General features: G+C 70.4%; 107 protein-coding genes, 1 tRNA gene, 4 pseudogenes and 1 riboswitch (1 of these 113 only partly in view). Of the genes and pseudogenes, 59 read left to right on the forward strand and 53 right to left on the reverse strand.

What is annotated here, in order from left to right:
- Window positions 1-174 precede the first annotated feature (174 nt).
- Window positions 175-1,080 (reverse strand): DUF3027 domain-containing protein, encoded by a 906-nt coding sequence (locus AB0C46_RS22175; RefSeq protein WP_362829887.1) that lies wholly within the window; start codon window positions 1,078-1,080, stop codon window positions 175-177.
- A 506-nt stretch (window positions 1,081-1,586) separates the two neighbouring features.
- Between AB0C46_RS22175 and AB0C46_RS22180 the strand changes: the two genes are divergently transcribed.
- From AB0C46_RS22180 to AB0C46_RS22195, 4 genes are all read left to right on the forward strand, one after another.
- Complete coding sequence (locus tag AB0C46_RS22180; protein WP_362829889.1) at window positions 1,587-2,900, forward strand: MFS transporter; 1,314 nt, start codon at window positions 1,587-1,589, stop codon at window positions 2,898-2,900.
- A gap of 70 nt (window positions 2,901-2,970) precedes the next feature.
- Entirely contained in the window at window positions 2,971-3,474 is a 504-nt protein-coding gene (locus tag AB0C46_RS22185; protein WP_362829715.1) for a hypothetical protein, read from the forward strand.
- A gap of 17 nt (window positions 3,475-3,491) precedes the next feature.
- On the forward strand, window positions 3,492-4,292 hold the full coding sequence (locus AB0C46_RS22190; RefSeq protein WP_362829891.1) for a futalosine hydrolase: 801 nt from the start codon (window positions 3,492-3,494) through the stop codon (window positions 4,290-4,292).
- Entirely contained in the window at window positions 4,289-5,140 is an 852-nt protein-coding gene (locus AB0C46_RS22195) for a 1,4-dihydroxy-6-naphthoate synthase (protein WP_362829716.1), read from the forward strand. Before AB0C46_RS22190 ends, AB0C46_RS22195 begins: the two co-directional genes overlap by 4 nt.
- Window positions 5,141-5,206: 66 nt before the next feature.
- Here AB0C46_RS22195 and AB0C46_RS22200 read toward each other — a convergent pair whose 3' ends face one another.
- Entirely contained in the window at window positions 5,207-5,590 is a 384-nt protein-coding gene (locus AB0C46_RS22200; protein ID WP_018089689.1) for a cold-shock protein, read from the reverse strand.
- Between the two features lie 225 nt (window positions 5,591-5,815).
- Between AB0C46_RS22200 and AB0C46_RS22205 the strand changes: the two genes are divergently transcribed.
- Window positions 5,816-6,076 carry a hypothetical protein gene (locus AB0C46_RS22205; protein WP_362829717.1) on the forward strand — a complete coding sequence of 87 codons (261 nt, stop codon included), beginning with the start codon at window positions 5,816-5,818 and terminating at the stop codon, window positions 6,074-6,076.
- Here the strand turns inward: AB0C46_RS22205 and AB0C46_RS22210 are convergent.
- Window positions 6,031-6,678: a haloacid dehalogenase-like hydrolase gene (locus tag AB0C46_RS22210; protein ID WP_362829718.1), complete on the reverse strand. Its 648-nt coding sequence runs from the start codon at window positions 6,676-6,678 to the stop codon at window positions 6,031-6,033. The two genes, AB0C46_RS22205 and AB0C46_RS22210, sit on opposite strands and share 46 nt — an antisense overlap.
- A gap of 282 nt (window positions 6,679-6,960) precedes the next feature.
- Window positions 6,961-8,226: a hypothetical protein gene (locus AB0C46_RS22215; protein ID WP_362829719.1), complete on the reverse strand. Its 1,266-nt coding sequence runs from the start codon at window positions 8,224-8,226 to the stop codon at window positions 6,961-6,963.
- Window positions 8,227-8,401: 175 nt separating this feature from the next.
- Here AB0C46_RS22215 and AB0C46_RS22220 point away from each other — a divergent pair, with 175 nt between their 5' ends.
- Together AB0C46_RS22220 and AB0C46_RS22225 are read left to right on the forward strand one after the other, a co-directional pair.
- Window positions 8,402-10,912 (forward strand): helicase C-terminal domain-containing protein, encoded by a 2,511-nt coding sequence (locus AB0C46_RS22220; protein ID WP_362829720.1) that lies wholly within the window; start codon window positions 8,402-8,404, stop codon window positions 10,910-10,912.
- Between the two features lie 22 nt (window positions 10,913-10,934).
- A complete protein-coding gene (locus tag AB0C46_RS22225) occupies window positions 10,935-11,759 on the forward strand; it encodes a peptidoglycan-binding protein (RefSeq protein ID WP_362829721.1) in 825 nt (274 codons plus the stop codon).
- 40 nt (window positions 11,760-11,799) lie between these two features.
- Here AB0C46_RS22225 and AB0C46_RS22230 read toward each other — a convergent pair whose 3' ends face one another.
- Entirely contained in the window at window positions 11,800-12,099 is a 300-nt protein-coding gene (locus AB0C46_RS22230; RefSeq protein ID WP_362829722.1) for a hypothetical protein, read from the reverse strand.
- A gap of 118 nt (window positions 12,100-12,217) precedes the next feature.
- Between AB0C46_RS22230 and AB0C46_RS22235 the strand changes: the two genes are divergently transcribed.
- The 4 genes from AB0C46_RS22235 to AB0C46_RS22250 all read left to right on the forward strand — a co-directional run bounded on the left by AB0C46_RS22235 (window position 12,218) and on the right by AB0C46_RS22250 (window position 16,191).
- Window positions 12,218-12,961, forward strand: a complete 744-nt coding sequence (locus AB0C46_RS22235) for an XRE family transcriptional regulator (protein WP_362829723.1) — start codon at window positions 12,218-12,220, stop codon at window positions 12,959-12,961.
- A 3-nt stretch (window positions 12,962-12,964) separates the two neighbouring features.
- On the forward strand, window positions 12,965-13,444 hold the full coding sequence (locus AB0C46_RS22240; RefSeq protein WP_362829724.1) for an NUDIX domain-containing protein: 480 nt from the start codon (window positions 12,965-12,967) through the stop codon (window positions 13,442-13,444).
- A 256-nt stretch (window positions 13,445-13,700) separates the two neighbouring features.
- Window positions 13,701-14,321, forward strand: a complete 621-nt coding sequence (locus tag AB0C46_RS22245) for a hypothetical protein (RefSeq protein WP_362829725.1) — start codon at window positions 13,701-13,703, stop codon at window positions 14,319-14,321.
- A 217-nt stretch (window positions 14,322-14,538) separates the two neighbouring features.
- Entirely contained in the window at window positions 14,539-16,191 is a 1,653-nt protein-coding gene (locus AB0C46_RS22250; RefSeq protein ID WP_362829727.1) for a DNA repair helicase XPB, read from the forward strand.
- 14 nt (window positions 16,192-16,205) lie between these two features.
- On the opposite strand, the gene AB0C46_RS22255 is transcribed toward AB0C46_RS22250, so the two are convergent.
- Together AB0C46_RS22255 and AB0C46_RS22260 are read right to left on the reverse strand one after the other, a co-directional pair.
- Window positions 16,206-17,477 carry a glycosyltransferase 87 family protein gene (locus AB0C46_RS22255; RefSeq protein ID WP_362829729.1) on the reverse strand — a complete coding sequence of 424 codons (1,272 nt, stop codon included), beginning with the start codon at window positions 17,475-17,477 and terminating at the stop codon, window positions 16,206-16,208.
- Window positions 17,478-17,826: 349 nt separating this feature from the next.
- Window positions 17,827-18,036: a hypothetical protein gene (locus tag AB0C46_RS22260; protein ID WP_362829731.1), complete on the reverse strand. Its 210-nt coding sequence runs from the start codon at window positions 18,034-18,036 to the stop codon at window positions 17,827-17,829.
- Window positions 18,037-18,395: 359 nt separating this feature from the next.
- Here AB0C46_RS22260 and AB0C46_RS22265 point away from each other — a divergent pair, with 359 nt between their 5' ends.
- On the forward strand, window positions 18,396-20,522 hold the full coding sequence (locus AB0C46_RS22265; RefSeq protein WP_362829733.1) for an AAA family ATPase: 2,127 nt from the start codon (window positions 18,396-18,398) through the stop codon (window positions 20,520-20,522).
- A gap of 65 nt (window positions 20,523-20,587) precedes the next feature.
- Here the strand turns inward: AB0C46_RS22265 and AB0C46_RS22270 are convergent, their stop codons facing one another.
- The gene (locus AB0C46_RS22270; protein WP_362829735.1) at window positions 20,588-22,750 is read right to left on the reverse strand and encodes a serine/threonine-protein kinase; all 2,163 of its coding nucleotides are present in this window, start codon (window positions 22,748-22,750) and stop codon (window positions 20,588-20,590) included.
- 233 nt (window positions 22,751-22,983) lie between these two features.
- Window positions 22,984-23,706 carry a copper homeostasis protein CutC gene (locus AB0C46_RS22275; protein WP_362829736.1) on the reverse strand — a complete coding sequence of 241 codons (723 nt, stop codon included), beginning with the start codon at window positions 23,704-23,706 and terminating at the stop codon, window positions 22,984-22,986.
- 284 nt (window positions 23,707-23,990) lie between these two features.
- On the opposite strand from AB0C46_RS22275, the gene AB0C46_RS22280 reads away from it, so the two are divergent.
- Window positions 23,991-24,674: a hypothetical protein gene (locus AB0C46_RS22280; protein ID WP_362829737.1), complete on the forward strand. Its 684-nt coding sequence runs from the start codon at window positions 23,991-23,993 to the stop codon at window positions 24,672-24,674.
- A gap of 854 nt (window positions 24,675-25,528) precedes the next feature.
- The gene (locus AB0C46_RS22285) at window positions 25,529-26,833 is read left to right on the forward strand and encodes a Cmx/CmrA family chloramphenicol efflux MFS transporter (RefSeq protein WP_362829738.1); all 1,305 of its coding nucleotides are present in this window, start codon (window positions 25,529-25,531) and stop codon (window positions 26,831-26,833) included.
- Between the two features lie 31 nt (window positions 26,834-26,864).
- Here the strand turns inward: AB0C46_RS22285 and AB0C46_RS22290 are convergent, their stop codons facing one another.
- From AB0C46_RS22290 to AB0C46_RS22300, 3 genes are all read right to left on the reverse strand, one after another.
- Window positions 26,865-27,407, reverse strand: a complete 543-nt coding sequence (locus AB0C46_RS22290; protein ID WP_362829740.1) for a pyridoxamine 5'-phosphate oxidase family protein — start codon at window positions 27,405-27,407, stop codon at window positions 26,865-26,867.
- A gap of 66 nt (window positions 27,408-27,473) precedes the next feature.
- Window positions 27,474-27,767 (reverse strand): DUF4031 domain-containing protein, encoded by a 294-nt coding sequence (locus tag AB0C46_RS22295; protein WP_362829741.1) that lies wholly within the window; start codon window positions 27,765-27,767, stop codon window positions 27,474-27,476.
- Window positions 27,768-27,818: 51 nt separating this feature from the next.
- Entirely contained in the window at window positions 27,819-28,181 is a 363-nt protein-coding gene (locus AB0C46_RS22300) for a hypothetical protein (protein ID WP_362829742.1), read from the reverse strand.
- Window positions 28,182-28,312: 131 nt separating this feature from the next.
- Between AB0C46_RS22300 and AB0C46_RS22305 the strand changes: the two genes are divergently transcribed.
- The 3 genes from AB0C46_RS22305 (at window position 28,313) to AB0C46_RS22315 (ending at window position 32,052) form a co-directional block, all read left to right on the forward strand.
- Complete coding sequence (locus tag AB0C46_RS22305) at window positions 28,313-29,260, forward strand: MurR/RpiR family transcriptional regulator (protein WP_362829744.1); 948 nt, start codon at window positions 28,313-28,315, stop codon at window positions 29,258-29,260.
- A gap of 129 nt (window positions 29,261-29,389) precedes the next feature.
- Window positions 29,390-30,328: an N-acetylmuramic acid 6-phosphate etherase gene (gene murQ / locus AB0C46_RS22310; protein ID WP_362829745.1), complete on the forward strand. Its 939-nt coding sequence runs from the start codon at window positions 29,390-29,392 to the stop codon at window positions 30,326-30,328.
- Between the two features lie 86 nt (window positions 30,329-30,414).
- Entirely contained in the window at window positions 30,415-32,052 is a 1,638-nt protein-coding gene (locus AB0C46_RS22315; protein WP_362829746.1) for a PTS transporter subunit EIIC, read from the forward strand.
- 763 nt (window positions 32,053-32,815) lie between these two features.
- Here the strand turns inward: AB0C46_RS22315 and AB0C46_RS22320 are convergent.
- Window positions 32,816-34,291 carry an FG-GAP-like repeat-containing protein gene (locus tag AB0C46_RS22320; RefSeq protein ID WP_362829747.1) on the reverse strand — a complete coding sequence of 492 codons (1,476 nt, stop codon included), beginning with the start codon at window positions 34,289-34,291 and terminating at the stop codon, window positions 32,816-32,818.
- 239 nt (window positions 34,292-34,530) lie between these two features.
- On the opposite strand from AB0C46_RS22320, the gene AB0C46_RS22325 reads away from it, so the two are divergent.
- Entirely contained in the window at window positions 34,531-34,839 is a 309-nt protein-coding gene (locus AB0C46_RS22325; protein ID WP_362829748.1) for a hypothetical protein, read from the forward strand.
- Window positions 34,840-35,009: 170 nt separating this feature from the next.
- Here the strand turns inward: AB0C46_RS22325 and groL are convergent, their stop codons facing one another.
- From groL to thrC, 4 genes are all read right to left on the reverse strand, one after another.
- On the reverse strand, window positions 35,010-36,635 hold the full coding sequence (gene groL / locus AB0C46_RS22330; RefSeq protein WP_127152532.1) for a chaperonin GroEL: 1,626 nt from the start codon (window positions 36,633-36,635) through the stop codon (window positions 35,010-35,012).
- Between the two features lie 351 nt (window positions 36,636-36,986).
- Window positions 36,987-37,190 carry a cold-shock protein gene (locus AB0C46_RS22335; protein WP_003986833.1) on the reverse strand — a complete coding sequence of 68 codons (204 nt, stop codon included), beginning with the start codon at window positions 37,188-37,190 and terminating at the stop codon, window positions 36,987-36,989.
- 423 nt (window positions 37,191-37,613) lie between these two features.
- Window positions 37,614-37,892: a MoaD/ThiS family protein gene (locus AB0C46_RS22340; RefSeq protein ID WP_018089727.1), complete on the reverse strand. Its 279-nt coding sequence runs from the start codon at window positions 37,890-37,892 to the stop codon at window positions 37,614-37,616.
- Window positions 37,893-37,970: 78 nt separating this feature from the next.
- Window positions 37,971-39,251, reverse strand: coding sequence for a threonine synthase (gene thrC / locus AB0C46_RS22345; RefSeq protein ID WP_362829750.1), 1,281 nt, complete (start codon window positions 39,249-39,251; stop codon window positions 37,971-37,973).
- Between the two features lie 17 nt (window positions 39,252-39,268).
- Window positions 39,269-39,429: riboswitch (SAM riboswitch) on the reverse strand.
- Between the two features lie 170 nt (window positions 39,430-39,599).
- On the opposite strand from thrC, the gene AB0C46_RS22350 reads away from it, so the two are divergent.
- Window positions 39,600-40,562 carry a glucosyl-3-phosphoglycerate synthase gene (locus AB0C46_RS22350; protein WP_362829751.1) on the forward strand — a complete coding sequence of 321 codons (963 nt, stop codon included), beginning with the start codon at window positions 39,600-39,602 and terminating at the stop codon, window positions 40,560-40,562.
- 49 nt (window positions 40,563-40,611) lie between these two features.
- Complete coding sequence (locus AB0C46_RS22355; RefSeq protein ID WP_362829753.1) at window positions 40,612-42,135, forward strand: trehalose-6-phosphate synthase; 1,524 nt, start codon at window positions 40,612-40,614, stop codon at window positions 42,133-42,135.
- 13 nt (window positions 42,136-42,148) lie between these two features.
- On the opposite strand, the gene otsB is transcribed toward AB0C46_RS22355, so the two are convergent.
- The 3 genes from otsB to AB0C46_RS22370 all read right to left on the reverse strand — a co-directional run bounded on the left by otsB (window position 42,149) and on the right by AB0C46_RS22370 (window position 44,767).
- Window positions 42,149-43,060 (reverse strand): trehalose-phosphatase, encoded by a 912-nt coding sequence (otsB, locus tag AB0C46_RS22360; RefSeq protein WP_362829755.1) that lies wholly within the window; start codon window positions 43,058-43,060, stop codon window positions 42,149-42,151.
- 98 nt (window positions 43,061-43,158) lie between these two features.
- Window positions 43,159-43,446, reverse strand: a complete 288-nt coding sequence (locus AB0C46_RS22365) for a DUF3263 domain-containing protein (RefSeq protein WP_362829757.1) — start codon at window positions 43,444-43,446, stop codon at window positions 43,159-43,161.
- Window positions 43,447-43,543: 97 nt separating this feature from the next.
- Window positions 43,544-44,767, reverse strand: a complete 1,224-nt coding sequence (locus AB0C46_RS22370; protein WP_362829759.1) for an extracellular solute-binding protein — start codon at window positions 44,765-44,767, stop codon at window positions 43,544-43,546.
- 272 nt (window positions 44,768-45,039) lie between these two features.
- Between AB0C46_RS22370 and AB0C46_RS22375 the strand changes: the two genes are divergently transcribed.
- From AB0C46_RS22375 to AB0C46_RS22385, 3 genes are all read left to right on the forward strand, one after another.
- Window positions 45,040-45,996 (forward strand): ROK family protein, encoded by a 957-nt coding sequence (locus AB0C46_RS22375; RefSeq protein ID WP_362829761.1) that lies wholly within the window; start codon window positions 45,040-45,042, stop codon window positions 45,994-45,996.
- Window positions 45,996-47,207, forward strand: coding sequence for an N-acetylglucosamine-6-phosphate deacetylase (nagA, locus tag AB0C46_RS22380; RefSeq protein ID WP_362829763.1), 1,212 nt, complete (start codon window positions 45,996-45,998; stop codon window positions 47,205-47,207). The genes AB0C46_RS22375 and nagA overlap by 1 nt, the downstream gene beginning before the upstream one ends.
- A gap of 193 nt (window positions 47,208-47,400) precedes the next feature.
- On the forward strand, window positions 47,401-48,339 hold the full coding sequence (locus AB0C46_RS22385; RefSeq protein WP_362829765.1) for a 1-phosphofructokinase family hexose kinase: 939 nt from the start codon (window positions 47,401-47,403) through the stop codon (window positions 48,337-48,339).
- 183 nt (window positions 48,340-48,522) lie between these two features.
- Here the strand turns inward: AB0C46_RS22385 and AB0C46_RS22390 are convergent, their stop codons facing one another.
- Together AB0C46_RS22390 and cdgB are read right to left on the reverse strand one after the other, a co-directional pair.
- Complete coding sequence (locus tag AB0C46_RS22390; RefSeq protein WP_362829767.1) at window positions 48,523-49,434, reverse strand: CBM35 domain-containing protein; 912 nt, start codon at window positions 49,432-49,434, stop codon at window positions 48,523-48,525.
- A 259-nt stretch (window positions 49,435-49,693) separates the two neighbouring features.
- On the reverse strand, window positions 49,694-51,370 hold the full coding sequence (gene cdgB / locus AB0C46_RS22395; RefSeq protein WP_362829769.1) for a diguanylate cyclase CdgB: 1,677 nt from the start codon (window positions 51,368-51,370) through the stop codon (window positions 49,694-49,696).
- A 312-nt stretch (window positions 51,371-51,682) separates the two neighbouring features.
- Here cdgB and AB0C46_RS22400 point away from each other — a divergent pair, with 312 nt between their 5' ends.
- A complete protein-coding gene (locus AB0C46_RS22400; protein WP_362829771.1) occupies window positions 51,683-52,297 on the forward strand; it encodes a flavin reductase family protein in 615 nt (204 codons plus the stop codon).
- 18 nt (window positions 52,298-52,315) lie between these two features.
- Here the strand turns inward: AB0C46_RS22400 and arfB are convergent, their stop codons facing one another.
- A complete protein-coding gene (gene arfB / locus AB0C46_RS22405; RefSeq protein ID WP_208681537.1) occupies window positions 52,316-52,744 on the reverse strand; it encodes an alternative ribosome rescue aminoacyl-tRNA hydrolase ArfB in 429 nt (142 codons plus the stop codon).
- Window positions 52,745-52,946: 202 nt separating this feature from the next.
- On the opposite strand from arfB, the gene AB0C46_RS22410 reads away from it, so the two are divergent.
- Window positions 52,947-53,522, forward strand: a complete 576-nt coding sequence (locus AB0C46_RS22410) for a TerD family protein (RefSeq protein WP_244419317.1) — start codon at window positions 52,947-52,949, stop codon at window positions 53,520-53,522.
- Between the two features lie 472 nt (window positions 53,523-53,994).
- On the opposite strand, the gene AB0C46_RS22415 is transcribed toward AB0C46_RS22410, so the two are convergent.
- Window positions 53,995-54,264, reverse strand: coding sequence for a helix-turn-helix transcriptional regulator (locus AB0C46_RS22415; RefSeq protein WP_362829774.1), 270 nt, complete (start codon window positions 54,262-54,264; stop codon window positions 53,995-53,997).
- Window positions 54,265-54,362: 98 nt separating this feature from the next.
- Here AB0C46_RS22415 and AB0C46_RS22420 point away from each other — a divergent pair.
- From AB0C46_RS22420 to AB0C46_RS22430, 3 genes and pseudogenes are all read left to right on the forward strand, one after another.
- Window positions 54,363-54,773 (forward strand): annotated as a pseudogene (locus AB0C46_RS22420) (M24 family metallopeptidase); the annotation flags it as partial.
- 118 nt (window positions 54,774-54,891) lie between these two features.
- Window positions 54,892-55,569, forward strand: coding sequence for a response regulator transcription factor (locus AB0C46_RS22425; RefSeq protein WP_362829776.1), 678 nt, complete (start codon window positions 54,892-54,894; stop codon window positions 55,567-55,569).
- Window positions 55,570-55,637: 68 nt separating this feature from the next.
- Window positions 55,638-56,135, forward strand: a complete 498-nt coding sequence (locus AB0C46_RS22430) for a hypothetical protein (RefSeq protein ID WP_362829778.1) — start codon at window positions 55,638-55,640, stop codon at window positions 56,133-56,135.
- 426 nt (window positions 56,136-56,561) lie between these two features.
- Here the strand turns inward: AB0C46_RS22430 and AB0C46_RS22435 are convergent, their stop codons facing one another.
- Window positions 56,562-57,206, reverse strand: a complete 645-nt coding sequence (locus AB0C46_RS22435) for a pentapeptide repeat-containing protein (protein ID WP_362829892.1) — start codon at window positions 57,204-57,206, stop codon at window positions 56,562-56,564.
- 409 nt (window positions 57,207-57,615) lie between these two features.
- On the opposite strand from AB0C46_RS22435, the gene AB0C46_RS22440 reads away from it, so the two are divergent.
- Window positions 57,616-58,629, forward strand: coding sequence for a zinc-binding dehydrogenase (locus AB0C46_RS22440; protein ID WP_362829780.1), 1,014 nt, complete (start codon window positions 57,616-57,618; stop codon window positions 58,627-58,629).
- Window positions 58,630-58,779: 150 nt separating this feature from the next.
- Here the strand turns inward: AB0C46_RS22440 and AB0C46_RS22445 are convergent, their stop codons facing one another.
- The 5 genes from AB0C46_RS22445 to AB0C46_RS22465 all read right to left on the reverse strand — a co-directional run bounded on the left by AB0C46_RS22445 (window position 58,780) and on the right by AB0C46_RS22465 (window position 63,529).
- Window positions 58,780-59,883 carry an aminopeptidase P family protein gene (locus AB0C46_RS22445; RefSeq protein ID WP_362829893.1) on the reverse strand — a complete coding sequence of 368 codons (1,104 nt, stop codon included), beginning with the start codon at window positions 59,881-59,883 and terminating at the stop codon, window positions 58,780-58,782.
- Window positions 59,884-60,159: 276 nt separating this feature from the next.
- The gene (locus AB0C46_RS22450) at window positions 60,160-61,395 is read right to left on the reverse strand and encodes an FAD-dependent oxidoreductase (protein ID WP_362829895.1); all 1,236 of its coding nucleotides are present in this window, start codon (window positions 61,393-61,395) and stop codon (window positions 60,160-60,162) included.
- A gap of 8 nt (window positions 61,396-61,403) precedes the next feature.
- Window positions 61,404-61,598: a ferredoxin gene (locus AB0C46_RS22455; RefSeq protein WP_362829782.1), complete on the reverse strand. Its 195-nt coding sequence runs from the start codon at window positions 61,596-61,598 to the stop codon at window positions 61,404-61,406.
- 51 nt (window positions 61,599-61,649) lie between these two features.
- The gene (locus tag AB0C46_RS22460; RefSeq protein WP_362829784.1) at window positions 61,650-62,849 is read right to left on the reverse strand and encodes a cytochrome P450; all 1,200 of its coding nucleotides are present in this window, start codon (window positions 62,847-62,849) and stop codon (window positions 61,650-61,652) included.
- Window positions 62,846-63,529, reverse strand: coding sequence for a DUF3159 domain-containing protein (locus tag AB0C46_RS22465; RefSeq protein ID WP_362829786.1), 684 nt, complete (start codon window positions 63,527-63,529; stop codon window positions 62,846-62,848). Before AB0C46_RS22465 ends, AB0C46_RS22460 begins: the two co-directional genes overlap by 4 nt.
- 208 nt (window positions 63,530-63,737) lie before the next feature.
- Between AB0C46_RS22465 and AB0C46_RS22470 the strand changes: the two genes are divergently transcribed.
- Together AB0C46_RS22470 and AB0C46_RS22475 are read left to right on the forward strand one after the other, a co-directional pair.
- The gene (locus tag AB0C46_RS22470; protein WP_362829788.1) at window positions 63,738-64,466 is read left to right on the forward strand and encodes a response regulator transcription factor; all 729 of its coding nucleotides are present in this window, start codon (window positions 63,738-63,740) and stop codon (window positions 64,464-64,466) included.
- A gap of 1 nt (window position 64,467) precedes the next feature.
- Window positions 64,468-65,901: a HAMP domain-containing sensor histidine kinase gene (locus AB0C46_RS22475; protein ID WP_362829790.1), complete on the forward strand. Its 1,434-nt coding sequence runs from the start codon at window positions 64,468-64,470 to the stop codon at window positions 65,899-65,901.
- Window positions 65,902-66,381: 480 nt separating this feature from the next.
- Here AB0C46_RS22475 and AB0C46_RS22480 read toward each other — a convergent pair whose 3' ends face one another.
- Window positions 66,382-66,546, reverse strand: a complete 165-nt coding sequence (locus AB0C46_RS22480; RefSeq protein ID WP_362829792.1) for a hypothetical protein — start codon at window positions 66,544-66,546, stop codon at window positions 66,382-66,384.
- 209 nt (window positions 66,547-66,755) lie between these two features.
- Here AB0C46_RS22480 and AB0C46_RS22485 point away from each other — a divergent pair, with 209 nt between their 5' ends.
- Both AB0C46_RS22485 and AB0C46_RS22490 read left to right on the forward strand, forming a co-directional pair.
- The gene (locus AB0C46_RS22485) at window positions 66,756-70,163 is read left to right on the forward strand and encodes a hypothetical protein (RefSeq protein ID WP_362829793.1); all 3,408 of its coding nucleotides are present in this window, start codon (window positions 66,756-66,758) and stop codon (window positions 70,161-70,163) included.
- Between the two features lie 264 nt (window positions 70,164-70,427).
- Window positions 70,428-70,580, forward strand: a complete 153-nt coding sequence (locus AB0C46_RS22490) for a hypothetical protein (protein ID WP_362829795.1) — start codon at window positions 70,428-70,430, stop codon at window positions 70,578-70,580.
- A gap of 572 nt (window positions 70,581-71,152) precedes the next feature.
- Here AB0C46_RS22490 and AB0C46_RS22495 read toward each other — a convergent pair.
- The 3 genes from AB0C46_RS22495 to AB0C46_RS22505 are packed head-to-tail and all read right to left on the reverse strand — an operon-like array spanning window position 71,153 to window position 73,182.
- On the reverse strand, window positions 71,153-71,560 hold the full coding sequence (locus tag AB0C46_RS22495) for a hypothetical protein (RefSeq protein WP_362829796.1): 408 nt from the start codon (window positions 71,558-71,560) through the stop codon (window positions 71,153-71,155).
- Between the two features lie 18 nt (window positions 71,561-71,578).
- The gene (locus AB0C46_RS22500; protein ID WP_362829798.1) at window positions 71,579-72,865 is read right to left on the reverse strand and encodes a WXG100 family type VII secretion target; all 1,287 of its coding nucleotides are present in this window, start codon (window positions 72,863-72,865) and stop codon (window positions 71,579-71,581) included.
- Complete coding sequence (locus AB0C46_RS22505; protein WP_362829799.1) at window positions 72,865-73,182, reverse strand: WXG100 family type VII secretion target; 318 nt, start codon at window positions 73,180-73,182, stop codon at window positions 72,865-72,867. The genes AB0C46_RS22500 and AB0C46_RS22505 overlap by 1 nt, the downstream gene beginning before the upstream one ends.
- A gap of 318 nt (window positions 73,183-73,500) precedes the next feature.
- On the opposite strand from AB0C46_RS22505, the pseudogene AB0C46_RS22510 reads away from it, so the two are divergent.
- Window positions 73,501-73,884 (forward strand): annotated as a pseudogene (locus AB0C46_RS22510) (tyrosine-type recombinase/integrase); the annotation flags it as partial.
- 488 nt (window positions 73,885-74,372) lie between these two features.
- On the opposite strand, the gene AB0C46_RS22515 reads toward AB0C46_RS22510, so the two are convergent.
- From AB0C46_RS22515 to AB0C46_RS22525, 3 genes are all read right to left on the reverse strand, one after another.
- Window positions 74,373-74,567: a hypothetical protein gene (locus AB0C46_RS22515; RefSeq protein WP_362829800.1), complete on the reverse strand. Its 195-nt coding sequence runs from the start codon at window positions 74,565-74,567 to the stop codon at window positions 74,373-74,375.
- Window positions 74,568-74,732: 165 nt separating this feature from the next.
- The gene (locus tag AB0C46_RS22520; RefSeq protein ID WP_362829801.1) at window positions 74,733-74,921 is read right to left on the reverse strand and encodes a hypothetical protein; all 189 of its coding nucleotides are present in this window, start codon (window positions 74,919-74,921) and stop codon (window positions 74,733-74,735) included.
- Between the two features lie 221 nt (window positions 74,922-75,142).
- Window positions 75,143-75,898, reverse strand: a complete 756-nt coding sequence (locus AB0C46_RS22525) for a GntR family transcriptional regulator (protein ID WP_362829802.1) — start codon at window positions 75,896-75,898, stop codon at window positions 75,143-75,145.
- Between the two features lie 79 nt (window positions 75,899-75,977).
- On the opposite strand from AB0C46_RS22525, the gene AB0C46_RS22530 reads away from it, so the two are divergent.
- The 4 genes and pseudogenes from AB0C46_RS22530 to AB0C46_RS22545 all read left to right on the forward strand — a co-directional run bounded on the left by AB0C46_RS22530 (window position 75,978) and on the right by AB0C46_RS22545 (window position 77,930).
- Window positions 75,978-76,256, forward strand: coding sequence for a hypothetical protein (locus tag AB0C46_RS22530; protein WP_362829803.1), 279 nt, complete (start codon window positions 75,978-75,980; stop codon window positions 76,254-76,256).
- Between the two features lie 364 nt (window positions 76,257-76,620).
- Window positions 76,621-76,845 carry a hypothetical protein gene (locus AB0C46_RS22535; RefSeq protein WP_362829804.1) on the forward strand — a complete coding sequence of 75 codons (225 nt, stop codon included), beginning with the start codon at window positions 76,621-76,623 and terminating at the stop codon, window positions 76,843-76,845.
- Window positions 76,845-77,586, forward strand: a pseudogene (locus AB0C46_RS22540) (GntR family transcriptional regulator). Before AB0C46_RS22535 ends, AB0C46_RS22540 begins: the two are co-directional and overlap by 1 nt.
- Window positions 77,587-77,645: 59 nt before the next feature.
- Window positions 77,646-77,930 carry a hypothetical protein gene (locus tag AB0C46_RS22545; protein ID WP_362829805.1) on the forward strand — a complete coding sequence of 95 codons (285 nt, stop codon included), beginning with the start codon at window positions 77,646-77,648 and terminating at the stop codon, window positions 77,928-77,930.
- 503 nt (window positions 77,931-78,433) lie between these two features.
- Here the strand turns inward: AB0C46_RS22545 and AB0C46_RS22550 are convergent.
- Window positions 78,434-79,057 (reverse strand): hypothetical protein, encoded by a 624-nt coding sequence (locus tag AB0C46_RS22550; RefSeq protein WP_362829806.1) that lies wholly within the window; start codon window positions 79,055-79,057, stop codon window positions 78,434-78,436.
- Window positions 79,058-79,741: 684 nt separating this feature from the next.
- On the opposite strand from AB0C46_RS22550, the gene AB0C46_RS22555 reads away from it, so the two are divergent.
- Window positions 79,742-80,389: a pentapeptide repeat-containing protein gene (locus AB0C46_RS22555; RefSeq protein ID WP_362829896.1), complete on the forward strand. Its 648-nt coding sequence runs from the start codon at window positions 79,742-79,744 to the stop codon at window positions 80,387-80,389.
- Window positions 80,390-80,957: 568 nt separating this feature from the next.
- Here the strand turns inward: AB0C46_RS22555 and AB0C46_RS22560 are convergent.
- Entirely contained in the window at window positions 80,958-81,353 is a 396-nt protein-coding gene (locus AB0C46_RS22560) for a hypothetical protein (protein ID WP_362829808.1), read from the reverse strand.
- A gap of 32 nt (window positions 81,354-81,385) precedes the next feature.
- Window positions 81,386-82,182 (reverse strand): IS5 family transposase gene (locus tag AB0C46_RS22565; RefSeq protein ID WP_362829897.1). Its coding sequence is split into 2 segments (ribosomal slippage): window positions 81,386-81,849 and window positions 81,849-82,182, totalling 798 coding nucleotides; the frame shifts between segments, so codons are not numbered across the junction.
- Between the two features lie 693 nt (window positions 82,183-82,875).
- Between AB0C46_RS22565 and AB0C46_RS22570 the strand changes: the two genes are divergently transcribed.
- The gene (locus AB0C46_RS22570) at window positions 82,876-83,460 is read left to right on the forward strand and encodes a hypothetical protein (RefSeq protein WP_362829809.1); all 585 of its coding nucleotides are present in this window, start codon (window positions 82,876-82,878) and stop codon (window positions 83,458-83,460) included.
- A 289-nt stretch (window positions 83,461-83,749) separates the two neighbouring features.
- Window positions 83,750-84,283 carry a hypothetical protein gene (locus AB0C46_RS22575; protein WP_362829811.1) on the forward strand — a complete coding sequence of 178 codons (534 nt, stop codon included), beginning with the start codon at window positions 83,750-83,752 and terminating at the stop codon, window positions 84,281-84,283.
- Between the two features lie 1,163 nt (window positions 84,284-85,446).
- Here the strand turns inward: AB0C46_RS22575 and AB0C46_RS22580 are convergent.
- Window positions 85,447-85,914 carry an NUDIX domain-containing protein gene (locus tag AB0C46_RS22580; RefSeq protein WP_362829812.1) on the reverse strand — a complete coding sequence of 156 codons (468 nt, stop codon included), beginning with the start codon at window positions 85,912-85,914 and terminating at the stop codon, window positions 85,447-85,449.
- 18 nt (window positions 85,915-85,932) lie between these two features.
- On the opposite strand from AB0C46_RS22580, the gene AB0C46_RS22585 reads away from it, so the two are divergent.
- From AB0C46_RS22585 to AB0C46_RS22635, 11 genes are all read left to right on the forward strand, one after another.
- Window positions 85,933-86,712 (forward strand): GntR family transcriptional regulator, encoded by a 780-nt coding sequence (locus AB0C46_RS22585; protein WP_362829813.1) that lies wholly within the window; start codon window positions 85,933-85,935, stop codon window positions 86,710-86,712.
- Window positions 86,713-86,851: 139 nt separating this feature from the next.
- Window positions 86,852-87,208, forward strand: coding sequence for a hypothetical protein (locus AB0C46_RS22590; RefSeq protein WP_030988949.1), 357 nt, complete (start codon window positions 86,852-86,854; stop codon window positions 87,206-87,208).
- Between the two features lie 2 nt (window positions 87,209-87,210).
- Window positions 87,211-88,566 carry an FtsK/SpoIIIE domain-containing protein gene (locus AB0C46_RS22595; RefSeq protein WP_362829814.1) on the forward strand — a complete coding sequence of 452 codons (1,356 nt, stop codon included), beginning with the start codon at window positions 87,211-87,213 and terminating at the stop codon, window positions 88,564-88,566.
- Window positions 88,567-88,646: 80 nt separating this feature from the next.
- A complete protein-coding gene (locus AB0C46_RS22600) occupies window positions 88,647-89,333 on the forward strand; it encodes a DUF2637 domain-containing protein (RefSeq protein WP_362829815.1) in 687 nt (228 codons plus the stop codon).
- 19 nt (window positions 89,334-89,352) lie between these two features.
- Window positions 89,353-89,547 (forward strand): hypothetical protein, encoded by a 195-nt coding sequence (locus tag AB0C46_RS22605; RefSeq protein WP_362829816.1) that lies wholly within the window; start codon window positions 89,353-89,355, stop codon window positions 89,545-89,547.
- A 1-nt stretch (window position 89,548) separates the two neighbouring features.
- Complete coding sequence (locus AB0C46_RS22610) at window positions 89,549-89,740, forward strand: mobile element transfer protein (RefSeq protein WP_362829818.1); 192 nt, start codon at window positions 89,549-89,551, stop codon at window positions 89,738-89,740.
- Between the two features lie 18 nt (window positions 89,741-89,758).
- A complete protein-coding gene (locus AB0C46_RS22615; RefSeq protein ID WP_109891880.1) occupies window positions 89,759-89,914 on the forward strand; it encodes a hypothetical protein in 156 nt (51 codons plus the stop codon).
- Between the two features lie 23 nt (window positions 89,915-89,937).
- Window positions 89,938-90,246, forward strand: a complete 309-nt coding sequence (locus AB0C46_RS22620) for a SpdD-like protein (protein ID WP_362829819.1) — start codon at window positions 89,938-89,940, stop codon at window positions 90,244-90,246.
- 89 nt (window positions 90,247-90,335) lie between these two features.
- Window positions 90,336-91,754 carry a replication initiator protein RepSA gene (gene repSA / locus AB0C46_RS22625; RefSeq protein WP_362829820.1) on the forward strand — a complete coding sequence of 473 codons (1,419 nt, stop codon included), beginning with the start codon at window positions 90,336-90,338 and terminating at the stop codon, window positions 91,752-91,754.
- The gene (locus AB0C46_RS22630) at window positions 91,751-91,939 is read left to right on the forward strand and encodes a helix-turn-helix domain-containing protein (protein WP_362829821.1); all 189 of its coding nucleotides are present in this window, start codon (window positions 91,751-91,753) and stop codon (window positions 91,937-91,939) included. The genes repSA and AB0C46_RS22630 overlap by 4 nt, the downstream gene beginning before the upstream one ends.
- Window positions 91,939-93,090, forward strand: a complete 1,152-nt coding sequence (locus AB0C46_RS22635; protein WP_362829822.1) for a site-specific integrase — start codon at window positions 91,939-91,941, stop codon at window positions 93,088-93,090. The genes AB0C46_RS22630 and AB0C46_RS22635 overlap by 1 nt, the downstream gene beginning before the upstream one ends.
- A 102-nt stretch (window positions 93,091-93,192) precedes the next feature.
- On the opposite strand, the gene AB0C46_RS22640 is transcribed toward AB0C46_RS22635, so the two are convergent.
- Window positions 93,193-93,266: transfer RNA gene (locus AB0C46_RS22640), tRNA-Thr, on the reverse strand.
- 176 nt (window positions 93,267-93,442) lie between these two features.
- On the opposite strand from AB0C46_RS22640, the gene ugpC reads away from it, so the two are divergent.
- The 3 genes from ugpC (at window position 93,443) to AB0C46_RS22655 (ending at window position 95,971) form a co-directional block, all read left to right on the forward strand.
- A complete protein-coding gene (gene ugpC / locus AB0C46_RS22645; protein WP_362829823.1) occupies window positions 93,443-94,579 on the forward strand; it encodes a sn-glycerol-3-phosphate ABC transporter ATP-binding protein UgpC in 1,137 nt (378 codons plus the stop codon).
- A 216-nt stretch (window positions 94,580-94,795) separates the two neighbouring features.
- Complete coding sequence (locus tag AB0C46_RS22650; protein WP_362829824.1) at window positions 94,796-95,212, forward strand: hypothetical protein; 417 nt, start codon at window positions 94,796-94,798, stop codon at window positions 95,210-95,212.
- 30 nt (window positions 95,213-95,242) lie between these two features.
- On the forward strand, window positions 95,243-95,971 hold the full coding sequence (locus AB0C46_RS22655) for a nucleotidyltransferase family protein (protein ID WP_362829826.1): 729 nt from the start codon (window positions 95,243-95,245) through the stop codon (window positions 95,969-95,971).
- A 254-nt stretch (window positions 95,972-96,225) separates the two neighbouring features.
- On the opposite strand, the gene AB0C46_RS22660 is transcribed toward AB0C46_RS22655, so the two are convergent.
- The 7 genes from AB0C46_RS22660 to AB0C46_RS22690 all read right to left on the reverse strand — a co-directional run bounded on the left by AB0C46_RS22660 (window position 96,226) and on the right by AB0C46_RS22690 (window position 103,327).
- Window positions 96,226-97,863, reverse strand: a complete 1,638-nt coding sequence (locus AB0C46_RS22660; RefSeq protein WP_362829827.1) for a DoxX family membrane protein — start codon at window positions 97,861-97,863, stop codon at window positions 96,226-96,228.
- A 155-nt stretch (window positions 97,864-98,018) separates the two neighbouring features.
- Complete coding sequence (gene rlmB / locus AB0C46_RS22665; protein ID WP_362829828.1) at window positions 98,019-98,975, reverse strand: 23S rRNA (guanosine(2251)-2'-O)-methyltransferase RlmB; 957 nt, start codon at window positions 98,973-98,975, stop codon at window positions 98,019-98,021.
- Between the two features lie 128 nt (window positions 98,976-99,103).
- The gene (cysS, locus tag AB0C46_RS22670; protein WP_362829829.1) at window positions 99,104-100,498 is read right to left on the reverse strand and encodes a cysteine--tRNA ligase; all 1,395 of its coding nucleotides are present in this window, start codon (window positions 100,496-100,498) and stop codon (window positions 99,104-99,106) included.
- Between the two features lie 122 nt (window positions 100,499-100,620).
- A complete protein-coding gene (locus AB0C46_RS22675) occupies window positions 100,621-101,025 on the reverse strand; it encodes a PPOX class F420-dependent oxidoreductase (RefSeq protein WP_362829830.1) in 405 nt (134 codons plus the stop codon).
- Between the two features lie 141 nt (window positions 101,026-101,166).
- Window positions 101,167-101,691 carry a 2-C-methyl-D-erythritol 2,4-cyclodiphosphate synthase gene (gene ispF, locus AB0C46_RS22680; protein WP_362829898.1) on the reverse strand — a complete coding sequence of 175 codons (525 nt, stop codon included), beginning with the start codon at window positions 101,689-101,691 and terminating at the stop codon, window positions 101,167-101,169.
- Window positions 101,684-102,430 carry a 2-C-methyl-D-erythritol 4-phosphate cytidylyltransferase gene (gene ispD / locus AB0C46_RS22685; RefSeq protein ID WP_362829831.1) on the reverse strand — a complete coding sequence of 249 codons (747 nt, stop codon included), beginning with the start codon at window positions 102,428-102,430 and terminating at the stop codon, window positions 101,684-101,686. Before ispD ends, ispF begins: the two co-directional genes overlap by 8 nt.
- A 414-nt stretch (window positions 102,431-102,844) precedes the next feature.
- Window positions 102,845-103,327 carry a CarD family transcriptional regulator gene (locus tag AB0C46_RS22690; RefSeq protein WP_003953493.1) on the reverse strand — a complete coding sequence of 161 codons (483 nt, stop codon included), beginning with the start codon at window positions 103,325-103,327 and terminating at the stop codon, window positions 102,845-102,847.
- 756 nt (window positions 103,328-104,083) lie between these two features.
- Between AB0C46_RS22690 and AB0C46_RS22695 the strand changes: the two genes are divergently transcribed.
- Window positions 104,084-104,728, forward strand: coding sequence for a DUF461 domain-containing protein (locus tag AB0C46_RS22695; protein WP_362829832.1), 645 nt, complete (start codon window positions 104,084-104,086; stop codon window positions 104,726-104,728).
- A 159-nt stretch (window positions 104,729-104,887) separates the two neighbouring features.
- Here AB0C46_RS22695 and AB0C46_RS22700 read toward each other — a convergent pair whose 3' ends face one another.
- Both AB0C46_RS22700 and AB0C46_RS22705 read right to left on the reverse strand, forming a co-directional pair.
- Window positions 104,888-105,568: a response regulator transcription factor gene (locus tag AB0C46_RS22700; RefSeq protein WP_127152500.1), complete on the reverse strand. Its 681-nt coding sequence runs from the start codon at window positions 105,566-105,568 to the stop codon at window positions 104,888-104,890.
- Window positions 105,565-106,833 (reverse strand): ATP-binding protein, encoded by a 1,269-nt coding sequence (locus AB0C46_RS22705; RefSeq protein ID WP_362829833.1) that lies wholly within the window; start codon window positions 106,831-106,833, stop codon window positions 105,565-105,567. Before AB0C46_RS22705 ends, AB0C46_RS22700 begins: the two co-directional genes overlap by 4 nt.
- Window positions 106,834-107,389: 556 nt before the next feature.
- Between AB0C46_RS22705 and phoU the strand changes: the two genes are divergently transcribed.
- Window positions 107,390-108,067 carry a phosphate signaling complex protein PhoU gene (phoU, locus tag AB0C46_RS22710; RefSeq protein WP_018089770.1) on the forward strand — a complete coding sequence of 226 codons (678 nt, stop codon included), beginning with the start codon at window positions 107,390-107,392 and terminating at the stop codon, window positions 108,065-108,067.
- A 409-nt stretch (window positions 108,068-108,476) separates the two neighbouring features.
- Here the strand turns inward: phoU and AB0C46_RS22715 are convergent, their stop codons facing one another.
- A complete protein-coding gene (locus AB0C46_RS22715; protein ID WP_362829834.1) occupies window positions 108,477-108,725 on the reverse strand; it encodes an SCO4226 family nickel-binding protein in 249 nt (82 codons plus the stop codon).
- Window positions 108,726-108,946: 221 nt separating this feature from the next.
- Here AB0C46_RS22715 and AB0C46_RS22720 point away from each other — a divergent pair, with 221 nt between their 5' ends.
- On the forward strand, window positions 108,947-109,300 hold the full coding sequence (locus tag AB0C46_RS22720; RefSeq protein WP_362829835.1) for a hypothetical protein: 354 nt from the start codon (window positions 108,947-108,949) through the stop codon (window positions 109,298-109,300).
- Window positions 109,301-109,369: 69 nt separating this feature from the next.
- On the opposite strand, the gene AB0C46_RS22725 is transcribed toward AB0C46_RS22720, so the two are convergent.
- On the reverse strand, window positions 109,370-110,131 hold the full coding sequence (locus AB0C46_RS22725; protein WP_362829837.1) for a phosphoglyceromutase: 762 nt from the start codon (window positions 110,129-110,131) through the stop codon (window positions 109,370-109,372).
- A 169-nt stretch (window positions 110,132-110,300) separates the two neighbouring features.
- On the opposite strand from AB0C46_RS22725, the pseudogene AB0C46_RS22730 reads away from it, so the two are divergent.
- Window positions 110,301-111,306: pseudogene (locus tag AB0C46_RS22730) on the forward strand (MFS transporter) (its annotated part continues 85 nt past the right edge of the window); the annotation flags it as partial.

The raw sequence follows: 111,306 nt of genomic DNA on the forward strand, positions 1-111,306 counted from the left end.
GCCTGTGTTGTGGACGTAAAGCGAAGCAGTCCACAACACAGGCCCCGGAGGCCCGCCACCGGCACCCACCACAGCCAACAAGCGGCCCCCGCCCAACCCCCCACCCCGCCGACAGGCGAAAGAGAAGAGGCACGGCGGGGCCATCCGACAACGTGGGAAGCGGGCTACAAGCCCTCAGCTGTGGCCGAGCTCCTCGGCCGGCCCGGTCTCCTCGACCGACCCCCCATTCCGCTCGGGACGCAGCGACAACGGCTCGACCACGGTCTCGTCCACAACCGGCGCGGCCGGCCGCGGCGGTTTCGGCATGACGGCGGCCTCGGAGTGCGCACCGCACCCGTACGCGAGGGACACCACCCGCCCGTCCGCCGGGGAGAACTCATTGGCGCAGACACCGAACGCCTGGCCCAGGGAGCCGGGCAGCTGGGTGAGGAAGCCGCAGGTCACGCAGGTGGCGGGGGCCGCCTGGGCCATGGCGCTCTTGGCGCCGTACGCGTCTTCCCAGCGGTCGGCGGCGGTGTGCAGGCCGTAGCGGGACAGCACCCGGGCCCGGCGCATGCCGAGCTCCTCGGCGACCGCCGCGATACTGCCGCGCTCGGGGGCGGGCTGGACCGCGGGCGAGCCCGGGACGACGTCCGCCTCCTCGGAGTCGGCGACCTCGGCGGCCATGCCCTCGGCGACCGGGGAGTTCGGCGGCGGGACGTCCTCGCCGGTGAAACCGGGCTCCAGGCGCAGGTCGTCGGCCTCGGTGGGCAGCAGATCGCCGGGGCCCATGTCGCCGGGGCGGAGCCGCTCGCTCCACGGCACCCATTCCGGTGCGAGGAGGGCGTCGGGGCCGGGCAGCAGCGCCACCTCGTCGAGCGTGACGATCTTGGCGCGGGAGGCCCTGGCGACCGTGGCGGCCCAGCGCCAGCCGCGGTAGCCGGGCTCGTTGCAGGCGAAGAGATGGGTGACGACCCGGTCTCCGTCAGCAACGACCTCGATGTGCTCGCCGACCATGCCGGGCAGTGCGGCTTCCTCCGCCGCCTCCCGGGCAAGGTCGACCGCCTCGGCGCACAGGCGGTCAGGGGTACGGCTTCGCATCGCAGCACTCACAAGAATCGATTCTCTCTTCTACGCCGTCTCACGAGTGCGCCAGCCGGAGCTGTCCTTGTCCTGTCCGGACGACCGGCGGTGCCGGGGCGGGCGGAGCGGACCAGGGGACCGCGTCGACGTCCGCGCCCGGTCGTTTCGGTCGAGCGCACCTCTTACGTCCCATTCTGCGGGATCGCGCTAAGGCACGCGGCCAAAAACGACCGCCGGTGGCGCGCTACACACGCTACCCCTTCAACGGTGGACGACCCCTCGGTGGGAGCGGCAAATGTCCACGGCCGCGACCGCGGGCCTGGACGCCCCGCGCGGCAGGGAGGAGAAAGTGCCCTCTCCTGGGCGAGTTGGGGCACTATGACCGGGTGGCTGCCGCACGGGCGTCGAAGGTGTCGAAGGTGTCGAAGACATCAGGGAAGTCGTCGCAGGTCTCGCGCGCATCGACGCGAGGCGGGGACGGGTACAACCGGGCCGGCCGGGCGGGCCGGGCCGTCGGGCGTGCGCTGCACCGGCCGTTCACGGGCGCGGCGCGCGGGGTGCGGCGCGCCACGCATGCGCACGGCGCCGGGGAATCGGGCCTGGGCAAGCTGATCGAGCTGCATGCGGTGAACTCCGCCGGCGACATGATGATCACCGTCGCGCTGGCGTCCACGGTGTTCTTCTCAGTGCCGACGGATGAGGCGCGGGGCCGGGTGGCGCTGTATCTGGCGGTCACGATGGCGCCGTTCGCCCTGCTCGCGCCGGTGGTCGGGCCGCTGCTGGACCGGGTGCCGCACGGCCGCCGGGCGGCGATGGCGGGCGCGATGCTGGCCCGGGCGCTGCTGGCGCTGACCATGTCCGGCGCGGTCGCCACCGGGGGGCTGGAGCTGTATCCGGCGGCGCTCGGTGTGCTGGTGTCGTCGAAGGCGTACGGGGTGGTCCGCAGCGCGGTGGTGCCGCGGCTGCTGCCACCGCGGATTTCGCTGGTCAAGGCCAATTCCCGGGTGACGCTCGCCGGGCTGCTGGCGACGGGGCTGGCGGCCCCCGCGGGGGCCGGGCTGCATCTGATCGGGCCGAGCTGGCCGCTGTACGGGGCGTGCGTGGTGTTCGCGGCCGGTACGTTCCTGTCGTTCTCGCTGCCGCACAAGGTCGACTCGGCGAAGGGCGAGGCCCGGGCCCGGCTGACGTCCCGGGACGCGGCGGCGCGCTCGGCGGACGCCGGGCGGAAGCCCGGACTGCGTACGGTCGGCCCGTCGGTGCTGCACGGTCTGCAGGCCAATGCCTGCCTGCGGGCGCTCTCCGGATTCCTGACGTTCTTCCTGGCCTTCCTGCTGCGGGAGCATCCGCTGGGCGGGCTGGGCCCGGCGGCCTCGCTCGGGCTGGTGGTGGTGGCGGCCGGTGTCGGCAATGCGCTGGGGACGGCGGTCGGCGCCTGGCTGAAGGCCCGCGGGCCGGAGCGGATCGTCGCGGCGATGCTGGGTCTGGCGCTCTGCGCGACGGTGCTCGCAGCGGTGTTCTACCAGGTGGTGGCGGTGGTCGTGGTGACCGCCGCGGCGGCCGCCGCGGGGCTGTGCCAGGCACTGGCGAAGCTGTCGCTGGACGCGATGATCCAGCGCGATGTGCCGGAGGAGGTGCGTACCTCCGCGTTCGCCCGGTCCGAGACGGCGCTGCAGATGTCGTGGGTGGTGGGCGGCGCGATCGGGATTTCGCTGCCGCTGATCGGCACCATGGGGATGGCGGTGGCCGCGGGGCTGGTGGCGCTGGGCGTGCTGCTGGCCGCACGGGGACTGCTGAGCGCGGCCCGGCGGGGCGGTACGCGGAGCGCTCGGGTGGCCTGACCCGCGACGGGCAACGCGGCACGCCGCACCCGGGCGTGGCGTGAGCTGAGGCGCCAGATAGCCTGCCCGTATGACCGCTGCGTTGATCTCCTGGGGCAAGGGCCGCCGCGCCGCTGCCGCCATCGGTGCCGTGTCCCTGGGTCTCATCACCCTCTCCGCCTGCGAGAAGCCGACCGCGCTCGCGACCGTGACCGTCGGTTCGTCGACGGTGACGGCCGAGGCCACCCCCGGCTGCGACGGTGACGGCAAGGTCCTCTCCAAGAAGGCCGTCTCGGGCTGCCTGACCAAGAAGGGCGGCAAGACGATCACCGTCCACCCCGGTGAGAAGGTGCGCGTCGGCGTCGAGCCGGACATCGCCAAGTCCGGCTGGATCGTCATCGGTGCCGGCCCCGTCATGCGCGAGCCCAGCAAGCAGACGTACCGCAGCTTCGACGCGGAGACGCTCTTCATGCAGCAGAACCCGCAGACCGGCCAGACCACGTACTCCAAGGACGTCACCCTCCAGGTCGCCGAGCTGGGCACGGGCGGCGGCCCCAAGGCCATGTGGCACTTCACGCTGAAGCAGGAGAACTAGGGCGCGCGGGCCGCATGATGCGGGTGCTGGTCGTCACGGCGGTGGCCGCCGAGCGTGACGCGGTGTGTGCCGCGGCAGACCACTGCGACGGGACGGCGCTGCCCGGTGGCCTTGAGCTGCGGCGGGCGGCGGGCCTTCCGGTGGCGCTCGATGTGCTGGCCGCCGGTGTGGGCCCGGCCGCCGCGGCCGCCGGCACGGCCACCGCGCTGACCGCCGCCGCACTCGCCGAGGAGCCGTACGACCTGGTGTTCTCGGCCGGTATCGGCGGCGGCTTCGCCCCCGGGCACGGGGGTTCCCCCTCCGGTGCGCCGCTGGGGTCGGTGGTGGTCGCGGACGCGATCGTCGCGGCCGACCTCGGCGCCGAGACCCCCGACGGCTTCGTCCCGGTCACCGAACTCGGCTTCGGGACGGTCGCGCACCGCCCCGACCCGGCGCTGGTCCAGGCCGTCGCCGCGGCGGCCGGTGCGGCATCCGGCACCGTCGTCACCGTCTCGACGGTCACCGGTAGCGCGGCCCGCGCCGCCGAGCTGGCGGAACGTCATCCGGGGGTGCTGGCCGAGGCGATGGAGGGTTTCGGGGTCGCCGAGGCGGCCGCCGCCCACGGGGTGCCGGTGCTGGAGATCCGTACGGTCTCCAATGCCGTCGGCCCCCGCGACCGCGCCGCCTGGCGCATCGGTGCCGCCCTCGCCGCCCTGACCGGCGCCTTCCGTACGCTTCCCGGAGCCCTGGCGGCCACCGCCGGACCGGCGCCGGAACCTCCCCCACGCTCGGCTTCGCGCACGCGGGGGGACCCCACATCCTTGAGGAGGACGCCGTGACCCGGCCGCTGAACATCGCGTACTCGCCGTGCCCGAACGACACCTTCGTCTTCGATGCGCTGGCGCACGGCCGCGTCCCGGGCGCGCCGGAGCTGGCGGTCACCTTCGCCGATATCGACCTCACCAACGGCATGGCCGAGCGCGGTGAGTTCGATGTGCTGAAGGTGTCGTACGCGGTGCTGCCGTGGGTGCTTCAGGACTATGCGCTGCTGCCCTGCGGCGGGGCGCTGGGGCGTGGCTGCGGGCCGCTGGTGCTGACCCGGGAGCAGGGCGCGGCCGCGGATCTGGCGGGCAGAACGGTCGCGGTGCCCAGTGAGCGGTCCACCGCGTATCTGCTGTTCCGGCTGTGGGCGGCGGCCGAGGTGCCGGGCGGGGTCGGGGAGATCGTGGTGCTGCCGTTCCACGAGATCATGCCGGCCGTGCGCGACGGCAAGGTCGATGCGGGCCTGGTCATTCACGAGGCGCGCTTCACGTACCAGAACTACGGCCTGTTCTGCCTGGCCGACATGGGCGAGCACTGGGAGCACACCACCGGTCTGCCGATCCCGCTCGGCGCGATCATCGCCAAGCGGTCGCTGGGCGAGCCGGTGTTGCGCGGCCTCGCGGCGGCGATCCGCAGCTCGGTCCTGATGGCCTGGGACGATCCGGAGGCCTCCCGGCCGTATGTCCTGGAGCACGCCCAGGAGATGGACCCGAAGGTCGCCGACCAGCACATCGGCCTGTACGTCAATGAGTTCACCGCCGACCTCGGCGAGGACGGCTATGCCGCGGTGCGCGGGCTGCTCACCCGCGCCGCGGCCGAGGGGCTGGTTCCGCCCCTCGGCCGCGATGCGTTGAACTTTGTGTGAGATGTGCCGGGTGTGACGGCCGGGGCCGCGGGTGACGGCTGAGTGCGACGGCCCGCGGCCGGCTCGTCAGACGTCCAACTGGTCGGCGACGGCGCGCAGCATGCCGGCGATCTTGGCGCCGTGGACCTTGTCCGGGTAACGGCCGCGTTCGAGCTGCTGGGTGACGTTCTCCAGGAGCGTGGTGAGGTCCTGGACGATCGAGGCGAGTTCATCGGGCTTGCGGCGCTGCGCCGCGGCCACCGAGGGGGCGGGGTCGAGCAGTGTCACGGTCAGCGCCTGATCGCCGCGCTGGCCCGCGACGACGCCGAATTCGACGCGCTGGCCAGGCTTGAGTGCGGCTACGCCGTCGGGCAGCACCGACGAGTGCACGAAGACGTCACCGCCGTCATCGCGGGAGAGAAAGCCGAAGCCCTTCTCACTGTTGAACCACTTGACCTTGCCGGTAGGCACGTCTGTCCTCGTCCTCGTACTCGTTGGAAAAAACTGGGCCGGGTCTACTGCGGAATCTGCGGGATGGACTCCCCTCCGCCCGGCGAAGCCGGGAGGGGGAGAGGTCTGGAGAGCAATACAGCGGGCCGCAGGGCCCGCCACCCCAAGGCTAATGGTCCCAAGGCCGGTGACAAGACGCCGCCGGGTGGATCCTCCGTGCTTCTGGCCCGGACTTACCCTGGTCAGGTGTCTGACGAAACGCCCCTTGCCGGGGATCTGCTGGTCCGAATCGGCGCGATCATGTTCCTAGTTGGCGCAGCGGCCACTCTCGCCACGGTGGCCCCGCTGTTCCTCGGGACCGATCCGCTGCCGTCCGTCTTCTACGCGGTGTGCATGCTGATGGGCGCCGGTTTTCTCGTCGCGGCGGCCGGAGTGATCCGTTCCGCGGTCGCCCAGCGCCGTCAGGTGGCGGCGGCTTCGCCCCCGTCGGCCTCCTCCGCCACATAGCGCGCCAGCCAGGACGGAAACTCCGTCAGGTCGTCGAGCACCACCTCGGCGCCGGCCACGCGCAGCTCCGTGGCGTCGCACGGGCCGGTGGCGACCGCGACGGACAGTGCGCCGGCGGTGTGCGCCCCGACGACGTCGCCGATGTGGTCGCCGACGTAGACCTGTGCGTCGTGCTTGCGCAGCGCCTCGGCCTTGCCCTCCGCCCACAGGGAGCCAAAGAGGGCGTCCACGTCGAGGCCGAGGTGTGCCAGGTGCAGCTTGGCGTTGGGCTCGTATTTGGCGGTCACCACGATCGCCTGGCCGCCCGCCGCGCGGACCGCGTCGAGGGCCTCCCGGGCGCCGGGCAGGGCGGTCGTCGCCGTGACCGCGTGCGCCGGATACAGCGCACGGTAGAGGTCGGCGGTCTCCGCCACCCGCTCCTCGGGGAACCACCGGCTGATCTCCTCCTCCAACGGGGGCCCCAGCCTGCTCACGGCGAGGTCGGCGTCGACGAAGGTGCCGGTCCGGGCGGACAGCTCGTGATAGGCGGCCCTGATGCCGGGGCGGGAGTCGATCAGCGTCATATCGAGGTCGAAGCCGACCGTCAGGGAGTGTGCAGCCATGCCTGCCATTGTGCCTGCGGTACCGCCCCCGGTCCGGGCCGGTGCAGGGCACTGCCCTATGGGGCGTCCGGGCGGGCCGGACGGGCTGGCCGGACGGGCTGGGCGGGCTGGGCGGACCAGCCGGACCGGCGGACCGGGCGGACCGGGCGGACGGCGTCGGGTGCGGGGCGCGGCCACGGGCTCGCCGTCGGCGGGGCCGGGTGAGCCGTTGTGCGCCCGGCGCAGCTCACCATGCCCGTCTCACCATGCCCCTCTCACTGCGCCCCTCTCACCGCGCCCGTCTCACTGCGGTGTCCGCCGCATCCGCCACACCAGGAACAGCGCCGAGGCGACGGCCGCCACCCGCACCACCCCCGGCAGCGCGTCCAACATTTCCTGCCCCAGCCGGCCCTGCGCGAGGGGCTCACCCCACCGCCCGTCGAACCGGCCCCACAGCCACACCAGCAGACCGCCGACGACGGTGCCCGGCACGCCGAGCGCCGCGAACTTGGCCTCGGCGCGGCTCAGCCGCCGCGAGACATAGGTGAGCCCCCAGCCGCCCGCCAGCGCAAGCCACGTCCCCAGTGCCGCACCGGCCACCAGGAGGAGCACCGCCAGCGTCAGAACCGGGCTGAGCGGCGCCCGTGCCGGGCCCGCCACGACCTCTTCCCCGGCCTCGGGCCCGGCCGGGGGCGCGGTGGCCGCGCTCCGGCGGCCGAGCGCGCGCCGCAGCATCCGGGGCAGCGGACGTTCCGCCGCGGTGTCCTCGTCCGCGTCCTGCTCGGCGCCCCCGTCGTCGCCGTCGTCGCCGTCCTTCTTCAGTGACAGCGGGCGCTCGTCCTCGGGCCGGTCCCACATCTCCGGGATCTCGATCCCACCGACGAAACCGGGCACGGTCTCCCCGGGTCCAAACGGCGCCGGCTCCACCCGCCACCAGTCCGGTGCGTCCCCGCCGTCGCCCAGCTCGTCGGCGCCGGCCAGATGCGGGGGCAGGCCGACCGCCGGCGCCGGGTCCGGCGCCTCGTCGCGCGGGGCGGGGACCGTACCGTTCGTGGCCGCCTTGCCGCCGCCCGCCGCCTTGCCGCCGCCCGCCGCCTTGCCGCTCCCGGCCGCCTTGCCGTTCCCGGACGCCTTTCCCGCCAGTCCCGTCAGTCCCGTCAGTCCGCTGCGCGCGGCCAGGCCGGTGAGCTTGTCGCGCGCGCCGGTCCACCGCCACGGCGGTTCGGCGGGCCGCGACGGCGGTGCGGGCCGCGGGCCGGGCGGTACGGCGGGCCCGGCGTCCGCGGCGGCCCCGGCGCCCGGGTCCGGCCGAGTCCCCGGGCCGCTCCAGGCCGCCCCCGGCACCCGGTCGTCCGCGCTCCCCGCGGCCGCGACCACCGCCTCCGGCGTCCCCAGCCGGGCCAGCATCCGCTTCACACCGGACACCGAATCGGCCTGCTGGCCGTCGATCTCGGCGCGGAGCCCGGTCACCAGCCGCATCCGTGCGGCGGAGGGCAGCCCCCGCTGCTGGGCCAGGTCGCCCACCCGGCTCAGATAGTCAAAGACGAGCTGATCGCTCTCGATCCCCACGAAATCCCCTGCGGCGTCCGCTGGTTGATTCCTCGACGGTACCCCTTCGACCGGCGGCCGGGCCGGAGGCGGCCGGGGCGGGGTCAGGGGGTGTCTTCCGGATCGGCGCGGATCGGGGCGCCGCCGTGCGGCCACCCGCTCCCCTGCTCTCCCCCGCCCCGCTAACGTAGGACGAATGACCGGTACACCCCGCACCCTCGCCGAGGAGCTCAGGACCCGCACCGACCGCGGGCTCGTCGGGCTGCTGCGGACACGGCCCGACCTGCTCAATCCGGTGCCGGGCGATGTCACGCAGCTGGCGACCCGGGCCGGGACGCGGGCGTCGGTGGTCCGCGCCGTGGAGCGGCTCGACCGCTTCGTGCTGCAGACCGCCGAGGCGCTGGCGGTGGCGCCCGACCCGTGCCCGTACGACACGCTGGGCGCGCTGATGGGCGGCGACGCCGAGGACGCCGGGGTCGCCGCCGAGCTGCCCCGGGCGGTGGCGGAGCTGCGGGCGCAGGCGCTGGTGTGGGGCCCGGACGACCGGCTGCGGCTGGTGCGGACGGCCCGTGAGCTGCTCACGCCGAGCGCCGCGCACCCGTCGCCGACCGGCCTGGGTCCGACCGTCGCCGAGGCCATGGCCGGTATGTCGCCGGGGCGGCTGCAGGAGATCATCGCCGCGGCCGGGCTGCCCACCACTCACGACCCGGTCACCGCGGCCGCCGCGCTCACCGCGCTGTTCGCCGACCGCGCCGGGATGGCGGCGCTGCTCGACACCGCGCCCGCCCAGTCCGTCGCCGTCCTCGACAAGCTGCTGTGGGGCCCGCCCTACGGCGGGGTCACCGACCGCCCGGCCCCGCATCTGCAATGGCTGCTGGACCGGGGGCTGCTGATCCCGGCGGGCGCCCGGAACGTCGTGCTGCCGCGGGAGGCGGCGCTGCATCTGCGGGGCGGTCGCGCCCATCACACCCCCGAGCCGGTCCCGCCCGCGCTCTCCCCCGCCACCGCACGCGATCCACAGCTTGTGGACAACGCCGCCGCGAGCCAGGCGTTCACCGCGCTCGCGACCGTCGGGGAACTGCTCAAGGAGTGGGACCTGGGCGGGCCGGCCGTCCTGCGCGCCGGCGGTATGAGCGTCCGCGACCTCAAGCGGACCGCCACCGCCCTGGACACCACCGAGCAGCTCGCCGCCTTCTGGCTCGAACTCGCCCACGCGGCCGGGCTGATCGCCTCCGACGGCGAGGCCGACGAGCGGTTCGCGGCCACCCCGGCCGCCGAGGAGTGGCTGCAGCTGCCCGACCACGAGCGCTGGGCGGCGCTGGCGGCCGGCTGGCTCGCCGCGACCCGCGCCCCCGGCATCGTCGGCACCGCCGATGCGAAGGGCCGCGCGCTCGCCGCCCTCGGCCCGCACCTCGACCGCTCCCCCGCCCCCGAGGTCCGCCGCCGCGCCCTCGCCCTGCTCGCCGCGCTGCCGCCGGGCACCGCCGTCCCGGCGACGGCCGTGCTGGCCCGGCTGCGGTGGGAGCGGCCGCTGCGCAGCGGCGCACCGGCCGTGGGCCAGGCGCCGGCCGCCGGCGACCGCGCCACCGCCGCGCCCGGCACCGACCCCGCCGACGACCTCCGCTCACGCCTGGCCCAATGGACCCTCACCGAGGCCGAGTTGCTCGGCGTGACCGGACGCGGTGCGCTCGCCACCCACGGCCGCACCCTGATCGACCTCCCGTCGGACAGCGCCGCTCCCACCCCCGCCGAATCCCTGGCCGCCGCGGCCCGCGCCGCCGCCCTGCTCGCCCCGCTGCTGCCCGAACCCGTCGACCACGTCCTCCTCCAGGCGGACCTGACCGCCGTCGCGCCCGGCCCGCTGCGCCGCCCGCTCGCCGAGGCGCTCGGCGTCCTCGCCGACATCGAGTCCAAGGGCGGCGCGACGGTCTACCGCTTCACCCCCGGCTCCGTGCGCCGCGCCCTGGACGCCGGCCGCTCCGCCGCCGAACTGCAGGAGTTCCTCGCCACCCACTCCCGCACCCCGGTCCCCCAGCCGCTCGCCTACCTCATCGACGATGTGGCCCGTAAGCACGGGCAGCTGCGGATCGGCGCGGCCGCCGCCTATGTCCGCTGTGACGACGACGCGCTGCTCTCCGAGATCCTCGCGGACCGCCGGGCCGCCACCCTCCGGCTGCGCCGGCTCGCCCCGACCGTGCTCGCCGCCCAGACCTCCCCCGACCAACTCCTCGACGGCCTCCGGGCGATGGGCTACGCCCCGGCCGCCGAGTCCGCCGCCGGTGACGTACTCATCGCCCGCGCCGACTCCTACCGGACCCCGCCGCGCACCGCCCCCACCCCGGTCCCCGACGGCCCGCCGTCCCCCGACCCTGCCCTGCTCGCGGCGGCGGTACGCGCCATCCGCGCCGGCGACCTCGCGGCCACCGCGGAACGCAAGCCGGTCCAGGCGCCCGCGTCGGCCCCCGGCGCCCTCCCCCGCACCACCTCCGCCGAGACCCTCGCCACCATGCAGGCCGCGGTGCTGACCAACTCCGCGCTCTGGATCGGCTATGTCAACGCCGACGGCGCCGCCAGCCAGCGCGTCATCGCGCCCGTACGGGTCGAGGGCGGCTTTGTGACGGCCTACGACCACACCTCCGACGAGGTCCGTACGTACCCGCTCCACCGCATCACGGGTGTGGCGGAGCTGGCGGACGACTCGGTCTGAGCGGCCGGGCGGCCTCCATACGGTGCTGCGCGCACCGGCCGCCGACCTTCCCCGGGCCCGCGCCCTGGCCGAGGCGGCGGCCGCCGCACCGTCCCGTAAAGCACCCCGCCCGGCCGACGCCGCCCCGGCGGACGGTCCCCGGGCCACGGCCGCCGGCCCCCAGGCTCCGGCCACCGGACCGCAGTCCCTCGTCCCCGTCGCCGTGCCTTCCCCCGCTCCGGTCCCGACGGTGCCCCGGGACGCCGCCGTGGTGGTGGCGCCCGTGCCCCGCCGCACGGCCCCCCTCCGCGCCGCCCTCGCCTTCCTGGCCGTCCTCGCCCTCGGCGGCGGTATCGGCCTCGGCTGGAGCGCGTTCGCCCACCGCACCGGGCAGGACGGTGCGTCGGCCGCCGCCGCGGAAGCCTCGCCGGGCCTCGCGGGCGCCCGCTGGCCGCTGGTCCGCAAGGGCGATCTGCTGTGGAAGGCCCGCACCGTCCAGTACCTGCTCCAGGCCCACGGCCATGCCGTCGAGGCCGACGGCGACTTCGGTGCGGCGACGGCGGCCGCCGTGAAGGAGTTCCAGACCGCCCACGGTCTGCTCGCCGACGGCAAGGTCGGCGAGCAGACCTGGTCGCACCTGATCATCCGGATCGATTCCCACAACGACCCGAAGCCGGCGGTCGTGGCCCTCCAGTACCTGCTCGGCAACGCCGGCACCGCCACTGACATCACCGGGATCTTCACCCCCTCCACCGCCCGCGCCCTCGGCACCTTCCAGCGCGACCGGGCCCTCCCGGTGACCGGCGTCGCCGACCCCGCCACGTGGCGGGCCCTGCTCGCCTCGCAGGGGCCGGCCATCCATCGCTGACGGTCCGGTTCCCTGTCCCGCACTGTCGGCGTCCGCCCTGTCACGAACGGCGGCTTCCTCGACTTTCCGCAACGCTGAGTGCGTCCGCCAACGCCTCAGCGAGCCGACAAGCCACGTATCGCAGTTGATCTGCCGTCACCGCACTGTCGGCGAGCAGCGCGTCGGCATGCTCCAGAAGCTCCGCTCCCATGCCCAGTTGAACGCGCTCCACCTCGCTCGCGACATGCGACAGCAAACCACCGTCGTTGTCCGTGATCAGTAAGCATCGTTTGCCTTCCGGCGACCGCCATGGCAGCAGTCGCGCGATGGTCACCTCGGTAGTCTGCTCAACCTCTTCCATGCAACCGAGCTTCCGTCCGTCACCCAGGACGATGGAACCACCGCCAAACGACACTTCGGGACGTCCCGCTTCCATTAGAAAGTCCCTGGCAACGTCCCCTCAGACAGGAAGAGACTGCATGCCCAACGAAAGGCTCCGAGCCGCTATGACGTCAGGCGGATGGACCCATGCCGCCCTGGCCGAAGCAACGGAAGTGGATACCAAATCCGTGGAACGCTGGGTCAATCTCGGCCGCACTCCGCGCCGTACGACCGCGTTTCGAGCAGCCGAGAAGTTAGGGGAAGACGTGCACGCACTCTGGCCATCCTTGCGCCAACCACGGGCGGGCCGGGCCGTCAGCCCGGAGCTGGTCGCCCTCTACGGCAAGCGGGCCGACTTGCCGGTCTCGGCCTTCGTGGACCTCCTCACACAAGCCCGAGAGCGTATCGACATCCTCGTCTACGCAGCCGTCTTCCTACATGAGGCGTATCCCCACCTCACCGACCTTTTGCGGGAACGCACCTCCGAAGGCTGCGCCATCAGGATTGCCATCGGGGACGCCGACAGCCCCCACGTCCAGCAACGAGGCCAGGAAGAGAAGTTCGGCCATGGAATCGAATCACGTTGCCGTCTGGCCCTGATGCACTACAAGCCGCTCGCCGACGTTCCCGGCATTGAGCTGCGCACGCACGCCACAACGCTTTACAACAGCATCTACCTCGCCGACGACCAGGTCTTGGTGAACAGCCATCTCTGGGGCGTCAACGCCTACGCAGCGCCCGTCTGGCACCTGCGGCGCAGCGTCGAGGGCGGGATGTTCGACACGTACGCATCCAGCTTCGACGCCGTGTGGGCAACAGCGATGCCCGTGCAGGGGGACTGAACCATGGCTCGGACTGAGTACTTCGACGACCCCGAAGCCCCTGAGCCCAACAGCCTGGTCGTCGCCGCGTCTGCTGTCGTGACGAATACCGGCGGAGAGGTGCTGCTCCAACGGCGGCGGGACAGCGGGCTATGGGCCCTGCCGGGCGGCGGCATGGAGATGACCGATTCACTGCCGGGTGCCGCCGTACGGGAAGTCAAGGAGGAGACCGGCCTCGACGTGGAGATCACAGGTCTCGTCGGCACGTATACGGACCCCCGGCATGTGATTGCCTACTCGGACGGCGAGGTACGGCGGCAGTTCAATATCTGCTTCACCGCCCGGATCACCGGCGGCTCTCTGGCTATCTCGGACGAGTCCACGGATCTCCGTTTCGTGTCTCCGGCCGAGTTCGACGCCCTGCCCATGCACCACACTCAACGACTACGGCTGGCGCACTACTTGCGGCACCGCGAGCACTACGCGCCGCCCTACCTTGGCTGAATGCCATGCACTGGTTTCCCCGTGGAGTGCTTTTCATCGGCCTGTTCGGCAAAGACAGCGAGCACCACCTCACCCCCGAGCACGTCCTCGCTTCGTTGCTGCGCGCTGAGCAGCCGCTGCCGGGCAGGTCGGTACGCTCGCTGCCATGTGCGCACTCCGGAGGCTGCCGCGTCAGCACTTGGCGCCGGCGACTGAGCAGTTCTGGTCCATTCGCGGTGCTCAACTCTGCCTTGACGACGTCGAGAGCGTGCATCACTTGCTGAAGGAGCGTGCTGGGAGCGTCACCATCCGGGTAGGCGTCGATGGCGTAGCCGATGATGCCGAGGACCTACGGGATGCTGAGCCAGCTGACTTGGATTACGTCCGGTTCAGCACGGAAGAGCCACGCGTCGAAGTGCAGCTTGGGGTGGTGCCCTACATCTCCGCGAGTGACAGCCAGGAGGCCCGTGAGCTGGCACGTGACGTACACAGCTTGGTGAGCGTACGTAAACGACCAAAGTGGCAGAGCTTCACCGCGATCGCTGCTGTAAGGGCTCTTGGTTTCGGTCCTGCCGCGACGTTCCTTGCCATCCTCCTCGCTGACGGGCTTGGATTGATCTCGCCTTCTGATCGCACACGCGAAGTGCTCGGATATGTGACGTTCCCAGCTTTGACTCTTGGTCTCCTCGCCACGGCAATGGCTTACAAGCAGTGGCTCAAGGTGGACTACGCGACCCCCGTTCTTCCAGAGCGTCAACGGGAAATCCGGAGTCGCACTGCACAGGGCAGGAGCGGCACGAAGTGGGGCATTATGTCCGGAATCATACTGGCCCTTATCGGCGTTCTCCTCACAGTGCTCTCCGCCTGGCTCACTGACTTCTTCGGCCTCAAGCAGTAGGCAAACCCCGGCAAGCCAACGCATTACCCAGACCGCTATGACAGAGCGAAACAGCGCAGGAATGACAAACACCGGCGAATCTTTTGCGAGCTACCTGCAAAAAGGGCGCATCAGAATCGTTCCCCATCTCAGTCCGCAACCAGCGTGAGCGCGCCTCGCCCCAGACGTGGCGAGTAGGGCAGACTGGACGATTGGCCGTACGGAAAGGGTGCCTCGCGTGAACGGACCTCTCATCGTCCAGAGCGACAAAACGCTGCTGCTGGAGGTGGACCATGAGCTGGCGGACGCCTGCCGGCGGGCCATCGCGCCCTTTGCCGAGCTGGAGCGGGCGCCGGAGCACATCCATACGTACCGGGTGACGCCGCTCGGGCTGTGGAACGCGCGGGCGGCCGGGCACGACGCCGAGCAGGTCGTCGACGCGCTGGTGCAGTTCTCGCGGTATCCGGTGCCGCACGCGCTGCTCGTCGACATCGCCGAGACGATGTCCCGCTACGGACGCCTCACGCTCACCAAGCACCCCGCGCACGGCCTGGTGCTGACGACCACCGACCGCCCGGTGCTGGAGGAGATCCTCCGGTCGAAGAAGGTGCAGCCGCTGGTCGGGGCGCGGCTGGACCCGGACAACGTGGTCGTGCACCCCTCCGAGCGCGGGCAGATCAAGCAGACGCTGCTCAAGCTGGGCTGGCCGGCCGAGGACCTGGCCGGTTACGTCGACGGTGAGGCGCACCCGATCGAGCTGGACGAGAACGGCTGGGCGCTGCGGCCGTATCAGCAGCAGGCGGTCGAGGGCTTCTGGCACGGCGGCTCGGGTGTGGTCGTGCTGCCCTGCGGCGCGGGCAAGACGCTGGTCGGGGCGGGCGCGATGGCACAGGCCAAGGCGACCACGCTGATCCTGGTGACGAACACCGTCTCGGCCCGGCAGTGGAAGCACGAGCTGGTGAAGCGGACCTCGCTGACCGAGGACGAGATCGGTGAGTACAGCGGGACGCGGAAGGAGATCCGGCCGGTCACCATCGCCACGTACCAGGTGCTGACGACCAAGCGGAAGGGCGTCTACCCGCACCTGGAGCTGTTCGACTCCCGGGACTGGGGCCTGGTCATCTATGACGAGGTGCATCTGCTGCCCGCACCGGTCTTCAAGTTCACCGCCGATCTTCAGGCGCGGCGGCGGCTGGGGCTCACCGCGACGCTGGTGCGCGAGGACGGCCGGGAGTCGGATGTCTTCTCGCTCATCGGGCCGAAGCGCTTCGACGCCCCCTGGAAGGAGATCGAGGCGCAGGGGTACATCGCCCCCGCGGACTGTGTCGAGGTACGGGTCAATCTGACCGAATCGGAGCGGCTGGCGTATGCGACGGCCGAGACCGAGGAGAAATACCGCTTCTGTGCGACCACCGCCAGCAAGCAGTACGTGACCGAGGCGCTGGTGCGCCGGCACCAGGGCGAGCAGACGCTGGTCATCGGGCAGTACATCGACCAGCTGGACGAGCTGGGCGAGCATCTGGACGCACCGGTGATCAAGGGCGAGACCACCAACGCGCAGCGCGAGAAGCTCTTCGACGCCTTCCGGCGGGGCGAGCTCTCGGTGCTCGTGGTCTCCAAGGTCGCGAACTTCTCCGTCGACCTTCCGGAGGCGACGGTCGCGATCCAGGTGTCCGGCACCTTCGGCTCCCGCCAGGAGGAGGCCCAGCGGCTGGGCCGGGTGCTGCGGCCGAAGGCGGACGGGCACGAGGCGCGGTTCTATTCGGTCGTCGCGCGCGACACCATCGACCAGGACTTCGCGGCACACCGCCAGCGCTTCCTGGCCGAGCAGGGGTACGCGTACCGGATCGTGGATGCGGACGAGCTGCTGGCTGCGGACGAGGACGCCTGACGGTGCCGCCGGGCTCAGGCCGCCCGGGACGGGCTGGCCGGCTCCCGTGCGGCGCGCGGCGACGGGAGGCCGCCGCCCGGAACCACGGGCGGCTGCCGGGTCCACCAGACCACCGTCGCCAGCAGGGCCAGACCGAGCAGGGGATACGGCGCCGCGAACGGCTGCTGCCACCAGGCGACCCGCAGATCGAGGTCGCCGGTGTGCGGGACGATCCACATCGTGCGGGCGGCGAAGGCGAGGGTGACGGCGGCCAGCAGCGCCCTGCGCCATGGGCTGCGCCGGGTGTGGGCGGCGAGGGCGACGAGCAGCGGCACACACCAGACCCAGTGGTGGGACCAGCTGATCGGCGAGACCAGCAGCGCCGTGACGGACGTACACAGCACGCCCCAGCTGTCCAGGCCGCGGCGCAGAAAGACGCGGCGGGCGGCCCAGAGCCCGGTCGCCGCGGTCAGCAGCGCGGGCACCGCCCAGAGCAGGCCGGGCTCGGGCTGGTGCAGTACCCGGGTGATCAGGCCCTGCAGGGACTGGTTGTCGACGATCCAGACCTTGCCGACCCGCCCGGTCTCGAACATCCGCCGGGTCCAGAACTCGATGCTGGCGTCGGGCAGGACCAGCCAGCCCAGCAGCACGGAGACCAGGAACCCGGCGAGCGCGGTGCAGGCGGCCTTCACCCGGCCGGTGACGAGAAGGTAGACGGCGAAGATCGCGGGGGTGAGTTTGATGCCGGCCGCGAGGCCGGTGGCGAACCCCTTGAGGCGGGCGCCGTCCGGACGGGAGAGATCCCACAGGACCAGGCAGGCCAGCGCGAGGTTGACCTGCCCGAAGACGAAGGTCTGGAAGACCGGCTCCAGCCAGAGGCCGAGCGCGGTGGCGGCCAGGAGGAAGGGCGCGGTGTGGGCGGCCTTGCGCAGGCCGGCGGCCTTGCACGAGAGATGGATCAGCAGCGCGAGGAGCACCGCATTGACGAGTACGCAGACGACCTTGAGCGTGCTGAGCGAGAGCCAGGTGGTCGGTATGAAGAGCAGGGCGGCGAAGGGCGGGTAGGTGGCCGGAAGTGCCCACTTGGTGACCGTGAAGCCGTAGAGATCGCCGCCCGTGGAGGCTGCTTCACCCTCGGCCCGGTAGACCGCTATGTCGGACATCGGCAGCGGCTGGACCTGGTAGAGCACCCAGAGTCCGGCGAATGACGCCAGGAGCAGCGCCGTGGCGAGCGCCAGCCGGCCGGGACGGGCGATGCTCTGCGCCCAGGTCCGTCTCCATGTCCACGTCCCCTCGACGGCAGACACCCGCTGACCCCTCCCCGTTGCCCTGAGCGCGCCCGTTGCGGCGACGCTAGTGGATCGAGGCCGACCGTCCGTAACGGTTTCCGGTCATCCGGATGTCGACGCGGGGTCGGCTTCTGGCACCTGCTCGCGCCGCATGGTGTGCGTGATCTGTACGTGCATGGCCGGTACACACCTGATGCGGCTTCCTGCCCCGTATTGTGCGCGGTGTGCGCGGACAGGGGCGGCCAGGGCACGCGCTCAGCTGCATACCGCGATGCCGCGTTCGCGGAATCACTCGTCCGCGGAATCAGTCGTTCGCGGAATCAGTCATCCGCGGAATCAGTCATCCGCGGGATCAGTCGTTCGCGGATCAGTCGTCCGCGTACTCGCCCATGACGGCGACGCTGAAGGCGGCCACGGCGAAGACCTTGATCGCGTGGAGGGCGTTGCCCACGACATGACGGTGCTCATGGGCGGCCGCCGCATCGCGCTTGGTGTCGAGGCCGAGGGCGGTGGCGCCCTTGGCCGGGTGGCGGGAGACGGGGTGGACAGAACCTGGGGGAATCGCTGCGCTGCTCATGACTCCATGATGAAATTCACGCGATTGCAGCACATCGGTCCATAGGTCCATCCCTGAGGGCCGGACGTCCGTCTTCGGACCCATCCCGTCCCCTACGGGAGGTCTACGGCAGCCGGGCGCCGAGGAAGCCGCCGCGGCCCGTCGTAAATCCGTTGGCGCCCTCTTGCGCCGCTGACTACAATCGCGCGTCTGCCTGCCTCCCGTCGAGGAGTGCCGCCGTCCGGTCGGAAACCGGTCGGCTCTTCGCTTCACGCCGCTGACCGCACACCGCATGACCCGCGCTGTGCACCGACACCGGCCCGCCGCGCCCGCGCTCCTCGGCGCGCGCCCGCCGACGTACCCGCCACGGAGGCAACGCCGTGCCCTCGCACGCCCACCACCCGACCACGGAGCCGCGCACCGAGAGCTCCGGCCCCCGGCCGGCATCCGACGACCCGCTCCACCGCGAAAAGTCCCACCTCGCCGCCTCCCGCACCGCCCTGCGCGCGATGCGGGCGGACGCCGAGGCGCTGAACATCGCCGATGTCACCGCGAACTGGGTCAACGCCGAGGTCCTCCAGGGCGAGATCGACGCCCGGATCAAGGCACTCGCCGACCTCTCCCACACCCCGCTCTTCTTCGGCCGCCTCGACTATCTCCATGCGCCCGGCCTCGACCTCGCCGAGGGCGCCGCGGGAGAGAACTTCTACATCGGCCGGCGGCACGTCCACGACGCCGACGGCGACCCCATGGTCATCGACTGGCGCGCGCCCGTCTCCCAGCCGTTCTACCGGGCCTCCAAGAAGGACCCGATGGACCTCAAACTGCGCCGCCGTTTCGGCTACACGGGCGGTGAGCTGACCGCGTACGAGGACGAGCACCTCACCGACCCGACCGAGGCCGCCCGGACCAGCGCCCTGCTCCAGTCCGAGATCGAGCGTCCGCGCGTCGGCCCCATGCGGGACATCGTTGCCACCATCCAGCCGGAGCAGGACGAGATCGTGCGCGCCGGCATCGGCGGCTCGGTCTGCGTCCAGGGCGCGCCGGGCACCGGAAAGACGGCGGTCGGTCTGCACCGGGTGGCATATCTGCTCTATGCGCACCGCGAGCGGCTGGCCCGCTCCGGCACCCTCGTCATCGGCCCGAACCGCTCCTTCCTGCACTACATCGAGCAGGTGCTGCCGGCCCTCGGCGAACTGGAGGTCAAACAGGCCACGGTCGACGACCTGGTCGGGCATGTGGAGGTGCGCGGTACGGACGAGACGGCCGCCGCGATGGTCAAGGGCGACGCGCGGATGGCGGAGGTGCTGCGGCGGGCGGTCCGCTCGCACATCACGATGCCGCAGGAGCCCTGTGTGGTCGTCCGCGGCTCCCGCCGCTGGCGCGTACCGGCCTATGAACTGGAAGAGATCGTCGGGGAGTTGCGGGACCGGGAGATCCGCTACGGCGCGGCCCGTGAGGCGCTGCCGCAGCGGATCGCCCATGCCGTGCTGGTCCGGATGGAACAGGCGGGCGAGGCCCCGGACGACCGGGTGCAGGACGCGGTGGCCCGTAACGCCGCCGTGAAGGCCGCGGTCAAGGCGGTCTGGCCGCCGGTCGACCCGGCGAAGCTGGTGCTGCGGCTGCTGGGCGATGCGGAGTTCCTCGCCGAGCAGGCCGAGGGGATCCTGACCCCCGAGGAGCAGAAGGCGATCCTGTGGACGCAGCCCGGATCGGGAAAGCGGGCGGCCCGCAGCGTGAAGAGCGCCAAGTGGTCCGCCGCGGACGCGGTGTTGATCGACGAGGCGATGGATCTGGTCGCGCGCACCCCGTCGCTCGGCCATGTGGTCCTCGACGAGGCCCAGGACCTCTCCCCCATGCAGTACCGCGCGGTCGGCCGCCGGTGCACGACCGGCTCCGCGACCATCCTCGGCGATATCGCCCAGGGCACCACCCCCTGGGCCACCAACACCTGGGAGGAGGCGCTGACCCACCTGGGGAAGCCCGGTTCGGCCGTCGAGGAACTCACGCAGGGCTTCCGCGTACCGCGCGAGGTCATCGCCTATGCGTCCCGGCTGCTGCCCGCCATCGCCCCCGATCTGACGGAGGCCACCTCGATCCGTGAGTCGGCGGGCGACTTCGAGATCCGTACCGTCGAAGCGGCGGACCTGACCGCCGCCACCCTCACCGCCTGCGACGACGCGCTGACGAAGGAGGGCTCGATCGGACTGATCGCCGCGGCGGCCCGGATTCCGGCGCTGCGCACCGCCCTGGAGGCGGCGGGCGTGAGCTGTCTGGCCCCCGGCGAGGAGACTTCGGCCGAGGCCCGGCTGACGCTGGTACCCGCCACTCTCGCCAAGGGCCTGGAGTACGACTACGTGGTCCTGGACGAGCCGGCCGCGATCGTCGACGGCGAACCGGACGAACGGACCGGGCTGCGCCGCCTGTACGTCTGTCTGACCCGGCCGGTGTCCGGGCTGACGGTGGTCCATGCGGCGGCGCTGCCGGATCAGCTGACCGGCCGCTGAGGGACCGGGGGTGTGCGGGGACCAGCCGGGGGCACGCCGGGGGCACGGCGCCTGACGCGACGGCGTCAGGCGACCTTGGCGCAGATCATGGTCCTGCCGTCGTAGACGTTCCAGGAGTAGCGGTAGCGGCCCGGCTCCCCCGGGCAGGCGCCGGTGCCCGCCGACGCCCGCAGGACGGCCGTGACCTGCATGATGTAGCTGAATTCCCGGGGCACCCGGTCGGCGCTGCAGTTCCAGGCGGTGAGCAGGTTCGCCGGGCCGGGCCGGCCGCCCCGGGCCTTGGCCAGGAAGCACTGGCCGTTGCGGAACTGCCGCTCCACACACAGGTTCGTGGACGAGGAGCCCACACCGCTGTGCCACCAGCCGCCCCGTCCGCCCCCGGACGGACAGCTCCCGGCCCCGGTCACCCGCAGCACCCGCAGATACGCACTGGCGGCCCCACAGCCGACCCGCACCGGCGCCGGACGGCTCCAGTTGCCGTAGCCGTCCTGGTAGGCGTCGAGGCAGTCACCGGCCCGTACGGCGGCGAAGGCCGCATCGACCGGGCTCGGGGTCCGGGACACGGCGGCCGTCGGCCGGGAACCGATCCCTCCGCCGGTGGACGTACCGCTCGACGCCCCCGAACTCGACCCGCCGCTCGTGGACGTACCGGCCGACACCCCGGAACCGGTCCCGCCACTTGAGTACGTGCCACTCGACGCCCCCGAACTCGCCCCGCCACTTGAGTACGTACCGCTGGACGTACCGCTGGACGCACTGCTGGACGTGCCGCTGGATGTACCGCTCGACGAGCCGGAGGTGTCCTCGGCGTTCCAGGGCTTCCAGAGGAAGACCACGAACGCGATGCACAGGAGCACCCCCCAGAAGCAGCCGCCGCCGGACGAGGAGTTGGCGGGCTGCGGGGCGGGCTGCGGGGCGGGCGACGTCTTGGCCGAGGCGCGCGGGGCGGTCTGCGCCGAGGCCGCCCGTACCCGCTGTTCCCGCAGCGCGTCTTCGGTGCGCTTCTGCCGCTCCCGCTCGGCGCGTTCGCGCCGCTGTTTCTCCGCAGCCTGCGCGGTCGCCCGCGCCCTGGCCTGCGCCTGCTCACGGCCCTCCGCCTCCTCGCGCTCCCGGGCCTTGCGCGCCTCGCGCTCCCGCTCGGCGCGGGCCCGCTCCTCCTGCTTCTGACGCGCGGCTTGTTCCTCCTGCTTCCGGCGCGCGGCCCGCTCTTCCTGCCTCTGACGCGCGGCCCGTTCCTGGGTGTAGACGCGGGTGGGCTCCGGCGGCGGGACCTGTTGCGTGCGCGCGTCGGCCGTAGGGGGCGGCGCGCCCCCGGCCTTCCGTAAGGACCGCCCGTACGCCTCGTACTCCCCGATCAGTGCGGTCCACCGCGGCGGCAGCCAGCGCTCGCCGCGCCGCGAGGTCGGCATCCGGTCGAGTTCTTCCAGGAACTGCCGCAGCAGATCGGCGGGTTCGGGCCGCTCGTCCGGACCGGCGGCCAGGCACGGGCGGATCAGCGGGGCCAGTTCCCGGGGCAGCCCGGTCAGATCGAGGGCGCCGCGCTGGACGAGCGTCAGCAGCCGGATCGTGTCATCGGTTTCGGGGTACGGCGGGCGGCCGACGGCGAGATAAAACAGCGTCGCACCCAGCGAGTACACATCGGACGCCGTGGTGGACGCCTCGGCGCGGGCCTGCTCCGGCGAGGTGAAGGCGACGGTGCCCAGCGTCAGCGACGTCCGCGTGATGTCGTTGGCGTGCGAGATGCCGAAGTCGATGAGCCGGGGCCCGGCCAGCGGCAGCAGGATGTTCTGGGGTTTGACGTCCCGGTGGACGATGCCCTCGTCGTGCAGGATCACCAGGGCCTGCGCGGTACCCGCCGCGATCCAGCGCACCGCGGAGCCGGGCAGCCGTCCCGCGCTGCGGACGAGCTCGGACAGTGCGGGCGCCGGTATGTACTCGATGGCCATCCAGGGCAGTTCGGCGTCCGGGTCGGCGTCGCGCACCCGTGCCGTGTGGACGCTGTCGATCCGCCGGGCCAGCGTCACCTCACGCGCGAACCGCCGCCGGTCCGTCTCGCTGACGACCCCCTCGGCGAGCAGCGTCTTGACCGCGGCCAGCGACCCGTCGACCGTGGACCGCGCCAGATAGATCCGCCCCATGCCACCCGAGCCGAGCCGCCCCAGCATCCGGTAGACGCCGAGCCGCTGCGGGTCATCACCGCCGAGCGGCTTGACTCCCCTACCTGTCATGCCGTGTCACCCTCCCCCTGGTCCCCCCACCGTGACACTCGTCAAACAGTGCCATGGCAAAGGGAGTTGAGGAAGCGGGTCGGGCGGGGCGCCCGAGGGCACAACAGCCTCCACTCCCCCTCGGGGACCGGCCCCCGCAGACCCCTGAGCCCCTCAGACCTCACCCCCCTCAGATCCCTCAGATCCCTCAGACCCTCAGACCCTCAGACCCTCAGGCCCTCAGGCCTCAGGCCTCAGACCCGCTGAGCGACGGGCTGATCCAGCGCCTCCCGCCACTCCCGTACCGCGGCCGCCTCCACCGGCGCCGACCAGCCGGCGGGCCGGGCCGCGCCCCCGATGTGGAACGCGTCGAGACCGGCTGCCCGCAACGCCGGCAGATGGCCGAGCCCGAGTCCACCGCCGACCAGGATCCGCGGCGCATACCCGGGCTCGCCCGCCGCCGTACGCGCCTGCTCGGCCAGCAGCGTCGGCAGCCCCCCGTCGACCCCCTGCGCGGACCCAGCCGTCAGATAGGTGTCGAGCCCCGCGGCGCCGGCCGCCCCGGCCAGCTCCTTGCGCAGCGCGTCCCGGTCGGCCGCCCGGTCGATGGCCCGGTGGAAGGTCCACCGGCAGCCGTCGATCACCTCGGCCAGCGCCGTCACCGCAGCAAGATCCGGCCGCCCGTCCGGCGTGAGAAATCCGAGGACGAACTCCTCGGCACCCTCCGCCCGCAGCGCCGCGGCCTCCTCGCACAGCGCCGCCACGTCACCGGCCGCAAAGCCGTCGGCGGCCCGCAGCATCACCCGCAGCGGAAGGCCGACAGCCGCCCGGATCGCCGCGAACGTGGCCCGGGGCGGGGTGAGCCCGTCCGCCGCCATGTCCGTCACCAGCTCCAGACGATCGGCCCCGCCGGCCTCGGCGGCGACCGCGTCCTGCGGGCCGAGCGCGATCACCTCCAGCAGCGCGCGCTTGCTCATATGACCCAATCCTTCGATGACGACCTGACGAGACGGACCTCAGACCCCACAACAGGTCTAGTCCAATATCCCAGGGTAAGGGCCGCCCGCCCTTCCGGACACCGGACACCACCGGCACGCCCGGAATCCGCCCATACGCCTCCGGCATTCGCGCAGGTTTACCGAACACCTCCCCCAGGCCGCTGGGACGGTCGCCACCCTCTCCTGCCGCGACGACCCGCAAACCTGACCGGACCTCACGCTCCGCCCCGGAATGCGCGGGGGTGCGAGGCACAATGGCTGGTATGAACCCCGTGCCCCGTACGGCAGACACCACCGACCCGGCGCCGGAGCTGCGGCAGCGCTGGGCCAACACCGTCACCGCGGCCCGCGGCACCAAGAACCCCACGGCCCCCGACCCCGCCCCGTACGCGGACAACCTCCTGTCCCGCTGGCGCGAACCACAACGCCGCTACCACACCGTCGACCATCTGGCCGCGGTCCTGTATCGCATCGACGAACTGGCCAAACACACCGACGACTTGCCCACCGTCCAGTTGGCAGCCTGGTTCCACGACGCCGTGTACCGCCCGGACCGCTCCGAGAACGAGGAGCGCAGCGCGGCCCTCGCCGAACGCGCACTGCCCGAGCTGGGCATCGGCGCGGCCCGCACGGCCGAGGTTGCCCGCCTGGTGCGGCTCACCGTCACCCACGACCCGGCGCCCGACGACCCCGACGGCGAGGTGCTGTGCGACGCGGACCTCGCGGTGCTCGCCGGCTCCCCCGACCAGTACGCCGCCTACGCCGCCGCGGTCCGCGACGAGTACGCCTTCGTCCCCGACCCCGATTTCACCGCCGGCCGCTCCGCCGTCCTGGCCCAACTCCTCTCCCTGCCACGCCTCTTCCGCACCCCCCGCGGCTACGACCTCTGGGAACACACCGCCCGCCGCAACCTCACCACGGAACTGGATCTGCTGCGGGGGGCGTAGGGGGGAGGCTGGGGCTTGGGGGTCTCGTGCGTTCTGCGGGGTCCGGTGGGGGCTTGTGTTGTGCGTACCCGCCGTCCGGCTTCGTGGGAGCTGACGGTTTTGCGGGTCTCGTGTGTGCCGTGAGGGTCGGTGGGGGCTTGTGTTGTGCATACCCGCCGTCCGGCTTCGTGGGGGCTGGGGTTTGCGGGTCTCGTGTGTTCCGCTCGGGTCGGTGGGGGCTGGGGTGTTGCGGGGTTTGTGGTTGCCGCGGGGGCTGGAGGGGACGCACCGGTACCCTCCCCCAGCCTTCGGCCGGGAGGTGCCCCCACGGCGCGGGCGACGCGGCTCCGTGCGATTGAGTACCCCGGCGTTCGCTCCAGTCCTGCGGGCGGGCACCGGTACATCCCCTCCAACCGTCCAACGTTGCCGACTGCCGCCCGGTGACACCGCCCGTCACCGCCCCACCTCGCCCGCCGCCCAAGGTGCGGGTGGCCCGGCCAGGCCCCTGCCAAGAGGTGCCGCGCATGGTCGTGACGGTGATCGGTACGGCGGGACAGCCGCCCACGTACGGAGGTCGGAGGGGATGTCCGGTGAGCCGCCCGCAGGACCCGGAGCGAACAACGGGGCGAGGAACCTCAGGGACCAGGGCCGCCCGCGCCGAGGACGGCTTACCGGGCGTCCCCTCCGACCCACCACCCACAACCCGTAGGCGCACCGGCGCAAGCCCACGGCAACCCGCACCGGCCCCAGCCCACAGCAACCCGCACCCGCACCCGCACCCAGCCCACGGCAAACCCGCACCCACCCCACACGCGGAGCCGCAGAATTCAGCCGAGCCGGGAATGTAAGCAGTCCTATCGCTGTTAGTAGCTGTCATGCCAGCACAGTCCGACCGCCCCCGCCTGCCCATCGCCGTATACGTCCTCGGCCTGTCCGTCTTTGCTCTGGGCACGTCCGAGTTCATGCTCTCCGGCATCCTCCAGCCGCTCGCCCGCGACCTGGACGTCTCCATCCCGCAGGCCGGGCTGCTGGTGTCGGCCTTCGCGATCGGCATGGTGATCGGCGCCCCCGTACTCGCCGCCGCAACGCTCCGGCTCCCGCGGCGCACGACACTGATCGCACTGCTCGCGGTCTTCGGCCTCGGCCAGGTGGCGGGCGCGCTGGCCCCCTCCTACGGCGTGCTGTTCGCCTCGCGCATCGTGAGCGCACTGGCCTGCGCCGGGTTCTGGGCGGTCGGCGCGGCGGTCGCCGTCTCACTGGTGCCGGTGACCGCGCGGGCCCGCGCCATGGCCGTGATGGTCGGCGGCCTGAGCATCGCCAACATCGCGGGCGTCCCGGCCGGCGCACTGCTCGGCCAGCACGCCGGCTGGCGCGCCGCCTTCTGGGCCGTGGCGGGGCTGGCCGCGATCGGCCTGATAGGCGTGATCGCGCTGGTGCCGCGTACGGCCGTACCCACCGGCGAGGACCGCCCGCAGCTGCGCCGTGAGCTGACCATCTACAAGGACAAGCAGGTCTGGCTGGCCCTGACCGCCACGGCCCTGAACGGCGCCGCGGTCTTCGCGCTCTTCTCGTACCTCTCGCCGCTGCTGACCGACACCGCCGGCCTCGCCGAGAGCTGGGTACCGACGGTCCTCGCACTCTTCGGCGTCGGCGCGCTGACGGGTACCTTCATCGGCGGCCGGATCGCCGACGCACACCTCTTCGGGACGCTCTTCGGCGGTATCGCCGCATCCACCGTCGTGCTGGCCGTCCTGGCGCTGACCGCGCACAGCCCGGTCGCCGCCGTCGCGCTCTCGCTGATGCTCGGGGTGACCGCGTTCACCACGGCCCCGGCCCTCAACGCCCGGATGTTCAACGTCGCGAACGCCGCGCCGACGCTGGCCGGTGCGACCACCACCGCCGCGTTCAACATCGGCAACACCCTGGGCCCCTGGCTCGGCGGGCTGGCCATCGGCGCGGGCTGGGGCTACCCGTCCGTGGCGTGGACCGGCGCCGCGCTGGCGGCGGGGGCCGTGGTCACCACTGCCCTCGCGTTCCGGCTGCACCGGGCGACGCACCACTCCCGGCTGATCGCCTCCTCCGCCACCGCCACCGCCACCGCCACCCCCGCCGCGGAGGCCACGGCGACGGCGCAGCTGGCGAAGACCGCGGAGGCGACGGGGACGGGACGGCACCACTGAGCCCCGCGGGGGCGCCGCGCGCCCCCGCCGTTCACCCGCCGCCGTCGAACGTCCACCGTGTCTGGCTGTAGGTCTCGCCCCGCCCGAACCCGAAGGCCGTGACCGGCTCGACCCGGAAGACCACGGCCCGGTTGCCCTCCCCGTGGAACGCACCGTCGCGGACGTCGAAGTGCCAGTCGCTGCCGTACTTTTCGACGTAGAGATCGGCCAGCCGGCGCAGCGTGGGCTCGTCGTGCACCCGCACCGCGTCGCCCTCGACGACCACATCGAGCCCCGCGTGCAGGTCGTTGCCGCCGGCCGTCGAGGTCGTCAGCACACAGTGCGCGTTGGATTCGAGGTTCTTGGCCTTGCGCTCGCCGGGGCCGGTGCAGAAGTGCAGCGCACCGTCCGACCAGACGGCGAGCAGCGGGGTGACATGCGGGCGGCCGTCGGGCCGGACGGTGGTGAGCCAGAAGATCTCGGCCTCGGTCATCCCGCCGACGGCCGCGGGCCATGCGGTCGCCGTGGCGTCCGCACTGCTGTAGTCCGGGTCGAGGTCGGTGGCCGGTGGTCCGCCCTGTTCGCTGGCTGACATGACTGTCCCCTTTCGGTGCGGCGCACGGTCAGGCCCATCGTGCGGGGACCCGCCGCCGCGCCGCCGCTACGACGCGCCGCGACGGGCCGTACGGGGCGCCGGCCGGTTCTTGGGGCGACGCAGCCCGGCGGCGGTCAGCCGGCGCAGCAGCTCCTTGCAGCCGACTTCCACGGCCCCGGCGCGCACCGCATCGCCGTACCGCTCCGCCGGCAGGTCGTAGTGGTCACGCTCGAATGCCCGCCGGGGCGCGCCGAGCCGCGCCGCGAAGGCGTGCAGTTCGTCGAAGGAGTGGTCGCTGACCAGATGCGACCACATCCGGCCGTGCCCCGGCCAGGTGGGCGGATCGATGTAGATCGCCACGTCAGCGCTCCGGCCGGATCGCGATGTCGGTCCGCCGCACCATCAACCACCTCAGCCTTCCGTCGGGGCGCCGAGCCGGCCGACTCGGGCCACCGCGACGGCTGTCTTGGGGCAGACCCAGTGCGGATCGGTCCCCAACTCCGGTTCGACATCGAGTGCATGGGGATCCCCCGACTCCGTGCACACGGGGCACAGCGGCCAGCGGCCGTACCGGTCCAGGAGGGCGTCCTGGACGTCCTGCGCTATCAGTCCGGCGACGAATTCCGCTCCTTCAGGCCATTGCTCCACCCACCACCGGCGGTGGACGACCGCATCCTCCACGAGCGAGACGATGTCGGCGTCGGCCACCTCGTCCGCCATCAGGTCGGCGAGCACCAGCGCCCGCGCGGCGTGCAATGCCTGTTCCATCTCCATGCCCCCCATTGTCTCCCGGCCGCCGGCCGCCGAGCGGAGTTGTCCACAGCCCGCCGCGGGATCATGCGCTCTGTCCACAGCACTCACAGAGGGTATTGACGCCGAGCCGTCGATGAAATTACTTTTCAAGCGTGAGCAGCAGCGTGAAGGAAACTTTCAAGGACGCGCCCGTCGAGACCCGACCGGCCCCGGCCCCACCCGCCCCCGCGGCGCTGGCCGCCAAGGTCCGCACCCTCGCGCCGACGATGACCCGCTCCATGCAGCGGGTCGCGGAGACCGTCGCGAGCGACCCGGCCGGCTGCGCCGCCCTCACCGTCACCGGCCTCGCGGAGCGCACGGGCACCAGCGAGGCCACCGTCGTACGGACGTCCCGGCTGCTCGGCTACCCGGGCTACCGCGACCTGCGCCTCGCCCTCGCCGCGCTCGCCGCCCAGCAGGCGGCCGGCGGCGCGCCCGCGGTGACCGCGGACATAGCGGTCGACGACTCCCTCGTCGATGTCGTCGCGAAGCTGGCGCAGGAGGAGCAGCAGTGCCTGGCCGACACCGCCGCCGCACTGGACGTCACCCAGCTCGAAGCCGCCGTCACCGCGCTCGCCGGGGCCCGCCGTATTGATGTGTACGGCATCGGGGCCTCCAATCTCGTCGGCCAGGACCTCGTCCAGAAGCTGCTGCGCATCGGCCTGATCGCGCATGCGCACGCGGACCCGCATCTGGCCGTGACGAACGCCGTACAGATGCGCACCGGCGATGTCGCCCTCGCCATAACCCACTCCGGGCGGACCACCGACGTCATAGAGCCCCTGCGGGTGGCCTTCGACCACGGCGCGACGACGATCGCCATCACCGGCCGCCCGGACGGCGAGATCGCCGCGTACGCGGACCACATCCTGACCACGTCCACGGCCCGCGAGAGCGAGCTGCGACCGGCCGCCATGTCGTCCCGCACGAGTCAGCTGCTGGTCGTGGACTGCCTGTTCATAGGCGTCGCGCAGCGTACGTACGAGACCGCGGCCCCCGCGCTGTCCGCCTCCTACGAGGCCCTCGCCCACCGCCACTCGCCGCGCAACAACCAGCGCTGACCCGCACCGCCCCGCCGTTGTGGGCATCCATGCCGCCGGGGCGGCACGGGTGGGCACGACGGCACCCGGCGGCGGGCAGCCGAAATGCCACGGCCCCCACGCGCCCGACCCGAAGAGAGCCGCCACGCCATGACCTCCACCACCGACCACGACCCTCTGCGCGCCCAGTTGGACACCCTCACCACCGAGGCGTTCCGGCCCGAGCTCGCCGAGATCGACCGCCGCTCCACCCTGGAGATCGCCCGGACGATGAACGACGAGGACGCCACGGTCCCCGCCGCCGTCGCCCGGCGGCTCCCGGAGATCGCCGCCGCCATCGACGCCACCGCCGCTCGGATGGCCCGCGGCGGCCGGCTGATCTACGCCGGCGCCGGCACGGCCGGCCGCCTCGGGGTGCTGGACGCCAGCGAGTGCCCCCCGACCTTCAACACCGACCCGTCCGAGGTGCTCGGGCTGATCGCGGGCGGCCCGTCCGCGATGGTCAACGCGGTCGAGGGCGCCGAGGACAGCACGAAGTTCGCGGTCGAGGATCTGACCGCGATCGGCCTGACCGACCTGGACACCGTCGTCGGCATCTCGGCCTCCGGCCGTACGCCCTATGCGGTCGGGGCCGTCGAGCATGCCCGCGCCCTGGGCGCACTGACCATCGGCCTGTCCTGCAATGCCGATTCGGCGCTGGCCGAGGCCGCCGAGCACGGTATCGAGATCGTGGCCGGCCCCGAGCTGCTGACCGGCTCCACGCGGCTCAAGGCGGGCACCGCCCAGAAGCTGGTGCTCAATATGCTCTCGACCATCACCATGATCCGGCTGGGCAAGACCTACGGGAATCTGATGGTCGACGTCCGCGCCTCCAACGAGAAGCTGCGGGCCCGCTCGCGCCGTATCGTCGCGCTCGCCACCGGCGCTTCCGACCAGGAGATCGAGAAGGCCCTGCGCCGCACGGACGGCGAGGTGAAGAACGCCATCCTCACCATCCTCGGCGAAGTCGACGCCCCCACTGCCGCCCGCCTCCTCGACGCTGCCGACGGCCATCTCCGCGCAGCCCTCCAGTCCACCAAGGACCACTGAGTCCCACGGCTCCCCGCCCACCCCACCCCGTACGCCCCCGCCCCCGACCCCCGCCCCTGGTCTGTCCGCACAGCAAGGCACCGCATATGCCCGAAGACAAGAACCGCGCCACCGCTGCCGCGATCCTCCCTCTCGTCGGCGGCGCCGGAAACCTCACCTCCATCGCCCACTGCATGACCCGGCTCCGCCTCGGCATCCAGGACCGCTCCCTGGTCCAGGACGAGGCCCTCAAGGCACTGCCGGCAGTCATGGGCGTGGTCGAGGACGACACGTACCAGATCGTGCTGGGCCCCGGGACGGTCGCCCGGGTCACCCCCGAATTCGAGCGCCTGGTGGCGCAGGCCCGCGCCTCGGCCCCCACCGGCGAGCCGGAACCCGCCGGACCGCCCCTCGCCCCCAAGGCCACCACCCCGGAATCCGAACCGCCCCCCACGCCACCAACCCCCAGGCCACCAACCGCCACCCAGCAACCGCCCACCCCACCCACCACCACCGCCGAGGAGCTGGCCGCCCAGGGCGCCGCCCTCAAGGCCCGGCAGAAGTCCAGGAACGCCACCCCGGTGAAGCTGTTCCTCCGCCGGATCGCCAATATCTTCGTCCCGCTGATCCCGGCCCTGATCGGCTGCGGCATCATCGCCGGCATCAACGGCCTGCTGACCAACCTCGGATGGCTGCCCTCGGTCGTCCCCGCCCTCGCCGCCATGGCCTCCGGCTTCATGTCCCTCATCGCCGTCTTCGTCGGCTACAACACCGCCAAGGAATTCGGGGGCACCCCCATCCTCGGCGGCGCGGTCGCCGCGGTCATCGTCTTCCCCGGCATCACCCACATCACGGCCTTCGGCCAGCCGCTCTCCCCCGGCCAGGGCGGCGTACTCGGCGCACTGGCCGCGGCGCTGCTCGCCGTCCAGGTGGAGAAGCGGTGCCGCAAGGCAGTCCCCGAGGCGCTGGACGTCCTCGTCACCCCGACCCTTACGGTCCTGGTCACGGGCCTGGCCACCCTCTTCGGCCTGATGTACGTCGCAGGCGAGGCCGCCACCGCCATCGGCACCTGCGCCAACTGGCTGCTGACCCACGGCGGCGCCTTCGCCGGCTTCGTCCTGGGCGGCCTCTTCCTCCCCCTCGTCATGCTGGGCCTCCACCAGGCGCTCATCCCCCTGCACACCACCCTCATCGAGCAGCAGGGCTACACGGTCCTGCTCCCGATCCTCGCCATGGCCGGAGCGGGCCAGGTCGGCGCCGCGATCGCCGTCTACCTCCGCCTCCCCCGCAACCGCTCGATCCGCAGAACCATCAAGTCCGCCCTGCCCGCAGGCTTCCTGGGCGTCGGCGAACCCCTGATCTACGGCGTCTCGCTCCCTCTGGGCCGCCCCTTCATCACCGCCTGCCTGGGCGGCGCATTCGGCGGCGCCTTCGTCGGCCTCTTCAACCAACTCGGCGACGCCGTCGGCTCCACCGCCATCGGCCCCTCCGGCTGGGCCCTGTTCCCCCTGGTCAAGGGCAACCACACCCTGACCACCACCCTCACCGTCTACGCCCTGGGCCTGGCCGTCGGCTACCTCGTCGGCTTCCTCGCCACCTACTTCTTCGGCTTCAGCAAACAGATGCGGGCAGAGCTGGACGCCGACCCTGACAGCGCCCCCACCCCCGCAGCCGCAGAGCCCGACCCGACAACCACAGGAAGCCCCACCCCACTCGGAACACCGGCCGGCCTGGGAACACCGTGAATTGAGCGGAACTCACGAGCCGCCCCAAAATGCCAGATATTGCCTGGCCGACGCGCTAATGCCCACCCCTCCATGGCATCCAACCATCGGCCGCATTGCCCCATTCCATCACTCTCCGCTTCACTCCTTGCGCAACCAGTGACCGCAGGCGAGAGTCGCTGACGATACGTCAACAGTTGAAGGGGAGCTGGAAGAAAACCCGATGACGAGATCACCGATATCCGACAGCTCTCCCATGGCGATATCGCGACGATCGGACGCACCTCCCCACCGAGTACCGCTCACGCCTCCCCGAGAGCGCCCGCATTTCCAAGGGCGAACGACTCCCACCGGACGCCTACTGGCAGGGGCTTTCGGCAGGGCTACCGGCAGGGCCACTGACAGGACTACCGCCAACAGCAGCGGGCCCCCGCGGAGCGGTACCCCCCTCCCCGGAATTCCCCTCCCAGCCGAATAGGCATTCGGAGCGGCCGACCCACGAGATCAGCGCGAGGTCGATACACCTGCTTCGGGAACCCAGAACACCCCGAACAAAATTGTTCACCGCGATGGGGGAAGGGAGGATCCGACGCCAGTTCTCCCTCGCAAAATCCTGGACCCGCCCAAAGACCCGCCCAAAGACCCGCTCAAAGACCCACCCAAAGCAGATCCCGCAGAATGCGAAATTGACATAGCCCGTTACGCGAAAGCCTTCACCAAAGCACCTCCGGCCCCCGCCTCTTCACCCCTCACCCCTCACCCCTCACCCTTCACCCTTCACCCTTCACCCCACCACAATGCTGCCGAACTCCGGGGCGCCCGCGGTGGAGATGCCGGCTGCGGGCGGGGAGATGAAGCGGGAGCCGGTGGTGGTGAGGCGGGTGCCGTCGGAGGGCAGGGTGGTGAGGGCGCCGTTGCCGCCGTCCTCGTAGACGGCGCCCACGGTCAGGTCAGCCTTCTTGTCACCGTTGAGGTCGGAGAGGAAGACCTCACCGCCGAAGAGGTCGTCCTTCTCGTTGGCGCCGGGGACGCCCGGGGAGTTCTGGTGGAAGTACTGGATGTGGTGCGCGGTGTCGATGCCGGAGGGGGAGCCGCGCAGCACGGTCACCGCACCGGCCTTGCTCGCGCCGTCGAGGGTCTCGTACGCGGCGCCGATGGCCAGATCCTGCAGGCCGTCGCCGTTGATGTCGCCGAGGGTCACCTCGAAGCCGAAGTTGTCGCCCTTCTCGGAGCTGCCGGGTATCGCGCCGGACTCCTGGGTGATGGTGTCGGTCAGCTCCACACGCGGACCGCCCGCCGAGCCGTGGATGACAGTGACCTTGCCGCCCTTGGTGCTGCCGGGGATCCGGTCGTCGAAGGTCATGCCGGTGACGAGGTCGCCGAAGCCGTCGCCGTTGACATCGCCGATGGCGGTGATGAAGCCGCCGGGCAGGCGCTTCACGCGACTGCCGGAGAGGCCGGCCGGGGTGCCGGGCAGGTAGTAATTGGTGCTGAAGTGGGGCGCTTCCCTGTCGTAGGCGCTGACCACCAGATCGGAGTAGCCCTGGCCGGTGACCTCGCCGGAGGTCAGCTGGAGGATGCCGTTGGTGGCCTCGCCGACGATGGGCAGGGCGAGGGCCGTGTGGGCGCCGGGCTTCGCGGCCTTGCTGATACCGCCCTTGAAGAGATGCAGCGTGGCGGAGGAGGCGCCAACCGCCAGATCGACTTTGCCGTCGCGGTCGAAGTCGCCGGCGGCCAGCGCGGCGCCGAAACGGTCGTGCAGGGTGGGGGCGGGGTCGGCGAGAGTGGCGCTGCCCTTTCCGGAGAGGCCGCCGGACGCGCCCCACAGAATCTGCAGGGTGCCGCCGTCGGCGTCGGCCGCGACATCCTCGTGCGGGGCGGCGACGGCGAGGTCGGCGAAGCCGTCGGAGTTGAAGTCGCCGGCGGCGAGGCTTCCGCCGAAGAAGTCGTCGGCCTCGGCCGCGCCGGGCACGCCCGGGGAGTTCTGGCTCAACGTGGTGTGCCGGGAGGCGTCCACGCCGTGCGCCGAACCGTAGAACACGGTGACGGCACCGGCCGCCTTCTTTCCGTCGACGGTCGCGGCGGGCGCGGCCACGGCGAGATCGCGGTAGCCGTCGCCGTTGAAGTCGCCCTGGCGGCCGTTGGCGGCCGACGCGGCGCGGTCCGCGGCGGAGGCGGTGCCGGTGGCGGCCGTCAGCAGGCCGGCCGCCAGCGCGGTGGCGGCCGCGGTGGCCAGGGTCATACGGAGGTGCTTGGGCATGCGGGGCTCTCCTGCTGCCTGCGGGATGCGCGGGGCATCCACTGCTGAATGGTGGGCCGGACGGCCGTGGGCAGCAGAAGGCGTTCTTCCCATGCCCGTACGGCAGTTGGCGCACAGGAGACCCATGAGGGGCGGGGAGGGTTGTGGTGGAGTAGTGAAGACGGCGTGAAGTAGAGGTGTGGGTGGCGGGGTAGGTCCGGGCCGGGGTCCGTACCGGCGGGGCACAGTAGGCTCGGCGCATGGGGATCCGGTTACGCCGCCCGTGGCGCGCCAGGCTGATCGTGGCGGGCACCGCTCTCGTCCTCGCCGTCGGCGGCGTGACAATGCTGCTCTGGAGCGAGATGCCACCGCCGTACGTGCCGCCGCCACAACTGCCCGGTGCGCACGGCATCAGGGTGGTCCAGGCCTACGAGAGCACGCTGGACCTGGATCTCGACACCCCGCCGGAACCGGCCACCGTGGGCGGCGCCGTCCTGCTGGCGGTGAGCGGGGGCCTGTGCGTCGGGGGCTGCTTCATCCGGCGCAAGGAGCAGGCACGGCGCCCCTGATCGCGCCCCTTCCCACAGCAGACCGCCCGCCGGAAACCCCACAGGCCCCCCGCAAACCCCGCAGCCCGCCCCGAAGAACGCCGTCGGGGCGGCACCCCCCAAGAGGAGGGTGCCGCCCCGACGTACGTGTGGACGTGTGATCCAGAGGATCAGCGTTCTGATCCAGAGGATCAGAAGTCCATGTCACCGCCCGGCATGCCGCCCGGAGCGCCCGCCGCGGCGGCCTTCTCCGGCTTGTCGGCGATGACGGCCTCGGTGGTGAGGAAGAGCGCCGCGATGGAGGCGGCGTTCTGCAGCGCGGAGCGCGTGACCTTCGCCGGGTCGATGATGCCCTCGGCGATCATGTCGACGTACTCACCGGTCGCGGCGTTCAGACCGTGACCGACGGCCAGGTTGCGCACCTTCTCCACCACGACGCCGCCCTCAAGGCCGCCGTTGACGGAGATCTGCTTGAGCGGGGCCTCCAGGGCGAGCTTCACGGCGTTGGCGCCGGTCGCCTCGTCACCGTCGAGGTCCAGCTTCTCGAAGACCGAGGAAGCCTGGAGCAGGGCGACGCCACCGCCGGCGACGATGCCCTCCTCGACGGCCGCCTTCGCGTTGCGAACGGCGTCCTCGATGCGGTGCTTGCGCTCCTTGAGCTCGACCTCGGTGGCGGCACCGGCCTTGATGACGGCCACGCCGCCGGCCAGCTTCGCCAGACGCTCCTGGAGCTTCTCGCGGTCGTAGTCCGAGTCGCTGTTCTCGATCTCGGCACGGATCTGGTTGACGCGGCCCTGGACCTGCTCGCTGTCGCCGGCACCGTCGACGATGGTGGTCTCGTCCTTGGTGATGACGACCTTGCGGGCGCGGCCGAGCAGTTCGAGACCGGCGTTCTCCAGCTTGAGGCCGACCTCCTCGGAGATGACGGTGCCACCGGTGAGGATGGCGATGTCGCCGAGCATGGCCTTGCGGCGGTCACCGAAGCCCGGGGCCTTGACGGCGACGGACTTGAAGGTGCCACGGATCTTGTTGACGACCAGGGTCGACAGGGCCTCGCCCTCGACGTCCTCGGCGATGATCAGCAGCGGCTTGCCGGACTGCATGACCTTCTCCAGGAGCGGCAGCAGGTCCTTCACGCTGCCGATCTTGGAGTTGACGATGAGGATGTACGGGTCGTCGAGCGACGCCTCCATACGCTCCATGTCGGTGGCGAAGTACGCCGAGATGTAGCCCTTGTCGAAGCGCATACCCTCGGTGAGCTCCAGCTCCAGACCGAAGGTCTGGGACTCCTCGACGGTGATGACGCCTTCCTTGCCGACCTTGTCCATGGCCTCGGCGATCAGCTCGCCGATCTGGGTGTCAGCGGCGGAGATGGAGGCCGTCGAAGCGATCTGCTCCTTGGTCTCCACGTCCTTGGCCTGCTCCAGCAGGGCGGCGGAGACGGCCTCGACGGCACGCTCGATACCACGCTTGAGGGCCATCGGGTTGGCGCCGGCGGCGACGTTGCGCAGGCCCTCGCGGACCAGGGCCTGGGCCAGGACGGTCGCGGTCGTCGTGCCGTCACCGGCGACGTCGTCCGTCTTCTTCGCGACCTCCTTGACCAGCTCGGCGCCGATCTTCTCGTACGGGTCCTCGAGCTCGATCTCCTTGGCGATGGAAACACCATCGTTGGTGATCGTGGGGGCGCCCCACTTCTTCTCGAGGACGACGTTACGGCCCTTGGGGCCGAGGGTGACCTTGACGGCGTCGGCGAGCTGGTTCATCCCGCGCTCGAGACCGCGCCGTGCCTCCTCGTCGAACGCGATGATCTTGGCCATGTGAAGTGGTCCTCCCGGACTAATGGGGTCTCCCCTGCTCGAACGCAGTTGAGAGCTTGGGGAAGGATTGCTCCGGACCGCGCTGGCGCCCGCGACGGACGGCCTGCAGACCTGTGTGGTTCCTTGCCCCACGCGGCCTACGGGCCTCACCGACCCGGTCCTTCTTTGTCACTCTCACTGGGAGAGTGCTAACGCCAATGATTAGCACTCGTGGGGTGCGAGTGCAAGCGCCCGGATGGCGTCCCGCCCACCCGGCTGACGGCGGAGGGCGGCCGACCGGGGGCACACAGCCGAAGGCCCGTACCCCCCTCAGGGGTACGGGCCTTCCTCACGCAGCAGTTGGTCGGCGCCTCAGCCGGCCACCCGGACCATGTCCGCCTGCGGCCCCTTCTGGCCCTGCGAGATCTCGAACTCGACCCGCTGACCCTCCTCAAGGGTGCGGTAGCCGTCCATCTGGATCGCGCTGTAGTGGACGAAAACATCCGCACCACCGTCGACCGCGATGAAGCCGTACCCCTTCTCCGCGTTGAACCACTTGACGGTGCCCTGAGCCATGCCTAACTCCCCTATTACTGGCCCTTGCGCAGGACCGCACTCCGCGGACCCGGGTCAGACCTCACCCCGCGAAAGGCCCGTGGGGTGTGCGCCGGAACGCGTCGACCGCCGCTGAATGTATCTGCACAGATGCCCAGAGCAACAGGTCAATCGGACGAGAAATCTGGCGCCGGAGAATCGGCAATATGCGGCGAAATCCCGGTTCTCCAGGGCAAGTCGGGCCGGGCATAGCGCACCTAGGCGACAAATACCGCCCACACTTTGGACACAACTGGTCGCGAACACATATGCGTTCGGCACGCTCACGGTGATATCCGGAGGGGGATCACCCCAATGGTATCTCCTTTCACAACACGGAATTGCCCCGTCCGCTTTCTGGCGGACGGGGCAATTCCGGTCATGCAGGAGAAGAGTTGGCGCAAATCAGCAGCCGCCGGCCACCGCCGGAATGATCGAGATGCCGGCGCCGTCCGGGGTCGGCGTCTCCAGGCCCTGCTCGAAGCGCACATCGTCGTCGTTGACGTACACGTTCACGAAGCGGCGCAGCTTGCCGGCGTCGTCCAGCACACGGGCCGCGATGCCCTGGTGGTTCTGCTCCAGGTCGGCGATCACCTCGGAGAGGGTCGCGCCCTCGGCGGGGACCTCGGCCTGGCCACCGGTGTACGTGCGGAGGATGGTGGGGATGCGGACCTTGACGCTCATGGTTCTGCCTTCCAGGGATACGGAGTACGAGTTCGGGGGGCTGTGGCGCGGCCTCGTCCACCGGACGGGCCGGCGGCCTCAGCCGAGGCCGGCCGCGCGGAACGCGTCCAGGTTCGGACGGATCGTGGCCGTGGGCCCGGAGGTCGGGGCGACCGCGTCAAGTGTCTTGAGGCCGTCACCCGTGTTGAGTACGACGGTGGTCAGGGACGGGTCGAGCAGACCCTCCTCGATCAGCTTCTTGGTCACGCCGACGGTCACGCCGCCCGCGGTCTCCGCGAAGATCCCTTCCGTCCTGGCCAGCAGCTTGATGGCGTCCACGACCTGCTCGTCGTTGACATCCTCCACGGCACCGCCCGTACGGCGCGCGATGTCGAGCACATACGGACCGTCGGCCGGGTTGCCGATCGCCAGCGACTTGGCGATGGTGTTCGGCTTCTGCGGGCGCACGACGTCCTGCCCGGCCTTGAAGGCCGTGGACACCGGCGAGCAGCCCTCCGCCTGGGCACCGAAGATCTTGTACGGCTTGTCCTCGACCAGGCCGAGGGCGATCAGCTCCTTGAGCCCCTTGTCGATCTTCGTGAGCTGTGAGCCGGACGCGATCGGGATGACGATCTGGTCCGGGAGCTGCCAGCCCAGCTGCTCGCAGATCTCGTACGCGAGGGTCTTGGAACCCTCGCCGTAGTACGGCCGCAGATTGACGTTGACGAAGCCCCAGCCCTCGCCCAGCGGGTCCCCGATGAGCTCCGAGCAGAAGCGGTTGACGTCGTCGTAGTTGCCCTCGATGCCCACCAGGTCACCGCCGTAGACCGCGGCCATGACGACCTTGCCGGCCTCCAGGTCGTGCGGGATGAAGACGCAGGACTGGAAACCGGCCCGGCTGGCCGCAGCGCCGACCGCACCGGCGAGGTTGCCGGTGGAGGAGCAGGAGAGAGTGGTGAAGCCGAAGGCGCGGGCGGCCTCGACGGCGATCGCCACGACGCGGTCCTTGAAGGAGTGCGTCGGGTTGCCGGAGTCGTCCTTGACGTACAGACCGCCGGTGACGCCCAGCTCGGCGGCGAGCCGGTCGGCCTTGACCAGGTTGGTGAAGCCGGGGTTCAGGTTCGGCTTCTCGGCCACGTCGGTGGGGACGGGCAGCAGCGGGGCGTAGCGCCAGATGCTGTTCGGGCCGGCCTCGATCTGCTTCCGCAGGCTCTCGGGGTCGCCGCTCGGCAGGTCGTACGCGACTTCGAGCGGCCCGAAACATTCCTGGCACGCGAAGATCGGGCCGAGCGGGAAGCGCTGTCCGCACTCGCGGCAGGACAGGGCTGCGGCGGGACCCAGAGCGACGGCGGGGGTGTTTTCGGTGACTTGCACAGCCATGGAGGCGAGGCCCTTTCTCCTCATCTTCCTCGCGGCGCATCTCGTCGCGAGACGGATTTGGCACCTTCCCTAGCCGGGAGCCTCACGCGCGCGGGACGTCAGCGTCCTGGCGGCAAGACCGGCTGGAGGGTTGCCGGGGCTTCAACGGGCCGTATCCCTCTGCCCCTCTGGATGAGCGGTATGGCGCTGGGCCGAAACCCAGGCGTTTGTGGCGCGGACCCCGACATGCGACGGCCATCCGCGTTGTTCAAGACTGTAACCGAAGGCACTGACAGTTGAGATAGTCGTCCGAACCGCGAGATGGATCACACAGGCCGCCGATCGGGCGGCGACCGAGGAGTCGTAGACGTGCTGGAAGAGGTGGAGGGCTGGCTGAGCAGCCACTCCTGGTCCGCCGCGGACCGCCCGCTGGGGCAGCTGCTGGAGGCGAAGCGCCAGACGGGCCGTACGGTCAGTGTCGTGCTGCCCGCGCTCGACGAGGAAGCCACGGTCGGGGCGATCGTCGCGGTGATCCGTGCCGAGCTGATGACCGAGGCGGTCCCGCTCGTCGATGAGCTGGTGGTGCTGGACTCCGGCTCCACCGACCGCACCGCCGAGGTCGCGGCGGCGGCCGGCGCCCGGGTCGTACCCCGCGACAGCGTCCTGCCACGGCTGCCCGCGCTGCCCGGCAAGGGAGAGGTGCTCTGGCGCTCCCTGCTGGCCACGACCGGCGACATCATCTGCTTCATCGACGCCGACCTGCGCGACTTCTCCCCCGCCTTCGTCTCCGGGATCATCGGCCCGCTGCTGACGGATCCGGACATCCAGTTCGTGAAGGCGATGTACGACCGCCCGCTGGAGACCGGCGGCGAAGGCGCCGGGGCCGGCCAGGGCGGCCGGGTGACGGAGCTGGTCGCCCGCCCCCTCCTCAATCTCCACTGGCCGCAGCTGGCCGGCTTCGTCCAGCCCCTGGGCGGCGAGTACGCGGCCCGCCGCTCCCTGCTGGAGCTGCTGCCCTTCCCGGTCGGCTACGGCGTGGAGCTCGGCCTGCTCGTCGACGCCCTGCACACCGTCGGCCTCGACGCCCTCGCCCAGGTGGACGTCGGCGTACGCAGACACCGCCACCAGGACGGCCAGGCCCTGGGCCGGATGGCCGCCGCGATCTACCGCACCGCCCAACTACGCCTGACCCGCGGCCACTTGGTCCGCCCCCGGCTCACCCAGTTCGACCGCGGCGACGAGGGCTTCGTCCCCCGCACGACGGACGTGGACACCGAGGAACGCCCCCCGATGGCCGAAATCCCGGAGTACGCGGCACGACGGGCGGCGTGAGCCGCGCTCCGTACGTTTGCGCGGATCTGTGGCGGGTTACTTTCGCGACATGGTCTCCGAGCGCAGTGCGGTGCAAGCAGGTGCTGAGGTTCTTGTCGCGTCCAATCGCGGGCCGGTGTCGTACGGCCTGGGGGAGGACGGGACGCTGACCGCCAAGCGGGGTGGTGGTGGGCTGGTGTCCGGGCTGTCGGCGATCGGGCCCGAGACGGATGCGGTGTGGGTGTGTGCCGCGCTCGGTGACGGCGACCGGGAGGCCGTGCGGCGGACGGGTGGTGTGCTGGAGCCGGGCGATACGGGTGGACAGCGCGTCCGGATGCTGGACATTCCGGCCGAGGTGCATGCCGCCGCCTACAACGGCATCGCGAATTCGGTGCTGTGGTTCGTTCACCACATGCTCTATCAGACCCCGCTGGAACCGGTCTTCGATGCGGAGTTCCGGGCGCAGTGGGCGGCCTACGAGACGTACAACGCGGCCTTCGCCGATGCGCTGGCCGAGGGTGCGGCGCCCGGCGCGGCCGTCCTCGTGCAGGACTATCACCTGGCGCTGGTGCCCGGCATGCTCCGCGAGCGCCGTCCCGATCTGCGCATCGCGCACTTCTCCCACACCCCGTGGGCCCCCGCCGAGTACTTCGCGATGCTGCCCGACGACATCCAGCGGAAGCTGGCGCTGGGCATCCTCGGTGCCGACCGGGCGAACTTCCTCACCCGGCGGTGGGCCGAGAACTTCGTGGCCTGCGCCGAGACCGGGCTCGGCGGGCAGTGCGAGCGCGTCCGGCCGGAGGACGGGGCGCCCGGCATCGTGGCGCTCGTGCCGGAGCGCAAGGCGCGCACGACCTGGATCGGTGTGCACGGCCTCGGTGCCGACGCCGATTTCCTGCGCGAGCGCGCGCACCGCCCCGACGTCGAGGAGCGGATGGCGGCGCTGCGTACCGAGATCGGCGGGCCGGGGCGCCGGACCATCGTCCGTGTGGACCGCACCGAACTCTCCAAGAACATCGTGCGCGGCCTGCTCGCCTACCGGCAGCTGCTCGCCGACCACCCCGAGTGGCGCGAGCGAGTGGTGCACCTCGCCTTCGCCTATCCCTCGCGCCAGGATCTCGCCGTCTACCGCGACTACACCGCCGAGGTCCAGCGGGTGGCCGAGGCCATCAACGCCGAATACGGGACGGCGGGTTGGCAGCCGGTCCTGCTGCACGTCAAGGACGATTTCGCCCGCTCGCTGGCCGCCTACCGGCTCGCGGACGTGGCACTCGTCAACCCGATCAGGGACGGTATGAACCTGGTCGCCAAGGAGATCCCGGTGGTGTCGGACGCCGGCTGCGTGCTGGTGCTGTCGCGGGAGGCGGGCGCGCACGAGGAACTCGGCGCGCATGCCCTCACCGTCAATCCGTACGACGTCGTCGGCACCGCCGAGGCGCTGCACGAGGCGCTGTCGATGGACGACGGCGAGCGCGCGGCGCGCACCGAGCGGCTGGCCGCGGCGGCCACCGCGCTGCCGCCCGCCCGGTGGTTCCTGGACCAGCTGCGGGAGCTGCGGGGGGAGGACGCTCAGGAGGGTTCGCCGCCCGCCTGAGGCGCGTCCCCGCCTACGCCCCGTGCGCCCCGCTTTCGTCCAGCCGGGTCGCCAGGGCGCCGAGCAGGCCGACGACCCCGGCCGGGCCGTCGACGACCAGGTCGGCGCGTTCGGCGAGTTCGGTGACCTCGTTGCTGCCGCTGCAGACCAGGACGCCCGTGAGGCCGTCGGAGCGGAGCTTTTCGACGGCGGCGAAGGCGGCCAGGTCGCCGAGGTCGTCGCCGGCGTAGAGGACGGTGGCGGCGCCGGTCTCGCGGACCCATTCGGCGAGGGCGACGCCCTTGTCCATACCGGGCGGGCGGAGTTCCAGGACGAGGCGGCCCGGTTCGACGATCAGGCCATGGCGTTCGGCGAGCGCGGTGAGCGGGCCGCGCAGCTGGTCGAAGGCGTCCTGGGGGTCGGTGGCGCGGCGGGTGTGCACGGCGAGGGCGCGGCCGCCCTTGCGCTCGATGGCGGTCTCGATCCAGGTGCCGTGCCAGACACCGGAGGCGTCCAGGACGCCGGGGAGTTCGGCCTGTATGGCGGCGACACCGGGGTGCGGGGCGGGTGCGTGGAGGGTGCCGGTGGCCGCCTCCCAGCGTTCGGCACCGTAGTGGCCGAGGACGGTGAGGTGGTCCAGGCCGGGTACCTCCGCGAAGCCGCCGAGGCGGACCGCGACGGTGGCCGGGCGGCCGGTGAGCACCGCGGCGGCGCGCAGCTGGGGCACCAGACGGCCGAGGGCGGCGACGGCGCCGGCATGGGCGCGGGCCTTTTCCGGGTCGGGGACGATATCGGCGAGGGTGCCGTCGAAGTCGAGGGCGAGGACGGCGCGTTCGGGGTGGGCCAGCAGTGCGGCGAGGCCGTCGCGGCCGGCGGGGGTGTGCGGGACCGGCACGGAGCCGGGTGTCGGCTGGGACTGCGGCGCGGCGTTCGGGTGGCTGCCCATGGCGCCGACCCTACCGGCGGGCGGCGGGCGCCGGGGGTACCTCCGGCGGCAGCCGGGGGGGTGTACGGGCGCATCGGGGCGGCGGCCGGGGCGCCCGGTCAGCGGCGGGCGCGGCGGGCGTCCCGTATGCGGCGCAGGCGGTTGACGGTGACGGGGTCGTGGGCGAGCGCGCGGGGGTCGTCCAGCAGGGCGTTGAGGAGTTGGTAGTAGCGGGTCGGGGAGATGCCGAGCTGTTCGCGGATGGCGCGCTCCTTGGGGCCGGGGCCCGGCCAGGAGCGGCGCTCGACGGCGAGCACCGCCTCGTCCCGGGCGGAGAGCCCCGAGGCGCGCTCGGCGGCCCCGAGCTCGCCGCCCGGACCGCCCGCACCCGCCGTACCGCCCGTCATCACGCTTCCACGATAAGCGCACGGTCGGACAAGGCCCGGCCCGTCGCCCCGGCCGCGCCGCGCCGGGGCGCCTGCCCGCGCCCCCGCCCGCACCGCGTCATTCGGCGGTCTGGTCCGTCGTGTCCGCGGTGTTCTGGATGTCCGTGAGCACGCCGGACGGGTTGCCCCTCGGGCCGACCGCGGCGCCCATCTTCGCCTTGACGGTCTTGGAGACCAGCGGCCAGGAGGTCTTGTTCGCCGGGTAGAACTCGGCGTTGACGAGCTGCTTGAGGAAGCCGTGGAACTTGGCGTACTTGTCGTCGGCCAGCATCGCCTGAGAGCCGGAGGTGGTGACCGGCAGCAGGCCGTATGAACCGGAGAACTTCTCGACGTTCTCCTTGCTGTAGACGAAGTCGAGGAACTTGCCGACCTGGGTGCGGTGGCCCCCCTGCTTGAAGGCCATCATCCAGTCGGCGACGCCCATGGTGGCCTTGGCCTTGCCGTGGGAGCCGGGCAGCTCGACCGTGCCGTAGTCGATGCCCTTGGCCGCGGCCTGCTTCATCAGGGTGGGGTGGCCGTTGAGCATGCCGACCTTGCCCTCGGTGAAGCCCTCGAAGGCGTCCTCGCGGTTGAGCTTGGCGGGGTCGGTGCCGGTCAGGCCCTTGCCGACGAGGTTCTCCTTCAGCCAGTTGAAGGTCCTGACGTTCTCCGGCGAGTCGATCGTGTACTTGCCGATGCTGTCGGTGTAGCCGCCACCACCGCTGAGCATCCACTGCAGCGTCTCGGCCTGGGTCTCCTCCGGGCCGAGCGGCAGCGCGAAGGGCATCTTGACGCCCCGTGCCTTCAGCAGCTGGGCGTCGTGGGCGATGTCGTCCCAGTTCTGCGGCGGGGAGGTGATGCCGGCCTCGGCGAACAGCTTCTTGTTGTAGAAGAGCCGCCGGGTGCTGGCGCCGAACGGCATGCCGTACTGGACCCGCTTGTATTCGCCGGCCTCCGCGAGGGAGGGGGTGAAGTCGGCCTGGGTGGTGACGGTGACCAGCTTGTCGACGCTGTAGAGCTGGCCCTTGGCCGCGTAGTCGGCGTAGGCGCCGATCTGGGCGAGGTCCGGGGCGTGGCCGTCCTTGACCAGGTCCTCGACCTTCTTGTCGACATCGGTCCAGCTGTAGACGTCGACATCGATCTTGATGCCGGGGTTCTTCTTCTCGAAGGCGCGGGAGAGCTCGTCCCAGTAGTGCTGGGAGCCGTTGGACCGGCTGTCGCCGTAGTCCGCCGCGATCAGTTTGAGAGTGACGTCGTCGTCGCTACCGGCGCCGGTGCCGCAACCGGTAAGAGTCAGTGTCATGGTGGTGGCGATTGCCGCCGCCAGGCTCAAGTACCGCCGCTGCACTGCTGTTACCGCCCTTTGTCCTGAAATTCCGTGCTTGGTGGGTATTACCCCGGCCGCCTCAGGGATCGCCCTCCAACGGCATGAACAGCGAGTCTCCCCCGCGCTCTTTACAAGGTCTACACCACCCCCCGTTTCGCTCCGGCAGCGGCCTTCCGGTCACCCGTCCGACCCGATCGCCCCGGTGAGTGGACTAGACCTTTCAGGCCGGATCGCGCAAAACTGTTCCCGTGAGACACGTCATCGCCCTGGATGTGGGCGGCACCGGGATGAAGGCCGCCCTCGTGGGGGTGGACACCGCGTCCTCCGGGGGCACACCGCCCGTGCTCCTGTACGAGGCGCGGCGCCCCACCGGCCGCGAGCACGGCCCCGACGCGGTGGTCGAGGCCATCCTCGGCTTCGCCGCCGAGCTCCGCGACCTCGGCACGGCCCGCTACGGCGCCCCCGCCGCGGCGGCCGGCGTCGCGGTCCCCGGCATCGTCGACGAGCGCTCCGGCACCGCCGTCTACGCCGCGAACCTCGGCTGGCGGGACGTACCGATGCGGACGCTGCTCTCCGAACGGCTGGGCGGAGTGCCGGTCGCCCTCGGCCACGACGTCCGCACCGGCGGCCTGGCCGAGGGCCGGATCGGCGCGGGCCGGGACGCCGACCGGTTCCTGTTCGTCCCCCTGGGCACCGGGATCGCGGGCGCCATCGGCATCGGCGGCCGGATCGAGGCCGGTGCGCACGGCAGCGCGGGCGAAATCGGCCACATCGTCGTACGGCCCGGCGGGCGCGAGTGCGGTTGCGGGCAGCGCGGCTGCCTGGAGACGCTGGCCTCGGCCGCCGCGGTCGGCCGTGACTGGGCGGCGGCCTGCGGCGATCCACAGGCCAACGCGGCGGATGCGGCCAAGGCCGTGGCGTCCGGCGACGCGCGGGCGCACACCGTGTGGCAGCGCGCCGTGGACGCCCTCGCCGACGGTCTGGTCACCGGCCTCACCCTGCTCGACCCGCAGACGCTGATCATCGGCGGCGGGCTCGCCGAAGCGGGCGACACGCTCTTCACACCTCTACGGGAAGCGGTCCGCCGGCGCGTTACGTTCCAGCGGCTCCCCTCGATCGTTCCGGCGGCCCTCGGGGACGCCGCCGGGTGCCTGGGCGCAGGACTGCTCGCCCGGGATCTTCTCTCCACGGAGGTAACCGCCTGATGGCACAGCAACAGTCCGCGCAGCGGCCCTCGGACCCCCGGCGCACCATCCTGGCCGGCGCCCGGATCGCCCGGCCGTCCGGCCTGGTCGAGCACGGCCGGATCACCGTCGAGGGCGGGCTCATCGGCGATGTCCACAGCCGGGACCTCGACCTGGCCGACGGGGTGTCCGGCAGCATCATGGACCTCTCAGGCCACCTCATCGTCCCCGGCTTCATCGATATCCATGTCCATGGCGGAGGCGGTGGCTCGTTCTCGTCCGCCGACCCCGAAGAGTGCATGACGGTGGTCGACACCCACCGCAGACACGGCACCACCTCGATGCTCGCCTCCACCGTCACCGGTGAGCTGCCCGACCTCGCCCGGCAGGCCGCGGTGCTCGCCGAACTGGTGCAGCAGGGCGAGCTGGCCGGTATCCACTTCGAGGGCCCGTTCATCTCCCCGCACCGCTGCGGCGCCCACCAGCCGGAACTGCTGCGCGACCCGGACCCGGCCGACGTCCGCAAGCTCCTCGACGCCGCGCACGGCACCGCGTCGATGATGACCGTCGCCCCCGAACTGCCCGGCGGCCTGGAGTCCGTACGGCTGCTCGCCGACGCGGGCGTGATCGCCGCCGTCGGCCACACCAACTCCTCCTACGACGCCACCCGCGAGGCGATCGACGCGGGCGCCACCGTCGCCACCCACCTCTTCAACGCGATGCCGGCGCTGGGCCACCGTGCGCCCGGCCCGGTCGCCGCGCTCCTGGAGGACGAGCGGATCACCGTCGAGCTCATCAACGACGGCACCCATCTGCACGCCGCGGTCCTGCAGCTGGCGGTCCGTGAGGCGGGCGCCGAGCGGGTCGCGTTCATCACCGATGCGATGGGCGCGGCCGGTATGAACGACGGGATGTATCCGCTCGGCCCGATGCAGGTCGAGGTCAGGGAGGGCGTCGCGCGCATCAGCGAAGGCCCCACGGCCGGTTCGATCGCCGGCTCCACCCTCACCCTGGACCGCGCCTTCAAACGCGCCGTCACCCTCGACGGCCTGACGGTCGACCAGGCCGTACAGGCGCTTTCGGCCAATCCTGCCCGCCTCCTGGGCATCGACGGCCGCACCGGTTCCCTGCAGACCGGCAAGGACGCCGACCTGGTGGTGCTGGACGCGGCATACGACGTGGTGGGGGTCATGCGCCGGGGCGAGTGGCTGGTGCGCCCGCGGGGTGCCTGAGGGCTCCGCCCGCGCACCGGGCAGGTGGGCGGCCGCCCCTCCAGCAGGCCGTGGACCCTACGGCGGCGGAACCGGGTCTGGGCCAACCACCACCGACGATGGCATGATCGCTCGCGCACTTGTCCGCATGCCACCGCCGAACGCGGTTGCCCGACGCCCGGCCGCCCGGCCATGACTGCCCGGAGGGGCGACCATGATCCTTACGGTCACGCTGAACGCCGCCCTGGACATCACCTACCGCGTCCCCCGGCTCCACCCGCACACCACGAACCGGATCACCGAGGTGTCCGAACGCCCCGGCGGCAAGGGCCTGAACGTCGCCCGGGTACTGGCCGCGCTCGGCCACCGTACGGTCGCCACCGGCTTCGCGGGCGGCGGCACCGGCGAGGCGCTGCGCGCACTGCTCGCGGAGACCGAGGTCACCGATGCGCTGGTCCCGGTCATCGGCGCCACCCGCCGCACGGTCGCCGTCGCCGACGCGGCCACCGGAGACACCACCCAGCTCAACGAGCCCGGCCCGGTCGTCTCCCCCGCCGAGTGGGACACCTTCCTGGGCACCTACCGCGAACTGCTCGGCGAGGCACGGGCGGTGGCCCTGTGCGGCAGCCTGCCGCCGGGCGTGCCGGTCGATGTCTACGCCCGGCTGACCCGGGCCGCGCGCAGCGCCGGCGTCCCGGTCCTCCTCGACACCAGCGGTGAACCGCTGCGCCGCGGGCTGGCCGCCCGCCCCGACCTCGCCAAGCCCAACGCCGATGAACTCGCCGCGCTCACCGGCAGCACCGAACCGCTGCGCGCCGCCCGCGACGCCCGCCGCCGCGGCGCCCATGCGGTGGCCGCCTCGCTGGGCCCCGACGGCATGCTCGCGGTGACCGCCGACGGCGCCTGGCAGGCCGCCCCGCCGCAGCGGATCGCCGGCAATCCGACCGGCGCCGGCGATTCAGCGGTGGCCGGCCTGCTGTCGGGCCTGGTGGACGAGCTGCCGTGGCCGGACCGCCTGACCCGCGCGGTGGCCCTGTCCGCGGCGACCGTACGGGCCCCGGCAGCGGGCGAGTTCGATGCGGCGACGTATGAAGAGCTGCTGCGCACAGTCAAGGTGGCAGCGCCTTCGCCGGAGACGCGCAGGGTGAAGTGACTCCGGCGTCAGGCGACCGGCCGGGCCGTTCACCGCAGAGCAGGCCTGGTGCCCTCGCCGGGCACACCGTGGCCGGCGAAGAGTTGTTCCCCGTCGTGGGGATACCGACCGTCCACGTGACACGCCTCCGTTGTTGAGCGGAAGGACGTCCGGGACGTCCCTCGGGGGCGCGCCGTCAGTTGCTCAGCTCCTGGCCAGCCAGACCTTGTCGAGGTTCACGTCGCACTGGTTCCCGCTCTCGCAGGACAGCTTGACGGTGTTGGTGCCCTTGTTGAGCTGCACATACGACCAGGTCTCGGTCCAGCCCTTGTCCCAGGCGCCCTCCGGGGCGTGGGCGAAGTTCTCCATGTTGATCGGCCGGCCGTCCGCCGTGCCGTTCACGTTCAGCGTGAGGTTGGCGTCCTTGCCGGGAACGCCGTAACCGACGTAGAGCTTGTACTTGCCGGGAACATCGACATCGACCGACCAAGTGGCTGCTGCGCCCGGGGTGTTCATGCCCCCCACATACGTCCCGCCGGAAGAGCGCGCGCCCGGTACGTCCTTGGCCGTGGTCGCACCGCCGTCGAGCCGCAGACCGCCCGCGTCCCCCTTGGGCAGCTTGCCGGGAGCGGGCTTCTTGGTGGGCTTGTCATCGGGGGCCACCGTGTCACCGGCCGTCGGGCCCGGCTTGCCCGCGGTGTCGTCCTTGGAGTCCTTGCCGTTGGTGAGCATCGCGACGCCGATGCCTATGCAGACCACCGCGACCACGGCGACGGCACCGATCAGCAGACCGTTACGGCCGCGGCGCGGCTCCGGGCCGCCGTTGCCCGGCACCGGGGCGGAACGCGTGCGGTCACCGCCGGGCAGAGTCTCCGGTGCGGCGTAGTGGGCGTTCTGCTGCCCGTACGTCACCTGCTGCGGGGCCTGCTGGCCGTACTGGCGCTGGCCGACCGCGCGCACCTGGTTGTAGGACGTCCGCGGAACCCCCGGCTGCCGCGCCGCCGCACCGTCGCCCGCCGAGCCCTGGGCGCCGCCCTCGCCGCCCTCGGAGCGGTAGAGATAGGCGAACGGGTCGTCGTTCTCCGGCGTGTCCGCGCCGTTATTGCCGGCCGTCATTCCGTGTCACTCCCAAGCGATCTGTGCGCGTCTGTACGCGTCTCTACGCGTCCGCAGGCTTCATTGCGCGAACTGTCTTTCGGGCCCCCGGCGGCGCCGCGCCGCACCGGCGCAGCCTACCCCCTCAAGCCCCGCGCACACCGTGCCCGAACAGCCACAAGATCGCTACGGAACGGTGAACTGCTGGTGCGGGGCCCGGAGCGCGGCCGGTGTGAGATACGCGGCATCGCGCGCGGACGTCGCGGCGGACGCCGGCCGCTCAGCCCGCCGCCCGCCGGTTCGCCTTCGAGCGGGAGCGCTTCTCGACGTACATCCGCTGATCGGCGGACTCCAGCACTTCCTCGGCCGACATCCCGCAGCTCGCCCAGCCGATACCGAAGCTGGCGCCCACCCGGACCGCGCGGCCCTCCACCCGGATCGGCGGGATGATCGCGTTCCGCAGCCGGACCGCCAGATCCTGGGCGTCGGCGGTACCGAGGCCGTCGGCGAGCACCACGAACTCGTCGCCGCCGAGCCGGGCGACCGTATCGCCGTCCCGGACGCCGCTGGTCAGCCGGCGGGCGACCTCGATCAGCACCGCATCGCCGGTGTTGTGCCCGAAGCGGTCGTTGATCGACTTGAAGCCGTCGAGGTCGCAGAAGAGGACCGCGAGCCCCTTGGAGCCGTCGTCGGCCGGCCCGTCCGCGGGGGCGACGAGATGGACATGGTGGTCGAACGGGGGCGGCGGCCCGCCCTCGAAGCCGTCGAGCCCGTCGAAGGGCTCGTTCCCGTCCGGCCGGAAGCCGTGCGGATCACGGGGATCGACGCTGAGGGTGCCCGAGGAGGCGTAGGCGTCCGCCATCGAGCCGGGCGGGCGCGAGCACAGCCGGGCGCCGAGCCGGGCCCGCAGCTCGGCGCTGTTGGGCAGCCCGGTCAGCGAATCGTGGCTGGCGCGGTGGGCGAGCTGCAGCTCGTGCCGCTTGCGCTCCTCGATGTCCTCGACGTGGGTGAGCAGGAAGCGGGGACCGTCGGTGGTGTCGGCGACGACGGAGTTGCGCAGCGAGACCCACACATAGGTGCCGTCCCGGCGGGCCAGCCGCAGCTCGGCGCGGCCGCCCTCGGCGGAGGTGCGCAGCAGGGTGCCGATGTCCTCGGGGTGGACGAGGTCGGAGAAGGAGTAGCGGCGCATCCCGGAGGCCGGGCGGCCCAGCAGCCGGCACAGCGCGTCGTTGGTGCGGAGCAGCCGTCCGTGCTGGTCACCGCCCATTTCGGCGACGGCCATCCCGCTCGGCGCATACTCGAACGCCTGCCGGAAGCTCTCCTCGCTGGCGCGCAGCGCCTGCTGCTCGCGCTCCAGCCGGACCAGTGCGCGCTGCATATTGGCCCGGAGCCGGGCGTTGCTGATCGCGATGGCGGACTGGAAGGCGTACATCTGCAGGGCTTCCTGGCCCCAGGGTCCGGGCCGCCGGCCGTTGCGCGGCCGGTCGACGGAGATCACCCCGAGCAGCTCGCCGCCGCCGTTGGCCGCGGTGTACATGGGCGCGAAGAGGCGGTCCATGGGGTGCCACTCGTCGGGAAACCGGGGCGCGGGTCCGGCCGTGTGCCACTGCGGTACATCGTCGTCATCGAGCACCCAGCCCTCGGTATGCGAGATGAAGCACAGGTCGCCCCAGCGCTCGCCCATGGACAGCCGGCGCTCCCAGGAGGCGCGGGAGCCGACCCGTCCGGCCATGAGAGCCTCGGCGCCCGCGCTGCCGGCGACCGCGGCGACGACGAGATCGCCGTCGGGACGGACGAGATTGACCGCGGACAGCTCATAGCCGAGCCCGGTGATCACACCGTCGGCGACCGTCTGCAACGTGTCCGCAAGGCTGCGTGCGGTATTCAGCTCGGCGACCACTTGGTGCAGCTGCCGCAGGGTCGCAAGACGGACGTATGGCTCCGACTCGGTCTCCATCGCTCGCTCTCCCTGAGACCTCGACAGCAAACTCCACGATTTCTTGTCGTCCGATTCCCCGCTCACTGAATCACAGTGAGCTGTTCACTCGGTACACAGGGTCAACAATTAGCGCCTGCTGTGACTCAAGTCACAATCCAGAAAGGACGGTTGGCGATCTTCCATAAAACCGCCACGGGAGCGCGCCTTCACTCTTTCTACACTTCCTGAACGCAAATTCCGAGCGCGTCGGTCCTCCGTCGTCAGACCTAGGACGCGAGTGGTCCCCGGGCCTGATGCGAGCCGCGGTCGGCCGAAGTTAGCGTTTATGGCGTGTTCACGAAGACTCCTGCCGATGCGGCGGCCTCCGGGCCCGTCGCCCACCCCGTACCCGCCGTCGCCCTCACTTCCGTGCCGGGCGGCGCGCCGATCCCGCATTCTGTTGGGGTGAGTGACGACGAGTTCCGTGCCGCCCTGTCCCGCCTAGCCGCCGGCGTGGTGCTGATCACTGCCCACGACCCGGACGGCGGCCCGCACGGCGAGGACGTCGGGATGACCGCCACGGCCTTCCTGTCGGTATCGCTCGACCCGCCGCTGGTGATGGTGAGCGTTCGCAATGACTCACGGATGGACGACCTGCTGGAGCTGCAGCCCGACTGGGCCGTCTCGGTGCTGTCGGGACATCAGCGGCAGATCGCCGGACGATTCGCCATGAAGGGCCGCATCAGCGACCGGCTGCTCTTCGAGGACATTCCGCATGTACGGGGCGAAGTGTCCGGTGCTCCCCTCATCGGGGGCGCGCTGGCGACCCTGGAGTGCCGTACCGAGCAGCGGGTCGTGGCCGGCGATCACACCCTGGTCATCGCCCGCGTACTGGCCACGTCGGTCCCGAACGAGGACGACGGGCCGCTGACGTACTTCCGGGGGAAGTACCGGCAGTTGGCGTGAGGCCGGGGCCGGTGGCGGTCAGCCCCAGTCGCGGCCCGAGCGGCCGCGCTTGGTATCGCCACGCTGCTTCTTCTCACGCAGCCGCCGCTCGTTGATGCCCCGTGGGATCCGCGATTTACGGCGCGGCTTGGGCGGCGGGGCGGTGGCCTCGGCGAGCAGCGCGGCCAGCCGGACGGCGGCGGTCTCGCGGTTACGCCACTGCGAACGGTGCTCGGAGGCCCGTACGGACAGCACTCCGTCGATCAGCCGGCCCGCCAGCCGCTCCAGGGCGCGCTCCTTCCACACCGGCGGCAGCGCCTGCGTCTTGTCGAGGTCGAAGCGCAGCTCTACCTGGCTGTCGCTGGTGTTGACGTGCTGGCCGCCCGGACCTGAGGAGCGCGAGAAACGCCAGACGAGCTCGGCCTCTGGAAGGACGACCGAACCGCGGATGACATAGGGCCCGGACATGCGTCCTATGATCCCGCGTCGCGCGCTGCCCCGTCACCCGCTTTTCGGGGTCCTCTCAGAGCGTTCACATCAGAATTCGGCAAAGAGAGTAAAGACTGCAGGAACCTGACGGTCCCCTCATGGCGTTGTGGTGGGTGACGGTAGCTTCGTGCGCAGTACGGAGCCCGACGCTTCGACGAGTCGACAAGGAAAGGGACATCCCATGGCTGTAAGCCTGTCCAAGGGCGGCAACGTCTCCCTCACCAAGGAGGCACCGGGCCTGACCGCCGTCACGGTGGGCCTCGGCTGGGACGTCCGCACGACCACCGGCACGGACTTCGACCTCGACGCGAGCGCGATCGCGGTGAACCCGAGCGGCAAGGTCTACTCCGACCAGCACTTCGTCTTCTTCAACAACAAGGCGACGCCGGACCAGTCGATCGTGCACACCGGTGACAACGTCACCGGCCAGGGCGAGGGCGACGACGAGCAGATCAACATCAACCTGGCGGCGCTGCCGGCGGACATCGACAAGATCGTCTTCCCGGTCTCGATCTACGACGCCGAGAACCGCAGCCAGAACTTCGGCCAGGTGCGGAACGCCTTCATCCGCATCATCAACCAGGCCGGCGGCACCGAGATCGCCCGCTACGACCTCAGCGAGGACGCCGCCACCGAGACCGCCATGGTCTTCGGTGAGCTGTACCGCAACGGCGCGGAGTGGAAGTTCCGCGCGGTCGGCCAGGGCTACGCCTCGGGCCTCGTCGGCATCGCGCAGGACTTCGGCGTCAACGTCTGAGCCAGAGCAGGGCTTCGGCGTCAGCGTCTGAGCCGGAGCAGGACTTCGGCGTCAATAGCTGAGCCAGATCTGCGTCCTGGCGCAGTCAGCGCAACGGAGGGCCGGTTCCCCGCATGGGGGGCCGGCCCTCGGCGTATTTGGGGGCGACCCTCGGCGCGTATGTGGGGGCCTACGCGCGGATGGGGCGGGCGTGGTGGCGGGGGGCGCGGTGGTGCGGGGCGCGGTGGTGGCGGGCGCGGTGATGGGGGCGCTGGCGCGGGTGACGTGCCGGGTGACGGCGGGGGCTGCCCGGCGGGGAGTATGTGCCGCTTGGCGGTGGGCGTTGCGCCACCCTGCGGTGGGTGGGCCGCGTGATGGCGGGGCCGCCCGGCGGTGAATGGTGCCACCTATGTGTGGCACCCGGCGGGGGTGTGCGCCGCCCGGGGGTGGGTGCTGCGCCGCTCGGCGATCGGGGGTGCGCCGTGCGGCCCGTTCAGGCGACCGCGTCCACGGCTGCTTCGGGGGGCGTGGCCAGCGCCGCCACCCCGTCCAGCGACAGCCCGAGCGCCCCGGCCAGCGCGGCGATCGTGAAGAACGCCGGTGTCGGCGCCCGGCCGGTCTCGATCTTCCGCAGCGTCTCGGCGGACAGCCCTGCCGCCGCCGCGACCTCGACCATGCTCCGCTCGCCGCGCGCCGTCCGCAGCAGCGCGCCAAGTCGCTCGCCGCGTTCACGTTCCCGAGGGGTCAGAGGAGTTCGCACCATGCCTGTGATACTAATACCGGTAAACAAATACCGGTAAATAAATACCGCCTGCTGCCGCCGGACGCGGCGCGGGCGGCGGTGAGCGGGAGGTCAGGCACATGGTGGAGATCAAGACGGACGCGGCACTGGACGCGATGAGGGTGGCCGGCCGGGTCGTCGCCGACGCGCTGGAGGCGGCGCGTGCGGCGGCCGCGCCGGGCGTGCGGCTGCTGGACCTGGACGAGGTCGCCCATACGGTCCTGCGCGAGGCCGGCGCCGACTCACCGTTCCTCGGCTACCGCCCGAACTTCGCCCCCACCCCGTTCCCCGCCGTCCTCTGCGTCTCCGTCAATGACGCGATCGTGCACGGTGTCCCGGACGGGACCCGGCTGCGCGACGGCGACCTGGTGAGCATCGACTGCGGCGCCCTCGTGGACGGCTGGGCCGGCGACGCGGCCCTCAGCTTCACGGTCGGCACCGCCCGCCCCGAGGACCAGCGGCTCATGGACACCACCCGGCGGGCGCTGGAGGGGTGGTCGTGCGGGGGGATGCCGGTCTGCGCGAACGGCTCGGTGAGCGCACCATGGAAGCGGCGCCGGGCCGGGGGTGGCACCGTCCCGTCCGCCGCCGTCCTTCTGGAGCGCAACCATGAGCCCATCCGCCGCGGAACCCGCGCACACCCCCATCAGCGTGCTGCTCTGCGACGACCATGCCGTCGAACGCGCCGGGCTGCTCGCCCTGCTCAGCAACGCCCCCGGCATCGAGGTCATCGGCGAGGCCAGGAACGGCGAGGAGGCCGTGGCCCTGGCCGCTGCGCTCCGCCCCGACGTCGTCCTGATGGACCTCCAGCTCGGCTCCGGTAGCGACGGCGTGCAGGCCACCCGGCGTATCACCCGCCCCGATGGCCCCGGCTCCCCCCATGGCCCCTACTCCCCCCATGTCCTCGTGCTGACCACCTACGACACCGACGCCGACATCGCCCGTGCCCTCGAGGCCGGCGCCGCCGGACATCTGCTCAAGGCCGAGCCGCCGGAGGAGCTGTTCGCCGCGATCCGGGCCGCGGCAGAGGGCCGCAGCACGCTCGCCGCGCCGGTCGCCCATCGCGTCCTCGCCCAGATGCGCAGCCCGCGCCCCACCCTCACCGACCAGGAGCTCGACATCCTCCACCGGCTCGCCCGCGGGCTGAGCATCCGCGAGATCGCCCGTGCGCTGTCCGCCAGCGAGGCCACGGTCAGAACGCACCTGGACCGGATCTACGACCAGCTCGGCGTGAACTCCCGGACCGCCGCGGTCTCCGTCGCCAGGGAGCAGCGGCTCCTGCCCTGACCGGACCGCACCGGACCGCACCGGACCGCACCGGACGGCGGCTTCACACCGCGTGACACCATCAGGGTGTGATCGACCTCGGCTACTCCCTCTCCCGCCGCTTCCCGGATCCGCCGCAGACGGACTACCGGACCGCGGACGTGCGCACGCTGCGCCATGACCTCTTCTGCGGCGACGTCTATCTCGCCGACACGAAGACGGACCGCGAGCTGTCCACGGCCTGGGGCTGGGTGCCGGTCCTCGACTTCGCCTGGGCGCTGTGCGACATCGTCGAGCAGCTCGACACCGACCCCCGGGGCAATCGCTCCGCCCGCCCGGTCCACGCCGAGCTGGACTTCACCGAATCCGCCGACCGGATCTTCTTTGAGCGCCGGTTCGGGTGGGTGGACGTCGACGCCGACTGGATGCCGGCCGACGAGGCCCCGCTCACCTTCAACCACTCCGCGCTGCGCCGCGAGGCCCGCGACTTTCTGCACGACCTGCTCGCCGACCTCACCGATATGCACGACGGCCTCGGCGACAACCCCACCATCTGGGACCTCCAGGCCCGCTTCCCCCGCGTCTGAACCCCGGCAAGACACCCCCGTTCCAGCCCTGCGCCGGGCGGCACCCCACCCCCACCCCTACGCCGGGCCGGGCCTTACGCGCCGCCCCCGCCGTGCACCGGCTCGGGTTCCACGCCGTCCCCCATACGACGGCCCGGGTCCCACGCCATAGCCGCCGCACACCGGCTCAGGCTCCATGCCGTCCCCCCGTGCGACAGCCCGGGTCCCAAGCCGTGGCCGCCGTAAACCGGCTCAGGCTCCACGCCGCCCCCGTGCGACGGCCCGGGGCCCAAGCCATGGCCGCGTACCGGCTCAGGCTCCACGCCGCCCCCATACGAACGGGCCCGAGTATCGAGCCGTCCCGCCGCACGCCGGCTGCGCTCCACGCCGCCGCCCCGGCGCCCGGGCCCACGCCCGACCCGGACTTCCGGTCGACAGGCCGCCACCTCACTCCACCCGCACTCCTATATGGGCCGCGAACGCCGGGGCCAGATCCAGTAGTTGGGCAGGGCTGATCACCGCGCCCGACAGCCGGTCGATCCCCCGGGCGATGTCCAGTGCGGCCACGCCCCGCAGATCGACGTCCTTCATCCGCGCCTCGGAGAAATCCACCCGCGCCAGAGTGCAGTCGTCGAACGTCACCCGCTCCAGTACCGCCCCCGCGAAGTCCGCTTCGACCAGCACACAGCCCTCGAAGGCGACATCCCGCAGCTTCGCGCGCCGCAGATTCGGGAAGTCGATCTTCCCTCCACGCACCACGACCCGCTCCAGCACCGCCCCGTGCAGCTGCGTCCCGCCGAGCCGGGCGTCCGACACCTCCACATCGCGCAGTGACGCCTGGGACAGATCCGTGCCGACCCCGCGGACACCACTCAGCACGCTGTCGATGATCCGCGCCCGGCCGAGCACGGTCTCGTCCAGCGCGCACCGCCGCACCGCGCAGTCCATGAAGCGTGCGCCGCGCGCCGACTGCCCGGCCCAGTCGCCGTCCGCGAACTCCAGCCCCTCGTAGTCCCCTTCGACCTCCAGCTCCCCGCCGTCGTACACCGTCAGCGCCGGAAGCCGCACCTCCGGCCGCCGCACCGCCCGCACCGTCTCCTTGCCGCGCCCTGCCACGCGATCACCGCCTTCCGTACCGTCCGTGACCCACCCGCGCCTGCACACCCCATCGTGAACCACACCACTGACAGCGCGCCCTGACCTGCGAAAACATCCGCATTCCCGGTCGCTCGGGAGCTCCCACCGCGCCCCGCGCGGGTCCCGGCCGGGCGCCGCGCGCCCACTCCCCGTCACAGGAGGCCAGGCGGCCAGGCGGGGAGGCGGCAAGGAGGGCAGGAGGACAGCAGGGCAGGAGGACAGCAGGGCAGCAGGGCAGCAGGCACGATGTGCCGCGCCGCACGAACCGCCTTGACCTCAACCAGGCTTGAGGTAACAGAGTGGCGGGCGGTCGCCCACCCACCGTGGCCCCCCACCGAGGCCCACCCCCCAAGGAGACACCGCCATGCACGCGATACGGCTGCACGCCTTCGGCCCCGCGGAGAACCTCCGTTACGAGACGGTCGAGGACCCGCGCCCGGGGCCCGGAGAGGTCCGTATCGCGGTGGCGGCGGCCGGTGTCCACCTCCTGGACACCGCCCTGCGTGAGGGCAGACCGGGCGGGCCGGCGCCGCTCCCCGAGCTGCCGACTGTGCCCGGACGGGAGGTCGCCGGCACGGTCGAGGCGCTCGGCGAGGGCACCGACCCCGACTGGCTCGGCCGACGCGTCGTCGCCCACCTCGGCATGGTTCCCGGCGGCTACGCCGAACGCGCCGTCGTCGCCGCCGAGCGGCTGCACGTGATCCCCGAGAACCTGGACGCGGGCCAGGCCGTCGCCATGATCGGCACCGGTCGCACCACCATGGGCATCCTGCTCTTCGCCGACCTCACCGCCGACGACATCGCGCTCGTCCCCGCGGCCGCCGGCGGCATCGGCTCCCTGCTCGTCCAGCACGCCAAGAACACCGGTGCCACGGTCATCGGCCTGGCCGGCGGCACCGCCAAGGTGACACGCGTCCGCGAACTGGGCGCCGACCTCGCCGTCGACTACACCCGCGACGGCTGGCCGTCCCTGGTCCGGGCCTTCCTCGACGGCCGGGACGCGGCCGGCGCCACCCTCGTCTTCGACTCGGTCGGCGGTGCCCCCGGGCGCGCGGCCGTGGATCTGCTCGCCAAGGGGGGCCGTCATCTGGTCTTCGGCTGGTCCTCCGGAGGTCTCCTCACCGGCGGTCCACTGGAGTTCGCGGAGGGCGAGCTGACGGCCCGCGGGATCACGTCGGAGCAGGTCCTCGGCCCGCCGATGCTGGCCAGGGCCGGCGGCGGCAACCCGCTCCGCACGCTGGAGACCGCGGCCCTGGCGGAGGCCGCGGCGGGCCGGCTGGTACCGGCGGTCCAGCACTTCCCCCTGGCGGAGGCCGCGGCCGCGCACCAGGCGCTGGAGTCCCGCGCCACGATGGGCAAGGTCGTCCTGGTGCCGTAGGGCGTAACTCCTCAGGGGCGGGGCGGGGCGAGGTTGGACGCCATACGGGGCGGGGCGGTCGGCTCCGCCCCAATCCCGCTTACCCGCCCAACCACCCAACCGTCCGACGTCCGACCGGCTGACGTCCGGCCGACGACCAACCGCCCCGCCCTACCGCACCACCGCCATCTCCCGCGCCGTCTGGTTCAGTCGCCGACCGCCGGACTCGGTGCACGTCACGATGTCCTCGATCCGCACCCCGAACCGGCCCGGCAGATAGATCCCCGGCTCGATCGAGAAGCACATCCCGGGCACCAACGGCAGATGCTCGCCCTCGACCAGATACGGCGGCTCATGCGTGGTCACCCCGATGCCGTGCCCGGTCCGGTGGATGAAGTACTCGCCGTACCCCGCGGCCTTGATCACCTGCCGGGCCACCCGGTCGACGTCCTGGCACGCGATGCCCGGCCGCACCGCCTCGAACGCCGCCTGCTGCGCCTCCCGCACGATGTCGTGTACCTTGCGCTCCTCGGCGCCCGGCTCCCCGACGTGCACGGTCCGTGTCGTGTCCGACCCGTAGCCGTCCTTGAGGCCGCCGAAGTCGAGCACGACCATGTCCCCGTCCTCGATGACCCGCTCCCCGGGCTCGTGGTGCGGATTGGCGCCGTTGGGGCCCGACCCCACGATCGTGAAGTCCACCTGACTGTGCCCGTGCTCGGTCAGCAGCCGCACCAGATCGGCCGCCACCTCGGACTCCCGCCGCCCGCCGAAACGGACGGTCAGGATCTCCTCGTACGTCGCGTCGGCGGCGGCCCCGGCCGCGGCCAGCAGCTCCACCTCCTGGGCGTCCTTGACGGCGCGCAGCATCGGCAGCACCTCCGTCAGCGCGGCGTACGCACTGCCCGGCACCGACCGCTGGAGCCCCAGCAGATGCATCGCCCAGGTCGAGTCGGACATCCCGTAACGCCCCTGCGGGTCCATCCACTTGGCGACCTCGGCATACGGGTCCGAACCATCGGTCCACCCCGACACCTCCATCGCCCAGGCCCCTGGGGAGTACTCCGCATCCGGGTACTCCAGTACGGGCACCAGCAGCCGCGAGCGCCGCCCCGGCTCGATCACCAGGGCGGTCAGCCGCTCGGTGACCGCCGTCGGCCGGTAGCCGCACAGCCACGTCAGATCCGGCCCCGGCGTCACGATCAGTCCGGCCAGCCCGGCATCGGCGGCGGCCCGGCCCGCCCGCGTCATCCGCCGCTCGTAGTCCACCTGTGTCATCGAAGTCACCATGGCGGCGAACTTACGCCGATCCGGCCCCTTGGGCCCGCCGAATTCCCTCCCCCATGGGCCTCTTCACTCCTCCAGTTCACGCCTCCCGTTCTTCCCGGGCTCGTCCCCGCGAGGTCGTCCACCCATCCCCACGGGCTCATCCACCCGCCCCCACGGACTCATCCACCCATCCCCACGGTTACCGGCTCCCCAGCCAGCGGCCCTCGCGCCCATACCGAGCCACGCCGGTCCGACCGGACCGACCGGATCGACCGGACCGACGCCCTACCCGACCTTCACCGTGCCGCCCGTGCCAGCCGTGGCAGCCGAGCCAGCCGAGCCAGCCGAACCACCCAAGCCACCCGACCCGATAGAACCGCGGTACTCCCGCAGCGCGCGGGCGCTGTTCCAGCCGAGCGCGCCCACCACGCGGCCGTGGAGCCGGTAGAGCGCGACAAAGGTGCGTGCCCCTGGATCGCCGTCGACGCATTCCACCTGGGCGTCGGCGGGACACCGGCCATGGAACTGGATCTTGGCGTCGTACTGATCGGTCCAGCCGAACGGGACCGGTGTGTAGGGCACGGCGTCCCCGGGGGCGGCGAGGAGGTTCCTGGCGGCGGTGCGGGACTGTTCGGTGGCGTTCATGCGCTGTTCGAGACGGACGCGGCCGCCGGTGGCCGGGTCCGGCCAGTTGGCCACGTCTCCTGCCGCGTACACCCCGGGCGCCGCCCGGCAGTGGCTGTCGCAGCGCACCCCGTCCTCCAGGGGGAGGCCGGAGCCGGCCAGCCAGCCGACGGCCGGCACCGAGCCGATCGCGACCACGACCACGTCGGCGGGGAGCCGGGTGCCGTCGTCGAGCGTCACGGTGGTCACCCGGCCGCGCGCGCCGGTCACGCCGGTGACACCGCGCCCCGTGTACAGCCGGACCCCGTGGTCCCGGTGCAGGTCCGCCACCAGCCCGCCCACCCAGGTGCCGACCTGGCGGGCCAGCGGGGTGGGCTCGGTGTCGACGAGCGCGACGTCCAGGCCGAGGCCCCGCGCGGTGGCGGCGATCTCGCTGCCGAGGAAGCCGGCACCGATCACCACGACCCGGGGGCCGGCCCCCAACTGCGCCCGCAGCGTCAGGGCGTCGTCGAGCGTGCGCAGCACATGCACACCGGCCAGGTCATGGCCGAAGGGCAGCCGGCGGGGCCGCAGCCCGGTGGCGAGGAGCACACCGTCGTAGCGCAGCCGGTCCCCGTCGGCCAGGGTGACGGTGCGCGCCGCCGGGTCCAGCCCGGTCGCCCGGCAGCCCAGCCGGAGATCCAGCTTCAGGCGCCGGAGGTCCGGCTCCTGGCGCAGCACGGTCCGCTCCGGCTCCCAGCCACCGGCCAGCACCTGCTTGGACAGCGGCGGCCGGTCGTACGGCGCCCACAGTTCGTCACCGACCAGGGTCAGCGACCCGGTGAAGCCTTCGCGCCGGAGGGCGTCGGCCGCGGTGAGCCCCGCGGCCGACGCGCCCACCAGGACGATCCGGTCCATGGCAGGCACTACGGCAGCACCTCGATGGCCAGCGCCGGGCAGCGGGCGGCGGCTTCCTCGACCGGGGCGCGCTGGGCGTCCGGCGGGACGGCGTCGAGCAGCACGACGATGCCGTCCTCGTCACGCTGGTCGAAGACCTCGGCGGCGGCCAGTACGCACTGCCCCGCGCCGACGCACTTGTCCTCGTCAATGATGACCTTCATCGGAATTCCCCTTCTCCTGTGGGCTTCGGTGACGTTCGGCAGCCGGGCCGGCTACCAGGTCACGGGCAGTTCGTGGACGCCGTAGATGAGCATGTCGTCGCGCATCGGCACCTGGTCGGCCGGTACCGCCAGCCGGAGGGAGGGGAACCGCGCGAAGAGGGCGGACAGCGCGGCCTTCATCTCCACCCGGGCCAACTGCTGCCCGATGCACTGGTGGACGCCGTGCCCGAACGCGAGGTGCGGGCTGTAGGGCCGGTGTACGTCCAACGCGTCGGGGTCGCCGGAGAACTGCGTCGCGTCCCGGTTCCCCGAGGACAGGGAGGCGAGCACCGTGGCGCCGGCCTCGATGCGATGGCCGTCCATTTCCACGTCCTCCAAGGCGACCCGGCGCAGCCCGTACTGGATGATCGTCAGGTACCGCAGCAGCTCCTCGACGGCGCTGTCCATGAGGGCGGGGTCGGCGCGCAGCGCCGCCAGCTGCTGGGGGTGGCCCAGCAGGCACATGGTCCCGAGCGCGATCATGTTCGCGGTGGTCTCGTGCCCGGCGATCAGCAGCAACGAGCCGACACCGGCCAGCTCTTCGTCGGTGAGACGTCCGGACTGCACCAGCCCACTGAGGATGTCGTCGGTGGGGTGGGCGCGTTTGGCGGCGGCCAGTCGGTGGATGTACTGGTTCATCGCCATGTGGGCCTGCTGGACTTCTTCGTGGCTCGCGTCGAGCCGGAGCAGCATGGCGGAGTTCTCCTGGAATTCCTCCCGGTCCGCGTACGGCACCCCCAGCAGCTCACAGATCACCAGCGACGGGATGGGCAGGGCGAAGGCCTGGAGGAGGTCGACCTGGCCCTCGGCGCCCGCCATCGCTTCCAGCTGCTCGGCGACGATCCGCTCGACCGCCGGAGCCAGCTTCTGCATCCGGCGCACCGTGAACTGGCCGGTGAGCAGCCGCCGGAACCGGGTGTGCTCAGGGGGGTCCATCATGATGAACATGCCCGGCGGGGGCGGCGGCGGCGGTGCGTCGGCCGGCGCGGGGTCACCGGGCCGGACCCGTCGGCGGTTGGCGCCGAACCGGGGGTCGGCAAGCACGGCCCGCACGTCCGCGTACCGGGAGACCAGCCAGCCCTTCGCACCGTCCGGGAAGGTCACCGGGGTGATCGGGTCCTCCTCCCGCAGCGTCCGGTATCCCTCCGGCGGACTGAAGGGGCAGGTCCGTTCCGTGGGCTGGGACCTGGTGGTGGGCTGTGTACCGGTCATCGAACGGTCCTTTCCAAGGGGTGTGACTGGTCGTCGCTCGTGGTGACGGGGGCGTGGCAGCGGTGGGTACCGACGGAGCGCCGGTAGACGCGCCACCCCACGAGTGCGCCGAGCGCGAAGACGACAGGTCCGAAGACATCGACCGAGCCGAGGGCGACGGCCTGTCCGGACAGGAACAACGGGAGCTGGACCGACAGCATCAGGAGATTGCCGGCGTAGAGGACCAGGCTGCCTTTGATGAAGGCCCGGCGGCGCACCGTGCAGCGGCGCCACGCGGTCCGCTCCCCCGTGGCCAGCCCCACCAGCACGCCCAGCGGCGGCCAGCCGAGCAACAGCAGCACCGGCGTCACCACGGCCATCACCCCGTGCACCACGAGGTGTGGAAGGAAGAAGTTGGTGGCCTCTCCGGTGCGCCCAGCCAATACGCCCTGGACGCAGACCAGGGCGAGCACGCCGAGCGCCTGCCGCACGGGCTCCTTGCGCACCAGCCGGTGGATAAAGACCCCGGCGCCGGTGGTGAGGGCGAGCGTCAGCGCGACGCCGAGCCGGTGGGTGAGGGCGAACGTCACGGTGAATCCGAAGACGGGCGTCACGTCGATCACGGTGCTGCGCAGCCGGTTCCGGACGGCGGCGGGGACGGCGTCCGCACCGCCGGCTTCATGGTGTGCGGCAGGGTCCACGGGGTCTCCAGACGTCTCGGCGGACGGTGGTCGTTCCGGTGTCGTGGCTCCAGACAATCGGGTGCCGTTGACCGGCCCCGGTCGGCAACCTGACCATTGCCTGACAGCCGGGGCCCGTGGACGCCTTCGCCGCTCATCCCGCCGGGGGAACCGGCGGACGGGCCGGCACGTTGTCGTCGCAGACTCCATGACGCGATTGGTGCCTGCCATGCATTCCGCCTCGCCCACGAGTGGCGCACCGCTGCCCCGAGGAAGCGGGCAGCGGCTGCTCGTCGTGGACGACGACCCGCGGATGGCGGAACTGCTGGAGACCACGCTGAGCCTCGCGGGGTACGAGGTCGCGACCGCCGGCTGCGGCGGCGAGGCCCTGCGCTCCTACGCGGAAGAGCCCCCGGATCTGCTGGTGCTGGACGTCCTGCTGCCCGACCTGGACGGGTTCACCGTCTGCCGGAGGCTGGTGGAGAGCGGGGCGCGGCTGCCGGTGCTGTTCCTGACCGCGCGGGACTCCGTCGAGGACCGGGTGACGGGCTTCGCGATGGGCGCGGACGACTACCTCACCAAGCCCTTCAGCCTTCCCGAACTCCTGGCCAGGGTGCACGCCCTGCTGCGGCGGGCCGGCCGGGCCGCGGAGCCCGGCCCGCTGCTGTGCTTCGCCGATCTGACCGTGGACGAGCGCAGCAGACGGGTCCGTCGCGGGGACCGGATGATCGCGCTGTCACCGACCGAGTACAAGCTGCTGCGCTACTTGCTGATCAACGCCGACCAGGTGATGTCGAAGGAACAGATCATGGACCACGTGTGGCAGCACCACTTCGGCGAGGGCGTCGTCGAGAAGCTGGTGTCCCGGCTCCGGGCGAAGGTCGACGCCCACGCGCCCGCCCTGATCCACACGATGCGCGGCTTCGGCTACAGCCTGCGCCTCCCCGAAGGCGGGTGAGATGGCCGGCGCCTGGCGCGGCTCCCTGCGGGCCCGCCTGATGGTGGGGGTCGTCCTGCTGGCAGCCGTGGGCATGGTGGCCGTCAACGCGGTGTCGCTGATCGGGCTGCGGCTCAACCTCGTCGATGTCGCCGATACCACCCTCACCAAGACCCGGGAGACCGTTCAGCACCGGGTGCACAGCCGGCGCGCCCCGATCGATGAGGACAACCTCAACTCCCTGATTCCCGACGGCGCCTACATCGCGCTGGTCGACGAGCAGGGCCGGGTGGTTGCCCAGACCCCGGCCCGGGACCTCGACGGGCAGGCCCGCTCCCGTCCCGACCTGCCGACCCCGCTCCCCGACGGCTTCGCCGCGCACATCGTCACCCTCTCCGCCCAGGAAACGCCCGTCCCCCGGTACCGCACCCTGAGCTTCCCCCTCGGCCACACCGCCACGGTCCGGCCCACCCCGGGCGCACCGCCACAGAAGTTCAACAGGGTGGTGGTCGCCAAGAGCCTCCAGCCGGCCGAAGACGTCGTGTACTGGCTGATCGGAGCCGACGCCGCCGCCACCCTGGCCGTGCTCGGGGGCATCGTGCTGCTCAGCCGCGGGGTACTGCGCGTGGGCCTGCGCCCGTTGCGGGACATGGCCGCGACCGCGACCGCGATCGCCGACGGCGACCTCGACCAGCGCATCGAGGTCGCCCGGCGCCACTCCGAGGTGGGAGAGGTCGGCACCGCCCTCAACCGGGCCTTCGACGAACGGCAGCGGTCCGAGGAGCAGCTCCGGCAGTTCGTGGCCAACGCCTCCCATGAGCTGCGCACTCCGCTGACCACCATCAGGGGCTGGGCCCAGCTCCATCTGCACGGCCTGGCCCAGGACCCCGCCCTCATCGAGCGCGCGATGCTGCGCATCGAGGGCGAGGCCGCCCGGATGCACACCATGGTCGAGGAGCTGCTGCTGCTCGCCCGGCTCGACCAGGGCCGCCCGATCGCGCAGGCGCCGGTGAATCTCGGCGCGCTCGCCGACGACGCCGTCACCGATGCCTGCGTCGTCGCCCCCGGCAGGCCGATCACCGTCGAGGTGCCGGGCGAGGTGTCCGCCTGCGGCGACGAGGACCGGCTGCGCCAGGTCCTGCAGAACCTCCTGAGCAACGCACTGCGCCACACCCCGCCGGACACCCCGGTATCCGTGACGGCACGCTCGCTGCCCGACGGCACCGTGGAGCTGGCGGTCACCGACCAGGGCCCCGGTATGCCCCCCGCGACGGCCGAGCGGATCTTCGAGCGCTTCTACCGCGGCGACGAGTCCCGCGACCCGGCCAGCGGCGGCACCGGCCTCGGCCTGAGCATCGTCAAGTCCATCGCCGAGGCCCACGGCGGCACCGCAACCGTCCACACCACCCTTGGCAAGGGCAGCACCTTCACCGTGGCGCTGCCTGCGGCACGTTGAACAACCGGCCGGGCGGGCTTGGTTGCCCCGGCCTCCGGCCTTCCCGCCGATGGGTCACCCGTAGACGCCTGAAGCCCCAGGCCATTCACCGGCCCAGGGCTTCTTAGGGCCAGGGGTCGGCAGCGGCTGTCTGAGGCCAGATGGATTTTGGTGGACCCGGTCTGGAACTTCCAGGCGATTGCGTCGATTACCTCGCGGCACGACTGAGCTCAGCCTGAGCAGGGCGTGAGCGACCATATGGCGGGTCTCACCAACGCACCCAGGAGCGGGTGGCGTGATCGGCGCGTAGCGCATCGCCGACACACCGAGACCCTCGCGCGTACCCCGCAAGGTTTCTGGGACATACTGCGCAATGCCGTCCGGGCGATCAACCTTTCCGGAGCGGCATTGGCAGACGGCGTGCGGCGCCATCCGGGACTTCTGAAGTTGTGTTCCTATGGCCGCGGCGGCGCAGGGCGCCGCGACCGCCTCCTGCTGAACCTAGCGCCTGGACCACCACTCAAGGAGGGCCAGCAGCGCCGGAGCGGCCACTCCTGCCGCCCCGAGTACGACCCGGCGCCGGGCCTCCTGCCACAGTGGCGGGGATGTGTCCTCCTCCAGGTCCGTCGCACGGTCGGGTTCGGGCTTCTCATGGTTGCGGCACATGCGACACTCCTGATCTGAGAGGCGGGTTGTCCGGTGCGGAGGGAACACCCTGACTCCGCGTGCTCACGCAACCCCCGGCATGCGGGCGTACCGGGTAACCGGCGGATTATCCTGCTGGTCAACGCCACTGCGGGACGTGCCCGAAGCGCCCGTTACGGGCGGCGCGGGCAGGGGGAGGACGCACACGGATGGGGCCGACGGAACAGCGCGTGTGGGAGATCCTGCGCGGATTGCGCGCGCGTGCCGAGGCGCGCCGGAAGGCTCAGGGGCTAGCCTTCAGCCAGGCCGAGGTGGAGTTAGCACTCAAGGCGTCGTCCACTCTTCCCGGCGCGCGGGCGTTCTCCCGGAAACGGATCAGCGACTGGGCGCCTCGGGACGCGGCCGCGTTCAAGCTGCCCCAGTCGGCCAGCGACGACAAAGTCATGGCCCTGGCCACCCTTTGGGCCAGTTGGGCACGGGAGCCGACGCCAGGACGCGAACTTCGGCACCTGTTAGAGAAGGCGCGCGACGAGAAGGTGCGCGAGCGCCGCACGCCGCTGGAGGAACAGGCGGGCGCTGCCGAAACGGTGTCGCGTCTGACGGCTGAGCAACTGGAGGTGCATGCCGCGTCATTGCCCACACCTCAGGACCGGACGCTGCCCACCCTGTCTCCGTACCTGCTCCGTGAGCTGGACGATGTGCTGCGGGACCGACTCAGGGAAGCCATCACTGGTGGCCCTTCAGCCCTCCTGGTGCTGACCGGGGAGTCCTCGACTGGAAAGACGCGGGCCTTGTACGAGGCAGTCAGTGAACTGGCCCCCGACCGCCCGCTGTTGAGACCCTCGACCGCACGGGACCTGCTGTCCCTGATGACCGACGGGACAGTACGCCCCGGAACCGTCCTGTGGTTGAACGAGTTCCAGAGGATCCTGTACGGCAGCGAGGGAGAGCAGGCAGCAGCCGAGCTTCGACTGTTCCTCGACCGGCAACAGGGAGTGGCAGCCGTCGCCACCCTGTGGCAGAACCCGTACTGGAACGAGCTGACCGCGCAAGGAAAGCCCCGGGACCCCTATCCGCATGCACGGGCCCTGCTCATCGGCGCCCACACACACCGGATCCGCGTGCCAGCCGAGCTGTCTCACGAGGAGCGGACCCAGTGGCGGGAGCTCGCCGTGCACCACGGGGATGACCGCCTGGAATACGCCGAGCAGGCGGGAGCGCTGGACGGACGCATAGTGCAGCACCTCAGCGGCGGCCCGGAACTGCTCGACGCCTATCTGAGCGGCCCCAAAGACCACTTCACCCGGCATGAACATGCGTTGATCACCGCCGCGCTCGATGCCCACCGCCTCGGCCACACCTCACCGCTGCCCACGGTCCTCTTGGCGGAGGCCGCCGACGGCTCACTAGCCCCGCACCACAGGGCGGCGCGCAAGGACTGGGCGACACCTGTCCTTGACGCGCTGACGAGCGGTGAACGGCCCGACGGCACACGCGCCGACATCCGTTGCACGCTTGCCCCGCTAAGGGCCCGACGGGACACTGCGGGGGCCCCACCTCTGTACGAACCCACGGACTACCTCCGCCAGCACATCCCTAGCGTCCGCGCTGACGAGGCCGGTTCGGCGGCACTTTGGGAAGCTCTCTGCCGGCACACCACGAACATCGCGGATCTCGAACGGCTGCAGGACGCCGCCTGGAAGCGGGGGCTGTTCCGGTACGCCGTCGACCTGGACCGCAGGGCCGCGATTGCGGGCAGCGGCAAAGCCCTGATCCGCATTCTCGAACGCACTGCAACGCACCCGGACGCCAGCCGGATCGCCCACTGGGCAACGGCACAGATTTGCCTGTCCCAGGCTCAGCATGTGGACCAGCTCTTCGACAAGCTGAGCGCAGCAGAGGCCCAAGAGGCCATCGACACGCTCGCCCGCCGGCTCATCGTTCGGACCGACCCGGCGGATGCCAAGGCCGTCGGATCATTGGCCATGCACCTGTCAGACAAGGGCGTCTCTCCCGAGGTTATCCAGGCTCTCCTTAGCTCCCTCATGTGCCATGTCGATCAGCTTTGCCCCGGTGCTCTTGCCCTCGCGCTCCCCGACCTCCGGCGAGTATCTACGGAGGGTGTCTTCCGGTCGTTGGCGCAACGTACGGCCGATGATCTCGACCCGGCGGACACGCGGGCTGCCGCTGCCCTGATCCGATCCCTGGACGCGGCCGACACCTACGACATCCTGGAGGCTTTCGCCACTCGCATCGTCGCTGAGGCTCCCCGCATTGACCCCAATAAACTGCCGTCTCTGATGGCGGTGCTGTGGCGCACCGGGGTCAAGGGAGCCGTGCACTCCTTGATCGCCCTCGATCCAGCGATCCGGGTCAGACTCAATGATGCCGCAACCGTCTTGTGTCTACTTGAAGTTCTACGTGCCGCCGGGGCTGATGACTCCGTTCGGACGTTGTTGAACCGTGCACCGGCCCGGCATGTGGACCTTGTGCCGGGCCCGGACTACTTGGAGAGCGCTGTCTGCGGACTGCTCGCCGCCTTCCAGGAGGCGAAGGCCATGAGCGAGTTCGCCGTTCTGGCCGACCGCGCCGCGGCCGCCATGAGCGTGGATGATCCGGGTATCGTCACCACGCTCCTGGAACTGCTGCGCTCTGCTGGCAACGAGGAGGCCCTGTCGACCCTGCTGCGGCGGGACCTGGTCGGGCAGGTCTGGTACGACGATCCGCAGGAGATTCGGCCTCTGCTCACTGCTCTGCGGAGCGCTGGAGCCACTGAGCTGTTCGAGGCCCTAGCGAAGCAGCTCGTCGACGATGTGGATCTCCGTGTATTCGATTTCATCAAGGAAGTCGCCGAAGTCCTGCTGGCAGTCGGTGCTGGGCGTGCCGTCGACTGCCTCGTGACGCGCTCCATGGCGGAGACGGGGACGGGAAACGGCCTCCTATCCGTGCTCGCCCTGTCAGAGGTCGGCGCCCAGGAGGCCGCGCGACGGCTAGCTCTGCATCACGTTACCGAAACCGACAGCACGGAGTTGGACGAGGTCAGCCTCCTCGCGTGGTACTGCCACACGGCGCATGCGCCGGACGCGGTACGGAAGTTGCTCGACCAGGGCCTGGCTGACCGAGCCGACGTCGGCTTCTCCCGGGAACCTGATGCGCATGCGATGCTTGTGGAAGTCAGCGACGCCATCGGGTGCGCAGAAGCCGCCCACGCCTTCGCCGACCGTGCCGCCGCTGGCATCGACCTGGGCAACACCATGGGCATCGCCCATCTGTTGAAGGCCATGACCGCCGCAGGGCTGTCCAGCGCGAGCGACGTCCTTATCCGGCGTGCCGCCACGGGCGCGAGCCTCGGACACATCAACAGTGTTGCCAACCTCCTGGAAGCGCTCATGGAGGCCGGAGCGCACGACGCGATTCAGGATCTGCTGCTACGTGAACCGGCAACGCAGGTCGACCTGGACTGGGGCACGTCCGCCTGCGAGGCCCTCCTGTCAGCCCTCCGGAAGGCCGGCTCCCCCCAGGCCGAAGACTTCGCCCGGCGGGCCCGGGCTGCGGGGGGTCTCTCTGTCGACTCGCTCTCACCGTACGGACTGGAGACTGATGGCCGTCCTTCCGCCCCCTGGTCCTGGGACTGGTAGGGCCTTGTCAGGTGGCTGGTCATGGCTTGGGGCCGATAGGTCGCTGGGGGACAACGCCTGAGGAACTCGCCGGTGCCGACTCCGTCGCTGGTTCGCAGGTCGGCTCCCAAATGGCTCCCAGAGCCATCCCTTGCTGGCAGCTCGCGACAGATTGCCGGGGGCTGGGCTTCAGCGTCTGCGACGTTCGAGCCGATACGAGGACGCAGCCCGTACGGACCCTTGCTTGCGCCGTCGTGTTCGCCCCACAGTCGCGTTCCCGACCGCATGAGCGCCCAGCCGATCTTCTCGGGGCATGAGCTCGCCGACACTGAGCTGTCCCAGGAGGTGGGTCAGCTCCTGGGACACTCGCAGATCATGCTCGCGCTCTCGCTCGTCGGCGTTGGCGCACCCACCGGCGCGCGGGTGAACTCCTCATAGGTCAGCTCACCGAGGCGTCGCCGGTGCGCCGGCAGCGCCTCACTGTCGACATATGCGTCGGAATACTCCTTGACGAAGCGACGCCCGTACTCGCGGACCCGTTGACGTTCCCTCTCAAGCATCTCAGGACTGAATCTGCCGCTGGCGGGCAGTCGCGATCTTGTCGGCGCGGGACAGAAGCCAGGTCAGAGGGGACGGCAAAGGAAGGTCCCCAGCCTGCCGTTGGCAGTGGGTGTATCCGACGGCCTGCGCAACCCAGCCGTAGCACTCGAAGCCGTATCTTTGCCCTGGTCAGGGACATGCGCTCGATGGGTCTCGGGTGGTGTGGAAGGCGATCCGGGAGCAAGTCGGCTCCCCAAATGGCTCCCAGGCTGCTGCCGTCATTCGAGCGATCACTGCAGGCATGGTGGCGAAGGAGCCGTCGACGGTATACCCGAACCACGGAAGTGACCCCACGATCGAACCGGCTGCCGTCGACGCCGATCCGCGGGGCCGCGATGCCTTGTTCTCGGGCCGGGGTTTCGCCCGATCCGTATCCACTTCCATGTACGCAAGAACACCCCGACATCGCATTAGCCCCAAGGCGAAGGGCGCTTAGGGAACAGTTCGGCCATGATTTCTCGTGCATGCTCGTCAGATACGGCCGGAGCCCGATACTCCGATTTCCGAACATGTTCGAGGAAATCGACTGGAAGGGCAATGTGGTAACGCGAAAGGTAGTGGACAAGATCAACAGGCCAGACCCATTCACCATCTGTCACCAGTGACCCGGCACCACCGACCCACTCGTCTCCGGAGATGACATCACGCTCAGCCCCCATGGTGCTGAAGATCTCCTCACCGCCTTTGAGGTAGGAGAGAATTCGCTCTTCATCAGGTGCTGGCGGGCCATTCACGGCTTGGGACAGAGACTCGCTGTAGACAGCGGGGTCACCATCCTCGTTGCCTTCGGTAAAGAAACCTACTCGGCGAATCATCATTCCTCGCAGTTGTGGGCGTCAGTCGGTGATGGGAAGGAATATTCGCCAGTATCCGCCCTTGTCGATGACAGGTTCCTGGATTCCCAGCTTGCGATCCACTCCCATGCGATTGGTTGGCGCGTAGACAGGGGCTCCCATTTCATTTGCCACCGACTGCGCCAGCGGCTCCGCTCCCGCTCCCGAGTGGCAGGATACCAAGCGAATAGGCCCACCCGTGTAGTTCGGATTGTTGCGAATGCTTTCCACTACCTGGTGAGGGCTAATCTCGTAGGTGGTCTTCGCTACACCTGCTGGATTGACGTGTCCTGCGATGAAGACGTTGTCGGGCGTGCCGTGCACGACAACGTCGTGGACACCATCAACACGTCTCACCCGTTCCAAATTCGACAGAGTGCGTGGATCGTAGCCAATGGTTGTCGTCTGCTTGCCGTGGTAGATCGGATGGCCGGACGGCAGTACGTCATCGCCCGCTGTGGCCGGAGGCGCCATCGCCTCCGATTTTTCGGAGTGATAGAGCTGCCACGTACGCCGCTTGCCCATCTGGTCGATCGCTGGGCGAAGACGGAAACCGTCGAGCTTTGTATCCGCAAGAACCGCCTTGAAGCCGCCGGCGTCTCCAACAGCCTTGGCAGTGCGGGCCGCGCCACCGAAGGCACCACCCAACAAGACGCCGGTGACCCCAGCGTCTCTGGCCTCGGCAAGGTTAATGCCGTGTTGGTCGCCGAGGAGGTTGCGACCGCCCTGGGCAACGACCACGTCCACGGTGATGGCTTCGATGCCGCCGATGGCAGCAGTAGCGAGGACAGTTCCGGCGATCTCGGCGACGGTGGCGGATACGGCGATGCCCGCCGTACTCGCTGCGGCGACGATCGCCTCGGTGGCGCCGACTGCCGCGAGCTCGGTGATGCCGCCGGTGAAGACGGCCAGGGCCGTACCGACGACCAGGACCGCACCGGCGATCTCCAGCTCGTGCTCGATCTTCTTCTTCGCCTCGGCGACCTGGTCGGCGTACTTGTCCAGGGCCTTGGCCATGTCGCGGGCGGCGCTGGCCACGTCGTCGAGGTAGCCCTTGCCGCCACCGTGGTACTTGCGCCAGAACCCCCCGAACGCCTCGATCGACTTGCCCTTATTGGTATCGATGACGTCCTGGGCCTTCTTGTGGCAGGCGGCCGTACAGTCCTCGACATCGTCCGCATACGTACGCCAAGCGCGGGCGGCCTCCCGGAGTTCGTCCTCGTCGCCCTCCGGCCACCACATACCCGTCAGGTCCTGAACGATCTCCTTGGCCTTGTCGCCAGCACCCATCACTTACCGCCCTCAAAGCCGGACTTGGCCGAGTGGTCAGCGTCTTCGTGGTTGGCGGCCATGTCGTTCATGGCCTTGGTAATGCTGGACAGGCCCTTGACCAGGGCCGCGGCTGCCTTCTCGATCTGCGCCCGGTGTGGGGCGTAGGCGTGCTCGAACTTCCTGCCCTGCTCGTCACCGCCCCACGGCTCCCCCAGCCCGCCGAGCGTGTGACGAAGCTTGGCCGTCGCCCGTTCCAGGGCAACAGACTCTCGATGGAACGTCGGAGCGGCGGACTTGAGTTGGTCGGTGTCTATGTCAAAGCCGTCGCCAGCCATGCCGTGCCTCCCCCTCGGCCGTGTACTCGTAACGCGTCGCGAGCCGCCGACAATGCTTCGGCTCACTGATGGCGACCCTCGCATACAGCACTGACAATCGCCCTGGTGGGAGCCCATTTCAGCCACGGTGCAGCACCGCCCGGCTGGTGGGGCCCAGGGCAAGGCTGCGCCCCTATCAGTCGGAGTGCGGCAGGGGGCGATTCACCAAGCGCACGTCCGCCCTCTCGCTGCACAATCGCAGTGGAGCTGCGGTCGTGCAGCGGCGTGTTGGGCAGCTAGCGACGCGGGCGGCACTGCTGTTCGGCTGGCGCCGCCATGGTTGCGGTTCCCCTCATGTGCGTGGCTCCACTCCGGTGGCAGCGCCTGCGGCAGGCCGGACAGCGGTCCGCGCTTGGCGCGGAGTGGCACGGCAGCGGCCTTGTGTCCACCACCCGCAGCGGCCGCCCCATCGAGCCGCGGAATCTGTACCGGTCCTTCCAGCGGATTTCAGCGTCCGTGGGTCTGCCGCCGGTCCGCCTGCACGACACCCGGCACGGGTGTGCGTCCCTGCTGTTCGCGGCCGGCGTTGCGCCCCGCACCGTCATGGAGATCCTGGGGCACTCGCAGATTGCGGTCACCATGAACGTCCATACACACGTCAGCGATGACACCCGCCGGGAGGCCATGAGCCACATGGACCGGCTGCTCAAGCGGCGCCGTTAGACGGGACTGCCGTCAGCTCCTGCCGTCAACGCCCCCGCAATCCATGATCGCGGGGGCGTTGACGCAGGTCACTCTCAGAGCCCCCTGTCGGATTCGAACCGACGACCTTCGCTTTACAAGTTCGGCCCGGGTGCAGTCACAGCCTCTGCCCTGGCGACCAGTAGGACCGTCCGGGGTCGCTCAGCACTGGCACTGTTCGCCGACGTTGATGTCAGCCGTGGATGTCAGCGACCTTCCCCGACTGGCTCGATGACATCGGCCCACTCACGAGTTGACCAGGGGTTTCCGCTCGCCCCAAGCCGCGCAGCCACTAGGTCATCAAGGAAGCGTGCGTTGGAGATCTCCAGGGCCTCATGCGGCCACCAGACGGAGTCACATTCAGTGCACAGGGAGAACGTAGACCCGTCGTCCTTGAACCGGTAGGGATGAACCCAGTCCTGATCGCAGCGCGGACACTCTGGAAGCTGTGTGGGCATACACGTCGCCGTTCAGATCGAGCGGAAGGCGCTCGGGTCGGTTTCCGGCGAAAGGCTCCTGGTCATGTTGACGTAGACCGGACCGGACGGAGTGGCGGTCTGCCACGCCTCCCACTGATCCAGATCATGGGCACAGAACCTCTTCAAGAAGCTGAGGAACTCGTTGAACTCATCGTCCGACAGCCGGCCGTTCTCCACGTGATCCATGCGCCGAGGGTAGGTGACAGTCCCAGGGCAGGAGCAGGCTCCCAAGCTCTCTCGCTTGCGGAGCTGCGGCTTCGTCGGGCTCGGCTGACCGTGCTGCCCCGCTGTTCCCTGCTTGATCTAGTGCGCTTGTGGTACGCCCTGCCCCCATCCACTACTCGGCGGCACCTACCGCTTCTGAGCTCTGTAGCGCTTCATGAGAGCAGTGATCCGCGCCTGGTTCCCCTGGCCGTTGAGCTCGGCAAGGAGATCGTCAGGGCACAACTCGTAGAAGTCGCCCCACCAGCGACGTCCCCGGTTGTCCCAGATCCGATAGCCACCCGGTACACCCCTGGCAACGTAGCGTCTCCTACTCACGGTCCTCCTACCTTCCGGTACGGCCCGTTCCGCCGTCCCCCAACGCATGACCGTACGCAGACTGGTGCCGCCCGACGAGGCAATAAGCAGCTGCCGCCCACATGCTTTGCAAGTCTGTTGGTGGGTGTGGATGAGTTGCCTGGGACCACTCACCAGCGTTCACGGTCGGCAGGCCCATGGGGTGAGCCACCCTTTGAACCCCAGCGGAACACCCGGCTCCGCTAACAGCTGACGGGGATCTCGTAGACGATCTCGCAGAGCGCGGCGGGTACGACGATGTCCGCCGTCTCCACGGGCCGCCCTTGGTCGCTGTAGTACGTCCGCCGGATGTGCGTCACCAAGCCGCCCTTCTGAATGCCGAGGAGCGACGCCTCCTCGGCATCCGCTTGCCGCGGCTCCGGCTGCTCCACAGCGTGGCTGACCGTGATGTCGATCTCGGCCATGCGGTTCACCACGCCCACCCCGGCGTGCGGCCCACCCTCCGGGAGAACGACGAGCGTGCCGCCCGTGAGGTCGTACGGCTCCCAGCTCGTCGACAGCTGCACCGGCTTACCGTCAGCGAGGAACTCGTAAACGGTGCGGACACACAGGGCGCCCTCGCCGATACCGAGGCGCGACGCGATCTCGGCCGGCGCCGACACCTTCGCCTCAGTCCGGCTTTCCCAATCCCCCAGCTTGCCCACGGCCTTCATGTCCGCGCGAAACGGTGAGCCGTCAGGCCGCTCGCGCGCCGAGGAGCGGACCATGCGTACGCGCTGACGAGGGGCGGCAACGTACGTGCCGGATCCGGCACGACCCTCCAGCACTCCCTGAGAAATCAGTAGCTCTTGAGCGCGACGAATCACGTTCTCACCGACGCCGCACTCCTGGGCGATCTGGGCCCGTGAAGGGAGCCGGTCTCCCGGCGTCCACTCCTGCTCCGTGATCCGGCGCCGGAGCTCGTCAGCGATGCGGAGATACGGCGGCTGCTCAGACATATGGAAAATCTAGTCCACTAGCTCTAATCTAGTTAACTAGCCTTACTCCAGGTGATCACTCGACGACGGAGGCTGCCCTGTGCCTGCTTCGGAAGTAAGCGCCGAAGACATCGCAGCCCGGTTGTCCGCCGTCGGACTCACCCCGCGCGTGGAACGGCGCGCCCGGCTCACGTCGATCGAAGTGGAGGTACCGGAATCACTCTCCGCCGAGTCGTGGCGGGAGGTCTTGGAAGCGGTGGCAGAGGCCGATCGATTCGGGCTCCTCGCCAACAGCCTGAACGGCCGCACCTTATGGGCGGCCGTACGAACAGCGGCCCCCGTGACGGGCGATGTCCGGGGGCCTGGCCATCAGCGATAGGAGCTGATCAGCATGTTCAACCGTATCCGCCATACCGTGGCGCACACCGATGAGCGGTGTGTTCCCATGAACCGGGGCCATCGATTGCCGGTGTCCGCCGGGCTGACTGTCACACCTCGCGATCGCATTGCGCACAACTGGTTCGCGACGGCGGAGGCCCTTTGATGCCTCCTCGTCAGCAGCTTCGCGTGAACCACCCGAAGGCCGCGCCCTACCATTCGAGTTCCTGCCGAATCGGTAGGCACGGTGAGTGCGCGCATTCTTCTCCCGCTACCGCACCGATCGACGTCCCCGTGGTCTACGAGGCATGCATTTGCTCCTGCCACACGGTGGCCGGCGGTGGCACCCGAACGGATGGCCCCCGGTGAGGGGCTGGGCACCGGGTGGTGGACCGGCCGCCCCTGTTGAGGTCACCTCTGACAGCGTGCAGCGCGGCGACGTCATCCAGATCGGCGGTCGTTCGTGTCGCGTCACCGACCTGCTCCAGCTGCCCGGCGGAGCAAAGCGCTTGCGGTTCGAGTCGGGCGAACTGCTCACCATGCACTCCCGAACTCGACTCGCAGCCGTACGCATGCTGAGCAGGTGGTGATGCTGTCTGTGCCCCCTCGCCGCCATTCCATCGCAGACGACATTCGGACCAAGATTTCGACCGGTCGGATCAAGGCCGGCGAACGGCTCCCATCCGAGGCACAGCTCGCTTCCGTCTACGCGGTCAGCACTGCGACGCTGCGAAGCGCCCTTGCGCTGCTCCACGGTGAGGGACTCGTCGAGAAGATCCACGGCAAGGGGAATTTCGTCCGCTACCCCCCTCCGCCGAATCACGTACATCGGCGGTGGTCGCACACCCAGGACGGAGCCCTCGGCCGATTCAGCGTTGCGCGTCAGCGTTCGCACCACCAACCTCCAGGCGCACGGTCAACTCATCGACCTGCTGAGAGTGTCGGCAGAGAGCCCGCTCACCGAATTGCTCTGCCTCAGCCACCAGGGGAAGTCACCGCACAGCCTCGCTCGCATCTACGTACCTCGCGACCTGTCGCCGACCGACGTTCCCACCGAATCGCACTGCTACGAGGGGGTTGAGGCGAAGCTGGCAGAGCTCCGCCCTCCACTGGCCGAGGTCCAGGAACGAGTCATCGCTCGCCCTCCGACACCAGAGGAAGCAACGACCCTTCGGATCAGCTCGGCCATGGCAGTTCTCGCGATCACCCGCGTGGCGACTGACCGCACGGGACGCGTGGTCGAGGCGGCGCTGCTGGTGCTCCCCGGCGACCGCGCAGACGCGCTCTTCACCACCCACCACATGCCCCATGAGAGGACGTGCGGAGAATGACGAACCACAACGAGCTGCGGCTCCTCCCGTGGTCAGGCCCCAATGGCCAGCCTTGCTACTTGAGCACCGAGGACAGCAGCAGCTATCTGTCTCGCCTGGCAGACAACACCGAAGCGGTGCAGCTGGAAATGGCAGGCGAACTCATGGAGCACGCGCTCGAAGTGCTCGGCGACGGGGAGGCGGAGCCGAACGAGGTCCGGCTCCTGGCGATGGACATGACTGAAGCCCTGCGTGACGTGCGTCGTGTAGCGATCAGCCGCGGCCACCGCCTGCCGCTAGCGGATCCTCCCGCGTGCGAAGGAGACGACGAGGGGCCTCGGCTGCCGGCGGCGGCCTTCGGCTAACAGCGACACATCGAACGGCGGGGGAGCCCCAGATTGGGTATGGGGCTCCTCTGCCGTTCGATCCGGCCCTCCGCAGCAGCCACTGCCTTTTGCGAGCGGGCCTGAGCTCGCGCGGTGGTGCACGGCGAGCTTCTAGTCCATAGCCCTATGCTGATGGGGTATCGATCGTGGATCTGCTGGTCGGTAGCGGGCGGCTGGCCCCGGCTACTCCAGGGGTGCAGGGACCGGTAGACGCCCTCGTTGACCGTGGCTGCCCCTCTGTTGTGGCACGCATCTGGCATGTCGTAACCCGCTGCCCGCATGGACCTCAGCATCCGAGGAGTGGCCTGACGACGTTCTTGAGTCCACGCATGGTCCGCGGGCCGGTGAGACTCAGGAAGTCGTCCAGCGTCCGATCCTCGCGACGAGCTCCGGTGGAGCACAAATCCGTTACGACGGCAGCCGGCGGTCGGCGGTCGGCGGTCGGCAGCCTACGCAACGCAGGCCATGCCGGCCAGGAGCTGTCACGCAAGCGGCTGGGGAACAACCGGGAGCTGTTCGCTGTAGAGCCAGGTGAAGGTGCGGTCCGGCTCTAGGTGCGCCTCTCCCCAGTGGATGGCGTGGATGCCGTTCTCTGGATCGGCCGTAAAGAACAGGCACACGAGCTTCGTGGAAGCGCCAAGTGCCTCGAAGGTCTCGTGCAGCTGCTCGTACTCCTCGGTCGAGAGGTCGTCATCGAGAGGGAACAGGCCCTCCTGTGGTTGCGGCCCATGGCTCAGGAGCATTCGACGACGCGTAGGGGATGCGTTGGCGGCCAGCCGAGCACCATCAAGCGGCTTGGGACGGTCGGCGTACTTAAAGGGAAAGAACGCGTGGCCATTGACGACGGCGTACTCATACCCACGCACGTCACGCACAGCTTCGTCCAACTCCCTAGCCATGTCAGCCAGGTTCTCGCGCGCCGCCTCAGCCAAGGTCATGCCGTACGGACTTCGCTTCTTCAGCCTCGCCTCAAGGTGAACGGCGTGAGCCCGCGCGTGCGCACTGGCCAGTTGATCCGGGATCGCTACGACGAGCCGGTCGGCATGTCGCCCGAACCGCGTCACGGCCCAGTCCGACGGCTCGCGACTACCACCCACCACAGACATGCAGAGTCCCCCTCCCCCTGTCACCCCGCCTCTGAACTGTGTGACAGGTGCACGAGGTACCGACAAGGGAGCGATCCGGCCACCCGGCGCGAATGCTTCTTCCGCAGCGAAACGGCAGAACACCGGACGTGGACTTTAGAAGGCACCCTGCCGAGTAGCCCATCGGTGACCTCTGAGCTGGGCTTTTAGCTGCGTGGCATGTTTCTCACGCGCCAACTCGACACGCATCCGAAACGACTCCGGACTAGACCTATGCGAAGAATCTCCAGTCGTCGTCGGCAAGCAACTCGCGGCCAGCGTTGCGTAGCCCCGGAATGGACGTTCTGCTGCCTGGCTGGCTCTGTTGCGCTGAGATGAAGCATGCGCACACGACAAATGATGCTGTTCTTGGGGGCTGTAGCGGTCGCTTGCGGTGCGGTGTTGCTGGTATGGCGAGGCCCCTGGTGGTTGGACGGTGACTACCTGAGCGCGAAGGATCTACGCTCGGGCTCGGCTGCCTTGGTCACTGGGTTTCGTACCTCTGTGGTGCAGTTGCTCGCTGTCCTGGGGGCAAGCATCGCCCTGCTGTTCACCGCGGTCAACTACAGACTGACTCATCGTGGACAGGTCACCGACCGCTTCATCAAAGCCTTGGAACGCCTCGGCTCCGAGGAGTTGTACGTCCGCATCGGCGGTGTCCTGGCTATGGAGCAGATCGTTCAAGATGCTCCCGATCAGACTGCCCACGCGGTGCAAGTACTCAACGTATTTGTCCGCCGCCGTGCCCCTGGCCATCAAGAAGCAACGTCAACTGCGGGCCGACGCGGTCGCATCAGCGTTGCCCGCCAGGCTGCGCACCGTAGATCAAGACCTGCTGCATCTTCGGCATCACTTCCTGACCGCCCAGAGGCTGACGTGGCTTGCGCCCTGCGCGTTCTAAGCCGACCAGAAGTCCGCAAACACATCAGCCCGTGTCAGAAGCTCGACCTGTCTGCCCTGCACTTTGAAGGTGCCACCTTTGATGAGGCAGACCTCGCTGGAGCTATGTTCCACGGGGCAAATCTCACGAACGTTAGCTACGTGGGGGCGAATCTGACCGGAGCCTGGTTTCTGGGAGCGAATCTCACTCGCGCCGCACTTCTGGACGCAGATCTTACGGGTGCCCTGTTCGACGGAGCGGACCTCACATGCACCACTCTCGCCGGGGCTAACTGCACTGGGGCCCGGTTCGACGGGACAGACCTCACTGGCGCCTTACTGTACGGTGCAGATCTCCGTACGGCCACGGGTCTTACGTTGGAGCAAGTAGTAGCGGCTCGCCTTAGACGTCATCTCATTTGGCCTCTCCGGTAGCCCACTGGCGTGGGGATCTCAGGGGGCGGTCGGCGTCGGCACGGTCGCTCTCGGACAGGCACGGGGCCGACGTATCGCCTTCGGCCTCGTGTATAGCCGCGCCTCGATGAACCGTCCCGCCCAGTGGCGAGTCAACCCCGACGCTCGCACACTGAAGCTAAAGCAAGGGGCGATAAGCACTGGGACTACTTCAGTGCATCTCGACCATGCATATCGGCAGGGGCTGATCCTCGATGACGAAACCTAGCGAGCAGCAACACCCAGCAGGAACCCACCATGGACCCGTATGGGAAGCCTTTTGCAGGGAAGACGACACCGTCATCAGTGGCGAGTTTGTTCGCAAATCGGGCGCTAGCAGGGCTGCCAGGGAACACAACGCGCAGTTCACTCCACCACATCACGCCACGCCACAGCGACGCTTTCCTGACATCACTGACCCTGACAAGCCGCCTCACCACTAGATGCTCCGCCTTTGGTTCGTGAGAGGACCCCTCACCGAGACTGCACCGCCGCTACGAGCGCAAAGCCGAGCACTTCCTCGCCTTCACCAGCATCGCCTGCGCCCTCATCAATTGGTGAGGTGCCGCCGGGTGAACGGTGCCGTTCCCAGGACGAGTGCGGCGAAGACGGCCAGTCGTTGAAGGCTTGCCTGAGTGGCGAGGCTGCTGTGCTGGATGCCGTAGACCGCGTACCAGTTGGCGGCGAGGTCGGTAGCCATGATGACGCAGGCGAGGTCGGTTCCCCGGCGTTTGCCCCGGATCAGGAGCACGGCGGCGAGCGTGTCGAAGAGCGCCAGCGACGACCAGTAGAGGTTGAGCCAGCCCGGTGCCCAGGCGTAGGGGTGCAGACCGTGGCTGAGGAGGTCGGTGACGTGCGCGGAAGCGCCGACGAAGAGCAGGACGGCTGCGATGACGCAGACCGATATGACCGTCCAGCGCGGGGTGTGGTGCATCCATCCGATCACGCTGTGGATCGTCCCACCTGCGGCGCCGCCCGTCAGGCCGCCAGCCTGCGGTAGCAGATGAGGGTGCAGGCGATGGCGGTGAAGGCCAGGAAGTGTTCGGCCTTGCGCTCGTAGCGGCGGTGCAGGCGGCGGCAGCCGCCCAGCCAGGACATCGTGCGCTCGATCGTCCAGCGATACCGGCCAAGCCTCGTGGAGGATTCGACGCCTCTGCGGGCGATGCGGTGGCGGATGCCGCGTGAGCGGAGCCATCGGCGCAGGTGGTCGTAGTCGTATCCCTTGTCCGCGTGGAGCTTGGTAGGCCGCCGGCGTCGCGGGCCACGGCGGGATCGGATTGGAGGAATGCCGCGCACCAGCGGCTCAAGCGCCTGGCTGTCGTGGAGGTTCGCGCCGGAGATCCCGACAGAGATGGGCAGACCGGTCCGCTCGGTGATCAAGTGGATCTTCGAGCCTTTCTTGCCCCGGTCGACAGGATTCGGACCTGTCAGGTCCCCCCTTTCAGGGCTCGCATGTTCACCGAGTCGATCGCGCAGCGCGACCAGTCCAGGCCGCCACGCGAGCCCAGTTCGTCGAGGACGACGCGGTGCAACTTGGCCCAGACCCGGGCGACACTCCACTCGGTGAAACGCCGGTGCGCGGTCGGCCCTGACGGCCCGAAGACCGGAGGCATCTGCCGCCAGGTGCAGCCCGTCGTGGCCACGAAGACGATCGCGGCCAGCACTTCACGGTCCCCATACCGGCGTCGGCCACCGCCCTGCGGTCGTGCCGGAGCAGGCGGTACCACCCGCTGGAACAGCTCCCACAACTCATCCGGCACCAAGCGCTCAACCATCACCACACAGCTCAGACTACTCAACCCGCCAAATGAGACGACGTCTTAGCCAGGCCACCCAACTTCCCGCTGAGATCGCGCGGGATCCGCGAGTCATGGCCTGTGTGGAGCAATAAGGCATCAGCTTGAGAACCACGTAGTGATCGGCCGACAATCGACGCCCTGGCCTGCCGGAATAGTGACCTAAGTACCCAATAACGCAAATCCCGTTGCGCATCCGAATTGCCCGTGGTTTATCGGCCCTTGGGGCCCGCAGCGGGCACGACAGCACCTCGTTGCGAACTACCGGCAGGGAGGTTGCTGGGGGCTACGGAGCAGATCAGTTGGCCGCTGGTAGCCATCGAGGGTCGGGCCGGTTGCTGTATTCAGGTGCTGTACAGGGAACCAGCACGACCCCGAAAAACGAGGTTGGGCAGGATGCCTCACGAGTTGCGGTTTCCGGACCGCAGGCATGCGCTTGGAGCTTAGCCGCCGTTTGCTGCTGTACCCCGTGATTCCTCGCTCGACCTGGTGCGGTTGCGGCACCCCGGGCACCTCAAGCACCTGCCGCTTCAAGACCACCCTGGGCGGCCAAAGCACCCAGTCGGCCCCCTGCCAACTTGCAAATGCGGCAGCCGTGCCGTCTCGGTGGTATGGGTATGAATGGAACAACAGGGGACGCGTGATACCGATTTCTAACCCTCCAGGAGAGCCATGGACAAGGAATATTGGATCATGGCAGGACTTACTGCGGCGGGAGTCCTGACAACGCTCGGGCTAGGCATCTCCAACAGCATTGACCAGGATGACGCACAAGAGAAGCAGGAGACCTTCCAGAAGAGGCAAACAGGATTTGATGGAAGGCTGACGGAGTCCCAAGAGAAGATCGCAAGCCTTGCGGCCTTGGGTACTGCCGCAAGGATTTCATGGTCTGTTGACAATCCAACCAATCTGAGGCAATTGATCATTGAAAACCGATCCGATGGCCCATTGCACAACGGGCTAATTCTACTTCGCGCAACACGTAGCCCTACCTCACGGGTCGAGCAGTACATGAACGTTGGAAGTTTGCCCCACTGTGAGCGGGTGAAATTTGCCATCCGTGACGGATGGCAGGTGTTGATTAAAAACATCAACAAGGGGACTTTCGTATTTCAACTGGACTCAGGGTTCTGGTCTCGCCCATATCCGGCAGGGCTGGTATTCCTTAAATCACCTCCGCCGGATGCCAGCGAGACGGCAACAGACATCTCCAGATGGGCGACGCGCAAGCAAGACAAAATCCGAGGATGTACCTGATTGCTGCTGCTTCGTCAACGCGGGCAGTGGAGTCTCGATGGTCGAGTCAAGGGTGGCAGCAGTTTCACTCAGAATCCGAAAATGACGCACCGGTCCAGTGGCAAGCGTATGAGCCAACGCTTGCCTCTCTGGCCTGCGATTGAGTGGTCATCGACTGTCATCATTGGTCATCGCTGCGCGCCCCCGCACGGCCCGGAGCCGGCCCAGGCAGGGCGCTTGCTGCTGCTCGTTGCGAACGAGTCCCCGGAACCAGGGTGAAGCCATGGGCGGAGCCGTAGTCTTCGCTTTCATGGACTGGAAGTGGACCGTCACTGCGGTACTGCCCGTAGTCTCACTGGTGCTTGGCGCTTGGCTGACTCAATTGAATGACCGTCGACGCGATGATGCACAGCTTCAACGGGAGCAACGTGCTCATGCTTTGGAGCGCGCACGCCAGAGACTGGACCGCCGAGAGGAGTTCGAACTCACCCACCTCGGGGACCTGCACACTCAGCTCACAGATCTCGTTGGTGCGTCTATCAATTACGTCGAGCATCGTTCAGAAGACCGAAGCGAACAGGATGGGAAATTCACCGAGGCAAACGGCAAGGTGGCGGCGCTCACCAGCTTGGTGCTCGACGACGAACGCCGTCAGATAGTGGAGAGCTTGCACAGAGCAACCACGACTATGGTGCTCGAATCGCACTTCCGCGATAGCGGCTCGGAGTGGCGCCGCAAGGCGTATGCGGAGGTCATGGCGCTGCACAAGACAGCCACCGAATCCATAGCGGAACGCATTCGGGCCATCTATGTGAACGCAACGGGCCCAGACCTGGGTCAGTGAGCGGAGCGCCCATGACGGGCTTGGCCATATCGCGGCAGCAGCTGCTCCCCCTAAGCCATAGATCAGGTTCCGGTCCGCTCACGCTTCCGCATCCGTGACGGTGGCGGCACGGCGGCCCGCCCATGCCGGCCTGCGTGCCCGGAGCGCTCGGCCCCGCTACCCCCAATCCTCCCGTAGCCAGCTCTTGGCGACGGAACCAAGACCTATGGCACGGTCGGCAGCGCGCCCACCATGTAAACCGCTCACCGCTTCCGCCCTGAAACCCCCGCCTGCTGCCATCCCTTCTGCCGTCGTCCCACACTCCGTGGAGCGGGCTTGGTTCCTGGTGTCCAGGTGGAGCGCGCCACTGTACGAACGACCTGGACACCAGGAACCAAGGCTGCTCGGCTCTGCCTGGGATGACGGCAGACGGGATGGCAGCCACCCACCTTCACCGCATCCGACCCGCACCCGCCGACGGTGCCCCCGCCATCCCAGAGTCAGAGGCCCCCGCCGGAGGCACCTCTTTGACTCGTACCGCCCTCCTCACCCTCACCACCCACTTCATCGCCGCCCTCGGGGCTCCCCGACTGGACCTGCTCCTGAGCCACGGGGCGCCTGAGTGGCTGCTCAGCTTGTCCTCAGGCTGGGTGGCTGCGGCCGAGCCTGCTGGATGGGGCCGGCGGTGGTGTTGACCGGTGGGGTGCTCGGTCCGGCGCTGCTTTTGGGCGGGACAAAGCGTCTAGCGGATCACCCCGTGGCAACTGTGGTGGCGCGGGGCCGGGGGCGGGGCGGAGCGGGCCGCAGGCAGGAGCGTCGCCCCAGTCCCCGAGCCCGCGCCGGCCCGCGTGGCGGGCCGGTGGGGTGTGATTCGTAGCGGCGGCTGGCAAAGCCGTTGGCCTGCGCGCCGGAGGCCAACGGCAAGAGCACCCACAAGGCCGGAGCCACAAGCCGCAAGCCCTCCCGCGGGGCCGGGCCGCGAGACGCTGCCCAACGGGGCACATGGCGGCTGCTGGCCTCGATCGGCACTCCACGGGCTCTGTGGGCAGATACCGCGCGACCGGCTCCCGGAGACCCGGCGAGGGAACGGCACCACCCGCGAGAGCTCCCGGAGTGCTCCCCTCCCCCCACCTTCCGCCCTTCTCCCCGGCCGAAGGGCGGGGCTTGATGAAGTAGAGAAAGTTCTATCGCGTCGGCGTCAACCGCTTGCCGTCATGGCTCCGTACGTGAGGGCCTGCCCCATCCAAGGCGTCAAGGAGCCGGATCGAGTAGACCTCGGACATGGACTCCGCCACCTCCTCGGGCGTGAACCAGGTGACCGCCGTCGACTCGCCGGAGGTGCGCTCCTCGCCTCCCGCCGGCTTGCAGCGGAAGACCAGGGCGACGATGCCTCGTGCCGTGTTCTTGTAGACCCCGGTGAGCTCGTCCACCTCGACGTGGATGCCCGTTTCTTCCCAGACCTCGCGCCGTACGCCGGCCTCCGGGGTCTCTTCGAGTTCGAGCACCCCGCCCGGGAGCTCCCAAGCGCCGTTGTCGGCCCGCCGGATTGTCAGGAGCTTGCCGTCCTCGCGGACCACTACTCCGGCCACGGACACGGAGTGCAGTGGCGTTGACTGGGCTTCCGGGGCGCTGTTACTCATGTACAGGAGCATAGGAGGATGGGAAGAACTATGGGAACCGCGGTAGGAGGGGATAGGGCCGTACCTCGATACGTTCAGATCGCCGACGACATCGTGCAGCAGATCAGGGCTGGGGTCCTCAGGCCCGGCGAGATGGTGCCGAGTGAATCCGAGCTGGTCGAACGCTACGGCGTCTCGGGCGGCACGATCCGTAAGGCGATGGTGGAGGTCCGGGCGAGCGGCCTGGTGGAGACCCGCCACGGCAAGGGCTCGATCGTGAAGGACCGGCCGCCGGTACGGCACCGCTCTTCCGACCGCTTCCGTCGCTCACACCGGCAGGGCGGCAAGGCCGCGTATCTGGCGGAGTCCGCGCAGTCCGGAGCCACGGCCAAGGTCAGCGTTCTGTACATCGGCCCCATGGCGGCCCCGGAGGACGTGGCCGATCGCCTCGGGGTCGAGCCCGGCACTCAGGTCCTCGCCCGCCGGCGGCTCTACTTCCGTAACGGCACGCCGGTCGAGACGGCCAGCTCGTACCTGCCCTGGGACGTCGTGAAGGACATCCCCGAACTCTTCGCCGAGAATCCCGGCGGTGGCGGCATCTACGCCCGACTCGAAGACCACGGGCATGAGTTCGCCGAGTTCGTCGAGACCTTGCAGGCCCGGTCGGCCTCCAAGGCTGAAGCGTCCGAGCTGGCGCTCAGTCCTGGTGCCCCTGTCGTGCATCTGGTCCGTGAGGCGCTGACGACCGAGGGCCGTGTGGTGGAGGTCTGCGACACCCTCATGGCCGCTGACCAGTTCGTGTTCAGCTACCGCATCCCCGCTACGGACTGACGCCCGCTCAACTCTCCTCAACCCGCCCCGACTTCTTTGTCGCGGCGGGTTGACTCATGTACAGGAGTCAGGCACTCTTCTTCATGTCACTCATGTACATGAGTGACGGAGTTCAGCATGTATAGAGGAGTGATCCGTAATGCGTCAGATCCCCGTCGACACCTCCGCCGCGACCGTGATGGTCGCGAAGCAGCCGCAGATCAAGGTCAAGGACCGCCGTACCGGTGAGGTCGCTCTCGACGTCGAGACCGGGGCGAAGCTGATGACCGTGGACGTGATGTTCGCCGCTAACGACGCGGTGGAGATCCTGTCCGTCACGGTCCCTGAGAGCGGGGTCTCCGGTGAGCTGGGCATGGGCACTCCGGTGGCGCTGACCGGCCTGATTGCCCGGCCCTGGGAGAACGAGTTCAACGGGCAGAAGCGGCACGGCATCGCCTTCCGCGCCGTGGCGGTCACCTCACTCGCCGCCGGCGGCTCGCAGGCTGAGGCGGCCTGATCATGGCCCGCCTCTCGGTCGTACTACTGCTGGTCGTCGCCACCGCTCTCGTACTGCGGTGGCGGCGTCCCGCCTGGTACTGGATGGCCTTCGGGATCACCTTCGCCGTGCTGCGGGTCTTAGTCCGGTACGCCTCGGTCATGGACGCCTGCGGACTGACGGTCCCGCCCGCGCGCTGGCGGCTCGCACTCGCCCGCATGACCTACCGACCGGCTCCCGAGCCGCGCGCCCCGCGCATCCTCCGTCTCCGGCCAACCCGCACCGGCTTGGTCCTGCGGCTCAAGCTCCGCCCCGGCCAGGACGCCTTCGATGTCTCCGCCGCCACTGATCGGCTGCGGCACTCCTTCGGGATGTACGGCGTCATAGCCCGGGAGATCCGCTCCGGCGTCGTCGAACTGCGGATGACCGGCTACGACGTGCTCAAGCGCGTACAGCTGCCCACCAAGATCGACCACGCTCCGATGCGTGTGCCCGTCGCACTGCGCGAGGACGGATCGGTCCACTACCGCGACTACCGGACCATCCCGCACGGACTCACACTCGGGGCCACCGAGTCGGGCAAGTCCGTCTACCAACGCAATCTGGTGGCCGGCCTCGCCGCTCAAGATGTCGCGCTCGTCGGCATCGACTGCAAGCAGGGAGTCGAGCTGTTCCCGCTCGCTCGCCGCTTCTCCGCCCTCGCCGACGACCAGGACACCGCTCTCGAGCTGCTCGAAGCACTGGTGTCACACATGGAGTCCGTCTACCAACTCGTCCGCGAACAACAGCGCATCAGTGTGAACGTCCCCGACGCGGAGATCGCCGCCGACATCTGGGACCTGGCCGAAGACTTGCGTCCCACGCCCGTCGTGGTCCTGGTGGACGAGGTGTCCGAACTCGCGCTCTTCGCCTCCAAGGAGGAAGAGAAGCGCCGAGACCGGATCATCACCGCGCTCGTTCGTCTGGCGCAGCTCGGCCGCGCCGCTGGCATCTACCTGGAGATCTGCGGCCAGCGCTTCGGCTCCGAACTCGGCAAGGGCATCACGATGCTTCGGGCCCAGCTCACCGGCCGTACCGTGCACCGCGTCAACGACGAGACCAGCGCCAACATGGCCTTCGGCGACATCTCCCCTGAGGCCGCACTGGCCGCCATCCAGATACCCGCCAACGCCCCGGGCGTCGCGGTCGCCGGTGATTCGACCGGTGGCTGGTCACGCATCCGCGCCCCGCACACCTCGCTGCGCGAAGCGGTCAACCTCTGCAACAAGCACGCTGACCGCACGCCGAACGTGCCCGCGCTCGCGCCCTTCCGGCCTGCCGTCGCCTCGTCGGCCTCCGACACTGCGCCACTCAACAAGGCCTCCAGCGCGACTGCTTGATCCCCCGCTCCAAGGTCGGCGCCACCTCAACGCGCCAGGTCCCTACCCCCTCCATGCCAGATCCCGGAAGGAGAACCGTCATGGGACGCATCCGCCCGGACGCCGTTCTCGTACAAGCCGTCATCGCCGGAGCGCTCTCCTTCGCCCACCTCCACGACCTGGCCGCCGCTGCCGGGCAGTGCGGCTGGAAGGCGTGGGCCTACCCGATCAGCGTCGACCTGCTGCTGGTCGCGGCCTGGCGGCGGCTCCGCAATGACGGGCCGTCCCGGCTCGCCTGGTGCTGGTTCGTGATTGCCCTGGTGGCCTCGCTCGGTGCCAACGTCGCGACTGCCGGATTCCTCGACCTCCAGCACCCGCCCGCCTGGCTCCGCTTCGGCATCGCCGGGTGGCCGGCGCTGGCCTTCCTCGGCGGGACGCTGCTGGCCCATACGCGGAGTGCGGACGTAGCCGCCGATCCCGCCGCGCTGGCCGACAGGGCTCCGGCGCCCGCCTCTGCTCCGGTACCAGATCCGGTCGCCGCCACTGAACCTCCGGCTATGCAACCCGAGTTGGAGGCCATCGACCTCCCCGCAGCTGAGCCACACACCGAACCATCCCGGCCTGCACCCGCACCTGCGCCCGTCCCAGCCGCGCTCGTCGCTCACGCCCGCAAGGTCGCCGACGAGCACCACGCCCGGACCGGAGAACAGATCGACACCGACACCCTGCGGGCCCGCCTCGGCGTCCCGCCCCAGCTCGCCGACTCCATCGCCGTCCAACTCACCTGACCAGGAAGGGAGAACTGCCGTGACCCGTGACCCTGCCGACCTGACCGCCACGGACTACCTCGACAGCGCCCGCGAGATGACCGCCGCCAACCGGCCCTACCTCGCCCACCTGCTCGCCGAGGAAGCCGTCCAGCGCACCGCCGACCCGGCCACCGCGGCCGGTATCCGCGCCGCCTACCCCGACCCGACGACCACCCGAACGGAGAGCAGCTGACATGCCTGCCCGCGACCACTTCCACTCCGTCATGCGGATCGGCCCCGTACAGATCGGCACCTACCGCGACCGCTACGGCCATACCCAGCACGCCGCCGTCTGCACCGCCGACCGCTGCGGCTGGTCCGCCGACTTCTCCAGCCGCTCGGCCGCTCAGCTCGCCGCCCGCACCCACCGCTGCACGGTCCGCTGACCAACTGAGGAGACACCCATGGACGTCCCGCTCTGGCTCGCCCTGATCGCCGTCGGCTACCTCGGCATCAAGCTCATCCGCCCGCCCTGGTGGCTCGTGGCCGTGTTCCTCCTCGGCGGCTACCTCCTCGCCGACAGCTTCCTGGCCTCCGCCATCGACACCGCCGTCAAGTAACAACCGCAGAAGGGAGAACCACCATGTTCCGTCCCAAGGTCCCGACCAACCCGACGCCCACCGGACTCGTCACCCCGTCCGCCGTCGAACCGATCGCCACCGTGCAGCACACCCCGCTGCTGGCCCCGGTCGCTCAGCCCTCGACCCGACCCGCGGTTCAACTCACGCCCGGCACCGCGCTCGCCCTCGTCGGCGGCGGCACGGCCGTGGTCCTGGTCGTCGGCGCCGTCCTGGTCTCGATGCTCCTGGCGGTCGCCATCAGCGGGGTGTCCGTCGCCGTCTGCGCGGTCGTCCTCCGCTCCCTGCTCGCCCACGGGCGCACACACCGCTGACCGGCCCCCGGGCGGCCTCAACCGCCAAGCCTCCGCCGCCCGGGAGCCGTGCTCCTGCCCGAACCAAAGATCCGGAAGGAACCCCCATCATGACCGACCGCACCCGCGTACGCGGGAGGTCGCCCGTGCCTGACGCGCTCCTCGACCCGACGACCCTCGGCGACCTGCTGAGGGTGGCTTCGGCCCCCGACTACGACCGTTGGGCAGACCAGATCCACCGCACCGGCGGCTGCTCCGACCCGATCCACCTCACCGGCTGGACCCTCACCAAGGACCGCACGTCGGGCGAGACCCTGCACCACTACTCGACCGCGTCCGAACCTGGCGGACGACTCCGCCTCGCTTGCGGCAACCGCCGCGCCTCCCGCTGCCCCGCCTGCGCCTGGACCTACGCCGGGGACACCTACCACCTCATCCGCGCCGGCCTCGCCGGAGACGGCCGCCGCGACATCCCCGCCACCGTCCGCGACCACCCCCGCGTCTTCACCACCCTCACCGCGCCCTCCTTCGGCCCCGTCCACAACCGACCCGACCAAGGCGCCTGCCGCTGCGGCACACAGCACCACACGGACGATCCGGCGCTCGGCACCGCCCTGGCCCCCGAGACGTACGACTACGCCGCCGCCGTCCTGTTCAACAACCACGCGGGCGACCTCTGGCAACGATTCACCACCCGCCTCCGCCGCGAACTGGCCACCCGCGCCGGCATCACCCAACGCAACCTCAAGGAATCCGCCCGCCTCTCCTACGGCAAGGTCGCCGAGTTCCAGAAGCGCGGCGCCCTCCACTTCCACGCGGTGATCCGGATCGACGGGCCGGACGGGCCCGGAACACCGCCGCCGTCCTGGGCGAGCGTCGACCTGCTGACCGATGCGATCCACGCCGCCGCCGCACACTCCTACACCTCGGTCACGGCGCCAGCAGCCGGGGATCAACCCGCCCGGACCTTCCGCTGGGGCACGCAGCTGGACGTGCGGCCGGTCAAGGCGTTCGGCGACGGCTCCGACATCACCGAACAGGCGGTGGCCTCCTACGTGGCGAAGTACGCGACCAAGGCCGCCGAGACCACCGGCACTATCGACCGGCGCATCGGCGAACTCGCGGAACTGGACCGCCACCAGGTCCCCGACCACACCCGACGCCTGATCGCCGCGTGCAAAACCCTGGACCCGCTCTACCCAGACCGCCGCCTCTGGGCCTGGGCCCACATGCTCGGTTTCCGCGGCCACTTCTCCTCCAAGTCCCGCCGCTACTCGACCACCCTCGGCGAGCTGCGCGCGGCCCGCGCCGACTTCCGCGCCGCCCAGGAACGCGAAGCCCTCGGCCTCGAACCCCCGGAGCCGGACACCGTCCTCGTCCTGACCGACTGGCAGTACACCGGCCACGGCCACACCCCCGGCGAATCCGCCCTCGCCGACACCATCGCCCGCGACATACAGACCAACCGCGACACCGCTCGCGAAGCACGCGCCGAACTTCAAGCCGAAGAAGGAGACGACTGGACATGACCACCCCCACCGGCCAACTGCTGACCGTGCCCGAGGTCATGGCACGGCTCAAGTTCGGACGCTCCAAGGTCTACGACCTGATGCGCTCCAAGCGCCTCATCTCCATCACCGAGGGTCGTGCCCGCCGCATCCCCGAGAACGCACTCCAGAACTACATCCGCGACCGGATCGAGGAGGCCGCCTGATGTCACAGCAGCGCAAGCGCAACCCCAACGGCGCCGGCACCATCACCAAGCGCAAGGACGGCCGCTACCAGTGCGCGGTCTACGTCCTCCAGCCCGACGGCACCCGGGCCCGCAAGTTCGCCTACGGCAAGACCTGGGCAGAGTGCGACGCCAAGCGCCGCGAACTCCTCTCCAAGGTCGACAGCGGCGTCCCCGTCCCCACCCGCTCGGCCAAGCTCGCCGAATGGCTGCCGTACTGGCTGGACAACGTCATCAAGCCGAACCGGAAGCGCAGCACGTTCAGCAAGTACGCGATGCACGTACGGCTCTACCTCGTGCCGCTGCTCGGCACGAAGCGGCTGGAGACCCTCGGCCCCCGCCACGTCCGGGTGTTCCTCGCCGACGTCGCCCGCAAGTCCTCCCCCGCGACGGCCAAGGAAGCTCACCGCGTGCTCCGTACAGCCCTGACAGCAGCGACCCGGGAGGAGCTGGTCACCCGCAACGTCGCCTCGCTCGTAGAGGCCCCCAAGGTCGTCAGCCGCGAGACCACACCCTGGTCGCTGGACGAGACGCTGGCGTTCCTCGAAGAGGCCCGCCGCGATCCGCTCTACGCGGCCTTCGTACTCGCCATCGCCATGGGTCTCCGCCGCGGTGAGGTCCTCGGCCTGCGCTGGTCGGACGTGGACCTGGACGGCCGCGTGATCCGCATCAGCAACCAGGTGCAGCGCATCGGCGGCGAGCTGTATCAGGACACCACCAAGACCGGGAAGATCCGCCCCGTACCGCTACCGCTGATCTGCCTGGCCGCTCTGCGCTGGCACCGCCTCCGCCAAGCCCACGATTCAGAGAAACGGGGCACCAAGCTGGACCCGACCGGGCTCGTCTTCACAACCCGCTCCGGCCGCCCGATCGAACCGCGGAACCTGAACCGCTCCTTCTCCCGGCTCACCACCTCGGCCGGCCTCCGCCCGATCCGTCTCCACGACGCCCGCCACGGCTGCGCCACCCTGCTGACCGCGGCCGGCGTCGCCCCGCGCGTCCTGATGGAGATCCTCGGCCACAGCCAGATCAGCCTGACCATGGACGTCTACACCCACGTCGCCCAGGACACCCAACGGGAAGCGATCAGCCACATGGACCGACTCCTGAAACGGCGACTCGACCGGAACTGATCACGGCTGACGGCGATCCGACCGCCCCGTTGATGTCATCCGTAGATGTCAGAAGCCCCAGGCCACTACCCGGCCTGGGGCTTCTTCCCTGTTCAAGCTGAGAGCCCCCTGTCGGATTCGAACCGACGACCTTCGCTTTACAAGAGCGGTGCTCTGGCCAGCTGAGCTAAGGAGGCGTGCGTGAAGCAGTGTACCCAGGCGCGCCGGATGCCGGTTCCCATTTCGTGACTGCAGGGGTACTGACACCGGGGTCCGCCGCGGGTAGCGTCACGGAGAGTCCATATCAGTGGACTACACCACTCCTTTTACTCGGATCGTCCGGCACGTTCCTGCCGGTGAAGGGACTCTCACCATGGCTACGGTCACGTATGACCAGGCAACCCGTATCTACCCGGGTTCCGACAAGCCCGCCGTCGACAAACTGGACATCGCCATCGAAGACGGCGAATTTCTTGTCCTGGTCGGCCCCTCCGGATGTGGCAAGTCCACCTCGCTGCGGATGCTCGCGGGGCTGGAGGACGTCGACGGAGGCGCTATCCGTATCGGGGACCGCGATGTCACCCACCTTCCGCCCAAGGACCGGGACATCGCCATGGTGTTCCAGAACTACGCGCTGTATCCGCACATGACGGTTGCCGACAACATGGGCTTCGCGCTCAAGATCGCCGGTGTGCCGAAGGCGGAGATCCGGCAGAAGGTCGAGGACGCTGCCAAGATCCTCGACCTCACGGAGTACCTCGCCCGCAAGCCCAAGGCGCTGTCCGGCGGTCAGCGGCAGCGGGTCGCGATGGGCCGGGCGATCGTCCGGGAGCCGCAGGTCTTCCTGATGGACGAGCCGCTGTCCAACCTGGACGCCAAGCTGCGGGTCCAGACCCGTACGCAGATCGCGGGGCTGCAGCGCCGGCTCGGGATCACGACGGTGTACGTCACGCACGACCAGGTCGAGGCGATGACGATGGGCGACCGGGTCGCCGTGCTCAAGGACGGTCTGCTGCAGCAGATCGATTCGCCGCGGAGCATGTACGACCGGCCGGCGAATCTGTTCGTGGCGGGCTTCATCGGCTCGCCCGCGATGAACCTCGTCGAGGTGCCGATCACCGACGGCGGTGTGAAGTTCGGCAACAGCGTCGTCCCGGTCAACCGTGAGGCACTGTCCACGGCCGCCGACAAGGGCGACCGGACGGTGACCGTGGGCGTGCGCCCCGAGCACTTCGACATCGTCGAGCAGAACGGTGCCGCCGCGAAGTCGCTGTCCAAGGAGTCCGCGGACGCGCCGGCCGGTCTGGCCGTCACGGTCAACGTCGTCGAGGAACTCGGCGCGGACGGCTATGTGTACGGCACCGCGGAGGTCGGCGGCGAGGTCAAGGATCTCGTCGTACGGGTCAACGGCCGCCAGGTCCCGGAGAAGGGCAGCCGGCTGCACGTCGTGCCGCGGGCGGGCGAGACGCATGTCTTCTCGACGTCGTCCGGGGAGCGCCTCACCGACTGAGACAGGCTGAGGAGCGAGCGCGGGCGGCGGCGGCCCCGGGGAGCACCCGGGACCGCCGCCGCTGCGTTTCCGTCGGCGCCAAGTACCCACCATCAGGACATAACCCGACTTTCCACACCAGTGCGTCAACATCACAACCGCACCGACGAGCCATTGCGTCCCCCGATAAGGTGACCAAATGTCGCCAAATCATCACTCCTCGCTACGATCGCGACCGTGAACTCCGCAGCCCGCCACATCGGCAGAACTCTCGCCCTCGTCCTTCCCGTCGTCCTCGTGCTGTCCGGGACCCTCGCGGTCACCGCCGTCCCCTGGGCGTCGACGGCCACCGACTCACAGATGCTGACCGCGTCCTCCGGGAAGGCCGCCACCAGGACCACCGCCCGCGCGCCCGAGGAGGCCCTGCGCAAGCGCCTCCTGGTCGAGCTCCAGGAGAAGGACCCGGGCATCGCCCTGACCCACCTCCAGGAAGCAACCACCAAGCGCCCCACGCTGGCCAAGCACTGCGTCTCCATCGCCCGCGACCTCGGCCGTGCCGCGGTCGCCAAGTACGGCGCCGCACACCGCGCCCAGGCCTTCTCCCGCCCGGTCTGCGACACCTCCTTCGCCACCGGCGTCGCCGCCGCCCAGTGACCCCCGCTCGCACCGCATAGGGTGCGATCCATGACAGGTGCCCAGCATCCCTATCCCACGCAGGCCGTGGTCCTGGCCGGCGGCCAGGGCTCACGTCTCCGCCCGTACACCGACGACCGCCCCAAGCCGATGGTCGAGATTCCCGGCACCGGGACCCCGATCATCGGCCATCAGCTGAACTGGCTGGCCGAGGAAGGCGTCACGGACGTGGTGATCTCCTGCGGGCACCTCGCCGGAGTACTCCAGGACTGGCTGGACCGGACCCAACTCCCGTTGCGTGTCACGACCGTTGTCGAGACCGAACCGCTGGGCCGCGGTGGCGGCCTCAAGTACGCGGCCGGGTCGCTCCCCCGCCCGGACGAGCCCTGGTACGCCACCAACGGCGACATCTGGACCCGCTTCCCGCTCCGTGAGATGGCCGCCTTCCACCACGAGCGCGCCGCCGAGGCCACCCTCGCGCTGGCCCGCCCCCACATCCCCTGGGGCGCCGTGGAGACCGACGCGTTCGGGCATGTGCTGGACTTCATCGAGTCGCCGCCCTCGCCGTATCTCATCAACGCCGGCGTCTATGTCTTCTCCGCCGCCTTCACGGGGCTGCTCCCCGACCGCGGCGACCATGAGCGCACCACCTTCCCGCGCCTCGCCCGCGAACGCCGGCTGGCCGGCTTCCCGCTCCCCCAGGGCGCCTACTGGCGCGCCATCGACACCGCCAAGGACCTCACCGAGGCCGCCAAGGAGCTGAACGCCCAAGGGCGTTGAGCGGGCACGGTTGAGCGAGCGCGGCTGAGCGAGCGCGCAGGGCCCAGGCGGAAGCCCAGGAAGCCCGGGAAGCGCCCTGCCTCCCCCTCCCCCCCGCTACGCCCCTCGCGCCGCCGTGACCACCCTCCCGGAGCCGTCCTCGGGAGTCCCCGCACACGGCTGTCCCCGACCGCTCCTCCCTCCCCGTGACGGCCGGTGCAGAAGTGCCGTACGGGGAGATCGGGGCGATCGGGGACGGGTGCGGGGGCGGCGGGTCAGCCGAGGAGGCCGCCCAGGGCGTCGCGGCCGGAGTCGCCGCTGCCACTGCCGGTGCCGGTGCTGCCGGTACCGGTGGTGCCGCCGCCGGTGCCGCCCGCCGAGGGCGGCACCCGGCTCGGTACCGGCGCCCGCCGGGTCGGCACGGTCTGCTGCGGTGCGCTGGTGGTCGCGCCGGGCTGCTCCGCGAGGCCGCTGCTGCTGCCCGTCGACCGGCCGGTACCGGGGGCCGGGGCGGACGGCGTGCCCGGCTTGCGGGCCTTGTGCGAGGCGCCCACGGAAGGCTTTCCGGGGCGGGGTGCGGCGCTGCCGGTATGCCGGTGGCCGGGCCGGGTGGCGCGCTTGCCGGGGCGGGGCAGCGGGGAGCCGGGCAGGTTGTTGATCGCGGGCTCACCGGGCCGGGGTACGGTCGCTACCGTCGCGGACCGTACGGCGCCGCCCAGCAGCGAGCCGATGAGCAGCGTCAGCCCGGCCACCATCGCCGTCATCACGGCGCCGCGGCGCAGCACCCGGCGCCGCAGGTCGGCCACCTCGACGCGGGGGCCGAGGCGCCGCCAGGCCTCGCCGGCCAGCCGCCCGTCCACGGAGTAGACCGGGGCGCCGGCGATGATCAGCGGGCTCCAGGCGGCGAGGTAGATGATGTCGGGGGCGTCGTAGGCGGGGACCGTGCGCCAGCTGACGGTCATCAGCAGCGCCGCGGACAACAGCGCGCCGATCGACGCGGCGACCCGCTGCCACAGGCCGCAGATCGTCAGGACGCCGACGACGACCTGCAGGAAGGCGACGGTCAGACCGGCGCCGACCGGGTGCGAGACGGCGAAGTCGCGCAGCGGCACGGCCAGCGCCCAGGGGTCGAGCGACTGCAGCCACTTGACCATGGAGCCCCGCTCACCGCCGTCGAAATAGACGGGGTCGCAGAGCTTGCCCATGCCGGCGTAGACGGAGATCAGACCGAGGAAGATGCGCAGCGGCAGCAGGACGACACCGAGGTTCATCCGGCGGCCGGGGTAGTACGCATGCCGGACGGAGTCGGGGCCGCGCCGCCTGCCGCCCGGGTCGTAGTGGTCCCGTGCCTCGAACCGGTCGTCGTCATAGCCGTCGTCGAGCGGGCCGCGGCTGCCGTACGAGGTGTTCCGGTAGGGGGCGTCGCGGTAGGTGTCGCCGTACGCGCTGCCCACGGGGCGTACGCCGCGCAGCAGCTTGTCGGATTCGGCGGGGCCGCGCTGGCCGATCACGGTCTGGGCGGGGGGCGCGTCGTCGAGGCGGACCCGGGGCAGGACCTGGGTCGTGCCGACGTCCTCGGCGCCGCCGTCGAGGCCGACGCCCGAGTTGCGCACCGCGTGCAGGAGTTGGGTGGTGGCGCCGGCCGTGCCGCCCGGTTCGGTGCGGCCGCTCCACACCACGGGCGCCCGGCGTCTGGCACCGGCGGCCAAGCCCCGGATGACGGGGATGCGCGCGGTGTCGGCCATGGCGTTGCCCGCCGTGGGCGCGGCGAGCTGTACGCGGAAGCTGGCGTGGTTGACGATGACCTGCGCGGGATCGCACGGCACCTTGACCGAGCTCAGGCCCGGCTCGTCATCGAAGCCCGGCGAGCGTCCCCCCGTAGGCGTGCGGGGTGTTCTGGTGTCCACGCTCATCTAACCGAGTGACTCGCGTATAAGACACTGCCTTGACCGGGTCGATCTGTCCGAGACCCGTCAAAAGATCACGGGATCCGGTGAAGGCGTACGGAGGGTCAGGCCTTGCCCCGGGGTGGCGCGGCGGCGCACCGGCCGCCCCGGGGCATCCGGACTCAGGCGCGGCGGCGGGCCGCCTCCCACAGGACGACACCGGCCGCGACACCCGCGTTCAGCGACTCCGCGCCGCCCGGCATCGGGATCCGCACCCGGACGTCACAGGTCTCGCCGACCAGCCGCGACAGGCCCTTGCCCTCGCTGCCGACGACGATCACGACCGGGCCGTCCAGCGCCTCGACGTCCTGGAGCTCCATCTCGCCGTCCGCGGCCAGACCGACGACCGTGAGGCCGGCCTTCTGGTACGACTCCAGGGTCCGGGTCAGGTTGGTGGCGCGGGCGACCGGCGTACGGGCCGCGGTGCCCGCCGAGGTCTTCCACGCACCGGCCGTCATACCGGCCGCGCGGCGCTCCGGCACGACCACGCCATGGCCGCCGAAGGCGCACACGGAACGGACCACGGCGCCGAGGTTGCGCGGGTCGGTGACGCCGTCGAGCGCGACGATCAGCGGGTCGTCACCGTCGTCGAAGGCGGCCGCGGCGAGGTCCTCGGGGTGCGCGTAGTCGTACGGCGGGACCTGCAGGACCATGCCCTGGTGGTTGAGGCCATTGGTCATCCGGTCCAGCTCGGGGCGCGGCGCCTCCATCAGATTGATGTCGCCGCGCTCCGAGGCGAGCTGCAGTGCCTCGCGCACCCGCTCGTCGGTGTCGATGAACTGCTGGACGTAGAGGGTCGTCGCGGGCACGCCGTCGCGCAGCGCCTCGAAGACCGGGTTACGGCCGACGACCAGCTCCGCGGTGCCCTTGGCGCCGCCGCGCCGCGGGGCCGGGCGGCGCGCCGCGGCCTGCTTCGCCTTGGCGTTGGCAGCGCGGTTCTTGACATGTCCCTTGCGCGCGGAGGCGGGCGGGGTCGGGCCCTTGCCCTCCAGGCCCCGGCGCCGCTTGCCGCCGCTGCCGACCTGCGCGCCCTTCTTGTTGGACATGCGGCGGTTCCTGCGCTGGCTGTTGCCGGCCATGGGTCACCTGTTTCTTCACTGCTCTCGACGTCTCGCGACGTGGAGTGGGTACGTACGTATGGATTGAGTGTCGCCCGCGGCCACCAGGAAGGGCGAATCCGGGTGGCCGGCGACGGGCGGGACGGGGGTCAGGACAGCGACCAGCGCGGGCCCGAGGGGGTGTCCTCGATCGCGAGTCCGGACTGCTGGAGCTGGTCGCGGATGGCGTCGGCGGTGGCGTAGTCCTTGCGGGCGCGGGCGGCCTGGCGCTGTTCGAGGACCAGGCGGACCAGGGAGTCGACCACACCGTGGAGGTCTTCACCGCGGTCCTTGCCGCCGCCGGACCAGCGCTCGTCGAGCGGGTCCAGGCCGAGCACGCCGAGCATGGCGCGCAGCTCGGCCAGCCGGGCCACCGCCGACTCCTTGTCGTCGGCGGTCAGTGCGGCGTTGCCCTGGCGGACGGTGGTGTGCACGATCGCCAGCGCCTGCGGGACGCCCAGATCGTCGTCCATCGCCTCGGCGAAGGCCAGCGGCACCTCGTCCGCCGGCTCGACGACCCCGGCCTTCTCGACGACCCGCTGGACGAAGCCCTCGATCCGCGCGAACGCGGACTCGGCCTCGCGCAGCGCTTCCTCGCTGTACTCGATCATCGAGCGGTAGTGCGGGGTGCCCAGGTAGTAGCGCAGCACGATCGGGCGCCAGCGCTTGACCATCTCCGAGACCAGCACGGAGTTGCCCAGCGACTTGGACATCTTCTCGCCGCTCATGGTCACCCAGGCGTTGTGCGACCAGTACCGGGCGAAGTCGTCGCCGTACGCCTTGGCCTGTGCGATCTCGTTCTCGTGGTGCGGGAAGACGAGGTCGACGCCGCCGCCGTGGATGTCGAAGGCGGAGCCCAGATACTTGTGGGCCATCGCCGAGCACTCCAGGTGCCAGCCGGGCCGGCCGCGGCCCCAGGGGGTCTCCCAGCTGGGCTCGCCCTCCCTGGCCGCCTTCCACATCGCGAAGTCGCGCGGGTCCCGCTTGCCGGTCTCGCCCTCACCGGACGGCTGGCGGAGGTTGTCCAACTCCTGGTTGGAGAGCTGGAGATACTCCGGGAAGGACTTCACGTCGAAGTAGACGTTGCCGTCGGCGGCGTAGGCGTGGCCGCGCTCGATCAGGCCGCGCATCATCTCGATCATCTCGGGGATGTGGCCGGTGGCGCGCGGCTCGTAGGTGGGACGCAGGCAGCCGAGGGCGTCGTAGGCCGTGTTGAAGGCGACCTCGTTCTCGTAGCCGATCGACCACCAGGGGCGGCCCTGCTCGGCCGCCTTCTTGATGATCTTGTCGTCGATGTCCGTGACATTGCGCACGAACGTCACGTCGTAGCCGCGGTGCTCGAACCAGCGGCGCATGATGTCGAAGTTCAGTCCCGACCTGATATGCCCGATGTGCGGGGCGGCCTGCACGGTCGCGCCACACAGGTAGATCGAGACACAGCCCGGCACGAGCGGGGTGAAATCGCGAATCTGCCGGGCGCTGGTGTCGTACAGGCGAATCGTCACGGAACCAGGGTAGTCGGAACGAGGGAGTGCCCCGCGACCCATTGGGCCACGGGGAAACAGATCTGTCACAACCATCCGATTCGCCGGAAGTGTCGCCCTCCCTGGAGTGGGCCCGGGCCTGGTCAGATGCTGCCCACCACCTTGCGCGGGGTGATCCGGACCACCACCCGCTCATCGTCGTTGACCCCCGCCGGGTTGAAGTCCGCGTACAGCTTGCCGGTGTACTTCCGCGACAGCTCGTCGATCAGCTCCTGCCCGCCCGCGGTGCTGAGCGAGGCGGTGCCGCGGACCTCGGCGTAGGTGTACGGCGCGTCGAAGGGCTGGACGACGACCGAGACCCGGGGGTCCCGCCGGAGGTTCTTCTCCTTGCGGCGGCCGACGGTCGTCGAGAACAACAGATCGTCGCCGTCCCGCTTCACCCAGACCGGGGAGGCCTGCGGACTCCCGTCGGGCTGGACGGTCGTCACGGTCACGAAGACCGGGCTGTCGAGGAGCTGCTTGAGGTCGTCGGACAAGGTGGCAGACACAAGGGGTCCTTCCTGCGGGCCGTTCCGAGGGACACGAGTACTCCGATGGTCCCCCCAACACCCGTGCGGCGCCCGGCATTCCCGCGCCATACGGGGGAATGCCGGGCGCTGCGTCCGTCGGCCGGGCCGCGCAGGACCCGGTCAGGCCGTACGGAAGACGATCGCCGTGGCGACCGCGGCCAGGCCCTCGGCGCGGCCCGTCAGGCCCAGCCCGTCCGAGGTCGTGCCGGAGACCGAGACCGGCGCGCCGACGGTCGCCGACAGCGCCTTCTGGGCCTCGTCCCGGCGCTTGCCGACCTTCGGGCGCACGCCGATGACCTGCACCGCGACATTGCCGATGGTGAGTCCCTCGGCCCGCACGATCCGCGCGGCCTCGGCCAGCAGCGTCACCCCGGAGGCGCCGGACCACTCGGGGCGGCCGGTGCCGAAGTGCGCACCCAGGTCGCCGACGCCGGCCGCCGAGAACAGCGCGTCGCAGGCGGCATGGGCGACCACATCGCCGTCGCTGTGGCCGGCCAGGCCGTATCCGTCGCTCTCCGCGGCGTCCCAGAGCAGCCCGGCGCACCACAGCTCACGGCCCTGCTCGAAGGCGTGCACGTCCGTGCCGATGCCGACGAGCGGGAGAAGAGGGGCGGCGGGGAGCCCGGCGGGGGTCGGCTCAGACATAGCCATCGGTGGCCCTCCTGCGGGCGAGTACGGCCTCGGCCAGGACCAGGTCCAGCGGCCGGGTCACCTTGAACGCCTCCTCGTGGCCGGGGACGACCACGACCGGCGAACCGAGCCGTTCGACCAGCCCGGCGTCGTCGGTGGCGCCTTCGCCCTCGACGACGGTGTCATGCGCCTTGCGCAGGGTCGCCAGGTCGAAGCCCTGCGGGGTCTGCACGGCGCGCAGCAGGGCCCGCTCCGGGGTGCCGACCACCGGCTCGGGGGCGCCCTGCGGCTGCGGATCGACCTGCTTGACGGTGTCGGCGAGCGGCAGCGCCGGGACGACGGCGGGCGCACCGGCGCGTACGGCGGCGACCACTGCGTCGACCGTGTCGACCGGGACCAGCGGCCGCGCGGCGTCATGCACCAGCACGACGTCGATGATGTCCGGGAGCGCCGCCAGACCGAGCTGTACGGACTCCTGGCGGGTCTCACCGCCGGGAACAACCCGCAGGTCGGTGCGCTCGGGGAGGGGATGCTCGCCGAGCAGGCGGCTGACCTCGGCGGCGCCGTCGGGCGGGGCGACCACGACGATCAGGGAGACGGCACGTGAGGCGGCCATCGCGCGGACGGCGTGCACCAGCATGGGAGTGCCGCCCAGGGTGCGCAGCGCCTTGGGGGTGCCGGGACCGAGCCGGACACCGCGGCCGGCGGCGGGAATCACCGCGGCGGTGCGGATCGGACGGGAGGGATCTGACATCGATGGCTCCGGAGTCCGGGGCGAGCCCGGAATTGACGCAGACAGGTTTGTTTCCTCGGGAGAGGTGGGTATGGCCTGGGCGTGCCCCCTACGGGGGGAGTGCCGGGCGCGACGCCTTGACCGGACCCTTCCGTGACATCGGTCGAGGCAGCTGCCCGGGCCCGGCACGTCACAGGGGGGCGGTGGTTCTCGCCGATACCAGCCGGTCGCCCCCCGTAGATCCGTCGCAGCACCCGCAGATATGCCGCAGCGCCCGGCAACAGACCGCTCCCCTTGGGGAGTGGATCGTCACTCGGGCACCGCGGCATTGCTACGTCGTCGCTGCGTTGAATCAGACGGCGTTGGATGTGGCAGCGTTGGATCTGACTGCGCTGGATGTCGCCAACGCTGGACATGGCCAACGCTTCAGCGTCGTCAGGACGCGAGTACCTCGTCGAGCAGGGCCTCGGCCTTGTCCTCGTTGGTGTTCTCCGCGAGGGCGAGCTCGCTCACCAGGATCTGGCGCGCCTTCGCGAGCATCCTCTTCTCACCGGCGGAAAGTCCGCGCTCACGCTCGCGCCGCCACAGGTCGCGAACCACTTCGGCAACCTTGATCACATCGCCGGAAGCGAGCTTCTCGAGATTTGCCTTGTAGCGACGGGACCAGTTCGTCGGCTCTTCGGCATACGGTGCACGAAGCACCTCGAAGACCCGGTCCAGCCCGTCCTGACCAACCACGTCGCGTACGCCGACGAACTCCGCATTGTCCGCTGGCACACGAACAGTCAAGTCGCCCTGGGCGACCTTCAGCACCAAGTAGGTCTTGTCCACGCCTTTGATCTGGCGAGTTTCGATGGCCTCGATCAGCGCGGCCCCGTGATGGGGATAGACCACGGTGTCGCCAACCTTGAACGTCATGTGACAGGTACCCCTTCCGTGGCTATCCATGCTAACACGGGAACGGGCCGTTCTGAATGGCGTTTTCGCAGGTCAGGGCATATCTCGGGGCTTGACAACAGCGACCGGAACGTGCTGCGAGGGGGCTCGGGAGGCGGGTATTCGCAGGTCGGAGGGGCTGCACGGGTGAGCGGAAACATGCCCGTCACGTACCGGGAACACGATGATCGACAGGCCGAACGTCCCGTTTTGCACGGATCCACACGAGCGAGTTCCGCTACTCCGTTCGGCTGCTCATCGGCCTCTCGGGACCGATTCTCGAATTGATCACGAACCGGCGGCCGAACAGTGTGATCAATTCCGCGGGCCCTTCACATTCTCTGCGAATACTGCTTTTCCCCGGAAGGAAACCAGCCGCTCGCCACCCGAACGGCCTCTTGCCGAAAATTCATGCCCGTTCTTGAGGAACGTTCTTGAGTCCGCCCGGTTCTGCGTCCCTTCCACGGTCCGTTCCGCATCCCGCTGGTGTACCTCCGGACCGCGCGGCGGGGGCGGTGGGAGGGCGCCCGGACGGCGGTGGCGGGCCGCTGATCGCGCTGGGGGCGGGTCGGGTGCGGCGGCGCGAGGGCGGCTCGGTAACCTAGCGGCGCTGACACACCCTTAGGGCGGCCCTGCGCACCCGTCGTCATGACGCGTACGGAGCGCCGCCCCAGCCGTCCATCCGCGACCGGGCACGAACGTTCGGCCGCCGTAGCTCGTCTAGGAGATGCCGCCGCCGTGAGCCGCAGCCTTCGACGCGGCGTCCTCGCCGCCACAGTCCTTTCGCTCTCGATCGCCACGCTGTCCGCGTGCGGGGCCGGGAACGACGCCCAGACGCTGCAGGTCAAGCCGGACAACGCCGCGACCTCCGTCGGCGACATCAAGATTCAGAACGCCACCGTCATCACCCAGCCCGAGCTGAACGCCAAGGGCCCGGCCGTGGTTTCCGCGACGGTGTTCAACAGCGGCGCCAAGGACCAGAAGCTGACCGCGGTCTCCGTCGACGGCACCGGCCAGACGGCCAAGCTCTCGCCGGCCGGCCGCGGCGCGGGCGCGATCACCGTGCCCGCCGGCGGCTCCGTCGTGATCGGCGGCAAGGACAACCCCTCGGCCGTCCTCGCCAGCGGCCGTGAGGCCGTACAGGACGGCAACGCGCAGCCGCTGACCTTCAAGTTCAGCTCCACCGGCCAGGTGAAGATCAACGCCTTTGTCGTCCCGGCGAAGAACTACTTCGAGGGCTACGGGCCCTCGCAGGTGCCGTCGCCGTCCGGCTCGCCGTCGCCGTCCGGTTCCGGCAAGCCCTCGGAGTCGGGCAAGCCGTCGGATTCGGCCTCCCCGTCCGGTAGCACCAAGCCGGCGGAGGGGTCGCACGCCGGTCACTGAGCCGGCGGCACGACGGCGGCCGCCGTCACCACTACGCGTCAGGGGCGCCCCTCCGATCCGGAGGGGCGCCCCTGACGCGTACTGCCGCAGCCGGGCACGGCAGCTCACCGCTGCGCTGCGGAGCGGCTCACGGCCGCAACGACTGCTGCCCGGACCGGTTTACGGCTCGAACTTGTAGCCCAGGCCGCGGACCGTGACGAGGTAGCGCGGCGCGCCCGGGTCGGGCTCGATCTTGGCGCGCAGCCGCTTGACGTGCACGTCCAGGGTCTTGGTGTCGCCCACGTAGTCGGCGCCCCAGACCCGGTCGATGAGCTGCATCCGGGTCAGCACCCGGCCGGCGTTGCGCAGCAGCATCTCCAGGAGGTCGAACTCCTTCAGGGGCAGGTCGACCTTGCCGCCGGCGACCGTGACGACATGGCGGTCCACGTCCATCCGGACCGGGCCGGCCTCCAGGGCCTGCGGGGCGACCTCCTCCGGCTCGCCGCGGCGGCGCATCACCGCGCGGATGCGGGCGACCAGTTCGCGCGAGGAGAAGGGCTTGGTGACGTAGTCGTCGGCTCCTATTTCCAGGCCGACGACCTTGTCGATCTCGCTGTCCTTGGCGGTCACCATGATGACCGGGACGTTGGAACGGCCGCGCAGCTGGCGGCAGACCTCGGTGCCGGGCAGGCCGGGCAGCATCAGGTCCAGCAGCACGAGATCGGCGCCATTGCGCTCGAACTCGTCCAGTCCGTCAGGGCCCGTAGCCGCGATGGCGACCTCGAAGCCCTCCTTGCGAAGCATGTACGACAGTGCATCGCTGAACGATTCCTCGTCCTCGACGACAAGCACTCGGGTCACGGAAGGACCTCCGGGGCTGGGTGAGCAGGGAGCGGATCGTTGAAGGTCTCGTACGGGCGGTCCTCATCGTCGAGGCCCTCCGCAGTGAGGTCGGTGGGCCGTTCGCGGTCGCGTACGGCCCCGGCTTCCGGGAGACGCAGGGTGAAGGTGGAGCCTTGTCCCTCGGCGCTCCACACCGTGACCTCCCCGCCGTGCGAGGCGGCCACGTGCTTGACGATGGCGAGGCCGAGGCCGGTCCCGCCGGTGGCGCGCGAGCGCGCCGGGTCCACACGGTAGAACCGCTCGAAGACGCGGTCCCGGTCCTTTTCGGATATCCCGATGCCCTGGTCGGTCACCGCGATCTCGATCAGGTCGCCACCGGGCGCGGAGACATGGCGCCCGGCGATCCCGACGCGGGTGCGCGCCGGGGAGTAGTTGACGGCGTTCTCGACGAGATTGCCCAGGGCCGCCGCGAGCTGGCCGCGATTGCCCCAGACATGCAGGTCGGCGGTGCCGCCGGCGGCCATGGTGATCTGCTTCGCACCGGCCTGCTGGCGGCAGCGGTCCACCGCCTCGGCGACCAGCTCGTCGACCCGGACCGGCTCGGCGTCCTCCAGCGGGTTGTCGTTCTGCACCCGGGAGAGGTCGATGAGCTCCTGGACGAGGTTGGTCAGGCGGGTGGCCTCGTTCTGCATCCGGCCGGCGAAGCGCTCGACGGCCTCGGGGTCGTCGCTGGCGTCCATCACGGCCTCGGAGAGCAGCGACAGGGCGCCGACCGGCGTCTTGAGCTCATGGCTGACGTTGGCCACGAAGTCGCGGCGGACCGCCTCTATGCGGCGGGCTTCCGTGAGGTCCTCGACCAGCAGCAGGACGAGCCGGGAGCCGAGCGGGGCGACTCTGGCGGAGACCGCGAGGGCCTCGCCGCGGCCGGTGCCGCGGCGCGGGAGATCCAGCTCGACCTGGCGTATCTCGCCGTCCCTGCGGGTGTCGCGGGCCATCTGCATCATCGGCTCGACGGCGAGCTTGCCGCCGCGGACCAGCCCGAGGGCGTAGGCGGCGGAGCTGGCCTTGACGACGGCGTCGGCCTCGTCGAGCACCACGGCGGAGGAGCGGAGCACCGAGAGCACGGTGTCGACCCCGGGCGGCAGCACGGCGTCCGTGTGCAGCGAGCTGCGGGTGGGTTTGGCCTGGTCGCGCTCGCTCCAGCGGAACGCCAGCATGGCGAAGACGCCGGTGCACAGCCCGGCGATCGCTGCCACTGCGGCGACGGCCGCATCCACGTTCATGACTCCAGGTTATGCGCCGGGTCGGACACTTCCCCAGCCGTGCGAGGCCCTGCTCGAACAGCCGTCGCCCAGAGTTCACCGTGGCGTCCGCGCGGGTTCACTCCGGAGGCCGGTGCGGAGCGTGCGGCCGCCTGCCGGACGCCCCTAGGGAAAACGGCCCGCGCACCCTGCCGGTCCGGCGCACGGCCAGGTGAACCGGCCTACCGGTCCCGGGGCGGCGGATGCGTCGCCCAGAGTTCACCTTCACGTCGGCGCCGGTTCACCCCCGGTGGCACCGCAGGTCGCGCGGTGCCCGCAGGGTGAGCCTGCGGGTGCCGCAGACGGTGCGGGTGCCGGACCGGTTCCGCACCGACGCACGACCGGACACCCTGAGCGACCGCGGGCGCGAGCCCCTCCGGAGCACGGCACCGCGGAGTACCGGCTCCGCGGAGGACCTCTCCGGGGTACGGGTCGCGCGGGCACCGGCCGTGAGAGCGTGGGCACAGGTCACCCTGCACCCCGTTCCACCTCCCCCACCCACGCCACACCACCACATCGAAGCGAGAGAAGGTCACTGATGCGGGACGCGTACCACGAGGAGCTGGATTCGATCGGCGAGGGCCTGGTCGAGATGGCCCGGCTCGTCGGCTCCGCGATCGGGCGCGCCACCACGGCGATTCTCGACGCGGACCTCAAGCTGGCCGAGAACGTGATCGCCGCCGACGAGAAGGTCGACGACCTCCAGCGCGACCTGGAGGCCCGGGCGATCGCCCTGCTGGCGCGGCAGCAGCCGGTCGCCACCGATCTGCGGATCGTCGTCACCTCGCTGCGGATGAGCGCCGACCTGGAGCGCTCCGGCGACCTGGCCCAGCATGTGGCCAAGCTGGCCCGGCTGCGCTTCCCGGAGACGGCCGTTCCGCAGGACCTGCACGCCACCATCCTGGAGATGGGGCAGCTGGCGCAGCGCCTGATGGCCAAGGCCGCCGAGGTCATCATCACCAAGGACGTCGACCTCGCGCTGCAGCTGGAGCAGGACGACGACGCGATGGACACCATGCACCGCACGCTCTTCCAGCACCTGATGGACGACCGCTGGAAGCACGGCATCGAGACGGCCGTGGATGTGACCCTCCTGGGCCGCTACTACGAGCGCTTCGCGGACCACGCGGTCTCCGTCGCCAAGCGGGTCGTCTACCTGGTGACCGGCGAGCACGCCGACGAGATCGCCCCGCCGACGGCGGTGGAGGGCGCATAGCGGCACCGGCAGGCGGAGGGAGCGAGTCCGCCCCATGCGCCACCGTGCGCCGTTGACGTGTGCTTCCACGCGCCGTTGACGCGCCTCGTCACCCGGGCTTGCAATGGGCAGCAGGTGACCCCTAGGAGGCAATGCATGGCACCCATGGCGGACTCCCCCAACCCCGCGGCCCACGACGACCCGACGGCCGTCGAGCGCCCGCGGCTCCCCCTGCTCGGCGCCTGCGGCTGCGGCCCCGGCTGCAGCTGCGGCTGCCAGTCGGGCGGACCGTGCCAATGCGGCGGCGGCTGCTAGCTACCCCGACGGCACAGCGCCACGGCGGCCCCGACCGGACAATCGTCCGGTCGGGGCCGCCGCCGTATGCCTGACCTGCGGGTATCCCCTTACGGGCCGCCGCGGCGGGGCCGGGTCACACGATGAGCGACAGCGGATGGATCTCGTCCGCCTTGTGGCCGGCGCGCTCGTGGATGCGCTGCACCGCTCCCGCCGACGGCGCTTCCGACAGACAGAACACATCCCCGGACTCGGTGTCGGCCCAGGCATGCTCGAAGGTCACGCCTTCGTCGCCCTGAATGGCGAGGTCGGCCCGGTGTGCCTCGTTGAGCTGGTCGGCCGTGAGGCCCTTCATACCGTGATGGATGTCCATGAACTTGGGCATCGGGCTCATCCTTCCGGTTGCAGATGATCAGTACCCCCGGCGCTCCCCTGCGCCCCTCCCTCCATGCTGCCTCCGGACGCCGCAGGCTTCGCCCCCACGACTCCGCTCCCGGTGAGCGGCCGCACCCGGGCCCGGCCGGATGCCGGCGCCCTCGTCAGGCGCCCTGGCCAGCCGGTGCCGGGAAGCGGGAAGCAGGAAGCGGAGCGGGAAGCGGCGGGCAAATGCCGCTTTGTCGTCTGACAACTCCGGACACGGTCGCGGCCAACGACACCCGGACGCAGATCAAGCTGACGATCAACGTGTCGGCCTCCACCACCACCACGTTCTCCGGGCCGCTGAACGAGTACTTCGAGCTGCCGCAGGGCACCGCGCCCGGTACGTACACCATCGGTTTCACGCTGCACGACCAGGGTCACCAGTCCGTGAGCTACGGGATGCCCGGCAGCAGCAGCCGGCCGGTGCCCGGCGGCCCGGTCATCCTCACGGTCACCGACCCGACGGCCGCCGGGTGCCCCTTCGAGGCAGGCACCGGGATTCCCCCACTCCGCACTGACGGCCCAGTGACGGCCCAGTGACGGCCCCAGGACAGCGAAAGGCCCCCTACTCGCGGGGAAACCGCAGGTAGGGGGCTCGATCGTGGCTGGTTACTTCTTCTTGCCCTGGTTCTTCACGGCCTCGATGGCGGCCTTGGCGGCCTCCGGGTCGAGGTAGGTGCCGCCGGGGTTGACCGGGCGGAAGTCGGCGTCCAGCTCGTAGGCGAGCGGGATGCCGGTGGGGATGTTCAGGCCGGCGATGTCCTCGTCGGAGACGCCGTCGAGGTGCTTGACCAGGGCGCGCAGGCTGTTGCCGTGCGCGGCGACCAGGACCGTACGGCCGGCGAGGAGGTCCGGGACGATGCCGTCGTACCAGTACGGCAGCATGCGGACGACGACGTCCTTGAGGCACTCGGTCCGCGGGCGCAGCTCCGGCGGGATGCTCGCGTAGCGCGGGTCGTCGCTCTGCGAGAACTCGCTGCCGTCCTCCAGGGCGGGCGGCGGGGTGTCGTACGAGCGGCGCCAGAGCATGAACTGCTCCTCGCCGAACTCGGCCAGCGTCTGCGCCTTGTCCTTGCCCTGCAGCGCGCCGTAGTGGCGCTCGTTCAGCCGCCAGCTGCGGTGGACCGGGATCCAGTGCCGGTCGGCGGACTCCAGGGCCAGCTGCGCGGTGCGGATGGCGCGCTTCTGGAGGGAGGTGTGCACTACGTCGGGGAGCAGGCCGGCGTCCTTGAGCAGCTCTCCGCCGCGGACTGCCTCCTTCTCGCCCTTCTCGTTCAGGTTGACGTCCACCCAGCCGGTGAACAGGTTCTTCGCGTTCCACTCGCTCTCGCCGTGGCGGAGGAGGATCAGCTTGTACGGTGCGTCGGCCATGGCGTCGAGCGTAATCCACATCCGGACCGGCCCCTGAGCGGGTCCAGGACCTGGGACCGCCCACGATGATTGACGCTTCCCGTCAATTGGGTGGCGGCCGAAGCGGGCCCCTCAGTAGGGTGCGATCGCCGCTCGCGCCACTTACACACCCACCGCTTACACACCCACCGTCGCGGCCGTGGCGGGCCTGGTCGGCATGGCGACCAACGCCTCCCGCCCCGCCGTCCAGGCGATGATGGCGGACATCGTCGCCCCCAGGACCGCGTCCGCGCCTTCTCGCTGAACTACTGGGCGATCAACCTCGGCTTCGCGATCTCCTCCACCGCCGCCGGACTCATCGCCGAACACGGCTACTTGGCTCTCTTCCTGGGCGAGGCCACGCTCGCCCTGGCCTGTGCGCTGGTCGTCTTCTGGAAGCTCCCGGAATCACGCCCCGCCGCGGGTACACCGGACGGCCCGGACGGCCCGGACGACGACGCCACCGGCCCGGCCACCGCGCCGGTCTCCATGCTGACCGTCCTGCGCGACGGCCGGTTCATGACCGTCGTCGGCCTCAACCTGCTGCTCGCCCTGCTCTTCCAGCAGGCCTATGTCTCAATGCCGGTGTCGATGGGTCAGGACGGCTTCTCCAGCACCGACTTCGGCATGGTCATCGCGGTCAACGGGATCCTCGTCGTGCTGCTGCAGCTCCCCGTGACACGCCTCATCGAACACCGCAGCCCGGCCATGCTGCTCATTGGCTCCGCCCTGCTCGCCGGTTACGGCTTCGGGCTGACCGCGCTGGCCGGTTCGGCCGCCATGTACGCGGTCGCCGTCGCCGTCTGGACCCTCGGCGAGATCATCAACTCCCCCACCCAGATGGGCCTGGTGGTGCGTCTGTCCCCGCTGCACGGCCGCGGACGCTACCAGGGCATGTACTCCCTGTCCTGGTCCGTCGCCTCCCTGACGGCCCCTCTGCTCGGCGGCGTGGTGATCGACCACTACGGTGCCGATGTGCTGTGGGCCGGGTGCGCGGCCGTCGGCACGTTGGCGGCGGTGGGGTACGGGCTGCTGCTGCGGGGCCTGCCGGAGCAGGAGGGCTCCGGGGCGGTGGCCGCGGGGCGGCCGGCCATGGGTACGCAGGAGTCGGTGGAGTCGGTGGAGCCGTCGGAGCCGGTGGAACCGTCGGTGCGGCG

It is taken from the genome of Streptomyces sp. NPDC048637 (genome assembly GCF_040650675.1).
GTDB lineage: Bacteria > Actinomycetota > Actinomycetes > Streptomycetales > Streptomycetaceae > Streptomyces.

What these genes read in the sequence shown, in the direction of transcription:
- AB0C46_RS22495 (WP_362829796.1), bottom strand. Translation starts at nt 71,560, where the DNA reads ATGATGATTCGCCGAGTAGGTTTCTTTACCGAAGGCAACGAGGATGGT.
- AB0C46_RS22285 (WP_362829738.1), top strand. Translation starts at nt 25,529, where the DNA reads ATGCCAGCACAGTCCGACCGCCCCCGCCTGCCCATCGCCGTATACGTC.
- AB0C46_RS22415 (WP_362829774.1), bottom strand. Translation starts at nt 54,264, where the DNA reads ATGGTGCGAACTCCTCTGACCCCTCGGGAACGTGAACGCGGCGAGCGA.
- AB0C46_RS22690 (WP_003953493.1), bottom strand. Translation starts at nt 103,327, where the DNA reads ATGACGTTCAAGGTTGGCGACACCGTGGTCTATCCCCATCACGGGGCC.
- AB0C46_RS22715 (WP_362829834.1), bottom strand. Translation starts at nt 108,725, where the DNA reads ATGCCCAAGTTCATGGACATCCATCACGGTATGAAGGGCCTCACGGCC.
- AB0C46_RS22635 (WP_362829822.1), top strand. Translation starts at nt 91,939, where the DNA reads ATGTCACAGCAGCGCAAGCGCAACCCCAACGGCGCCGGCACCATCACC.
- AB0C46_RS22290 (WP_362829740.1), bottom strand. Translation starts at nt 27,407, where the DNA reads ATGTCAGCCAGCGAACAGGGCGGACCACCGGCCACCGACCTCGACCCG.
- thrC (WP_362829750.1), bottom strand. Translation starts at nt 39,251, where the DNA reads ATGGCTGTGCAAGTCACCGAAAACACCCCCGCCGTCGCTCTGGGTCCC.
- AB0C46_RS22655 (WP_362829826.1), top strand. Translation starts at nt 95,243, where the DNA reads ATGACAGGTGCCCAGCATCCCTATCCCACGCAGGCCGTGGTCCTGGCC.
- groL (WP_127152532.1), bottom strand. Translation starts at nt 36,635, where the DNA reads ATGGCCAAGATCATCGCGTTCGACGAGGAGGCACGGCGCGGTCTCGAG.
- rlmB (WP_362829828.1), bottom strand. Translation starts at nt 98,975, where the DNA reads ATGGCCGGCAACAGCCAGCGCAGGAACCGCCGCATGTCCAACAAGAAG.
- AB0C46_RS22220 (WP_362829720.1), top strand. Translation starts at nt 8,402, where the DNA reads ATGACCGGTACACCCCGCACCCTCGCCGAGGAGCTCAGGACCCGCACC.
- AB0C46_RS22455 (WP_362829782.1), bottom strand. Translation starts at nt 61,598, where the DNA reads ATGAAGGTCATCATTGACGAGGACAAGTGCGTCGGCGCGGGGCAGTGC.
- AB0C46_RS22630 (WP_362829821.1), top strand. Translation starts at nt 91,751, where the DNA reads ATGACCACCCCCACCGGCCAACTGCTGACCGTGCCCGAGGTCATGGCA.
- AB0C46_RS22475 (WP_362829790.1), top strand. Translation starts at nt 64,468, where the DNA reads ATGGCCGGCGCCTGGCGCGGCTCCCTGCGGGCCCGCCTGATGGTGGGG.
- AB0C46_RS22620 (WP_362829819.1), top strand. Translation starts at nt 89,938, where the DNA reads ATGTTCCGTCCCAAGGTCCCGACCAACCCGACGCCCACCGGACTCGTC.
- AB0C46_RS22190 (WP_362829891.1), top strand. Translation starts at nt 3,492, where the DNA reads ATGCGGGTGCTGGTCGTCACGGCGGTGGCCGCCGAGCGTGACGCGGTG.
- AB0C46_RS22275 (WP_362829736.1), bottom strand. Translation starts at nt 23,706, where the DNA reads ATGAGCAAGCGCGCGCTGCTGGAGGTGATCGCGCTCGGCCCGCAGGAC.
- AB0C46_RS22365 (WP_362829757.1), bottom strand. Translation starts at nt 43,446, where the DNA reads ATGACGGGCGGTACGGCGGGTGCGGGCGGTCCGGGCGGCGAGCTCGGG.
- AB0C46_RS22230 (WP_362829722.1), bottom strand. Translation starts at nt 12,099, where the DNA reads ATGGAAGAGGTTGAGCAGACTACCGAGGTGACCATCGCGCGACTGCTG.
- AB0C46_RS22580 (WP_362829812.1), bottom strand. Translation starts at nt 85,914, where the DNA reads ATGCTCCTGTACATGAGTAACAGCGCCCCGGAAGCCCAGTCAACGCCA.
- AB0C46_RS22325 (WP_362829748.1), top strand. Translation starts at nt 34,531, where the DNA reads ATGGGGATCCGGTTACGCCGCCCGTGGCGCGCCAGGCTGATCGTGGCG.
- AB0C46_RS22515 (WP_362829800.1), bottom strand. Translation starts at nt 74,567, where the DNA reads ATGGATCACGTGGAGAACGGCCGGCTGTCGGACGATGAGTTCAACGAG.
- AB0C46_RS22470 (WP_362829788.1), top strand. Translation starts at nt 63,738, where the DNA reads ATGCATTCCGCCTCGCCCACGAGTGGCGCACCGCTGCCCCGAGGAAGC.
- otsB (WP_362829755.1), bottom strand. Translation starts at nt 43,060, where the DNA reads ATGGGCAGCCACCCGAACGCCGCGCCGCAGTCCCAGCCGACACCCGGC.
- AB0C46_RS22490 (WP_362829795.1), top strand. Translation starts at nt 70,428, where the DNA reads ATGAGCGCCCAGCCGATCTTCTCGGGGCATGAGCTCGCCGACACTGAG.
- AB0C46_RS22450 (WP_362829895.1), bottom strand. Translation starts at nt 61,395, where the DNA reads ATGGACCGGATCGTCCTGGTGGGCGCGTCGGCCGCGGGGCTCACCGCG.
- AB0C46_RS22320 (WP_362829747.1), bottom strand. Translation starts at nt 34,291, where the DNA reads ATGCCCAAGCACCTCCGTATGACCCTGGCCACCGCGGCCGCCACCGCG.
- AB0C46_RS22280 (WP_362829737.1), top strand. Translation starts at nt 23,991, where the DNA reads ATGAACCCCGTGCCCCGTACGGCAGACACCACCGACCCGGCGCCGGAG.
- AB0C46_RS22550 (WP_362829806.1), bottom strand. Translation starts at nt 79,057, where the DNA reads ATGTCTGTGGTGGGTGGTAGTCGCGAGCCGTCGGACTGGGCCGTGACG.
- AB0C46_RS22385 (WP_362829765.1), top strand. Translation starts at nt 47,401, where the DNA reads ATGATCCTTACGGTCACGCTGAACGCCGCCCTGGACATCACCTACCGC.
- AB0C46_RS22260 (WP_362829731.1), bottom strand. Translation starts at nt 18,036, where the DNA reads ATGAGCAGCGCAGCGATTCCCCCAGGTTCTGTCCACCCCGTCTCCCGC.
- AB0C46_RS22525 (WP_362829802.1), bottom strand. Translation starts at nt 75,898, where the DNA reads ATGTCTGAGCAGCCGCCGTATCTCCGCATCGCTGACGAGCTCCGGCGC.
- nagA (WP_362829763.1), top strand. Translation starts at nt 45,996, where the DNA reads ATGGCACAGCAACAGTCCGCGCAGCGGCCCTCGGACCCCCGGCGCACC.
- AB0C46_RS22720 (WP_362829835.1), top strand. Translation starts at nt 108,947, where the DNA reads ATGCCGCTTTGTCGTCTGACAACTCCGGACACGGTCGCGGCCAACGAC.
- AB0C46_RS22390 (WP_362829767.1), bottom strand. Translation starts at nt 49,434, where the DNA reads ATGACGGCCGGCAATAACGGCGCGGACACGCCGGAGAACGACGACCCG.
- AB0C46_RS22185 (WP_362829715.1), top strand. Translation starts at nt 2,971, where the DNA reads ATGACCGCTGCGTTGATCTCCTGGGGCAAGGGCCGCCGCGCCGCTGCC.
- AB0C46_RS22235 (WP_362829723.1), top strand. Translation starts at nt 12,218, where the DNA reads ATGCCCAACGAAAGGCTCCGAGCCGCTATGACGTCAGGCGGATGGACC.
- cdgB (WP_362829769.1), bottom strand. Translation starts at nt 51,370, where the DNA reads ATGGAGACCGAGTCGGAGCCATACGTCCGTCTTGCGACCCTGCGGCAG.
- AB0C46_RS22335 (WP_003986833.1), bottom strand. Translation starts at nt 37,190, where the DNA reads ATGGCTCAGGGCACCGTCAAGTGGTTCAACGCGGAGAAGGGGTACGGC.
- AB0C46_RS22340 (WP_018089727.1), bottom strand. Translation starts at nt 37,892, where the DNA reads ATGAGCGTCAAGGTCCGCATCCCCACCATCCTCCGCACGTACACCGGT.
- AB0C46_RS22590 (WP_030988949.1), top strand. Translation starts at nt 86,852, where the DNA reads ATGCGTCAGATCCCCGTCGACACCTCCGCCGCGACCGTGATGGTCGCG.
- ispF (WP_362829898.1), bottom strand. Translation starts at nt 101,691, where the DNA reads ATGTCTGAGCCGACCCCCGCCGGGCTCCCCGCCGCCCCTCTTCTCCCG.
- AB0C46_RS22555 (WP_362829896.1), top strand. Translation starts at nt 79,742, where the DNA reads ATGGAGCAGATCGTTCAAGATGCTCCCGATCAGACTGCCCACGCGGTG.
- AB0C46_RS22270 (WP_362829735.1), bottom strand. Translation starts at nt 22,750, where the DNA reads ATGACAGGTAGGGGAGTCAAGCCGCTCGGCGGTGATGACCCGCAGCGG.
- ugpC (WP_362829823.1), top strand. Translation starts at nt 93,443, where the DNA reads ATGGCTACGGTCACGTATGACCAGGCAACCCGTATCTACCCGGGTTCC.
- AB0C46_RS22355 (WP_362829753.1), top strand. Translation starts at nt 40,612, where the DNA reads ATGGTCTCCGAGCGCAGTGCGGTGCAAGCAGGTGCTGAGGTTCTTGTC.
- AB0C46_RS22210 (WP_362829718.1), bottom strand. Translation starts at nt 6,678, where the DNA reads ATGGCTGCACACTCCCTGACGGTCGGCTTCGACCTCGATATGACGCTG.
- AB0C46_RS22570 (WP_362829809.1), top strand. Translation starts at nt 82,876, where the DNA reads ATGGACAAGGAATATTGGATCATGGCAGGACTTACTGCGGCGGGAGTC.
- AB0C46_RS22460 (WP_362829784.1), bottom strand. Translation starts at nt 62,849, where the DNA reads ATGACCGGTACACAGCCCACCACCAGGTCCCAGCCCACGGAACGGACC.
- ispD (WP_362829831.1), bottom strand. Translation starts at nt 102,430, where the DNA reads ATGTCAGATCCCTCCCGTCCGATCCGCACCGCCGCGGTGATTCCCGCC.
- AB0C46_RS22175 (WP_362829887.1), bottom strand. Translation starts at nt 1,080, where the DNA reads ATGCGAAGCCGTACCCCTGACCGCCTGTGCGCCGAGGCGGTCGACCTT.
- AB0C46_RS22480 (WP_362829792.1), bottom strand. Translation starts at nt 66,546, where the DNA reads ATGTGCCGCAACCATGAGAAGCCCGAACCCGACCGTGCGACGGACCTG.
- AB0C46_RS22440 (WP_362829780.1), top strand. Translation starts at nt 57,616, where the DNA reads ATGCACGCGATACGGCTGCACGCCTTCGGCCCCGCGGAGAACCTCCGT.
- AB0C46_RS22585 (WP_362829813.1), top strand. Translation starts at nt 85,933, where the DNA reads ATGGGAACCGCGGTAGGAGGGGATAGGGCCGTACCTCGATACGTTCAG.
- AB0C46_RS22595 (WP_362829814.1), top strand. Translation starts at nt 87,211, where the DNA reads ATGGCCCGCCTCTCGGTCGTACTACTGCTGGTCGTCGCCACCGCTCTC.
- AB0C46_RS22425 (WP_362829776.1), top strand. Translation starts at nt 54,892, where the DNA reads ATGAGCCCATCCGCCGCGGAACCCGCGCACACCCCCATCAGCGTGCTG.
- AB0C46_RS22505 (WP_362829799.1), bottom strand. Translation starts at nt 73,182, where the DNA reads ATGGCTGGCGACGGCTTTGACATAGACACCGACCAACTCAAGTCCGCC.
- AB0C46_RS22300 (WP_362829742.1), bottom strand. Translation starts at nt 28,181, where the DNA reads ATGGAGATGGAACAGGCATTGCACGCCGCGCGGGCGCTGGTGCTCGCC.
- AB0C46_RS22705 (WP_362829833.1), bottom strand. Translation starts at nt 106,833, where the DNA reads ATGAACGTGGATGCGGCCGTCGCCGCAGTGGCAGCGATCGCCGGGCTG.
- repSA (WP_362829820.1), top strand. Translation starts at nt 90,336, where the DNA reads ATGACCGACCGCACCCGCGTACGCGGGAGGTCGCCCGTGCCTGACGCG.
- AB0C46_RS22660 (WP_362829827.1), bottom strand. Translation starts at nt 97,863, where the DNA reads ATGAGCGTGGACACCAGAACACCCCGCACGCCTACGGGGGGACGCTCG.
- phoU (WP_018089770.1), top strand. Translation starts at nt 107,390, where the DNA reads ATGCGGGACGCGTACCACGAGGAGCTGGATTCGATCGGCGAGGGCCTG.
- AB0C46_RS22610 (WP_362829818.1), top strand. Translation starts at nt 89,549, where the DNA reads ATGCCTGCCCGCGACCACTTCCACTCCGTCATGCGGATCGGCCCCGTA.
- AB0C46_RS22410 (WP_244419317.1), top strand. Translation starts at nt 52,947, where the DNA reads ATGGCTGTAAGCCTGTCCAAGGGCGGCAACGTCTCCCTCACCAAGGAG.
- AB0C46_RS22445 (WP_362829893.1), bottom strand. Translation starts at nt 59,883, where the DNA reads ATGACACAGGTGGACTACGAGCGGCGGATGACGCGGGCGGGCCGGGCC.
- AB0C46_RS22315 (WP_362829746.1), top strand. Translation starts at nt 30,415, where the DNA reads ATGCCCGAAGACAAGAACCGCGCCACCGCTGCCGCGATCCTCCCTCTC.
- AB0C46_RS22500 (WP_362829798.1), bottom strand. Translation starts at nt 72,865, where the DNA reads ATGGGTGCTGGCGACAAGGCCAAGGAGATCGTTCAGGACCTGACGGGT.
- AB0C46_RS22725 (WP_362829837.1), bottom strand. Translation starts at nt 110,131, where the DNA reads ATGGCCGACGCACCGTACAAGCTGATCCTCCTCCGCCACGGCGAGAGC.
- AB0C46_RS22575 (WP_362829811.1), top strand. Translation starts at nt 83,750, where the DNA reads ATGGACTGGAAGTGGACCGTCACTGCGGTACTGCCCGTAGTCTCACTG.
- AB0C46_RS22615 (WP_109891880.1), top strand. Translation starts at nt 89,759, where the DNA reads ATGGACGTCCCGCTCTGGCTCGCCCTGATCGCCGTCGGCTACCTCGGC.
- AB0C46_RS22240 (WP_362829724.1), top strand. Translation starts at nt 12,965, where the DNA reads ATGGCTCGGACTGAGTACTTCGACGACCCCGAAGCCCCTGAGCCCAAC.
- AB0C46_RS22370 (WP_362829759.1), bottom strand. Translation starts at nt 44,767, where the DNA reads ATGACACTGACTCTTACCGGTTGCGGCACCGGCGCCGGTAGCGACGAC.
- murQ (WP_362829745.1), top strand. Translation starts at nt 29,390, where the DNA reads ATGACCTCCACCACCGACCACGACCCTCTGCGCGCCCAGTTGGACACC.
- AB0C46_RS22600 (WP_362829815.1), top strand. Translation starts at nt 88,647, where the DNA reads ATGGGACGCATCCGCCCGGACGCCGTTCTCGTACAAGCCGTCATCGCC.
- arfB (WP_208681537.1), bottom strand. Translation starts at nt 52,744, where the DNA reads ATGTCCGGGCCCTATGTCATCCGCGGTTCGGTCGTCCTTCCAGAGGCC.